This window comes from Paenibacillus sp. IHBB 3054 (assembly GCF_051594305.1).
In the GTDB taxonomy this organism is placed as follows: Bacteria; Bacillota; Bacilli; order Paenibacillales; family Paenibacillaceae; genus Paenibacillus_AQ.
Map to the genome: position 1 here is coordinate 56,246 of NZ_JBOFBG010000017.1, position 89,072 is coordinate 145,317.

General features: G+C 51.7%; 73 protein-coding genes, 2 pseudogenes and 3 riboswitches (1 of these 78 cut by a window edge). Of the genes and pseudogenes, 55 read left to right on the forward strand and 20 right to left on the reverse strand.

Going from position 1 to position 89,072, the window contains the following annotated elements; all coding sequences use genetic code 11:
- The 8 genes and pseudogenes from ACQ76X_RS18830 to galU all read left to right on the forward strand — a co-directional run.
- On the forward strand, positions 1–546 hold the 3' portion of the coding sequence (locus ACQ76X_RS18830; protein ID WP_438495419.1) for a DJ-1/PfpI family protein. It extends 87 nt beyond the left edge of the window; only the last 546 of its 633 coding nucleotides appear in the window; its start codon lies off the left edge, out of view; it ends in the stop codon at positions 544–546.
- Positions 547–583: 37 nt separating this feature from the next.
- A complete protein-coding gene (locus ACQ76X_RS18835) occupies positions 584–1,219 on the forward strand; it encodes a hypothetical protein (RefSeq protein ID WP_438495420.1) in 636 nt (211 codons plus the stop codon).
- A gap of 58 nt (positions 1,220–1,277) precedes the next feature.
- A pseudogene (locus tag ACQ76X_RS18840) lies at positions 1,278–1,379 on the forward strand (antibiotic biosynthesis monooxygenase); the annotation flags it as partial.
- A gap of 19 nt (positions 1,380–1,398) precedes the next feature.
- Positions 1,399–2,211: a phosphotransferase family protein gene (locus ACQ76X_RS18845; RefSeq protein WP_438495421.1), complete on the forward strand. Its 813-nt coding sequence runs from the start codon at positions 1,399–1,401 to the stop codon at positions 2,209–2,211.
- 24 nt (positions 2,212–2,235) lie between these two features.
- Positions 2,236–2,781, forward strand: a complete 546-nt coding sequence (locus ACQ76X_RS18850; protein ID WP_438495422.1) for a DUF1697 domain-containing protein — start codon at positions 2,236–2,238, stop codon at positions 2,779–2,781.
- 363 nt (positions 2,782–3,144) lie between these two features.
- Positions 3,145–5,331 carry a glycosyltransferase family 39 protein gene (locus ACQ76X_RS18855; protein WP_438495423.1) on the forward strand — a complete coding sequence of 729 codons (2,187 nt, stop codon included), beginning with the start codon at positions 3,145–3,147 and terminating at the stop codon, positions 5,329–5,331.
- A gap of 82 nt (positions 5,332–5,413) precedes the next feature.
- Positions 5,414–6,397, forward strand: coding sequence for a glycosyltransferase family 2 protein (locus ACQ76X_RS18860; RefSeq protein WP_438495424.1), 984 nt, complete (start codon positions 5,414–5,416; stop codon positions 6,395–6,397).
- Positions 6,398–6,415: 18 nt separating this feature from the next.
- The gene (gene galU / locus ACQ76X_RS18865; RefSeq protein ID WP_438495425.1) at positions 6,416–7,351 is read left to right on the forward strand and encodes a UTP--glucose-1-phosphate uridylyltransferase GalU; all 936 of its coding nucleotides are present in this window, start codon (positions 6,416–6,418) and stop codon (positions 7,349–7,351) included.
- Positions 7,352–7,906: 555 nt separating this feature from the next.
- On the opposite strand, the gene ACQ76X_RS18870 is transcribed toward galU, so the two are convergent.
- The 3 genes from ACQ76X_RS18870 to ACQ76X_RS18880 all read right to left on the reverse strand — a co-directional run bounded on the left by ACQ76X_RS18870 (position 7,907) and on the right by ACQ76X_RS18880 (position 10,998).
- Complete coding sequence (locus tag ACQ76X_RS18870) at positions 7,907–8,473, reverse strand: FAD-dependent oxidoreductase (protein WP_438495426.1); 567 nt, start codon at positions 8,471–8,473, stop codon at positions 7,907–7,909.
- A gap of 207 nt (positions 8,474–8,680) precedes the next feature.
- A complete protein-coding gene (locus ACQ76X_RS18875; protein WP_438495427.1) occupies positions 8,681–10,315 on the reverse strand; it encodes a sensor histidine kinase in 1,635 nt (544 codons plus the stop codon).
- Complete coding sequence (locus ACQ76X_RS18880; protein ID WP_076112818.1) at positions 10,312–10,998, reverse strand: response regulator transcription factor; 687 nt, start codon at positions 10,996–10,998, stop codon at positions 10,312–10,314. Before ACQ76X_RS18880 ends, ACQ76X_RS18875 begins: the two co-directional genes overlap by 4 nt.
- Positions 10,999–11,477: 479 nt before the next feature.
- On the opposite strand from ACQ76X_RS18880, the gene ACQ76X_RS18885 reads away from it, so the two are divergent.
- The 3 genes from ACQ76X_RS18885 to ACQ76X_RS18895 all read left to right on the forward strand — a co-directional run bounded on the left by ACQ76X_RS18885 (position 11,478) and on the right by ACQ76X_RS18895 (position 16,302).
- The gene (locus ACQ76X_RS18885) at positions 11,478–12,641 is read left to right on the forward strand and encodes a glucose-1-phosphate adenylyltransferase (protein ID WP_038585522.1); all 1,164 of its coding nucleotides are present in this window, start codon (positions 11,478–11,480) and stop codon (positions 12,639–12,641) included.
- Between the two features lie 23 nt (positions 12,642–12,664).
- Positions 12,665–13,768 carry a glucose-1-phosphate adenylyltransferase subunit GlgD gene (glgD, locus tag ACQ76X_RS18890; protein WP_038585525.1) on the forward strand — a complete coding sequence of 368 codons (1,104 nt, stop codon included), beginning with the start codon at positions 12,665–12,667 and terminating at the stop codon, positions 13,766–13,768.
- A gap of 101 nt (positions 13,769–13,869) precedes the next feature.
- The gene (locus ACQ76X_RS18895; protein ID WP_438495428.1) at positions 13,870–16,302 is read left to right on the forward strand and encodes a glycogen/starch/alpha-glucan phosphorylase; all 2,433 of its coding nucleotides are present in this window, start codon (positions 13,870–13,872) and stop codon (positions 16,300–16,302) included.
- Positions 16,303–16,404: 102 nt separating this feature from the next.
- Here the strand turns inward: ACQ76X_RS18895 and ACQ76X_RS18900 are convergent, their stop codons facing one another.
- Positions 16,405–16,884 carry a GAF domain-containing protein gene (locus ACQ76X_RS18900; RefSeq protein ID WP_076112815.1) on the reverse strand — a complete coding sequence of 160 codons (480 nt, stop codon included), beginning with the start codon at positions 16,882–16,884 and terminating at the stop codon, positions 16,405–16,407.
- A 237-nt stretch (positions 16,885–17,121) separates the two neighbouring features.
- On the opposite strand from ACQ76X_RS18900, the gene ACQ76X_RS18905 reads away from it, so the two are divergent.
- The 3 genes from ACQ76X_RS18905 (at position 17,122) to ACQ76X_RS18915 (ending at position 19,755) form a co-directional block, all read left to right on the forward strand.
- Positions 17,122–17,421 carry a hypothetical protein gene (locus tag ACQ76X_RS18905; protein WP_038585534.1) on the forward strand — a complete coding sequence of 100 codons (300 nt, stop codon included), beginning with the start codon at positions 17,122–17,124 and terminating at the stop codon, positions 17,419–17,421.
- 272 nt (positions 17,422–17,693) lie between these two features.
- Positions 17,694–18,221 (forward strand): GNAT family N-acetyltransferase, encoded by a 528-nt coding sequence (locus ACQ76X_RS18910; protein WP_438495429.1) that lies wholly within the window; start codon positions 17,694–17,696, stop codon positions 18,219–18,221.
- Positions 18,222–18,246: 25 nt separating this feature from the next.
- Complete coding sequence (locus ACQ76X_RS18915; protein WP_438495430.1) at positions 18,247–19,755, forward strand: MDR family MFS transporter; 1,509 nt, start codon at positions 18,247–18,249, stop codon at positions 19,753–19,755.
- Positions 19,756–19,901: 146 nt separating this feature from the next.
- Here ACQ76X_RS18915 and ACQ76X_RS18920 read toward each other — a convergent pair whose 3' ends face one another.
- A complete protein-coding gene (locus tag ACQ76X_RS18920; protein ID WP_076112812.1) occupies positions 19,902–20,369 on the reverse strand; it encodes a MarR family winged helix-turn-helix transcriptional regulator in 468 nt (155 codons plus the stop codon).
- 526 nt (positions 20,370–20,895) lie between these two features.
- Between ACQ76X_RS18920 and ACQ76X_RS18925 the strand changes: the two genes are divergently transcribed.
- Both ACQ76X_RS18925 and ACQ76X_RS18930 read left to right on the forward strand, forming a co-directional pair.
- Positions 20,896–21,663 carry an ABC transporter ATP-binding protein gene (locus ACQ76X_RS18925; RefSeq protein ID WP_438495431.1) on the forward strand — a complete coding sequence of 256 codons (768 nt, stop codon included), beginning with the start codon at positions 20,896–20,898 and terminating at the stop codon, positions 21,661–21,663.
- A complete protein-coding gene (locus ACQ76X_RS18930) occupies positions 21,642–22,952 on the forward strand; it encodes an ABC transporter permease (protein ID WP_438495432.1) in 1,311 nt (436 codons plus the stop codon). Before ACQ76X_RS18925 ends, ACQ76X_RS18930 begins: the two co-directional genes overlap by 22 nt.
- Positions 22,953–23,087: 135 nt before the next feature.
- On the opposite strand, the gene ACQ76X_RS18935 is transcribed toward ACQ76X_RS18930, so the two are convergent.
- Positions 23,088–24,350, reverse strand: coding sequence for an NAD(P)/FAD-dependent oxidoreductase (locus ACQ76X_RS18935; protein WP_438495433.1), 1,263 nt, complete (start codon positions 24,348–24,350; stop codon positions 23,088–23,090).
- 398 nt (positions 24,351–24,748) lie between these two features.
- Between ACQ76X_RS18935 and ACQ76X_RS18940 the strand changes: the two genes are divergently transcribed.
- The 3 genes from ACQ76X_RS18940 to nadE all read left to right on the forward strand — a co-directional run bounded on the left by ACQ76X_RS18940 (position 24,749) and on the right by nadE (position 27,767).
- Complete coding sequence (locus ACQ76X_RS18940; protein ID WP_438495434.1) at positions 24,749–26,257, forward strand: two-component system sensor histidine kinase NtrB; 1,509 nt, start codon at positions 24,749–24,751, stop codon at positions 26,255–26,257.
- 160 nt (positions 26,258–26,417) lie between these two features.
- Positions 26,418–26,852 carry a BrxA/BrxB family bacilliredoxin gene (locus tag ACQ76X_RS18945; RefSeq protein WP_038585544.1) on the forward strand — a complete coding sequence of 145 codons (435 nt, stop codon included), beginning with the start codon at positions 26,418–26,420 and terminating at the stop codon, positions 26,850–26,852.
- A 105-nt stretch (positions 26,853–26,957) separates the two neighbouring features.
- Complete coding sequence (gene nadE / locus ACQ76X_RS18950) at positions 26,958–27,767, forward strand: ammonia-dependent NAD(+) synthetase (protein ID WP_438495435.1); 810 nt, start codon at positions 26,958–26,960, stop codon at positions 27,765–27,767.
- Between the two features lie 115 nt (positions 27,768–27,882).
- On the opposite strand, the gene ACQ76X_RS18955 is transcribed toward nadE, so the two are convergent.
- Complete coding sequence (locus ACQ76X_RS18955) at positions 27,883–28,701, reverse strand: alpha/beta hydrolase family protein (RefSeq protein ID WP_438495436.1); 819 nt, start codon at positions 28,699–28,701, stop codon at positions 27,883–27,885.
- Between the two features lie 267 nt (positions 28,702–28,968).
- Here ACQ76X_RS18955 and acpS point away from each other — a divergent pair, with 267 nt between their 5' ends.
- Both acpS and mutY read left to right on the forward strand, forming a co-directional pair.
- The gene (acpS, locus tag ACQ76X_RS18960) at positions 28,969–29,361 is read left to right on the forward strand and encodes a holo-ACP synthase (protein ID WP_076112806.1); all 393 of its coding nucleotides are present in this window, start codon (positions 28,969–28,971) and stop codon (positions 29,359–29,361) included.
- Positions 29,362–29,469: 108 nt separating this feature from the next.
- Entirely contained in the window at positions 29,470–30,900 is a 1,431-nt protein-coding gene (mutY, locus tag ACQ76X_RS18965; RefSeq protein WP_438495477.1) for an A/G-specific adenine glycosylase, read from the forward strand.
- Between the two features lie 764 nt (positions 30,901–31,664).
- Here mutY and ACQ76X_RS18970 read toward each other — a convergent pair.
- Positions 31,665–32,273 carry a superoxide dismutase gene (locus tag ACQ76X_RS18970; RefSeq protein ID WP_340895018.1) on the reverse strand — a complete coding sequence of 203 codons (609 nt, stop codon included), beginning with the start codon at positions 32,271–32,273 and terminating at the stop codon, positions 31,665–31,667.
- Between the two features lie 597 nt (positions 32,274–32,870).
- On the opposite strand from ACQ76X_RS18970, the gene ACQ76X_RS18975 reads away from it, so the two are divergent.
- The 5 genes and pseudogenes from ACQ76X_RS18975 (at position 32,871) to folE (ending at position 36,874) form a co-directional block, all read left to right on the forward strand.
- Positions 32,871–33,290, forward strand: a complete 420-nt coding sequence (locus ACQ76X_RS18975) for a GNAT family N-acetyltransferase (protein ID WP_438495437.1) — start codon at positions 32,871–32,873, stop codon at positions 33,288–33,290.
- A gap of 181 nt (positions 33,291–33,471) precedes the next feature.
- Positions 33,472–34,089, forward strand: coding sequence for a signal peptidase I (lepB, locus tag ACQ76X_RS18980; RefSeq protein ID WP_438495438.1), 618 nt, complete (start codon positions 33,472–33,474; stop codon positions 34,087–34,089).
- Between the two features lie 18 nt (positions 34,090–34,107).
- A pseudogene (gene queG / locus ACQ76X_RS18985) lies at positions 34,108–35,875 on the forward strand (tRNA epoxyqueuosine(34) reductase QueG).
- Between the two features lie 103 nt (positions 35,876–35,978).
- Positions 35,979–36,230 carry a YneF family protein gene (locus ACQ76X_RS18990; RefSeq protein WP_038585565.1) on the forward strand — a complete coding sequence of 84 codons (252 nt, stop codon included), beginning with the start codon at positions 35,979–35,981 and terminating at the stop codon, positions 36,228–36,230.
- Between the two features lie 50 nt (positions 36,231–36,280).
- A complete protein-coding gene (gene folE / locus ACQ76X_RS18995; RefSeq protein WP_038585568.1) occupies positions 36,281–36,874 on the forward strand; it encodes a GTP cyclohydrolase I FolE in 594 nt (197 codons plus the stop codon).
- 90 nt (positions 36,875–36,964) lie between these two features.
- Here the strand turns inward: folE and ACQ76X_RS19000 are convergent, their stop codons facing one another.
- Positions 36,965–38,140, reverse strand: a complete 1,176-nt coding sequence (locus ACQ76X_RS19000) for a Fe-Mn family superoxide dismutase (RefSeq protein ID WP_438495439.1) — start codon at positions 38,138–38,140, stop codon at positions 36,965–36,967.
- 258 nt (positions 38,141–38,398) lie between these two features.
- A complete protein-coding gene (locus ACQ76X_RS19005; RefSeq protein WP_438495440.1) occupies positions 38,399–39,439 on the reverse strand; it encodes an alpha/beta hydrolase in 1,041 nt (346 codons plus the stop codon).
- Positions 39,440–39,727: 288 nt separating this feature from the next.
- Between ACQ76X_RS19005 and ACQ76X_RS19010 the strand changes: the two genes are divergently transcribed.
- Positions 39,728–40,474 carry an IclR family transcriptional regulator gene (locus tag ACQ76X_RS19010; protein ID WP_438495441.1) on the forward strand — a complete coding sequence of 249 codons (747 nt, stop codon included), beginning with the start codon at positions 39,728–39,730 and terminating at the stop codon, positions 40,472–40,474.
- Between the two features lie 165 nt (positions 40,475–40,639).
- Positions 40,640–42,871 (forward strand): response regulator transcription factor, encoded by a 2,232-nt coding sequence (locus ACQ76X_RS19015; protein WP_438495442.1) that lies wholly within the window; start codon positions 40,640–40,642, stop codon positions 42,869–42,871.
- Positions 42,872–43,046: 175 nt separating this feature from the next.
- On the opposite strand, the gene acnA is transcribed toward ACQ76X_RS19015, so the two are convergent.
- Entirely contained in the window at positions 43,047–45,791 is a 2,745-nt protein-coding gene (gene acnA / locus ACQ76X_RS19020; RefSeq protein WP_438495443.1) for an aconitate hydratase AcnA, read from the reverse strand.
- Positions 45,792–46,056: 265 nt separating this feature from the next.
- On the opposite strand from acnA, the gene ACQ76X_RS19025 reads away from it, so the two are divergent.
- From ACQ76X_RS19025 to ACQ76X_RS19065, 9 genes are all read left to right on the forward strand, one after another.
- Positions 46,057–47,085 (forward strand): amidase domain-containing protein, encoded by a 1,029-nt coding sequence (locus ACQ76X_RS19025; RefSeq protein WP_038585582.1) that lies wholly within the window; start codon positions 46,057–46,059, stop codon positions 47,083–47,085.
- A 19-nt stretch (positions 47,086–47,104) separates the two neighbouring features.
- Entirely contained in the window at positions 47,105–48,196 is a 1,092-nt protein-coding gene (locus ACQ76X_RS19030) for a D-alanine--D-alanine ligase (RefSeq protein WP_038585584.1), read from the forward strand.
- 49 nt (positions 48,197–48,245) lie between these two features.
- Positions 48,246–48,563 (forward strand): hypothetical protein, encoded by a 318-nt coding sequence (locus tag ACQ76X_RS19035; RefSeq protein WP_438495444.1) that lies wholly within the window; start codon positions 48,246–48,248, stop codon positions 48,561–48,563.
- On the forward strand, positions 48,560–49,567 hold the full coding sequence (gene uvsE, locus ACQ76X_RS19040; protein ID WP_438495445.1) for a UV DNA damage repair endonuclease UvsE: 1,008 nt from the start codon (positions 48,560–48,562) through the stop codon (positions 49,565–49,567). Before ACQ76X_RS19035 ends, uvsE begins: the two co-directional genes overlap by 4 nt.
- 162 nt (positions 49,568–49,729) lie before the next feature.
- Positions 49,730–50,608, forward strand: a complete 879-nt coding sequence (locus ACQ76X_RS19045; RefSeq protein ID WP_438495446.1) for an inositol monophosphatase family protein — start codon at positions 49,730–49,732, stop codon at positions 50,606–50,608.
- A gap of 22 nt (positions 50,609–50,630) precedes the next feature.
- On the forward strand, positions 50,631–50,921 hold the full coding sequence (locus tag ACQ76X_RS19050) for a hypothetical protein (protein WP_438495447.1): 291 nt from the start codon (positions 50,631–50,633) through the stop codon (positions 50,919–50,921).
- 106 nt (positions 50,922–51,027) lie between these two features.
- Complete coding sequence (locus tag ACQ76X_RS19055) at positions 51,028–52,314, forward strand: stalk domain-containing protein (RefSeq protein ID WP_438495448.1); 1,287 nt, start codon at positions 51,028–51,030, stop codon at positions 52,312–52,314.
- Positions 52,315–52,465: 151 nt separating this feature from the next.
- The gene (gene def / locus ACQ76X_RS19060; RefSeq protein ID WP_438495478.1) at positions 52,466–53,029 is read left to right on the forward strand and encodes a peptide deformylase; all 564 of its coding nucleotides are present in this window, start codon (positions 52,466–52,468) and stop codon (positions 53,027–53,029) included.
- Between the two features lie 152 nt (positions 53,030–53,181).
- The gene (locus ACQ76X_RS19065) at positions 53,182–53,802 is read left to right on the forward strand and encodes a hypothetical protein (RefSeq protein ID WP_438495449.1); all 621 of its coding nucleotides are present in this window, start codon (positions 53,182–53,184) and stop codon (positions 53,800–53,802) included.
- A gap of 138 nt (positions 53,803–53,940) precedes the next feature.
- Here ACQ76X_RS19065 and ACQ76X_RS19070 read toward each other — a convergent pair whose 3' ends face one another.
- The gene (locus tag ACQ76X_RS19070) at positions 53,941–55,257 is read right to left on the reverse strand and encodes a glutamate-1-semialdehyde 2,1-aminomutase (RefSeq protein WP_341089635.1); all 1,317 of its coding nucleotides are present in this window, start codon (positions 55,255–55,257) and stop codon (positions 53,941–53,943) included.
- 100 nt (positions 55,258–55,357) lie between these two features.
- Positions 55,358–56,410 (reverse strand): LCP family protein, encoded by a 1,053-nt coding sequence (locus ACQ76X_RS19075; protein ID WP_438495450.1) that lies wholly within the window; start codon positions 56,408–56,410, stop codon positions 55,358–55,360.
- A 102-nt stretch (positions 56,411–56,512) separates the two neighbouring features.
- Here ACQ76X_RS19075 and bcp point away from each other — a divergent pair, with 102 nt between their 5' ends.
- Positions 56,513–56,977, forward strand: a complete 465-nt coding sequence (gene bcp / locus ACQ76X_RS19080; protein ID WP_438495451.1) for a thioredoxin-dependent thiol peroxidase — start codon at positions 56,513–56,515, stop codon at positions 56,975–56,977.
- A gap of 119 nt (positions 56,978–57,096) precedes the next feature.
- The gene (locus ACQ76X_RS19085; protein WP_438495452.1) at positions 57,097–61,386 is read left to right on the forward strand and encodes an acyl-CoA dehydratase activase-related protein; all 4,290 of its coding nucleotides are present in this window, start codon (positions 57,097–57,099) and stop codon (positions 61,384–61,386) included.
- A 310-nt stretch (positions 61,387–61,696) separates the two neighbouring features.
- Here ACQ76X_RS19085 and ACQ76X_RS19090 read toward each other — a convergent pair whose 3' ends face one another.
- On the reverse strand, positions 61,697–62,383 hold the full coding sequence (locus ACQ76X_RS19090; RefSeq protein WP_438495453.1) for a DinB family protein: 687 nt from the start codon (positions 62,381–62,383) through the stop codon (positions 61,697–61,699).
- Positions 62,384–62,611: 228 nt separating this feature from the next.
- Here ACQ76X_RS19090 and ACQ76X_RS19095 point away from each other — a divergent pair, with 228 nt between their 5' ends.
- Both ACQ76X_RS19095 and ACQ76X_RS19100 read left to right on the forward strand, forming a co-directional pair.
- Positions 62,612–63,058, forward strand: coding sequence for a MarR family winged helix-turn-helix transcriptional regulator (locus ACQ76X_RS19095; protein ID WP_438495454.1), 447 nt, complete (start codon positions 62,612–62,614; stop codon positions 63,056–63,058).
- A 2-nt stretch (positions 63,059–63,060) separates the two neighbouring features.
- Positions 63,061–64,590 (forward strand): DHA2 family efflux MFS transporter permease subunit, encoded by a 1,530-nt coding sequence (locus ACQ76X_RS19100; RefSeq protein ID WP_438495455.1) that lies wholly within the window; start codon positions 63,061–63,063, stop codon positions 64,588–64,590.
- 79 nt (positions 64,591–64,669) lie between these two features.
- On the opposite strand, the gene ACQ76X_RS19105 is transcribed toward ACQ76X_RS19100, so the two are convergent.
- Entirely contained in the window at positions 64,670–64,972 is a 303-nt protein-coding gene (locus tag ACQ76X_RS19105) for a zinc ribbon domain-containing protein (RefSeq protein ID WP_438495456.1), read from the reverse strand.
- A 118-nt stretch (positions 64,973–65,090) separates the two neighbouring features.
- Positions 65,091–66,023: a helix-turn-helix transcriptional regulator gene (locus tag ACQ76X_RS19110; RefSeq protein WP_438495457.1), complete on the reverse strand. Its 933-nt coding sequence runs from the start codon at positions 66,021–66,023 to the stop codon at positions 65,091–65,093.
- A 152-nt stretch (positions 66,024–66,175) separates the two neighbouring features.
- Between ACQ76X_RS19110 and ACQ76X_RS19115 the strand changes: the two genes are divergently transcribed.
- Positions 66,176–67,438: an MFS transporter gene (locus ACQ76X_RS19115; RefSeq protein ID WP_438495458.1), complete on the forward strand. Its 1,263-nt coding sequence runs from the start codon at positions 66,176–66,178 to the stop codon at positions 67,436–67,438.
- Between the two features lie 155 nt (positions 67,439–67,593).
- Here ACQ76X_RS19115 and ACQ76X_RS19120 read toward each other — a convergent pair whose 3' ends face one another.
- Complete coding sequence (locus tag ACQ76X_RS19120) at positions 67,594–68,223, reverse strand: DedA family protein (RefSeq protein WP_438495459.1); 630 nt, start codon at positions 68,221–68,223, stop codon at positions 67,594–67,596.
- A gap of 108 nt (positions 68,224–68,331) precedes the next feature.
- On the opposite strand from ACQ76X_RS19120, the gene ACQ76X_RS19125 reads away from it, so the two are divergent.
- The 4 genes from ACQ76X_RS19125 (at position 68,332) to guaA (ending at position 75,435) form a co-directional block, all read left to right on the forward strand.
- On the forward strand, positions 68,332–69,762 hold the full coding sequence (locus tag ACQ76X_RS19125) for a polysaccharide deacetylase family protein (protein ID WP_438495460.1): 1,431 nt from the start codon (positions 68,332–68,334) through the stop codon (positions 69,760–69,762).
- A 165-nt stretch (positions 69,763–69,927) separates the two neighbouring features.
- On the forward strand, positions 69,928–71,325 hold the full coding sequence (locus ACQ76X_RS19130) for a DUF58 domain-containing protein (RefSeq protein WP_438495461.1): 1,398 nt from the start codon (positions 69,928–69,930) through the stop codon (positions 71,323–71,325).
- Positions 71,294–73,678 carry a DUF4129 domain-containing transglutaminase family protein gene (locus ACQ76X_RS19135; protein ID WP_438495462.1) on the forward strand — a complete coding sequence of 795 codons (2,385 nt, stop codon included), beginning with the start codon at positions 71,294–71,296 and terminating at the stop codon, positions 73,676–73,678. Before ACQ76X_RS19130 ends, ACQ76X_RS19135 begins: the two co-directional genes overlap by 32 nt.
- A 218-nt stretch (positions 73,679–73,896) precedes the next feature.
- The gene (gene guaA, locus ACQ76X_RS19140; RefSeq protein WP_438495463.1) at positions 73,897–75,435 is read left to right on the forward strand and encodes a glutamine-hydrolyzing GMP synthase; all 1,539 of its coding nucleotides are present in this window, start codon (positions 73,897–73,899) and stop codon (positions 75,433–75,435) included.
- An 85-nt stretch (positions 75,436–75,520) separates the two neighbouring features.
- Here guaA and ACQ76X_RS19145 read toward each other — a convergent pair whose 3' ends face one another.
- From ACQ76X_RS19145 to ACQ76X_RS19155, 3 genes are all read right to left on the reverse strand, one after another.
- Positions 75,521–76,183, reverse strand: a complete 663-nt coding sequence (locus tag ACQ76X_RS19145; RefSeq protein ID WP_438495464.1) for a metallophosphoesterase — start codon at positions 76,181–76,183, stop codon at positions 75,521–75,523.
- A gap of 85 nt (positions 76,184–76,268) precedes the next feature.
- Positions 76,269–76,547 (reverse strand): hypothetical protein, encoded by a 279-nt coding sequence (locus ACQ76X_RS19150; RefSeq protein WP_438495465.1) that lies wholly within the window; start codon positions 76,545–76,547, stop codon positions 76,269–76,271.
- On the reverse strand, positions 76,544–76,939 hold the full coding sequence (locus tag ACQ76X_RS19155) for a hypothetical protein (protein WP_438495466.1): 396 nt from the start codon (positions 76,937–76,939) through the stop codon (positions 76,544–76,546). Before ACQ76X_RS19155 ends, ACQ76X_RS19150 begins: the two co-directional genes overlap by 4 nt.
- 98 nt (positions 76,940–77,037) lie before the next feature.
- On the opposite strand from ACQ76X_RS19155, the gene ACQ76X_RS19160 reads away from it, so the two are divergent.
- From ACQ76X_RS19160 to ACQ76X_RS19200, 9 genes are all read left to right on the forward strand, one after another.
- A complete protein-coding gene (locus tag ACQ76X_RS19160; RefSeq protein WP_438495467.1) occupies positions 77,038–77,193 on the forward strand; it encodes a hypothetical protein in 156 nt (51 codons plus the stop codon).
- Positions 77,194–77,306: 113 nt separating this feature from the next.
- The gene (locus ACQ76X_RS19165; RefSeq protein WP_438495468.1) at positions 77,307–77,708 is read left to right on the forward strand and encodes a nuclear transport factor 2 family protein; all 402 of its coding nucleotides are present in this window, start codon (positions 77,307–77,309) and stop codon (positions 77,706–77,708) included.
- 117 nt (positions 77,709–77,825) lie between these two features.
- Positions 77,826–77,925, forward strand: a riboswitch (purine riboswitch).
- 127 nt (positions 77,926–78,052) lie between these two features.
- Entirely contained in the window at positions 78,053–79,453 is a 1,401-nt protein-coding gene (locus ACQ76X_RS19170; protein ID WP_342438263.1) for an NCS2 family permease, read from the forward strand.
- A 175-nt stretch (positions 79,454–79,628) separates the two neighbouring features.
- Positions 79,629–81,632 (forward strand): glycosyltransferase family 39 protein, encoded by a 2,004-nt coding sequence (locus ACQ76X_RS19175; RefSeq protein ID WP_438495469.1) that lies wholly within the window; start codon positions 79,629–79,631, stop codon positions 81,630–81,632.
- A complete protein-coding gene (locus ACQ76X_RS19180; protein ID WP_438495470.1) occupies positions 81,629–85,453 on the forward strand; it encodes a phospholipid carrier-dependent glycosyltransferase in 3,825 nt (1,274 codons plus the stop codon). The genes ACQ76X_RS19175 and ACQ76X_RS19180 overlap by 4 nt, the downstream gene beginning before the upstream one ends.
- Before the next feature lie 43 nt (positions 85,454–85,496).
- Positions 85,497–86,477, forward strand: coding sequence for a glycosyltransferase family 2 protein (locus tag ACQ76X_RS19185; protein WP_038585635.1), 981 nt, complete (start codon positions 85,497–85,499; stop codon positions 86,475–86,477).
- Positions 86,467–86,871: a GtrA family protein gene (locus ACQ76X_RS19190; RefSeq protein ID WP_038585638.1), complete on the forward strand. Its 405-nt coding sequence runs from the start codon at positions 86,467–86,469 to the stop codon at positions 86,869–86,871. Before ACQ76X_RS19185 ends, ACQ76X_RS19190 begins: the two co-directional genes overlap by 11 nt.
- Positions 86,872–86,967: 96 nt before the next feature.
- Positions 86,968–87,579 (forward strand): class D sortase, encoded by a 612-nt coding sequence (locus ACQ76X_RS19195; protein WP_438495471.1) that lies wholly within the window; start codon positions 86,968–86,970, stop codon positions 87,577–87,579.
- Between the two features lie 77 nt (positions 87,580–87,656).
- Positions 87,657–87,738: riboswitch (cyclic di-GMP riboswitch) on the forward strand.
- A gap of 73 nt (positions 87,739–87,811) precedes the next feature.
- A riboswitch (cyclic di-GMP riboswitch) is annotated at positions 87,812–87,894 on the forward strand.
- 13 nt (positions 87,895–87,907) lie between these two features.
- Entirely contained in the window at positions 87,908–88,714 is an 807-nt protein-coding gene (locus ACQ76X_RS19200) for a transglutaminase-like domain-containing protein (RefSeq protein ID WP_438495472.1), read from the forward strand.
- Positions 88,715–89,072 lie beyond the last annotated feature (358 nt).

Consider the following 89,072-nt stretch of genomic DNA (forward strand, 5'->3'; position numbering starts at 1 on the left):
GACAGCTTTGTTCAGTTTGAGGTAGTTTTGGCTGCTTATTTTATGAAGACACAGAGCGAGGTCCATACCTTGGGGCTGAACAGTATTCCCGTTATTTCCTGTGAGGGCTTCTCTATTAACCCGTCAGCGGTACTCGGGAATATTGACGTGAACGCTATAGATCTGCTGGTTATCCCTGGGGGTGAAGTGGAAGAGATTGCTGCGAATGAGGGGCTGCTTGCCTTGATCCGCAGCATGAACGCTTCAGGTAAAACGGTCGCAGGTATTTGCGGCGGGGTTACGGTTCTGAAAGCTGCCGGGGTTCTGGAAGGCAGATCCTATGTGGACAATCAGGAGGGCAGGGAAGCTGAGGAGAGTTCCAAAGGATTGCCGGACGCGGGAACATCAGACGAGGTCAATGTAATCAGGGACGGAAATATCCTTACGGCTAAGCCCAACGGGTATGTTGATTTTGCGCTTGAACTCGGCAGGATGATGAACATTTATCAGGACGAGGCTGATCTGCAGGAAACGATTGATTTCTTTAAATATTTCAAATCCGTTTAGAACGGCTGATGACGGATAACGGGAAGGAGAAGGCATTATGAGTGTATCACGTATCGTTATGTCCTCGCATTGGGGCAGGGAAGTCAGACATAAATATGTAGCCCAAGGCGAAGCGAAGGCACTGGCTGTCGTCTTTCCGGGGAAGGATTATTCCGTGGAGCGTTCGCTGCTCGATTATGCGGCCAAGGTGGCCCGGGAACATGGCTGCGATCTGCTGCTGCTGGAGTACGGCTATCAGAGTGCACGGGCGGACTTTAAGCGCGAAGACATGGATATCGTTATAGAGGAATGCAAGGCGGCGATTGCTGCGCTTCCTGCACTTCCCGAATATGAACAGCTGCTGTTCATCAGTAAAAGCATGGGTACGGTCGTAGCCGGAAGAGTGGCGGCCGAAATGGGTGTTCAGCAGAAGACAGCCCACCTGTATTTAACTCCGCTTGTAGACTCCATCCCATGGATAAAGCAGAGCCGGGGCAGCATGATCTACGGCGGCAGCGATCCGCTGTTCAATGAACAGCATTCCGCCGAGATCACCGGACTGCAGAATATCAGGGTATACAGGATCGACGATGCCAATCATGCGCTGGAGGTAGGCAGCGTCAATGAGTCGCTGGCGGTGCTTCTGGTGATTATTAATTTCTATCATGAATTTTTCCGCGATGCGTTGCATTGAATGGAGCTATCTAATCTATCTCAAGGAGTGGAGCGTATGATACTGGAAGCGGCAATGCTTCAGGGAATCCGGACAATATCAGCAATGGAAGGCGCTGCTGCACCATTATTACAGCCCATTCCCGGCCGTAGAACATTTTGAACGTATCCATCTGGAATAAACGGGAGGCGTAACATAAGATGCAGGGGAAGCAGGTTGGAAAAGGGCGCACGGCAGAGGTGTGGGAGCATGGCGAAGGAAGGATCATTAAACTCTATAACGGGAACATTCCGGAGCCGTATGTGGAACGGGAATATCTGATTAGTAAATATGTATTTGAACAGGGTCTCCGCACTCCCGAGCCGCTGGAGCTTGTCGAAATTGACGGACGTAAAGGAATCGTATTTCAGCAAATTCAGGGCCGTTCCCTGCTGGGGATTATCAGCGGAAAGCCCTGGCAGCTCGGCAAATATGCCAAACAGATGGCCAGACTGCATTATAACCTGCATCAGCTGGAGGGAACAGAAAACTTTGGCCGGCAAAAGGCGGAGCTGAGAAAAAGCATTATTGCAGCACCCATGCTCACCATGGAGGAGAAGTCGGCGGTGCTGGACCATCTGGAAGGACTCCCGGAGGGGAATAAGCTGTGCCATGGAGACTTTCACCCCGACAATGTTCTTATCAATGAACAAGCCTGGATCATCGACTGGATGACCGGTATCTTGGGGAATCCTGCCGGAGATGCGGCGCGTTCCGTACTTCTCTTCAGTATGGGCGCTATGCCACCAGGAGCCTCCCAGTTGGCGAAATTTGTTATAGGTTTTATGAGACAAAGGCTTACTAATGGATATATCCGGGAATACCTCGCATTGTCGGGGCAATCCTACGCCGCAATAGACGGTTGGATTCTGCCCGTAGCGGCGGCGCGCCTTGTTGAGGGTGTTCCTGTGCAGGAGAAGGAGCAGCTTGTCCGGGAAATCCGTAAACGTCTGAGCAAGAGTTCGGCCATTTGAATTACCTATGGGAAGAGGTGTGCTATGACTACATATATTGCGCTGCTGCGCGGCATTAATGTCGGCGGCAACAAAATCATTAAAATGCAGGATTTGAAAGGCATGTTCCAGGCACTGCAATTTGAGCATGTCCGCACCTATATCCAGAGCGGCAATGTTGTATTTGAAAGCACGGAGGTTTCAGGCCACCAGCTTGCTGCAGTGATCGGAGAGCAGATCCGGGAGACCTTTGGTTTTGACGTTTCCGTAATTATCCGCAGTCTGGAAGAGCTGGAAGCAGCAATTGAGGGCAACCCTTTTCAGCTTACGGAAGCTGACGAGTTCAAGCGGCTGTATGTCTCGTTTCTGGCTGATGAACCTACGGCGGAGGCACTGGAGAAGCTGCGTCCCTACGAGGATGGAGCGGATAAGGTGAGGGTAACAGGCAAGGAGATGTACACGCTGTATGAGGTGAGTGTAAGCCAATCACCGCTGTTTAAGGTTCAGCTGGACAAGCTTCTGGGGACGTCTATTACCGCCCGCAATTGGAATACGGTAAACAAGCTGGCTGCATTAGGACGCTCGGTTTAAAATACAAATCACGTAATTATGGTTTTGCGGTTTATGCAATCCGCTGCATTTATGTACATAGCAGTCTTTAAACGAAGCTCCGGATTCCGGGGCTTTTTTTGATGTCTTGATAGGTTTCCCCTCTGAATCTTCCTTGGTTTTCCCGCAGAAAAGAATCCTTCGGCGCGATACCAAGTGCCGCCAGCACCGGGCAGCCTGCGCTATTAGGAAGGCTATGCCGCTCTCCTAGCTTTCAGCAAACATTCAGCCACATTTCATTATGAGTTAAGGTACGGATGCAATAATACAGCTAATCAGAGATTGGACCGGGGGGCAGAGCACTGCCGGAATGATTGAGTTATAGAGGAATGGGAGTGGAGAGAGATGAGACTGCTTAAGAAGCTGGGTTCAGATGTTGTGCTGCTGTGCATCTTGCTGCTTGCAGCGTTTCTGTACGGCTATGGAATCTGGAATGATCAATATGTAAATACGTACTATACCACTGCGGTGGGCAGCATGATGCAGAGCTTTCACAATTTCTTCTTCGCATCGCTTGACTCTGCAGGTTCAGTAACGGTGGATAAGCCGCCGGTTACATTCTGGATTCAGACGGTCAGCGCCCTGATCTTCGGGCTGCATGGCTGGAGCGTCATCCTGCCTCAGGCACTTGGCGGTGTAGGATCAGTGCTTCTCGTATACCTGATGGTCAAGCCAACCTTCGGCAGAACCGCAGCGCGGTTAGCGGCACTGGCCATGGCTTCCACACCGGTAGCCGCTGCTGTCAGCCGGACGAACAATATTGATGCCATGCTGGTGTTCACGCTGCTGCTGGCAGCATGGTTTCTGTTCAAAGGAACAAAGACGAATAGAATCGGCAGTCTTCTCGCTGCATTTGGGCTAATCGGAGTTGCCTTCAATGAGAAGATGCTGCAGGCATATATGGTTTTACCGGCATTTTACCTCTTTTATATTCTGGCCGGCAAAGTGAACTGGAAGAAAAAAACCGGGGTGTTGGCAGCCTGCACCGCAGTACTGCTGGCGGTTTCGCTCTCCTGGGCCGTCATTGTCGATTCCATTCCAGCGAGTAAACGTCCCTATATGGGCAGCAGCGGCACCAACTCTGTATTAAATCTGGCCTTTGGATATAACGGGGTATCACGCTTAACCGGCGACCGCAGTACTGGTGGCGGGGGCAGCGGTGGAATGCCGCCCAATGGCGGCGGAATGTTCGGCAGTGGCGGTGAGATGCCGGCAATGAATGGTGAGATGCCGGCGATGAACGGTGGGATGCCGGCGTTAAATGGCGAGATGCCGGCGATGAATGGAGCTGATGGCGAACGAAGTGACGGCCGGGGAACACCTCCGGGCCAAACCGATGGTTCTGCCACCGGAGGCCAATCCTCCGAGGATGGCGGAATGCCGGGACAGGCACCGGGAAGTCAAACGGATGATGGAGGACGGCAGTTCGGCGGCGACGTGTTCCAAGGTAATCGCGGCGGCATGAACGGCGGGGGTGGCGGAATGTTCAATACGGGGACAGCCGGTCCCCTGCGGCTGTTCCAATCCGCTCTGTCCGGTCAAGCCAGCTGGCTGCTGCCATTCCTATTGTTCGGGTGCATCGGCATCTTTGCCAGCCTGCGCAGAACAAACTTCACGCAGAAGCATAAGGAGGCACTGTTCTGGCTGGCTTGGCTGGTGCCGGTCATGGGATTCTTCAGCATCGCCGGATTCTTCCATCAATATTACCTGATTATGATGGCACCGCCGATTGCGGCGCTGGCTGGAGCAGGCTGGTCCCAGCTCTGGAGCTATTACAAGGAACGTTCAACCTGGCTTTCCTGGCTGCTACCGCCGGCAGTTCTCACAACAGCGGTTTTTGAATGGTACATTATTCATCCTTATGACGATACCATCGGCAAGGGTTGGTCGATAGGGGTTCTGGCAGCAGGAATGATTGCCGCCCTTCTGCTCTTAATTCTTCGAATAGTTAAAGATAACAAAAAGCCATTTGCACAAGCTGCAGCCATCGCCGGACTGCTTGTGCTGTTGATCGGACCACTCTATTGGGCATTTACACCGATCACCTACGGCTTGAACAGCATGACCCCGGCAGCAGGACCTGACAGCAGCGAAAGCCGCGGAGGCGGAGGCATGGGCCCAGATGGAGCTGGAGCTGGAGGCGGAGGCGGCAGAAACAGTACCTCCGGTGTGAACAAGACTCTGCTGGCCTACCTGAAGGAGCATAATACCGGCGAGAAGTATCTGTTCGCAGCTATGGATTACGGAACGGCAGGCCCTTACATTATCGACGAAGGTGAATCGGTTGTGATCCTGAACGGGTTCAACAGTTCGGATGTGCCTTATACGACCGATACCCTGAAGGCGCTGGTAGAGAGCGGCAAAGTGAAATACTTCCTCGTTACCAGCGGCGGTATGGGCGGCGGACGCGGCGGCAATTCCGAAATCACGAGCTGGATTACCGAGAACGGTACAGAGGTGCCGTCAGCCGATTGGCAAGATACAGTTACAGGCAGCAATGGCGGAACCTTGTACGAGATTACCCTGGACTAATTCTGTTTGCCGGATATACATGAAGCGCGCCGCATTATTTGTCCGGCGCGCTTCATCACTACAATTTGAGGAGGAGCTGCTCATGGGCTACAACGTGCGCTATTCCATAATTATACCGATGTTTAATGAAGAGGCAGTGATTCAGGAGACATACCGCCGGATCAAAAAAGTGATGGGAACGACAGGTGAGCCGTATGAACTGCTCTTCGTCAATGACGGCAGTACTGACAACTGTGCGCAAATGATTGAAGAATACAGCTACTGGGATGAAAGTGTGAAGCTGATCGACCTTTCGCGGAATTTCGGGCATCAGATCGCGATAACCGCGGGTATGGATTATGCACTGGGCGATGCGGTGGTCATTATCGACGCCGATTTGCAGGACCCGCCGGAGCTGATTCTGGACATGATCACAGAATGGAAGCAAGGTTATGAGGTTGTATACGCCAAGCGCATCAAACGCCGCGGGGAGTCCTTGTTCAAAAAGTGGACGGCAAGCGCCTTTTACAGAGTGCTGCGCTACTCAACGGACATCTCGATCCCGGTGGATACCGGAGATTTCCGGCTCATTGACCGCAAGGTTTGCGATGAGCTGAAACGTCTGCCGGAGAAAAACCGTTTTGTACGCGGCCTCGTCAGCTGGGTAGGCTTTCGTCAAAAGGCGATCGAATATGAACGCGATGAACGGCTCGCGGGAGAAACCAAATATCCCCTCAAGCGGATGCTCAAGCTGTCTCTGGACGGCATCACATCCTTTTCCTACAAACCGCTGAAGCTGGCGGGCTACTTGGGAGCGTTGCTGTCCGCATCCGGGTTTCTCTACCTTATGTATGTGCTGTATCTGGTACTCTTTACGGACGAAGCCGTTAAGGGCTGGGCGTCGATGATCGGGATTACCTTGACCTTCAACGGATTTGTTCTTATTATGCTGGGCATTCTCGGTGAATATGTCGGCCGGATTTATGATGAGTCCAAGGGCCGTCCACTCTATATCGTCCAGGAGTTCTATGGCGGCAAACAGCAGCAGGATGTGCGGGAGCGCAGAATGGCTCCTCTTAACAAATAACGAAGGGAGCGATCCAACGTGAAAATCAGAAAAGCTGTGATTCCCGCCGCCGGTCTGGGCACGCGCTTCCTGCCGGCTACCAAGGCCCAGCCGAAGGAAATGCTGCCCATCGTGGATAAGCCGGCGATTCAATACATCGTAGAGGAAGCGGTCCGCTCCGGTATTGAGAGTATTATTATCGTAACCGGCCGTAACAAAAAATCGATTGAGGATCATTTTGACAAATCGGTGGAGCTGGAGCAGACCTTGCTGGAGAAAGGAAAACTGGACCTGCTCCGCGAGGTGCAGGGAATCAGCGAGCTGGCAAGCATTCATTACATCCGGCAAAAAGAACCGCTGGGGCTGGGTCATGCCATTCATTGTGCAGAGCAATTTATCGGAGATGAGCCGTTCGCGGTGCTGCTCGGTGATGACATTATGGTGTCCGAGCCCCCGGCACTCTCGCAGATGATGAAGTTGTATGAGCAGGCGGAGAAGATGATTGTCGGTGTTCAAAGGGTGCCAAGGCAGGAAGTCAGCAAATACGGGATCATTGCTTCAGGAGGTTCCATAGACGGTGTACATGCCGTAAGCGGATTGGTGGAGAAGCCTGTGCCGCAGGCCGCGCCTTCGGAATATGCGATTATGGGCCGGTACATTTTGCAGCCTTCGATCTTTTCGGTGCTGGCTAGACTTGAGCGCGGAGCTGGCGGTGAATATCAACTGACGGATGCTTTGCATGAAGTGTGCCGGAATGAAGGGCTGCTGGCCCTGGATCTGCAGGGCAAACGTTATGATATTGGCGACAAGTTCGGGTACATTCAGGCCACGCTGGAAATAGGGCTGCAGAGGGAAGCGTTGCGGCCGCAGCTCCTGCCGTATTTACGCAAGCTGCTCGGCAGCCTGGAGGGCAGTGAGGAAGCTCAGGCTGTATTGGGGAGTACGGCAGCAGGCAGAAGCAGCCGCATCCTTTGATGCTGAAGCCGGGGCAAACATCAGGCAGACTCAGTGTAAACTTAAAAGGCTGTTCCGGATAATGAGTGGCGTACAGCCATCATAATTTGGAGCAGCTTTTTGTGCAGGCCCGCCAATCGAAACTGTACATGTTACAAATTTAGAGTTGTCACGTGTGCCCTTTGCTGCTAAAGAAAAGTGGATCGTTGCCCCCGCTATCACGTCGCAGTATAGAGAACGGGCAGGTGATCCGCATGAAGGTTATTATTTGAACGCTTGAGTGAACGTAGTTGTATTTACTACAGCTATTTGGTGCGTTAAGGGCCGATTTTAGAGTATAAGTGTATTGGGTACAATTAAAAATTGTGAACCGTGGCGGTTCAGTGGAATTTCGTGAAAATAAATGTACGGAGTGCAGCTACCTCTTCGTAGGCCGCTAAACGTGAAAAAATAGCTGTACAAACTGCAATTATCGGCTGAAAAAGGCCAACCGCAATCGCGGCTGGCCTCGATCCAGCTAAGAGAGGGACTCTTGAAGCGAAGTATCCGCCCGGAGTCCCTCTCGTATGAATATAATTATGCCTTCAGCAGATCATGATCGACATATCTTGCACCGTTCAATTCACTAATGACATTAATGGCGACCTTCGCGCCGTCACCTGCGGTAATAATAGCGTGCACGCTTACTCCGGCAACGGTTCCGGCGGCCCAGATGCCTTCGATATTTGTTTTGCCTTCGGCGTTGACGGCTACCACGGTCTTGATTCTTGGCTCCGTGCCATCCTTGGTTTCCACACCGGCTTTAGCAGCCAAATCGGTCAGGACGCCTGTAGCCAGAATCACATGTTTCGCTTCATAAGTGGCACCGCTCTCGCTTTCAATGACAAAACCTTCACTGCCAGCGGTAAGACCGACAGCTTGATCAGCCACTAATTCCGCTCCGAATTTGACGGCTTGCTTGTGTCCGGTTTCCACGAGGTCGGGACCGCCGATTTCGGAGATTCCATAAAAATTCTCATACCACCCTCTGCGGGTCATTCCTTTGTCATTGTCAATCAGCAGCGTTTTTTTGCCCGCTTTGGCGGCGAACAGGGCTGCACTGGCACCGGCTGGCCCGGCTCCGATCACGGCGATTTCGTACATGAATTCGACCTCCTAAAAGTTTTGTGAGCATAACATCCTTGAATCGACTTCGTACAAAACTCACTTCGAAAGCATAGACTTAAGTTTTGTGAGCATAGCATCCTTGAATCGACTTCGTACAAAACTCACTTCGAAAGCATAAGCTTAAGTTTTGTGAGCATAGCATCCTTTTCACACACTATTATAACGTTAATTACACTACATAAGCTAATCCGGCAAGCATGGAAGAGTGACTTTAAAGACAGTGCCTCCACCGAGAGTACTCTCCACGCTGATGTTCCCGTTATGTGCATCCACAATAGACTTTGTAATGGACAATCCAAGGCCCGAACCGCCGTATTTGCGCGTGCGCGAGGAATCGCTGCGGTAGAACCGGTCGAACACATGGGGGAGATGGTCAGCAGAGATGCCGGAGCCGTTGTCCCTGACAGTCAGCGTTGCTTCGGTGTCCCGGGCGTGCAGGGAGATATGGATCGTCCCCTTGTCGGCATCCGTATGCTGCACGGCATTGTGGAACAAGTTGAGAATGACCTGTTTGATTTTGTCGGGATCATACATGCCACGGATGCCGTAAGAAATATCGAAAGTGACCTTGCGGTTCGCGGCCAGCACCAGGAGCTGCGGCTGCATCTCATCGATGACTTCACCCAGCAGCAGGTTCTTGACCCTTAGCTGAGGCGCGCCGTCCATACGGGCCAGCAGGAGCAAGTCTTCGACCAGCTTATTAATCCGTTTGGATTCACCATGCATGCTGTTCAGTGCGCCGTAAAGCTGGTCTTTATTATCCGCAGCTCCCCGCAGCAGCACCTCCAGGAAGCCGTGAATCGAAGTGAGGGGAGTCCGCAGCTCATGGGAAGCATCGGCGGCGAAACGCCGCATTTGTTCCTTAGCTTCACGTTCATTATGGAACGAAATTTCCAGACGCTCCAGCATCCCGTTGAAGGACTGGGACAGTTTGTCGATTTCTGTCTGTCCCTGGTTGACGGGGAAGCGTACGTCCAAATTGCCTGCGTCGATGATTTGCGCGGCTTCGCCCATATTGGATAAGGGAACCAGTGTTTTGCGCAGTGCAGGCAAATATAGGAACAGCCCGGCCAGTAAAGCAATTACCGCCAAGCCGGCGAAGATCATCAGCTGCTGCATGATTACATCTCTCAGCGGGCCGGTGACCACGCTCATTTGCAGCAGCATTTTGGGTGCACCCGGTTTGCGCAGATTCATGAACACGGCCAGGTGCTCACTGCCATCCTCAGCGGTTATCAGCCGGTATTCTCCCGTTTGTTTGTCCGTAGTATGTTTGAGCAGCTCATCATACTCTTTGTTCGTCATTCTTGGAGCGGCAGAATCGGAAAGCGTATCCTCCTGGAAATCCTTGAAGGTGCCGTCCGGGCTATAGATGGCGATAGTTGTATGGGCATCCAGCAGGAGAGGACGCCTCTCACCGCCCATCCGCTGCCCGTCCGGGCTGGTGTCCTGGTTCTCCCCGGGTGCTGCGTTACCGCCGCTCGTGGCGGGGCTGGCACCAGGCAGTTCCGGTTTAACCATCCCTGGTGTGCCTGTTGTCCAAGAAGGGTCTGAAGCGCCTGAAATACTCAAGTCAGCCGGAGTACTGTTCTCGGAATTGAGAAACGTAAAATAGAACTCACGCGGCACGGACCGCAGCTGCGTTTCCATGGATTCCGCCCGGTTGGTGTAGATGAAGTTCCGCATCAGCACATACTGCAGCACACCGATCAGCAGCAGCAGCACGGACAAAATGATGAGCGAGATGGCCAGCAGCTGCTTGCGCAGGGAACGCGGAGACGGTAGCCTGCTGATGAAGCCCGAGAGGCGGGCAATCATACCAGGTCCACGCGGTATCCTGCGCCGCGCAGCGTGCGGATAATCTTATGCTCTTTATCGCCAAGCTTCTCGCGGAGAGAACGGATATAGACCTCCACGATATTTTCCTCTCCGCCAAAATCATATCCCCATACCTTGTCCAGAATCATCGGCTTGCTCAGTACCAGGCCATGATTGATGACCAGGTATTGCAGCAGCTCATATTCGGTAGGGGACAGCTCCAGAACCTCTTCCTTGTGGCGGATTTCCTTGCGGCGGCCGTCAATCCGGAAGGGGCCGCAGCGCACTTCCCCAAGCAATCCCGGGAACTGATTGCGCAGCCGGGCCTGGATCCGGGCCAGCAGCTCGTCGAAGCTGAACGGCTTGACCATATAGTCGTCAGCCCCGATGGACAGGCCCTTGACCCGGTCGTCCACTTCGTCTTTTGCAGTCAGCATGATGACCGCAATCTCCGCTTCTTCTGAACGCAGGTAACGGCAGACCTCAAAGCCGTCCATGCCCGGCATCATCACATCCAGAATGGCCACATGCGGTTTGAAATCGGCAGCAATTGCGATCGCGCTCACACCGTCAGGTGCAGTCATTACTTCAAACCCTTCGTTCATCAGACCCAGTTCCAGAAACTGCAGGATATGAGGCTCGTCATCTACGAGCAGTAGTCGCACGCCTTGGGCAGCTTTCATGAGTAGTACCTCCGTTTACAGTAAAAGATAGTTCATTATGACACATTACGTTGAACGTTTGCTGAAAGAAGCGTCTGCTTAAGTTCAATATCAGATTAGAATTTTTAGTTCATGGTTAATCATTCTGGTTAATCTAATAATAAGAAATACAAGTGTTATTAATAAGGAATGTAATTACAATTTAAGGTTTTTGGAATTCAATAAAGGGTTTTGACGGCGACTCTAGAACACTTTACAATAAGGATACAAACCCGGTTTTTGGAGAGCTTTTCTCATGAATCCGGCAACTTGTCCCGATATCAGGTGTCCCCTCGTTTGTTAACCTTATCCAAATTTCCTATCAAGCACATTTCTTTCATTTTACTTCTTGCTGGTTCACTTCTTTTTGAATTCTATCTTGGGTCTATTTCGCACCACCAAACTTCATTCAACCTTATTTATTACATGCTTTACTACCCATATGTCAAGGAGGCTCTTCCATGAAGAAAAAAGAAATGGTAGCCATGCTATTGGCGGGAGGCCAAGGGAAAAGGTTGAAGGGATTGACCAAAACGCTTGCCAAGCCCGCTGTTTATTTTGGGGGAACTTACAGAATCATCGACTTCCCCTTAAGCAATTGCTCCAATTCAGGTATTGATACAGTTGGCGTGCTCACTCAATATGAGCCGCTTGTACTGCATTCATACATTGGGGTAGGAAGTGACTGGGATTTGAACCGTAAGGATGGCGGTGTATTTGTATTGCCGCCGCATGAACGGGAGAATGGAAGCAGCTGGTACCGGGGAACGGCTGATGCAATTTACCGCAATCTAAAATTTGTTGATCAATTTGATCCGGAGCATGTGCTTATACTTTCCGGTGACCATATTTACAAAATGGATTACAATGCTATGCTGCAATACCACAAATCTAGAAACGCCGACTGCACCATCTCGGTCATTGATGTTCCGCTCGAGGAGGCCAGCCGCTTTGGCATTCTCAACACAGATGAAGATCTGAAGATTTATGAGTTTGACGAGAAGCCGGTGAAGCCGAAGAGCACGCTGGCGTCGATGGGCGTTTATATTTTCAAATGGGAGGTTCTCCGCAAGCATCTGCTGGAAGACGGGGAGAACGCAGACTCCTCCCATGATTTCGGCAAAGATATTATTCCTCTGATGCTGGAGGATGATAAATCCCTTTTTGCCTATCCATTTGAAGGCTACTGGAGAGATGTAGGTACAGTGGCCAGCCTGTGGGAGGCCAATATGGATTTGTTAAGCGATCATCCGCCGCTGAATCTGAATGATCCCAATTGGCGCATTTTCACCCGCAATCCGAATCAGCCGGCACAATATGTAGCTCCAGGAGCGAAGGTATCGAGCTGCATTATTAATGAGGGCTGCATCGTGTACGGAGAGGTGAAGCATTCGGTGCTCTTTTACGGTGTGGAAGTGGGAGAAGGCAGTGTCATTACCGACTCCGTCATTATGCCCAAGGTCAAGATCGGCAAGAATGTACGGATCCATAAGGCTATCATCAGCGAAAATACGGTAATCGAGGATTATATGGAGATCGGAGTCGATCGGGAGAATGAGGACGAAATCCTGCTGATCGATAATCGGAGCAAGAAACGTAAATCAGTTGCAGCCAAAACCATATAACCATTAGAGGACGGTGAACCGGGATGAAAAAGCTTATGGGTGTAATCAATCTTGATCATGAACTGGATAAATTAAATGAGTTGACCTATTTCCGCTGCGGTGCTGCCGTGCCTTTCGCCAGCCGCTACCGGCTGATCGATTTCGTTCTTTCCAATATGATGCGGGCGGAGCTGGAAAGCGTTGGACTGTTTGTCCGCCGTAAATACCGTTCGCTGATGGACCATCTCGGCGACGGCAAGTCCTGGGATATGAACCGCAAGCACGGAGGACTGTTTATTCTGCCGCCCGACTGGAATGATCCGACAGACACCTCGCTTGGGGATTTGCAGCATTATCATAACAATCTGGATTTCTTCAAACGGGCCTCAGCCAAATATATTGTGTTCTCCGGCAGTCAGCATATCAACACTGTGGATTTCCAGGAGGTGTTCCAATACCATCTGGAGAAGGGCGCGGATGTAACGCTTGTCTACAAAACGATAGACCAGCTGCAGCCAGAGCATGATCCCTGCTTGCGTGTTGAGGTAGACGAAGAGAATGCGGTTACGAATATTCATCATGAGAAGGACCATCACAATGTGTATCTGGATATCTTTATCATGGAGAAAAAAATGTTCCTGGAGCAGGTAGAACATTGCATCGCCCATGGCGAGAGTTTCTTCTTCCGCGATGTGATCCAGAAGAACCGGCACAAATTCAAAATTGCCGCCTACGAGTACAAAGGTTATCATGCAGTGATCAATTCGCTGGAAAGCTATTACAAAAATAGTCTGGAGCTGCTCCGCCAGGACAATTATTTCAGCCTGTTCAAGGAGAATCCGGTGCAGACCAAGATTAAATATGAAGCGCCAACCCGTTATCTGGACAGCGCAGAGGTGAGCAACTCCCTGGTGGCCAACGGCTGTATCATTGCCGGAACTGTGGAGAACAGCGTGATCTTCCGGGGCGTGCAGATCAAGGAAGGCGCCCGAATCATCAATTCTGTCATCATGCAGAAATGTGTAATTGAAGAAAATGCCGTGATTGAAAATGTCATTATGGATAAAGATGTGCACTTAAGCAGAGACCGGATTCTGGTTGGAGATAACAAACGTCCATTTGTTATAGCCAAGAGCAGCAAAATTTAACCTCAGGATCAGATGAACCGGGCAGCACCCCGTTCAGCTGATCCTGAGTTTTCATAAATATGCCATTCACAAAATAAGGATCTGTCAGGAGGAACCCGCTGTTGTTCAACGATAAAGAAACCTTTAAACAAGCGTTCCGCGAGGCACTCATCAGGAAATTGGGCAAGCCGCTTGAAGAAGCTTCGAATGCTGATGTGTATAACATCATCGGCAATATGATCCGTGAGAATGCAGGCAAAAACTGGGCAGATACCAACCAGAAGTATAAGGTTGATAAGGAAAAGCAGGTCTACTATTTTTCCATGGAATTTCTGATTGGCAGGCTTCTGGGCAATAATCTGCTCAACATGGGCGTGCTGGAGGTAGTACGCGAAGGACTTGCAGAACTGGGCTTTTGTCTTCAGGATATTGAAGAGGAAGAAGCAGATGCAGGCCTTGGTAACGGAGGTCTGGGGCGTTTGGCTGCCTGTTTCATGGATTCGCTGGCTTCCCTGCAGTATGCAGGGCATGGCTGCGGCATCCGTTATAAATACGGCCTGTTTGAGCAAAAGATTGTTGACGGATATCAGGTGGAGCTGCCCGATTATTGGCTGCAGAACGATAATGTGTGGGAATTGCGCCGGGAAGACAAGCAGGTGGAAGTGCGGTTCTGGGGACATGTGGAGACCAGTGAGGAGAACGGTGAGCTGGCCTTCGAGCATAAAGAATATGAAGCGGTGCGGGCGGTTCCTTATGATATTCCGATTATTGGCGCGGACCGCAAGCATGTGAATACACTGCGGAACTGGAGTGCCGAATCGATCAACCCGTCTTCGCGAATAACCGGCTCCCTGGCTGGAACGGATTATCACAAGTTTCTGGAATACAAACGTTCGGTGGAATCCATTTCGGAATTCCTGTACCCGGATGATTCACAGTATGAAGGCAAGCTGCTCCGTCTGAAGCAGCAGTATTTCTTGTGCAGCGCAGGTCTGCAGAGCATTCTGCGGACGTACAGCAAGACGGGCCTGCCGATTGAACTGCTCCCAGACAAAGTGGCTCTGCATATCAATGATACGCATCCAACGCTGGTTATCCCTGAGCTGATGCGGATTCTGATGGATGAACACGGCATCGGCTGGGATCAGGCCTGGAGCATGACGACACGGATGGTGTCTTATACCAACCATACCATTCTCAGCGAGGCGCTGGAAAAATGGCCGATGGGGATGGTCCGGGAGCTGCTACCGCGTATTTTCCTCATTATTGAGGAAATCAATGCACGGTTCTGCGGCGAGCTGATGAGCAAATATCCCGGCGATCAGGACCGGATCAACCAGATGGCAATTATTCATGATGATCAGGTGCGGATGGCCCATCTGGCGATAGTAGCCAGCCATAGCGTGAATGGAGTGGCTGCGCTGCATACGGAGATTTTGCAGAAACGCGAGATGCGGCTGTTCAATGAGATGTATCCGCACCGTTTCAATAACAAGACGAACGGCATCACGCACCGCCGCTGGCTGCTGCATGCCAATCCCGAGCTGGCCGGATTGATCAATGATTCCATTGGCACACGCTGGATTCACCATCCGCAGGAGATGATCGGGCTAATTAAATATTGTGAGGATGCTTCATTCCAGGAGCAGGTGGCCGGCATCAAACGCCGCAACAAGCAGCGCCTGGCGGAATACATTGGCAAGAAGCATGGAGTGCAGGTAGACCCGGATTCCATCTTCGATGTACAGGTCAAACGGCTGCATGCCTACAAACGCCAGCTGCTGAACATCCTGCATATTATGCATATGTATAATCAGCTTAAAGACAATCCTTCTATGGACATGGTGCCGCGCACCTTTATATTCGGGGCCAAGGCCGCACCTAGCTATCATTTGGCCAAACGGATTATTAAACTGATTAATACTGTGGCTGATGTCGTCAACAAGGATCCGGATATCAAAGGCAAGATCCGCATCTTTTTCCTGGAGAATTATTCGGTCTCTTTGGCGGAGAAGATTATTCCCGCAGCCGATGTAAGCGAACAAATCTCTACAGCAAGCAAGGAGGCTTCCGGCACCGGCAACATGAAGTTTATGATGAACGGTGCGCTGACCATCGGCACGATGGACGGGGCCAACGTGGAAATGCACGAAATGCTGGGTGACAACAACATGTTCCTGTTCGGACTGCGGGCAGAGCAGGTGCTGGATTACTACCAGTATGGGGGCTATCATTCCCGTGATATCTATAATGGCGATGGACGAGTCAAGGAAGTGCTGGATCAGCTCATCACACCGGGGCCAATCTGCTGCCATACCCAGGAGTTCGATTCGCTCTATCAGTCACTGCTCGACAATAATGATGAATTTTTTGTGCTTAAGGATTTTGCCAGCTATGTGGAGACCCATGTCAAAATCGATCTCGCCTACCGCAACCAGAAGGAATGGCTGAAAAAGTCGATTATCAATATCGGCCATTCCGGCAAATTTTCCAGTGACAACACGATCAGCCGCTATGCCTCCGAAATCTGGAATATTAGTCCGGTCCGGCAGTAATCGGGCGTTGTCCTCAGCATAAGAATGATCAACAGCAAAAAGGCCGCCACAAACGCAGGTACTCCTGCGAATGTGGCGGCCTTTTACATGCAGCCGGGAAAATTAGATTACGTCCGAAACCATAGCCGCGAACCGCTCCAGGAAGCGGCGTTCCTCATCATCGAAGCGGTGCTTGAGCGGGCTGTCGATATCCAGCACACCTAGCAGCCGGTCCTCCTTAATCAGCGGCACGACGATTTCGCTGTTCGAAGCGGCATCACAGGCAATATGTCCCGGGAAGGCATGAACATCATCCACGACGAGCGTCCGGCGTTCGCTTGCGGCCGTTCCGCATACTCCGCGGCCCAGTGGAATACGGATACAGGCAGGCAGTCCCTGAAAGGGTCCAAGCACAAGCTCCTTGCCGTCAAATAAATAGAAACCGGCCCAATTGGTATCCGGTAGAGAGAACTTAAGCAGTGCCGAGGCATTCGCCAGATTGGCAACGGCATTTGGCTCCCCTTCCATCAGCGCTCCCAGCTGGGATAGAACCGCTTCAAAACGCTCGCTGCGCGTTCCGTCGTAGGGCATAGCCTGAAACATGAAGCATCACCTTCCTGTACCTTGAGTCAGTATGAATCCATAACTGTAACTAACAACATAGTACAGCAACGTTCAATACGTCAAGCATTACCGGATTTATGCAGATTGCAGAGCTCACACCCTTACCGTAACAGTCCCTCGTGTTTCCACAAGCCATCACTAGGGTAATGCTTTTATAAGAATAAGCAGTGATTGAATTTACTAAAATTGGAGGCTTTTGGCCGGAAGGAGTGGAATATGCGCGCCGATGTACAGAACTTGTTCGTAGGAATCCATATGCTTTATTTTGCACATGAGAGGGACCTTACAGTATCAGAAATGCAGCCGGAACTCGAGAATTTGGGATACCGGGTCGCGGAACGTGAAGTGAAGCAGGAACTGGAACGGCTCTCCCAGGAGAACTTCCTGACTGCCCATGGCGAGGGGTTCAGTATTACCGGGACGGGTATTGAAGAATTCAAGGCGATTCAGGAAAAGCTCCAGGTTCTCTGCACCGAGGTGCTTAAGCCGGTCAAGGCAGCAGGGGCCTCAGGGTAATCCTGGAGATTATGCCGGTTTTCACTATACAACAGCATGAGCGAACATTATGCACAAAAACAAACGTCTGCATCAGGGTGGGATCAAGCCGCCCCGGTAAAGGCGTTTTTCAAACGATTTCTCACTGAAACGGTACCGTCCCGGTTAAGGACAGTACCGTTTCTATATGTGAAATTTATGTTTCTATTCAGGACATCCTTACATATGTTGTATACTTATAAGGTTGGAAGGGGACGAGAGCGTTGTACGTGTGCAATGGGATGGTACCGGCTTTGAGCGGTGAAAGAGTGGAACTGCGTGTTATGACCGAAGATCATGCCGCCGCATTATATGACCTCTGGTGTCATCCTGAGGTAGCGCCCTGGCTGGACATGCCCCCTCTGTCTTCGGCTGCTGATGCAGAGCATCTGATTGGATTACTCCGGCAAATGGCGCGGGAAGAAGAGAGTCTGCGCTGGAGCATCATAGGACCGGAGGGTGACGTAATCGGCAGCTGCGGCTATAACTACTGGCAGCTGCCGGGAGCGTACCGGGGAGAAATCGGCTGTGAGCTGTCACCGCCCCATTGGGGGCAGGGATATATGCAGGAAGCGCTGGAGCTTGTACTGGATTTCGGCTTCGGCACCATGGGGCTGAACCGGATTGAAGTATTGTGCCATCCGGACAATGTCCGGGCGCAGAGGCTGTTTTCAGCACTGGACTTCCGGCAGGAGGGGCTGCTGCGGGAATACCGTCATACGTCCTCAGGCTTTCAGGACGTTATTTTGTATGCGCTGCTGCGCAGTGAGGCCAGACGCTAATATATAGAGAGAGGATTTGGATTCATTGAAGTCTCCAGGAGAAACAGAACGCAAGCTTATCTTGATAGGGGTGCTGCTGGCTACGTTTTTGGCAGCAATTGAAGGAACAGTAACCGGACCGGCCGGACCGGCGATTGTTGGGGATTTCCAGGGGATGCAGTGGCTGAGCTGGATATTTACCGCCTATCTGCTGGCCATGGCGGTCACGACCCCGATATTTGGCAAGCTGAGCGATCTGATTGGCCGCAAGCCTGTGTTCATCGGTGGAGCTGTGGTATTCTTGCTCGGCTCGCTGCTGTGCGGCATATCGCAGAGCATGGAACAGCTTATTATATTCCGCGGCATCCAAGGAATCGGAGCGGGAGCACTGATTCCGATGACCTTTACGATAATCGGTGACATCTACAGCATTAAAGAACGGGCAAAAACACAAGGGCTGCTGAGTTCGGTATGGGGGATCTCCTCTCTGGTTGGACCGCTGCTCGGCGGCTATGTTGTTGATTACTTAAGCTGGCGCTGGGTGTTTGTGTTTAATCTGCCTTTTGGCCTGTTATCGATTATATTTATTTCCCGCTATCTGAAGGAAGAACGGGTAAGACGCAAGACGAAGATTGATGTAGCCGGTGTGCTGCTGTTCGCGGCAGGGATGGGCGCGCTGCTCTTCGGACTGACGACAGGAGGGCAGAATCTGCCCTGGACGTCTCCGCTGCTGCTGGCGATATTGGGGGCGGCAATTCTGCTGCTGGTAGTATTTCTGTTTGTGGAGCGCCGTGCTCCTGAACCGATGCTGCCGCTCACGCTGTTCTCTGTTCGTAATATTGCTGTATCCACCGGGGCCAATCTGCTGGTCAGTACCTTGATCATTGGCTTGTCCACCTATGTACCGCTGTGGGTTCAAGGAGTGTTCGGAAAAAGTGCAGCCCTCTCAGGCCTGCTGCTCGCTCCGATGTCGGTAGGCTGGATGCTGGGCTCCATTGCCGGAGGACGGATGATCCTGCGCTCCGGCTCCCGCCGGACGGGCATGCTTGGTCTGGCGCTGATTTCCATAGGGGCCATCGGCCTTGCGTTTATGAACGGGGATTCCTCACAGTTGCTGCTTCTATGTCTTATGCTGTTCTGCGGAGTCGGGTTTGGCTATGCCTCTACCGTCTTTACCATTATCGCCCAGTCCTCTGTGGAGCATGAGCAGCGCGGGGCCTCAACGGCACTCAATACGTTTACCCGTTCACTCGGGCAGACGGTTGGGGTGGCAATTTTCGGTTCCTGGCTGAACCTTACGATTGACAGACGGCTGGCGGAGCAGCCCGGCAGTGCAGTTACAGGGGATGACATCAATACACTGCTTAATCCGCATGGCGGCAGCACACTGACCGGGGAGGCCTGGAGCAGTCTGCATGGTGCGCTGGAAGGCGGCCTGCATTCACTTTTTGTTGTGATGGCGGCATTCGCAGTTTTGTCCCTGATTATTTCTTCGGGTCTGCGGAGTGGTGTTCCTTCCATTGCAGAGGAGAATCCGGTGCTCAAGAAGGCTTAGTGAATAACACTTGTGTCAGAACCCTTCTATTGCTGCAAGAAAAAAGAAACGGCTGAGTCATCCTTAACAGGACGGCTCAGCCGTTTCTACTTGATCTAGAGCACTACTAAAAAGTGAATAGATTCACAATCTCGTCGGCCCGAACCCTATTTGCGTGGGAGCGGGGAGAGTTTCTCAGCCTGCAGACCCATCTTCTTCAAAAGAATAATCATTTGTTCCTTCTCTTCATCACTCAGGCCACTAAAAGCGAGGTGCAGACGCTCCGAATACTTCGGATACATTTCGTTCATCAGATGTTCGCCTTCCGAAGTCAGCTCGGCGAAAATAACCCGGCGGTCGTTTGCGCAAGGCTTGCGCTGCAGGTAGCCGCGTTCCTCGAGCTTGTCGATCACGTAAGTAACATTTCCGCTCTGCAAGAGCAGTTTGGCGCCGATCTGCTGAATGGGTTGTGGCCCCTTATAGTAGAGGACCTCCATAACAGCAAAAGCAGTAGGATTGAAACCTTCAATCTTGCTTCCGGTAACGGCATGCTCGTTGATGCTCTTGAAAGACTTGGCAAAAACCCGGTACAAATGCAATGTCAGTTGAGTATCGCGTTCATAGGATTGTATCATGCTTCTCCACCCTCTATCGTTAATCGTTCGGGTTGCCCCGTACGGTACTAAATCATGGCTTGAATTACACGGTTTAGCCGTGCAATGACTTGATATAGCTTTACAATACGTCAAACATTGGATCAAGAACATGTGATTTGTCACAATGAGCACACTTTTAATTATTAAAAATCAAACATTTTTTTTAGAGCGCGCAAAAGGTGCATATTGAATTGGTTTTTTGGTGTACGTCTCCGGCAGGAGGGCATTTTCAGCCTCTGGCGCAGCGGAGATTTACTCCCGGGGATTGATGAACAAACCTTTGGTTTCCCTTACTATAAATTACAAAGAAGCAAAGATTAGCATGGGGAGTGTTGCCTGATCATTGTGTAATCTGGGGATCTTTCCTTAAGCCGGAGAGGTCTCTTTCCGCACTTCGGGGAAGTAATGTTTGATGATTCTTCCCATTTGTCCGTATAATGGATAAAAAAGAACGGCAATAGCAGCCGGGACACTTGTGAATTGACACTTAGGAGATGGAAGCCGTATGAAAGAGACAGAGTTTGAAGATGAGTCTGCAGAGGGGTTCAGAGCTGAGGGCGAATGGGAAGAGGAAGATATTGTGCTCGATGTTTCCATTGAGGAAGCCGGTTACGAAGCGGGCGACAAACGGATTTCAGATGTTTCTTTCCAGGTGCGGCGCGGCCAGCTGCTGGGATTGATCGGACCAAACGGAGCAGGGAAAAGCACCACCATCAAGACGCTGCTCGGCTTGTTGAAATATGCCAAGGCTAAAGTGATTATCGGCGGAGAGAGTCAATCGTATGCATACGTGCCGGAACAGCCGGTATTTTACGAGGACCTGACACTGTGGGAGCATCTCGATTTGGCAGCTGCTGCCTATGGTTTGAGCTATGAAACCTTTGTGGCCACCGCCGAGAAGCTTCTGGTGCAGTTCGGTATGGGAAATGTGCGGGATGACCTGCCTGCAGGCTTCTCCAAAGGTATGAAGCAAAAGATGATGCTGATGCTTGGCTTCCTGGTCCAGCCCGATGTCTACATTGTGGACGAGCCGTTTATCGGGCTTGACCCCCGTGCCACGAAGGATTTCCTGCGTCTCCTGGAGGCCGAGCGGAAGCGCGGTGCGGGCGTTCTGATGTCCACGCATGTACTGGATACTGCGGAGAAAATCTGCGACAGCTTCGTACTGATCTCCAGCGGGGAAGTAACAGCAACAGGCACTTTGGAGGAAATCCGCGACATTGCCGGATTGCCGGAGGGGTCGTTGTTTGATTGCTTCGACGAATTGACATGAGCAGTCAGGAACAGGCTGTTCTAAACCCTAAAACTTCCGGCAAAAAAGCCGGGTATGCTTTTCCTACGGCTCCGCAGCTGTTCCGGCGGCGCCTGATCTCCCATTGGCGTGAGCAATCGGCGATTATCCGTACGGCGGCCGACTGGACGGTCCTGCTCTACCTCGTTATTCCCGGCGGCCTGCTGGGCGGACGGTTCTATTTCGGGTTCTGGAGCGGGGAAATGCCAACATGGACGACCGCGACCCCCTTTATGCTGCTTCCGCTGCTGCTGGCGGCTCTAATTGCTACCGGAGGTATGGTGCTGCTGCTCCAGGAAGGGGATTCGTTGTTTCTCAGGCAGCGGCAAAACTGGATCAGAAGCATTATGCTGCGGGGGCTTCTGTATAGTCTTACCGTAACTGCCCTCAAGATGGCTGCGGTATTTGCTATTCTGCTGCCCTTCATCGTCCGGGGGTACGGACTCAGCGGGGCAGCTGCCGTATCGCTTCTTGCAATGACCATAACCTGCAGCTGGTGCGTCAAACTGCTGGGACACCTTGTTAAAGTACAGCGCCAGGGCTTCCGCCGCTGGCTATGGCTCATTCCGGCCGTGACTGTCCCCTGTGCCGCTTATGTCAGGGCTGCTATTTATTGGGACAGCCAGCCCTTGCTGCTGCTGGCAGCCGGTGCCGTATATGGTGCTGTGGTTGTATGGGCCATACGCTTCCGCTTGCGGCTGCACGCAACCTTTATGAGCGATGTGCGGGAAGACTACAAGCAGCGGATGAGAATTGCCGGTTTATTGCTGCGCGGCGTGCTTGATAAACCGCGCCCCACACGCTATAAACCATGGATTTTCCGCAAATCTGAGCCGCTCCTGGCTTCGAAGCAGCCGGAGAGCCGCTTCGCGGCGGCAGGCATTAAAGCACTTGTGCGCAATCCGGCACACCTGAAGCTCTATTTTGCGTTCATGGGCGTTTCCATGATAGCTATTTTTATCGTTCCAGGGGTTTTGAAATGGGGGTTGCTCATTATTCTGGCGTTATTAATGGCCTACTGGCTGACTTCTTTCTGGTTATTGTTTGCAGGGGACGACTATATCGGGATCCTGCCCTTTACCAAAGCTCAGAAAGCCGATGCCGGTTCCGCAGCAATACCGATTCTGCTAGTTCCATATACAGCAATCTGTTCTGGTGTGGTGTGCATTCCTTTGTATGGATGGTGGGGGCTGCTGCTGTTTATTCCACTCGGTTATTTAATCGGGGTTTTCATTGCCAGAATGTTCAGCACGATGCGGTTTCAGAGATAGGTGCTGCAGACCCGATAAATACAAAACAGCGTTACTTGCGGACTTACGCAAGTAACGCTGTTTTTAAATGTTCGCCCGGCATGGGCGATAACTTGGCGGGTTTAGTAGTCCTAGTCGGTGGACGCCCCCTTGCTTCTAATGCTGTCCAGCTGCATGTTTGCCCGCTGTGTAACCTGTGGAGAAAGCAGCGGTAATATTGTAGCCGCCGGTATAACCGTGAATATCCAGCACCTCACCGCAGAAATAAAGTCCCTGCATAAGCTTAGACTCCATCGTCTTGGGATCGATTTCCTTCAGATTGACACCTCCGCCGGTAACAAAAGCTTCAGCCAGAGACCGGGTGCCGTGAACATAGACCGGCATCCGTTTCAGAAGGGCGGCCAGCGCTTGCAAGGCGCTTTTGGGAAGATGATGGCCGGTGATGTCTCCGTCCACCCCGGCTTTGGCCAGCAGCAGCGGAATGAGGCGCTCCGGAATCAAACCTTTCAAGGAATTGCGGATGGCCTTCTTAGGCTCCAATTCCAGCTTGTTCTGCAGCTGGGACTCCACCTCCTGCGGGTGATGGTCGGGAAAAAGGTCGATGGACAGCTCAACTGTGTCCGTTCCGGATTTGCGCTGGACCTGTCGCAGGAACTGGCTGCACCGCAGCGCAATCGGGCCGGACAGCCCGAAATGAGTGAAGATCATATCTCCCCGGTGGGAGATCACCCTCTTGCCTTTGGGATTCCAGACACTCAGCGTCACATCCCGCAAGGACAACCCCTGAATTTCCCCTGATTTGATCCATTCCTCCCTAGAAACAATGGGCACTTCCGTCGGGAACAGCTCCGTAATTGTATGTCCGGCGGTGATCGCCCAAGGATAGCCGTCCCCGGTGGAACCGGTCTGAGGCACAGATTTGCCTCCCGTGGCGATTACGACAGCGCCAGCGGCAACCCCCTTGCCTGATTTCAGGCGGATTCCTTCTACTTTACCGTCTCCGTACAGCACCTCCTGCACCGGGCTATCTGTCATAATCTGCACACCCAGGCTGCGAACTTTGCCGATTAGAGCGGAAACGACGCTGGAGGCCTTGTCCGACACGGGAAACATCCGCCCGTTGTCTTCCTCTTTCAGGGCGATGCCCAAATTTTCAAAGAAATCTACAATATCGCGATTATTAAAATGATCAAACGCGCTGTATAAAAAGCGGCCGTTGCCCGGGATATGGGCAATAAGCTCGGAAGTTTCCTTGACGTTGGTTACATTGCAGCGCCCACCGCCCGAGATTCCCAGCTTCCGGCCCAGCTTAGCCCCTTTATCAATCAATAATACGGAGGCGCCGTGCTCCGCGGCGGCCACGCTGGCCATCAGTCCGGAGGGGCCGCCTCCAATGACGATCACATCATAGTTGCTCATGAATCTGCTCCTTTACATGCTCAAGGTATAGCGAATTTCAGCATTTTCGGTGTTCTACTAACGGCATCATACCATTCCGGCCGCGGTGTAGCCAGACCTGTGGAACCCGCATGTGATTATCGTTGTCAGAAAAGCCCGGCTGTGCTTTAATCTAAGGGGAAAGGGTAATTTGTCCAACTTGGGGAGTGATTGCAATTTTAGATGCGGTAAAGGATATTTTATTGCAAATCTTATCTGCCAGTTCCTTTATATTTCTATTCCAATGGTGGCTGGACCAAAGCCACATAATACGCAGAAATCGGCAATTTCCGGATGATCAGGCTTTGCTGATTATTTGCTGTGCCATTAGCATTACCCTCTGCACCATTTTCTCAACAACATTATTCGGGGTTGTTTATTTGAATTTGGCTATATTGCCCGCTTATATCGGTATATTATATGGGAATTTCCGCTCCGGGATAAGCCTGGCTGCTTTTTTTATGCTCTGCACGGCTCTGTTTTCGGTACCACCGGGAATCGGCAATATGGTAGTTAATACTGGGGTTTTTATGTTTCCGCTATTGTTTAGCTTTGTCCGGCCTTTTAAGAAGGGAAAGATTGTTCAGAAGATAGGCATGCTATGGGCTATTCTGGCCCCCAGCATGCTCTTTATTGTGCTCATGCCCAAAATGAACGGCAGGAATATATATGAAACTCTTTCGGCAGATACCTTGCTGGTAACGGTATATCTGTTTATTGCCATTATGCTCGGCGGATTATTTATATTTTGCATCGAAACCGCTTGGGATAGGCTTCAAATCAAGGAGCAGATGAAGGGAATCTCCGAGAAATTCAAGCTGGAATCAGAGAAGCTTCAGCAAATTACCGACGCAGTACAGCTGAATATTATGTCGATGGATGACAGCGGGTATGTGACAGAACTTAACGAATTTATGCTCAAGCTGATTCATCGCCATTATCCTGAACTGACAAGGGAGACTATAATGTCCCAGCCTGCAGGCCAGCTTTTCAGAAAATATATTGACGAGCAGACCTATTCCCGGCTGGAGGACATCGTCCGCAGCAAACAGCGCACCAATGCCAAAATTAAATGTGCAACGAGTACATATCAAATTTATACGGAGCCTCTGCTGCGGGATTCCGGAATTCCTGGCGGCATTGTGATGATCGTTCAGGATCTGACCGAGGAGGCGAAGCTCCGCAGCGAGCTTGATAATGTAGAGCGGCTAACGCTGGTTGGACAGATGGCTGCAGGCATCACGCATGAGATCCGCAATCCCATGGCAGTCGTTCGCGGATTTCTCCAGCTTATGAGAGAGAAGAGTCCGGGAGAACTGGATTCATACTACCAGATCGTGATGGATGAGCTGGACCGGGCCAACGCCATCATCAATGACTTTCTGTCACTCGCACAGACCCGTGTATCGGATAAAGAAATGGTGCAGCTTCATCTTATAGTAGAAGAGCTGAGTCCTTTGATCTGGGCGGATGCCAATCTCCGGGGCCAGAGCATTGAACTCCGGCTAAACCCGTCATTGCCTCTGCTGATGCTGAATGTCAGGGAGATTAAGCAGCTTGTCCTTAATCTGGCCCGCAACGGGATGGAGGCCATGGACCCGAAGGGGGTGTTGACCTTGGAGACACGTGTGAATGAGGATAGAGTTGAGCTGATGATTAAGGACACTGGAGGCGGAATTTCAACAAGCCAGATTGAGAATTTATTTGTCCCCTTCTTCACAACAAAAAATCATGGAACCGGGCTCGGGTTATCGCTTTGTCTGAGTATTGCCGAGCGGCATAACGGAAAGATTGCGGTTGAATCGCAGGAGGGCGTGGGCACAGTGTTCACCGTATCTTTTCCTTTTGAGAAGGAAGAAAGTGCAGCAACGACTAGGCTGCTGAAGTGAACGTCCCTTGATAGAGGCACAAGTCACAGACGATGGGCTCCGCTGCAGCAGCAGGTCCCTCCCTTGCTTTCACAGAGTATGCATGTATAATAAAGTTAGTAAGTGCTGCTGTAATGCAGCCTGACCAAACACTTTATAAGGCAAAGGAGAGTGCAGAGGAATGTCCATGTCATTTAATCAATATATGAGAGATTCAATTCAGCCTATGCGTGATGACCTGACAAGTATCGGGTTCCAGGAGTTGTTGACTCCAGAAGAGGTGGAAACCACTCTTCCAACCGCAAAGGGGACGTCGCTCGTTGTCGTCAATTCTGTATGCGGCTGTGCAGCCGGCCAATGCCGTCCTGGTGTAGCCCAAGCTTTGCAGAACGAAATTCTGCCGGATCATCTGTTCACCGTGTTCGCCGGACAGGAGAAGGAAGCCACTGCTAAAGCACGTGAATACTTCGCTCCATATCCGCCTTCTTCACCATCTATCGCTTTGATGAAGGATGGAGAGCTTGTTCATTTTATTGAGCGTCATGGGGTAGAAGACCGTTCAGCTGCCGAAATTGCTGCTGAATTGAAGGAAGTATTCAACCGTTTGTGCCAGTAATAGCGGTTAATTCATAGGATCTCGCGGTGGCCGGCAATCCGGCTGCTGCGGGATTTTTTCAAAATATAATTTATATGTTCAAAGTGATGAAACGGGGTGTGGTTTGTGAGCTTGCAAGAAGAGATTATTGCTGCCCTCGGCGTAAAGCCGGCCATTGATGAAGAGGCAGAGGTACGGAGGCGTGTCGATTTTCTGAAAGCATATGTACGGCAGGCAGGAGCAAAAGGGCTGCTCATTGCGATCAGCGGCGGGGTCGACAGTGCGGTGGCAACAGGCCTGTGCAAACGGGCAACCGATGAGCTGACCGCAGAAGAAGGCAAGGAGTACATCACCCTTGGCGTATTCCAGCCTTACGGTGTTCAGGAGGATATCGAGCATAGCTACGCGGTGGCTGAAGCTTTTGAACTGACACATAAGGTTGAGACCAATATTGAAGAAGCTGTAAATGAGATCGCACTTGAGGTTGAACACAGCCTGAAAGCGCTGGACCAGCACCGTCACATTACACATCAGGGCAAAGGAAATGTGAAGGCGAGAACCCGCATGGTTATGCAGTACGCACTCTCCTTCGAGAATAATCTGCTGGTAGTGGGAACGGATCATGCTTCCGAGGCCATCACCGGGTTTTACACCAAATGGGGCGATGGCGCAGTCGATATTACACCGCTGAGCTCGCTGAACAAGCGCCAGGTACGCCAGCTTGCAGCCTATCTGGGAGTACCGGCGGATATCGTGACCAAAGCACCGACGGCCGGCCTCTGGCCCGGACAGACGGATGAAACCGAGCTGGGTATTACGTATGATGACAACAGCGACTATCTGGAGGGCAAACAGGTCAGCCCTGAGGTTGCCGGGAAACTGGAAGCGTATTACCGGAGAACGGCGCACAAGCGCAATGTAATACCGGGCATCTAGAAGGAGAGGTTTATACAAAAACCGCCGGAGATCTGAGTGCATACTCAGACTTTCCGGCGGTTTTGTGTGTAGTATTATATGATATGGCGGTCTTCCGTTGGCGGCGGGCCGGCGGTTATCCGGCCAGTACGCTGCGGATAAATTCGCGGGTAGCGTCGATCGCCTGTTCCAGCTGCGGAGTGGTCCCGGCAAAAGGATGGACACTGCCAAAGGTATGATTGCCCTCCGGAATTTGCACCCGCTCTATATCGGGCCGGAGGTTGACCAATTGCTCCGAGCCGCGGCGCAGCCGTTCGCTATCCTGGGTCCCCTGAATGAGGACAACGGGGAAAGCGGCAGTTTTCATTCGCTCCAGAAGATTGTAGCGCTCGGCTTGCCGCTCTAAATCTTCAATAATGACGGCATCGAGCGGCATTTGCTGACCCGTGCGGCCATTGAGTACATGAGTCCGGCCGCTTTGTTTCATTTCGCGTTTTTGTTCATCTGTGAACAGATCCAGATCGGTGATTCCGTTCCAGGAGATGACTCCGGCAATCTCCTCCGGGTGGTCCAGTGCGTAAAGCAGACAATCGCCGCCGCCGCGGCTGTGACCCAGCAGGAATAAGGGCAGGCTGCCAAATTTATGATGCTGGCTGAGATAGGAGAGCAGGATCTCCATGTCTTTGATCTCGCGGTTATAGGTATTGCGGGCGAACTTCTCAAGCTCGGTGAAATTCTGCAGATCCTCACCGATTCCCGCATGGGAGAAATTGAAGGAGATCACTTCATGCTCCTGGCTGAGCGCGGCTGCGAGGTAAGGGAACATTCCCCAATCCTTAAAGCCCTTGTACCCGTGGGCAATAACAATCAAACTATTGGCTTTGCCTTGAGCAGGAAAATGTGAGCAGCGCAGGACGGCATCTTCTCCGGCAGGCAATTGAAAATTGCGGTTCATGGTCGATTCCCCTCTCTTTAGCTTCAGAGATTATTATGTCTTCTTAATATAGAATTGAGATTCTGTGGTTAAGATTCATGATGAGGGAAGTAGCAGGATAGACTTCGGCGGTTTTTTCTTTTAAGATAGCAGAAAGAATCCGGGACAACTATAATCTATATGATTTACGGACAATGTATATGAAGATCATACCATTAACAAAGCTATTAAGGATAGCTATCAGATTGAAGCGGTTTATGACTGCACGTCCATAAGGAGCGTGGGATTTTGATATACGGGATCGGGCATGATGTGCTGGAAATCCAGCGGATTGAAGCATTAATGAATAAAGGATCTGGAGCGAAGTTTATCCGGCGCATCCTTACAGAGGCAGAGCTTGAGCTTCTGGAGCGGCGGGGCGGCAACGCTGCCGAGTTCATAGCCGGACGGTTCGCGGCCAAGGAAGCGGTTGTGAAAGCGCTGGGCTGCGGCATCGGCCGGGAAGTGGGGTTTCAGGATATTCAGATCCTGCCGGATGCATATGGCAAACCGATAGTTACACTCTCGGAGGAGGCCTGGGAACGGCTCCGGCTGAAAGGCCGGGAGTACCTCATTCATCTTACCATTACCCACAGCCGTGAGCTGGCTTCGACCTTTGCGGTAATGGAACGGAGGGTTTGAGCGGCAAGGAAAGCTGGAGCTTACAGCATGGGACTTGAATGAACTGACGGGCCGTGACTCCACTGATGCCAGTGTGAAGTGAATATAAAGAATCAAGGAGAATAAATGATGACAACGCATGAACAACAGGAGCAAGCGCAGCAGGAAACCAAGTTGTTTTTCAGCCGTAATCTGCTGGAATGGTACCATGGGCAGAAACGTGATTTGCCTTGGCGGCGCCATCGTAATCCGTATTATATCTGGATTTCGGAAATTATGCTGCAGCAGACGAGAGTCGATACGGTTATTCCGTATTTCAACCGCTTCATTGAGCGGTTTCCTACGGTGGAATCGCTTGCCGACGCACCGGAGGAGGATGTGCTGAAATGCTGGGAGGGTCTTGGTTACTATTCCCGTGCACGGAATCTTCAGCATGCGGCGCGGCAGGTGAAGGAACAATACGGCGGAATGGTTCCGAATGACCGCGATGCCGTATTCAGCCTTAAAGGGGTTGGCCCCTATACGGCAGGAGCCATTCTCAGCATTGCGTTCAACCGGCCTGAACCTGCGGTGGACGGAAATGTGATGCGGGTATTGTCCCGTTATTTCCTGATGGAGGATGACATCGCTAAGGGGCCGACGCGGGTGAAGATGGAGCGGCTGGCGGCGGAGCTGATCCCGGAGGGGGAGGCTTCGCATTTCAACCAGGCGCTAATGGAGCTCGGGGCGCTCGTCTGCACGCCGAAATCACCGCGCTGTCTGCCTTGCCCGGTGATGGAGCACTGCGCCGCGCGCCTGGCGGGCTGCGAGACTTCGCTGCCCGTCAAGACCAAGGCCAAGCCGCCGCGCCCCGAGGAGCGGCTGGCGGCCCTTGTTACGGGCCGCGGCGAGCACGCGGGCCGGGTGCTGATCCGGCAGCGGCCATCCAGCGGGCTTTTGGCCCGCATGTGGGAGCTGCCGCACTGGCCGGCGCCGCCTGCGGAGGGCGGCGCTTCCGCTGCGCTGCTGCCTGAGGCGGCAGCGCTGGACCGGCTGCGCCGGTCACTGCGGCAGGCCGGGATCTTCGCCCGGCCTGAAGAGCACTGGATGGCTGCGGAACATACGTTCAGCCATATCGTGTGGACCCTGCAGGTGTACCGCTGCAGGGAAGAGGACGCCCCGGCGCTGCCGCTGGCGGCGGAGGGACGGGCGGCATACGCGGCCGGGAACGCGGCTGCCGCCGTGCCCACGGATGGCACGCAAGCTGGTGCTGCACCCGCAGATGGCACGCAAGGCGGTGCTGCTCCCGCAGATGGCACGCAAGCTGGTGCTGTACTGGCCTCAGGCATGCCGCCAGCCAGTGTTGTGCGCGCCATGGACACGCCAGATGCGTATGCGGTTGATCTCTTCCCCGCCGCAGACAGCCCGGTCGAGCAGTTCGCAGACGGCAGCGGAAATCCGGAGGATGCCGGAGCCGTGCGGTGGATCAACCGCGAGGACATGGCGAACTACGCCTTTCCGAACGTTTTTTTGAAGCTGCTTAACCATTATTTCGATGAGCTGGAAGCACAGAAGCTGTAAGGCCGGAGAAGAGTGGCTTGATGAGGGGAATAGGGGCAATAGAACTGAATAAGCTGGCAGAACAGGCGGTACGAAATGGGGTTCTAGGGCGAACCGGAGCGAAGCAAGATTACCTTAGAGAGTGAGCGCGTGCAGGTAATGAAGCGGAACGGCTTATCAAGGAAACCTGGGCACAGATGACGTCCAGAGTCTAATTTTCTAACCGTATTGCAGCTGATCCAACTCGCATCCCCTTCAGGTTCAGTTCCGAGACGCAGTTCTGTTGCACTTTTTACAGCAGATGACCCCTAAATTAGCCGGAAAATAGAATCTATTGCACTCTGTACAGCAGAATCTAGTGGAATAGACGTTTTTGGCGATAAATCCAGAAATCTGTTGTGCAAAATACAGCAGAATGTCATTTATTGCTGAGCAATGAGCATTCTACTGCAGAAAGTGCAATCACATAAAAATGCCTGATAGCAATCAGACATAAGCGCTACGGATCAAGTTCAGTCTAAATAACAATTGGTTTGTACAAAAACATTCGCTACTGTAGCGCGCTAAGCGTACGCTGCCGCATCAACTTCGGGCCTATCAATGAAAAACGGCTGCGCCATGTCCTGACCGGACACGGCGCAGCCGTTTTCAGATCTAGGGATAAGGTGTAAGCTGGACACCGCACCCTGCGTACAGCAACGGCCCCGTCCTTTAAAAAGGGCGGGGCCGTTTGAGTTATAGATTAGAGTAGGCTGAGCGAGGCGCGGCGATGTCGCCGCAGTTCCTTACTTCGCGCTTTCGTAACGTTTGCCGACTTCTTCCCAGTTTACTACATTCCAGAAGGCTTTGATGTAGTCAGGGCGTTTGTTTTGATAGTTCAGGTAGTAAGCATGCTCCCATACATCGAGGCCGAGGATTGGAGTAGCACCTTCACTGATTGGGTTGTCTTGGTTCGGTGTGCTTGTTACAGCAAGTTTGCCGTCCTTAACCACAAGCCAAGCCCAGCCGCTGCCGAAACGAGTAGTTGCTGCAGTAGCAAAATCTTCTTTGAATTTGTCGAATCCGCCCAGCTCGCTGTCAATCGCAGCTGCCAGTGCACCTGTAGGTGCGCCGCCGGCGTTTGGTCCGATGACTTCCCAGAACAGGGTATGGTTGGCGTGTCCACCACCGTTGTTGCGAACAGCAGTGCGGATGGCTTCAGGTACAGCGTTCAGGTCGGTGAGAAGCTCTTCGATGCTCTTGTTTTGAAGTTCAGGTGCTTTTTCCAGAGCGGCGTTCAGGTTCGTCACATAAGTATTATGGTGCCTGTCATGATGAATCTCCATCGTCAATGCGTCGATGTGCGGTTCAAGAGCGTTGTTCGGATAAGGAAGTGCCGGTAATTGAAATGCCATGGAAAAATCCCTCCTGAGTTTATTAGAATTGTATAGATAAAGAATTTTGGCAGTCTTGACGTCAAAACCCCTTATTTCCAATGCCTCTTATTGGTTATATCCGATAAGATACTTTTATTAAACCGTATCTGGAACAATAATGCAACATTAAACAAACATAAACGTTTAAAAAGTTGCGATCTAACAAACCTGACCGGAAGTGTAAATGCTGTGTTAAACTTATAGAATTCCGTGGAGACTTTGCTTTTATACCTTTGAATTTACCTTTATAAAGAAAATATGTAAACATGTTTCATGAAAACGCTTCATATCAAGCGCTTTCAAAAGAAAAATGGTGATATCGCGAGAAAAGTGTGCTTTAATAGAGTCAAAAGCAGGTATTCCTCGGTTTTTGGAGATTAGAGAAGTTACCGACCATTTTACATTAGGTTAATACTTCTTTGATCGCAAGAAAAGCTGCTTGAAATGATGGATTCGACAACATCCTCGAAATTCATCCATTTTTGCTTTTCTGATGCCTTTTTTCCTCTTTATACTGTTACGGGAACTCCTTCTTTTTGTTAAACTCTAAGCCATAGAAAAGGGAGATTTTAAAGAATGCACGTTCGTTCCTTTCAATTAAGCGACGTTACCCCTGTGACTGAACTGCTGCAGAGCGCATTATCGGAAGAATGTTTTGAAAGCACGATCGAGCCCTTCTCCAGACAGCTTTCTTGGGATTCAGATCTCATTGTAGTTGCTGAGGATGAAGAAGAAATTGTTGGTGCGCTGATAGGTACAATCGAGAAGAACCATGGCTGTTATTTCCGGATTGCCGTTCATCCCGACTACCGCCGCAGAGGAATCGGCAGAAGTCTTGTATCGGCGATGGAACACAGATTTCAGGCGCGTAAGGTCAGCGGTATTTTCGTAGCCGTTGATGAGCACAATTCCTTCGCACTGCCGCTGTATGAAGCTATGGGATATGACGAGAATCAAATCTTCAAATCAGTACGGAAGCTCAGCATCGTCGGATAATGACCTTTATCTTGGGCGCTGCGTAAGCGGAAACATTTACTAAATAGAGAACTATAGCGACTTGCATAGTCTGATCCATTATACTAAAGCATATCTCCACGGAGTCCATTGCAAATGGCCGGGAGATATGCTTTTCTATTGTTATAGACTTGATCTACTAATCTGGGCAAGAAGGTGGCATATGGACCGGGAGCTTGAAGGGGAATTCATGCGAAGCCGCAAGCAAAGATACAGATCTGTCACACATCACGGTTCCAAACTGCAGCCGGGAAACAGATGGATTCTAGAACTGCGGGATTGGGTAATCACCGCGGCAATTGTATTTGGGTTCATGTCGCTTTTGAATATATTTATTTTCAATATATCTACTGTGGTCGGCCAGTCCATGCAGCCTACGCTGATTGAGGGCGAGAAACTGATCATTAACAAGATCACTTTGAGCTTTGCGAACCCGTCTCGGGGAGATGTTATTGTGCTGCATGATCCCAGCACCGGCCCGGACCGCAAGGAATATCTGGTGAAACGCGTCATTGGGATACCCGGTGATTTCATAGAGGTGCAGGGACATAAACTGTATGTTAACGGAGAAATGGCCGATGAGCCTTATATTGATACGGAAATTCAGGATCCTGATTTTTCGGGGCTGACTGTCGAAAAGGGAAGCTATTTTGTGATGGGCGATAACCGGCATGCGGGAGCCAGTAAGGACAGCCGTTACTTTGGCACCGTCCCGCAGAAGAGTATTGTCGGCAAGGCAGTTTATATTTGGTGGCCGCTCTCCAAACTGAATTCATTATAAGAGAAGGTGAAGGCGGAAATGAACATTAAAACTCAGTCATCCTATGCTCCGCCGCCTTCCATATGGGAAGATCTCAAGGCGGAGATCAAGGCTGCTGCTCCGGCGCTGGGCATAGATGATATCGGGTTTGCGACGGCGGAGCCGTTTCTATATTTAAAAAACATCCTGCAGGATCACCGGGACAAGGGGTATGAATCCGGTTTTGAAGAGCCTGATTTGGATAAGAGGACTATTCCGGCACTTCCGTCCGGTGAGACGCCGCAATCCATTCTGGCCATTGCGGTGGCCTATCCTTCCAAGATGGAGAATCCGCCCAAATCTGAGCCGGGTGCACGCCGGGGGATTCTGGCCCGGGCTTCCTGGGGCCAGGATTACCATCATGTGCTGCGTGAAGCGCTGGGGAAGCTGGAGGCTTTTATCCGCGAGCGTGTGCCGGATGCCGTGCTGGAGAGTATGGTGGATACTGGTGTGCTGGTAGACAGGGCTGTAGCGGAGCGGGGAGGAATCGGCTTCAGTGCCAAGAACTGTGCGATCATCTCTCCCAAGTGGGGGTCATGGATCTATCTTGGGGAAATGGTGACGAATATTCCGTTTCCCCCGGATGCACCCGTGGAGGAAGGCTGCGGCGAGTGTACGAAATGTATTGACGCTTGCCCTACCGGGGCACTCGTTGGCCCGGGGCAGCTTAACGCCCAGGCCTGTATTTCGTATTTAACGCAGACCAAAGGGTTCTTAAGCGATGAGTATATGACCAAGATCGGCAACCGGCTGTACGGCTGCGATACCTGCCAGATTGTCTGCCCGAAAAATCGCGGGAAGAACTGGAACCACCGTCCGGAGCTGCTGCCTGATCCGGAGATCGTCAAGCCGCTTTTGCTGCCGATTCTTGAGCTCAGTAATCGTGAGTTCAAGGAGAAATTCGGCAGCAGTTCGGCGGCCTGGCGCGGCAAGAAGCCGATCCAGCGCAATGCGATTATCGCGCTTGGCAATTTCAAAGAGGCTGGCGCTGTACCGAAGCTGACCGAAATTGTGCTGCGGGAGCCACGCCCGGAAATGCGCGGGACTGCGGCCTGGGCGCTGGGGCGTATTGGCGGCGGAGAGGCGCTAGCGGCTGTTGAAGAGGCACTGTTGGCTGAAGAGGACAACCAGGTCCGGGAGATGCTTGAACGGGCACTGGACAAGCTGCTGAAGCGGGAGGAGACGGAGAGCAATGAGTAAGCTGGCGGGGAACAGTCCGGGAATTGAAACTGCTGTGTATTACAGTGAAATGGAATCACCGATTGGCCCGCTGACCTTATGTGCAACAGAGGCGGGATTATGTCTTATAGAATTCGGGACATTTGCCGGGAGCCGGGAGAACCTGGAGAAATGGCTCAAGGTACAGATTGGAACCGTGATATTAATCGAAGATGAGTCCCGGCTGAAGCAGGCTATAGCACAGCTTGAGGCATATTTTGCCGGAGGACTGCAGGACTTCACGCTGCCTCTGGATATGCGTGGCACAGCCTTCCAGCTTCAGGTATGGGAGGCGCTGCGTGGTATTCCCTACGGAGAGTCCGCTTCCTATAAGGATATTGCTGTGCGGATCGGCAATCCGCAGGCTGTGCGCGCTGTAGGTGGAGCTAATAACCGCAATCCTGTTCCGGTAATTGTGCCGTGCCATCGGGTAATCGGTGCCGGAGGAACGCTGGTCGGCTACGCCGGGGGCCTTGCGATCAAGACCCGGCTGCTGCAGCTCGAAGCAGAGCACGCCCTCCCGGATGACACCGGAAACTACCTCTTCTGACTCATGGGATTTACCAATTGCTGTCCAGTTCTTGAAATGCTATGATAGATTCGCATGCCCGCAGCGGGCGCTGCAGACAATTGAGTACAAAGGTGGATTCCAGATGAATATTGTATGGCCTATTATTACGCTTGTTGTTGGTCTGATCGGCGGATTCTTTATCGGTGTATATTATCTACGCAGACAAATGACAACGATGCAAAATGATCCGGAAATGCTGCAGAAGGTTGCGAAGCAAATGGGTTACAACCTGAACGGCAAGCAAATGCAGCGTGCACAGCAAATGATGAAGAACAATAATCAGCCTGGACGTGCTCCTGTTGCAAACAAAGGGCAGCGGCGCAAGGGCAAGTAACACGGCCCGGATAGATGAAGGTATACGCGGGTGCGGAAGGGGGAGGTTTCATGGGGGGCATCAAGGAATACGTAAACGGCAAGGTCTCGGTGAACCGCGAGCAGATCGAGTACCATGTTGAGAAGATATTGGAGTTAATCGGAGAGGACACCGGCCGCGAAGGGCTGTTGGAAACACCGGCACGGGTCACGCGGATGTACGAGGAGATATTTGGCGGTTATTCAATAGATCCCCGAGAGGCGCTTGGTGTAACTTTTGATGAATCTCACGAAGAGCTGGTCATTGTAAAGGATATCGTCTATTACAGCCAATGCGAGCATCACATGGCTCCTTTCTTCGGCAAAGTGCATATCGGCTACGTCCCAAGCGGGCGTATTGCCGGACTAAGCAAACTGGCCCGTCTCGTTGAAGCGGTTAGCCGGCGTCTGCAGGTGCAGGAGCGGATCACGACTCAAATTGCCGACATCATGACAGAGGTACTGAATCCTCATGGGGTCATGGTCGTCGTGGAAGGCGAGCATCTGTGCATGTGTGCCCGTGGGGTGAAGAAGCCCGGCAGCAAGACGGTGACCATGGCGACGAGAGGAAGCTTCCGTGAGGATGCTGCCGCACGCGCGGAGTTTTTGGCTTTGATCAAGGAATAGGTTGATAGGGGAGATTCTCCCGGATTTGTACACATACAGAGCCCTGCTTTCACTTTAGATGAGAGCAGGGCTCTGTTTATTTCGAAAATCTCAAAAGGGCTGCCAGACCAGCTTGCGGGCGGCGGCATAACGCTGTGAGACATAAGGCCAATTGACGACCTTCCACCAGTCTTGAATATAGGCGGCGCGGTTGTTCTGATGCTTGAGGTAATAGGCATGCTCCCACACATCCAGGGCGAGCAGCGGCACAACATCCCATTGCGACAAATTCTGGTGTTTCTCAGCAGTGAGGATTTCCAGTCTGCGGCTGCGCGGACTCCAGACAAGAATAGCCCAGCCACCGCCTTCAACCTTGTTCGCTGCTTCGGTGAATTGCGCTTTAAAGGCATCATAGCTGCCGAAGCTGCGTTCAATGGCGTCCAGCAAGGCGCCGGTCGGACGTCCGCCGCCTTGTGGAGACATTACGTTCCAGAAGATGGTGTGAAGATAATGCCCGGCACCATTAAAGGCAAGCTCTCGTTCCCAATGTTTGACGAGATCGAAATCGTTGGTTTTGCGGGCTTCCGCCAGCTTAATTTCTGCTTTGTTCAGTCCGTCTACGTAGCTTTGGTGATGTTTGTCATGATGGATGGTCATGGTCTTCTCGTCGATATACGGTTCAAGCGCATTATAAGCATAAGGGAGCGGAGGCAGTTTATGCCCGCCTATAGGCACAGAACCGGGTTCGCGGGTTTGGGCTGCCAGGGTTGCCGGCCCAAACCCGTTGCCGCTGCCCTCTGCAGAAGCTACAGACGCAAACTCCGCAGGGTCCGCTGCGCTTTCCCGCATTAGAACGGATAACTGTCCGGGCGTGCTCAGCCCCCCCAGAACAGCAAGGAAATACTCGGACTCGCGAATAATATGCAGCAGTACAATAGCAGCCAGCGGCTGGGCTTTCACTGCCTTGCTGCTTTCGCACAGTGCGTATAGCTGGCGGATGAACTCACGCGACTGGGAACAGACCGTCTGCAGCAGCAGCTCTGTTTCGGCAGCAAGTTCACGCTGTCCGGCAAATGCCGGAGTGAGCGAAGTTTCCAGCAGCCGTCGTGCGGCTTGCTCTGTGGCACCAAAGACGACAGCCCATTCATCCAGCAGTTTGACATAAGGCTCTTCCAATTGAGGCACAATTGCTTTGATGACTTCGGTATGCTCTTTCTCCTGGGTCTTCCAAAATACAGTTTCTTCGAGTATTCGTGCTGGCAGCAGCGGCCCGTATACATATAACATTACATGCAGTCCTCCCGTCCGATATCTTAAACGGTTCATTATATGAGCGGAAGCAGTGTCTTATGTGGCCTTGCCTGGAGAGAACATCTTTGAATGGATTAAGTGCAAAGCTGCAGACTGCAAAGGGGCGGCTGATTCATGTATAAGGGCTTTGCTAAGGCGGTAGCAGCTAAACAAAAAAAATAGCGTGCAGAGTTGTATTTTATGAATACATTCTGCACGCTATTATTTTTGAAAAAAGATGATGTCTTAGTGAGGTTATTTGCCGGCAATGGAAGTCTGCTCATTCTCCTGGCTCTTGGCCAAATGCACATTGCCCAGAAAAGCGGAAACACGGCGCAGATACTCACGGGGATGCTCGCGGAACAGCAGTTCATGGTGGCTGTCCTCGACGATCCACGAATCCGAGTACGGGTTGCTCTGGTTGGCCGCAAGCTCTTCGGCAATCGGGTATGGCGCCTTGTCATCCTTCGTGCCGTGCATGAACAGAACGGGGAAAGGGTAGTCTTCAGCTTTTACCTTGGAATATGGAATTTGATTCAGCCCTGTGCCATTCAGTACCGGGAAGAGCAGCTCCATAATTTCCAGGGAAGGCTGGCGGGGAAGATCGATATTTTGCTTGATATTATGGTAAAGGGTATCCGGCTCCAGCAAAAAAGTGCTGTCCAGAATCATCGCATCGACGTCCTCGGTAACTAGCCCCGCCTGAAGCGCTGTGCCAGCGCCCATGGAGAAGCCCCAAACGACGATCTCTCTGGCTCCCCGGTCCTTGGCAAACTGTATGGCGCCTAAGAGCTGCTGGGATTCTTTTTTGCCGCCGGTAGCGATATCCTTGTTGGTCTGGGAAGCGAAGCCATAGTCGAACATGACGACGTTGAAATTCAGGCTATGGGCATAATGGGCCAGATCATACATCGGTACCCAGGATTCCTCGCGGTTGGCGCCGTAGCCATGACTGAAGACAATGGTTTTGGTAGAGTCCTTGGACGGGATATACCAGCCCTGAATCGTCCGGCTTCCGTCATGCGCCTGAAAGGTCACATCTTCATAGTCCAGCCCTTTGGCCAGTGAAGGGTTGGAGTACAGGGGAGCCACTGTCGGATTAGACAGCACCCAGGCAATATAGCCATGCAGGGCAATGAAGCAGAACACAAAGAAGAAAAATACGGACAGCAGCAATGCGACTACAATATGTTTAACACGAATCATCCCCAGTGAAAGGTTGGGGGCGATGTCTGACTTATCCTCCTTAGTCTTGCGTGAGACCGGTCTGCCGGTACGGTGGGTTGCCAGATCCATAAGATCCACTCCTAAAATCGCAAAGTCAAAATCAAACTGAACTGCTTCATGTTATGAACTATTTCCATTTGTATCGGCATAATTAATTCATATGTTTAATCGTATGGGGACGCTCTCATAAAGTCAATGAATTCACCGTTTTTGTAATCTAACTGTAAAGTGCGGCCCAGCCTTTTCCTGTCAGCTAATATACTGGACTTTCCTTGGGCTTTTGCTCTAAGATAGAATTAACTATGTACAATTATGTAACCGGGTTTCATTTAATGAAACAGGTAAGGGGAGATTGCTGTGGAGGATCGTAAACTGACCGTACGCGCTGTAGAACGGGCGCTGGATATATTGCTGTGTTTTACGAAGGAGAATGATGATCTAAGCTTGACTGAGATTGCCGCCAAAATCAGCCTACATAAGAGTACAGTGCACCGGCTGCTCACTACCCTGGAGGAGAAGGGCTTTCTGATGCGCAATGAAAGTACCGAGAAATACCGGCTTGGTATGCGGATTTGGGAGCTGTCGACCCATCTGCCGACGCTGGATGAACCGGCGGCACTGCTGCTTCCGGCGATGGAGCGGCTGCGCGACCGGCTGGGAGAGACGGTCAGCCTCTATCTGCGCGACGGTCTGGAACGTGTGCGCATTCAGGCTGTGCAGAGCCGGCAGGCAATCCGCCGGGTGGCACAGATTGGTGCCCGGCTGCCCTTATCTGTTGGCGCTTCCAGCAAGGTGCTGGCCGCCTATGCGCCGCATGAAGTGCAGATCCGGCTGCTGGCAGATCCGGCTTGGCCGGAAACTGTAGATAGAAGCCTATACTTGGAGCAGCTTAAGGAAATTACCCGCCGGGGCTATGCGACCAGCTTCGAGGAGCGGGAACCAGGGGCTGCTGCAGTGGCTGTACCTATTATAGGCCGCAACGGCAGCGTGGTGGCAGCCCTTTCCCTTTCAGGACCTGTCAGCCGATTGTCCCGGGAAACTCTGGAGGAATATGCAGTGATTCTCACGGAAAATGCAGCAGAAATGGGATTGATGATGGGTTAATCGGGAAAGTATGGTTGTGTAGTCGAATTATGGGGGGTATTATTTAGGAGAAGGCTGCCGGAAGCGGTAATATTCAATTTGTAACTATAGTGAAAATGAACTATGATAAAAAATTATAAGTTTCAGATTTTATAAGTAATTATACTTTTTATTCCGGGGGGATGGGTGATTCCATTGAGCGCTGCAGTACCCGATTCATTAATGGTAGAGATTCAACAACTTCAAGACACATTCGGTGCTGTTACGAGTCAGGCTCTTGTGCTAACGGATCAGGAAGGAAACTTGATGACCCGTCCAACCTTAGCGGGAAGGTTTTATAAGGAAATTATTGATTCTTTGGAGGATATACACCGTCCTTTTGGGCAGCCGCTGCGCCACTTGGGGACCTTGTCACATCCTGCGGTCTTGGACCGGTGGATTCCCGGATTGAAGTATGTCATTACACCGCTGGTTCCGGAGTACGGACAGATGTACTATCTCTGGTCAGGCCTCTATATGGAGGAAGGCGCGAAGGAACTGGTATTGCAAGCCTTCGAGTCCAAGATGAAGAATCATCCAGAATATGATCGGTTAAGTTCCGAGCTATCTGCCTTACCCGAGAGCAGTAGTGAACGCATCTTCGAGATCAGGGACAAGATGGCCATTCTTGGCAGTATCCTGTGCAAATTATTAGCAGGCTCTGAACTTAAGCCGGCGACGGAAAGAAACACTATGATGATTTCACGGCTTCTGACTCATCTGGAGGAGGATTTCCTGAAGGTTGAAGAGGTGCTCCAGCAACTGGCAGGGACTTTTTCAGCCGCTGATTTGTATGCCTTTGCCAAAGAGAACGATGAAGGGCAATTTAAGGTGAATTATGCTGCGGGGAAAGAGTCGCATCTTTTGCTGAATGCTGTATTTCCGCAAGGGGACGGTTTTTTTGGACAAGCGGTCCTTGGCAAAGATCCGAGGCATTGGAAAGACATTGCCAAGGATCCAAGATCCCTTTACTTCACCCGGCGTGGGATGACGCTGCCGGAATGCCTGTCCTGTTATCCGGTTTTGATCGACAACGGCAAAAGAGCGCTTTTGCTGGCAATCAGCTTTGGAAGAAATGAACAGGTTCAAGGCTACGACCGGCAGGAGCAAATCGTTGCTACTTTGCTGGGGATATCCGAACGGGGAGAAATGCTGCTGCGCAGGGAAAAACTGCTTGAAGAAGGAATGTTCCTTCTTAAAGAAGCTGCAAGACAGCTGCCGCAAGCGTTGTCGAGGAAAGAGCTGGGGATGCAACTGCTGGATGTTGTCATGGCTATGCCTTTTTATCCCTCATCCGCGTTGGTTTACTTTCAGGAAATAGAGAGTTCAAACACTACGTATTTTGCCAGGGGCTGGGCCTCAAATGAGGATACATTGTATGTCAAAGGTCTGGAGTCCCGCTACTCCCAGCAATCCTTTCTTTCGTCTGCGGTCATCCTTGGGGCGGCAGGGAGCTCGGTTCTGCTTGAATGTCCGCTGATAGCCGGGAACGAATTCAAAGGACTGCTGTCTGTCGGATTCAGGGGGCGAAGTGAAGCGAAGCAATGGCAGACCTTCATTGAATCGGTGGCTGGTCTGGCCACTGCTGCCATTCGTCTTTTGGAGAAGGAAGACAGGTATCTCAAGCAGGCTGGGGAATTTTTGACCGAACTACGCAGTTACCTCCAGAATGCAAACGCTGAATTGAGCGGTCTATCGCTGGACGCTTCGGATATGGCGGCAGATTTTGCCCGTTACATAGGCCTGACTGAAGAGGAAGCTGAAAGGGTGGGAAAAGCGATTCTGCTGTCTCCTTTCCAGCTTGACGCGATAAAGGATTTTGGATATTACCCGGATGAAATCTTGCTGCTGCAGCAGGTTGACGAATTAGCCTCTCAATTCTTTACAATGGAGAAGCCTCCCCCGTCTCTAACTGGCCGGGTGCTGGCGCTTATACTGCAGCACACAGGAAGGGATGCCGACCAAGAACAGCTGGATAACCCTCCGAACAAATGGATTGACCCGTCCAGATACAGCAAGGATTACAATGTTGCTTCCTGGATTGAGGATGAACAGGTTTCCTCGTTCCAGTCGTTTCTGCTGAGCCGGGCCGATTCGCCGCCTAAGAAGAGAATCGTATCGGCAGCGAGGCTGCTGGATAGCCCGGCATTGACTACACTCAAGGAAGAATGGGGGGTCTCACCCCGGGAAGAAGAAGTACTTGAGCTAATTGTCCATGGGAAGACGAATAAGGAAATTGCCAACACGCTGTTTATCAGCGAGCATACCGTCAAAAATCACCTGAGTCGCATCTTTAACAAGATGAACGTAACCGACCGCTCGCAAATTATTGCACTTATCTATAAGGTAATCCTCGATGCCGAACGCATCGAGATTTAGGCCCTATCCGAAGCTGCGGATACCGCTTGGATTGGATGAAGCTTAACCACAGGGTAAGCTGAATAGCCCCCGACAATCTCCCTTACGGGATTGTCGGGGGCTATTCAGTCTGTTCAACGTTGTCAGGATGGATGGAACGCAAAACAGGGGTTCCATCCATCCTGACCAGCTGTAGTTATTCTACAGGCAGCGCAGTTTCCGAAGCGGTAGCATCAGCCAGCATCTGGCGGAGTACCGTCTGCAGAATGCCGCCATTGCGGTAGTATTCGATGTCAACGGTGCTGTCTAACCGGGCAATGACCGGGAATTCAAACTGTGTGCCGTCCTCGCGGGTGGCGGTGACGGTCAGTTCCTGGCCTGGCAGCACGTAGTTGTCGAGTCCGGTGATATTGAAGGTCTCGCGTCCGGTCAGTCCCATGCTGCTCCAGCCGTGGCCTTCCTGGAATTGCAGCGGCAGAACACCCATGCCGACCAGATTGCTGCGGTGAATCCGCTCGAAGCTCTCGGCGATGACCGCCTTGACCCCAAGCAGCAGCGTACCTTTGGCGGCCCAGTCGCGTGAGCTGCCTGTGCCGTATTCCTTGCCCGCGATAACGATCAGGTTCTGTCCAGCCGACTGGTACAGCATGGACGCATCGTAGATCGACATCACTTCTTCGCTCGGCAGGAAGGTGGTTACTCCGCCTTCCGTACCCGGTGCAACCGCGTTGCGGATCCGGATGTTGGCGAACGTGCCGCGCATCATCACCTCATGGTTCCCGCGGCGTGAGCCGTAGGAGTTGAAGTCGGCGCGTTCCACGCCATGGCTGCGCAGATATTCTCCGGCAGGACCGGAGGTGGAGATATTGCCCGCCGGCGAAATATGGTCGGTAGTGACGGAGTCGGCAAGCAGCGCTAATACCCGCGCGTTGCTGATGTCCTTGATATCTCCGACACCATCCGCCAGATGCTCAAAGAACGGCGGGTTCTGGATGTATGTGGAGTTGTCATCCCATTCATACAGCTCGCCTTCCGGCACAGGGATCGAATTCCAACGTTCGTTGGCAGTAAATACATTCTCGTATTTACGCCGGAACATCTCGGGACTCAGGGAGAGGCTGATTGCTTCACGAATCTCTGCGGAAGTCGGCCAGATATCTGCAAGGAATACAGGCTCACCCTGCGGATCATAACCCAGCGGCTCAGTCTTCAGATCAATGTTCACAGTGCCGGCTAGGGCATAGGCTACAACGAGCGGCGGGGAGGCCAGGTAGTTTGCTTTAACCTGGGCATGCACACGGCCTTCGAAGTTCCGGTTGCCGGATATTACTGCAGCTACTGTCATATCATGTTCTGAAATGGCCTGGCTGACTTCATCCGGCAGCGGGCCGGAGTTGCCGATACAGGTAGCGCAGCCGTAGCCGGCCAGATAGAAGCCCAGAGCCTCAAGCGGCTTCAGGAGATCGGCTTTTTCCAGGTATTCCGTAACCACAAGCGATCCCGGAGTGAGACTGCTCTTCACATAGCCTGGCTTAGTCAGACCGCGTTCCACGGCTTTTTTGGCCAGCAGCCCGGCTCCAAGCATAACGCTCGGGTTGGAGGTGTTCGTACAGCTGGTGATCGCTGCGATTACGACGGCACCGGTGCTGAGCTTGCTGGTGCTGCCATTCTTGTGCTGCACTTCCACGACTTCGGCAATCTTCTCATCACTGAGGCCGTAGCCTCCCTTGTCAACAGGGGTACGGATGATGCCCTCGAAGTTCTCTTTCATATGTGTCAGCTCGACACGGTCCTGCGGACGTTTCGGTCCGGCAAGGCTGGGAACAACAGAGGCAAGATCAAGCTCGATGACGTCGCTGAACTGCGGGTCCGGTGTATCCGCGGTGCGGAACATGCCTTGAGCTTTGTAATAGTCACCGACCAGCTCGACCAGTTCATCCGGACGTCCGGTGCTGCGCAGGTAGGCCAGCGTTTCTTCATCGACCGGGAAGAACCCGATGGTCGCTCCGTATTCGGGAGCCATGTTGGCTACGGTCGCACGGTCAGCAAGGCTGATGTTGGCAAGGCCCGGTCCGTAGAACTCTACGAATTTGCCGACAACGCCTTTCTTGCGCAGCATTTGCGTTACTGTCAAGGCCAGGTCGGTTGCCGTAGCACCTTCCATCAGGCTGCCTGTAAGCTTAAAGCCGACTACATCCGGTGTAACAAAATACAGCGGCTGCCCAAGCATGCCTGCTTCGGCTTCAATACCGCCTACACCCCAGCCGACGACTCCAAGGCCATTGATCATAGTGGTATGGGAATCTGTGCCGACCAGGGAATCGGGATAGACTACAGTTTCACCATCAACGGACTTGGTAGTGGCGACGGACGCCAAATACTCCAGGTTGACCTGATGCACAATTCCTGTTGCCGGCGGAACAGCGCGGAAGTTGTTGAAAGCGGTCTGCGCCCAGCGCAGGAAGCGGTAGCGTTCTTCATTACGTTCAAATTCTACATTCATGTTGTATTCGAGCGCATCGGCGGTGCCAAAGGCATCGACCATGACAGAGTGGTCAATGACAAGGTCAACCGGAACGAGCGGATTGATCTTCTTGGGATCGCCTCCCGCTTTCTTGACGGTATCACGCATTGCAGCGAGATCGACGACCACGGGCACACCGGTGAAATCCTGCAGGACGATCCGCGCAGGAATAAAAGGAATCTCTTTATTGCGGTCTATGCCACCTGACCAGCCGGCCAGCTGTTTTACATGCTCTTCCGTGATCGCCCGTCCGTCATACTGGCGGACAGCCGCCTCAAGCAGTACTTTGATGGAAAATGGCAGGGAGGAAATGCTGCCTGCGCCTTGTTCTTCAAGGGAATTAAGATGATAGTAGCGGTAGGTTTTGCCGCCTGACTCCAGGTTCTTAACCAGGGAAAAATGGTCCTTGCTTGGCATATATGCGCCTCCTCGTTTCATCTGGTGAAACATCATTTCATATTGTTTGTATGTTAAGTATAACGGTTACAAAGGGGGGAGTAAAGTTTTTTTTCCTGCTTTTTCACCCGGATTTACCCTGTCCGGCAGGCTATCTTGCGCTTTGCCTAAAGCTTGGAAATTAGCTTGGCCTGCTTGTCATTCACTGATTCCATCTGTATAGCCGCAGGTATTCCTTCATATACATAGGACAGCAGCTAAACAGGGATGAAGGGCGGGAAACGGGATGGAATTAGAGTGGAAGAAAAGCTTGTATGTTTATGTGGATCAGTTAAACAAGGCACGGGTGGCACCGGGGGCCGAACCGCGCCGTACTGCCGTCATGGACCCGCGTTATCTCGTGGCCCAGGGGGAGCGCTCTCGGCGGCTTGCCCAGTGGTATAACCGCCGGGGGATTACTCCTCTGCGTGCGGAGACCGGTGTCAGGACGCTGCGCACCGTCCGCCAGAATCCGGGTGAGGTCGTAGCCGATGTAGCGCTGCACAGTGCACTGTATTATGAGAAGGGCGGAATGACGCACCGTGAGGATACGATCGAGACGGAACGTCTGACTTTTGTGCGGGAGGGCAGCGCCTGGGAGATAGCCACTGTGGAGCGCAGTGTGCAGGAAAGAAATACGCAGCGCAGAGCACTGGATGCGGATCCCGCACTGCGGTTGTCCAAATGGGGCGAGGTACTGCCTGCTCCGCAGCCGTCGCAGCCGCTGCTTAACCGGAATGTGCTCCGCGGGATTGCCGGATCGAAGGAGGTCCGTTACCGCCGGGAAGAAGCGGCGGCCTATGCTGACCGCTGGTGGAAGGACGGCAATCCGGAGTTTGAGGTTTTTGATGTGGACTGCACAAATTATGTGTCTCAATGTCTCTTTGCAGGGGGCGCACCTATCAACTATACTGGTAAAAGAGAAACCGGCTGGTGGTACAAAGGCTACAATGGAGCGCAGGAATGGTGGAGCTTCAGCTGGGCTGTGTCGGACAGCCTGCAGCGCTATTTGAGCGGGGAGCGGAGCAGCGGACTTCGCGCTGAGGCCGTGGAGCGGCCGGATCAGCTCATGCTTGGCGATGTCATCCTGTACGACTGGGACGGCAACGGCCATTACCAGCACAGCACGATCGTCACCGCTTTTGACGCGGGCGGAATGCCGCTGGTGAATGCAAGAACGGTCAGCAGCCGTCACCGCTTTTGGGATTACCGTGATTCCTATGCATGGACCGACAGAACGGCCTACCGTTTTTTTCATATCAATGACTACTTATAATTCAGAAAGAGGTTAGGGCATGGGGAACACAAAATTAACCGTAGGACTGGTGTACGGCGGCAAATCCGGAGAGCATGAGGTATCGCTGCAGACGGCATTCGCGGTTATGAACGCTTTTGACTACGATAAATATGAGATTATTCCTTTCTATATTTCCAAACAGGGGCTGTGGAAGGTTGGCGAAACACTCACCGCCGCTTACAGCGGAATTGAGCAGTTGAAGCTTGCCGGGGCAGCCGGAGATATGGGCACAGCGTTGAATGCAGTATTCAGCGGACTAGCGGGCGGGGAGAAGAGCATTGATGTGATGTTCCCGCTGCTGCACGGCACCAATGGGGAAGACGGTACGATTCAGGGCCTGTTTGAAATGGCGAATATTCCTTATATCGGCGCAGGCGTGCTGGCTTCATCCGCAGGTATGGATAAGGTCGTGATGAAGAAGCTGTTCGGTGAAGCGGGTCTTGCGCAATGCGAGTACTGTTATTTCAACGCTGCCGTATGGAAGCACAAAAGCCATGAGCTGATTATGGGAGTAGAGGATAAGCTGGGTTACCCTGTGTTCGTCAAGCCGGCCAATCTGGGCTCCAGTGTGGGCATTTCCAAAGCCGTAGACAAAGAAAGTCTAATCAAGGCTGTCGATTTTGCTTTCCGCTATGATACCAAGGTCATCATTGAAGAATTTGTTGATGCCCGCGAGGTGGAGGTTGCTGTACTTGGCAATGAGGAACCCGAGGCTTCCGTTCCGGGTGAAATCGTCTCTTCCGGAGAATATTATGATTATGCGGCAAAATATATCGACGGCAAATCGCAGATGCTGATTCCGGCTCCTGTCGACCCTGAGGTGGCGGACCGCCTGCGTGAATCGGCGATTGCTGCCTTCCGGGCGATCGAAGGCAGCGGGATTACCCGTGCCGACTTCTTCGTACGGAAATCCGACGGCCAAATCCTGATTAATGAAGTGAATACAATGCCGGGCTTTACGCCGTTCAGCATGTACCCGCTGCTGTGGCGCGAGACAGGTGTATCGTATCCTGCTCTGCTGGACCGCATGATCGAGCTGGCGCTGGAACGTTACAAGTATAAACAAGGCCTTAAATACGACAATGAATAAAATCAGGTGAGCGGCGGGATCCTTCCGGCCGGAAAGGAGAGACAACAGCATGGGTTTTCAATCGGAATTCAATTCATTCTGCAAGTTCAAGAATGAGCAGGAGCTGTATGAACTGCTGGAGTACGGCCGCACCAAGATGGTGAAGCAGGGTTTTCGCGTGTATCCGACCGGCCAGAAGGTTATTGCCTATACACCGGAGAATGTGGCTGTGGCGATCGTCAAGATCTCCGCTTCGATCGCGGAGATCAACTTCCAGGGCAATGAGGTTACAGCGGTCGAGATGGAGCTGGTACGCAAGCTGAACGAAGAAGAGTCGCGGGTGCAGACGGCGCTTGCCTATGAGATGTTCTTCGGGGAAGAAGGATGATTGTCCGCTTCGGATATGTAGCCATGTCCACCGTCATCCCAGACTGTTCACCATCCAAGACAATGACGATGGCAAGCTTTGCGAAGCTGAACGACCGTGAAGCCGGGCTGCGGCGTCTGGAGACCCTTGCGAAGACGAACCTGCATAATACGCTGCGCCTGCTGAAGCATAATGCCGGCTCGGATATTATGGTGTACCGCATGACTTCCAAGCTGATTCCGCTGGCAACGCATCCTGATCTGCGGGACTGGAACCCTTTGGCCGTACTGGCTGAAGAATTTGCCGAAGTGGGCAGCTATGTGAAGAAGCACGGGATGAGGGTGTCCTTTCATCCTGATCACTTTACAGTGCTCAGCACGCCCCGTCCCGAGGTGCTGGCGAATTCTATCCGTGATTTGCAGCATCATACGGATATGCTCATTGCAATGGGGCTGCCGGCAACAGCCAAGAGCAACATTCATATTGGCGGAGCCTATGGGGACAAGCCTGTGGCGGCAGCGCGGTTCCGGGAGCATTTTGCAGGGCTTGCGCCTGAACTGCAGGAGCGGGTTACGCTCGAGAACGACGACAAGACGTTTAACGCGCGGGAAACGCTGGAGGTTGCCCGCAGTCTCGGGCTGCCGATGGTGCTCGATATTCATCACCAGTGGGTGAATAATGAAGGCGAGCTTCCATGGGAGCTGTGGCCGGAGATTCAGAAGACCTGGAAGAGTCCGCTGGCACTGAAGGATGTGCTTCCAGGCGAGCTGCTGCCGCCTAAGATCCATGTCTCCAGTCCGCGCAGTCCTTCTGATCCCCGCAGCCATGCCGATGGTGTGGAACCGGCGCCGCTGCTGGCTTTTCTAAAGCGGATTGCAGCCGATACCCCTGCTGTGGATGCCATGATTGAAGCGAAATCGAAGGATGGTGCCCTGTTTGGTCTGATGGAGGCAATGAAGGAGCTGGCGGAAGCCGGCAACGGAATTACGATATTGGACGGGGCCAGTATTAATATTGAGCCGTAACCTGCACCATGCCAGAAGATTTGGGCAGGAAGCCTGGCAGGTTTGACTTGATAAGTAGACTGAAATAAGGTACGTTGAATGAAACTTAAGCAGCAGTGAGCCTGTGTGTAGCAGCAATGTTTCATGGGAGAGCGATTAAGTACAAGAAAGTGGAGTGAAGATATGAATCCTTTAAATCCTGAGAACCGGAAGGAACGGGAGCCCTATGTAGTTACAAGCAAAGGGCACACGGCGGCAGCGATTAACGCGGCAGCCAAAGCGGGGGAATGGATCAAGAGCAGACAAGGTCAAGTGAAGGAGCTGGGCAGCAAGACATCGGCCCAGGACCTGGTAACGGAAGTTGATAAAGGCGTGGAGCAGATGATCCGCCGGCTGATCCTGACCCATTATCCTGACCATGCTATCCTTGGAGAAGAGGGTGTTCAGCCGGGAACAGATTCGGTTGCTGCCGCTCTGGAAGAAGGACGCCAACACGAATACCTGTGGATTGTCGATCCGATTGACGGCACCACCAATTTTGTGCACGGATTTCCGTTCTACTGTGTTTCCATAGCTCTCGCCGTTAAGGGAGAACTGACTGTAGGTGTTATTTACGACCCTATCCGTGACGAGATGTTCGTCGCCGAGAAGGGTAAAGGAGCTTACATGCACGGCGTGCCTACCTCGGTTTCTGCCGAGTCGGTGCCTGGGGACAGTCTTATTGCGATGGGCTTTCCGCCGGACCGCACCTTTGCGCAGCCTGCGAATATGGCGGGACTGCAGCAGATTCTGCCTCAGGTCCGCGGCATCCGTGCCGGAGGTTCAGCTGCGCTGCATCTGGCCTACGTGGCGGTTGGCCGGGTGGATGGTTACTGGGAGGTCGGCCTGAGTCCTTGGGATTGCGCAGCGGGCGTGCTGCTCGTGAGGGAATCCGGCGGCAAGGTTACCGATACCTTGGGTAATCCTTATGACATCGGTACTCGCCATGTTGTGGCGAGCAACGGTAAAATTCATGATTATCTGGTTTCATCCCTGAAGGAAGCCAAAGCAACGGGATTTTAGCTTTAAGGAGGCAACTGGAACCATGAGCCGTAATGATGACCTGGAGCGCAAGCTCAGTGAGCTTTTGGAAGACGGGGACATGGAACAGGGCGACAACAAGGACAAAGAAATCCGTCAAATCTCGCCCAAGTATGAAATCCGGATCCAGACTACACTCGATCCTATTGTAGAAGAAACCTTGCGCTACCGTAAAATAGCTTATGAACTGGATGACCGTTATGACAGATATCTGGAGCGTGCAGGAAAGAGCCATGCTCCCCGCAACGCCGAGGGTACAAGGAACAGCACCGGGTCCGGCAGCGGACAGGAATAAGTCACCGGGCCAACAGCAGGAGCGGTTTCCCGATACGGGAAACCGCTCTTCTGCGCAGAGCGGCAGAATGTTAGAATGGAATTATATTACTTTTAGGAGGGGAACGATGCTGAAAACATGGAGGAAAATAGCGGCTGCCGGAACAAGCGGTCTGCTGCTGCTCGCCATACTGGTTAGCGCGGGTGCAGGATACGCCAAGGCCGAGGAGGCTACTGCAGCAACCCAGGGATCGGAGCAGGATATCTTTCGTATTGTAGCACTGGGAGATTCGATAACTGCCGGATATGAGCCGGGGATGACCGATGTAAATGTGAAACCCTACGGTTACGCAGAAAGACTGCTGGAACAGGGGTATTATCATGGAAGAAGCACACTCGGCAATTACGGTATTCTGGGGCTGACCTCAACAGGGCTGCTTAATTATACCGGAGCGATTAAAGACGGGGCTGTGATTACAGCTGAGGGTATTCAGGCAGGGCTGCCCGATCCGCGGATAGAGCAATTTGCGGCACTGACTCCGCAGATCCGGACCGAACTTGCTCAGGCGGATCTAATTACAGTCACGATCGGCGGGAATGATGTCAGCAGCCTATTCCTTCAGTACAAGCAACTGACGGATGAAGATTTCCAGGCTCAGCTGGAGCAGCGTTTGAGCGCCTACAATACGAATGTGAAGACAGCGCTTGAGAACATCCGTGTCGTGAACCCGCAAGCAACCATTCTGCTAGCCGACCAGTATCAGCCGGCTCCCAAATTTGCGGTAAAAGAGGCCTATCCCAAGCTGATGGGCGCAGCGGAGCGGTTGACAGCTATGGCGGACAGTATTGCGGCCAGTTTCGACCAGACCGGAGCGCCGGTAAGGGTAGCCCATATTGCCAAACAATTCGTGGGTCTTGAGGGCTCGCTGACACATATCATATCGTTGGATTTTCATCCTTCACAGCTGGGATATGAGAAAATCGCCCGGGTGTTTGCAGAACTGCAGTGGGGAGAATACCGCACACCGTCTGTTGCTGCAACAGCGCCGGGTTCGGCACCGATGTCGATTGTGGTAAAAGGTACAGAGCTTAATACCCCAAATAAGCCAGTCATTAAGAACGGCCAGAACTTTCTCGCACTGCGCGATGTTCTGAATGCTGTGGGTGCCAGTGGAAAGTGGGACAGTAAGTCAGCCAGCGCAACAATTGTTTACGGTGACCGGACGGTGGTTATTACCATTGGCTCGAAGTATATTAAGATCAATGGGGTAGATCAAGCGATTGATACACCGGCGTTTCTGCAAAAGGTCGGCAAAGAGGAGAAAACTTACCTGCCGCTTGCCGTACTTGCTACGGGACTCGGTTTCGACGTGAAATACAGCAGCCAGTTGAAGACTGCTTTCATAAATCTATAAAGCTGCATAAGATAATAGTGTAACGCCTTGAGCAAATACTTATAGGTGCAAGTTGCAATTTATAAATCATCATTATGAATTTAGCCCGCATGGCAAAGGTGGATGAGTGTTGTTGTCTAGTACAAAATATAGTGCAGATTATGTGATCACGATGGATGATATTATACGGGAAGGCCATCCTATTCTCCGCAGTGTAACCGAGCCGGTACAGCTGCCGCTGCAGGATGCTGACCGTGAAGCGCTGCAATGCATGATGCAGTTTCTGAAGAACAGCCAGGACCCGGAGGCTTCCGCCAAACATAAGCTGCGTTCCGGCATTGGCTTATCCGCGAATCAGATCGGCCTTCAGAAGCGGATGTTCGTGATGTACCTGAAGGATGACAAGGGCAGGATTGTGGAGCATACCTGGGTGAATCCCAAGATCATCAGCCATTCGCTGGCGATGGTGTATTTGCCGGAGAGCGAGGGCTGCCTGTCTGTGGACCGGCCGGTTCATGGTTTTGTTCCGAGATATGAGACGGTAAAGGTAAAAGGCTATGATCTGAACGGCAAGGAAATCGTCCTGAAGTTCAAGGGTTACCAGGCCATAGTGATTCAGCATGAAATGGACCACCTGGATGGGATTATGTTCTATGACCGGATCAACCAGGAGAATCCGTTCAAGCTTCCGCAGGATGTAGAAATCCGCAGCCTATATGATCAGAAAGCGAACTGAAGAGAGCTGCTGATGGCAGAAAGCCGTTGTCCTTAGGGATGACGGCTTTTTGTGCTGTGTATCTGAATTTCTTATAAATGGAAAAAATGATACAATGAAACAATCATAGATAGAATGGAAACAGATTACATTGAACCTGGGAGGGAAAAGAAATGGGCTGGAGCAGGATGCCACTACGGGGAATACCGAATGAATACAATGATGAGGCCAGAGTAATTGATGAACAGATCTTAAGACTGGTGCAGCAGCGCAAGGCGCTCTCCGGAGGGAGGGGGCTTTTTCCGGAAGAGGAAACCTTGAAGCAACTGGCGGCGGAGTCTGGTCTTGAGGTTTCGGAAATATCGCTGATTCTAAGCAATCTGAACGAAGCCCGGCCCAGACGGCATTTCTGGGATGAGCCCGGGCCGCTGCTTGGGGTGCTGGCAATAATGAAGACTACGCTGGATGGCGATTTTGAATATATGCTGACCCACTCCATGCAGTATGAGAAGCTAAGCATCGTCACCCTGGAAATCAAGTACTTGAAAGAAACGGTGGAGCAAGTCCGCATTACCCCGATGCTTAAGCTCGCTGTTCTAAGTGAGACAAGCTATGAAGTAGAAAATCACGGTGCAAACGGCGGCGGAGCGCATGTTCACATGCAATTCATGATCTCTCCGCCGCTTCCGGAGGATCTCAGCACCACGCAGTTTTCTCTGGTGCCCGGAAGCAGCAGATTCCAGCGTCCCGTGTTCGAAGAGGTCAAACTGGACAAGCAGATTGATTTCTATTGATCGGCTGATTGATTCCCACACTTGAATCCGGCTATGCAAATAACCCACTGCGGCAAGCCGCAGTGCGTTTGAATTGTTAATGGAAGCAGATGTAATCCGCTTAGTACTCAGTTATTGCAAGCGCGCAGGTCTTTATGATTATTTCTCTGCCGACATTGCCTGGAAGGAAGCTTCCGCAGCTTCCAGTGTTGCGTCAATATCGGCATCCGTATGCGCTGTGGTCAAGAACCAGGCCTCATATTTGGACGGGGCAAGGTTGATCCCGCGGTTCAGCATATGGCGGAAGAAGCTGGCGAACATTTCGCCGTCCGTATCTTGAGCTTCCTCGTAATTGGTGATCGGATGAGCGCAGAAATGGGTGGAGAACGCTCCGCGAATCCGGTTGATCGTCAGCGGGATGCCGTGACGGTCTGCTGATTGCTGCAGTCCCTCTGTCAGCCGGATGGCGAGCCGCTCCATTTCCTCATACACCCCTTCACCCTGCAGCACCTCTAGACAGGCGATACCTGCCGAGATGGAGGCAGGGTTGCCGGCCATGGTTCCGGCCTGGTATGCCGGACCGAGCGGCGCAACCTGCTCCATCACATGCTTGCGGCCGCCGTAAGCGCCGATCGGAAGGCCGCCGCCGATGATTTTGCCGAGCGCGGTCAGGTCAGGTGTAATATCTTCGTGATTATCAAGGCCTGCATAGGTTTGTGTAGAACCGTAATGGAAACGGAAAGCGGTGATGACCTCGTCATAAATGACAAGCGATCCGTTGTCATGGGCCAGCTTGCACAGCCCCTCCAGGAAACCGGGCTCCGGCATAACCATACCGAAATTGCCGACGATCGGCTCCACCATAACAGCGGCCACGTCAGCACCCCATTTCTCCAGCGCCTCGCGCAGTCCGCCAAGATCGTTGAACGGAACGGTGATGACTTCCTGGGCGATGCTGCCGGGGACTCCGGCGCTATCAGGAATGCCCAGCGTAGAAGGGCCGGAGCCGGCAGCGACCAGCACGAGGTCGGAGTGGCCATGGTAGCAGCCGGCGAATTTCACGATCTTGCTGCGCTTGGTATAAGCGCGGGCCACCCGGATTGTGGTCATTACAGCCTCCGTGCCGGAGTTGACGAACCGCACTTTATCCATCGAAGGGATCGCTTCCTTGAGCATTTTGGCCAGCTTGATCTCAAGCTGGGTGGGTGTGCCATACAGGATGCCATTCTGTGCGGCTTCCGTAATCGCCGCTGTGATATGCGGATGGGCATGGCCGGTAATAATCGGCCCGTAGGCTGCGAGGTAATCGATGTACTCGTTGCCGTCCTCGTCCCAGAAGCGTGAGCCTCCCGCGCGTTTCATAAATACCGGCGCTCCGCCGCCAACGGCCTTGAAGGACCGGGAGGGGCTGTTGACGCCTCCGACGATATGCTGAAGGGCTTCCTGATACAACTGTTCTGATGTGGTACGGTTCATGAGTAATTCATCCTTTCATATGTCTTGGGGCAAGGGAACGGGCGAACTGGCGGCGGATGCCGCTGTTCGCCCGTCCTGAGGCCAAGCATGGGTTGTTGATTTAATTGTTCTCTGCGCCAGCGGACGGACTGCTGTCCGGGGAAGCCTCAGACGATGGTGTCGGCTCAGGAGCAGTTATGGTATCCTGCACGAATTGCTTTAGTTTATCTTCACTGCTGATGCCGATAACGGAGGAGCCTCCGCTTGTTGTATCTTCTTTCAGCAAGTTCATCGGCGGTATTTGTACACTGCCGCCCATCGAGCCGTCATAGCCGACGGTGGCAAGCTTCCACATATCGCCCATATCCATGTTGGTATCGATGTATGGGATCACCTCAGACAATATGTTAGGCAGTTTAAGAATGGAAGTGGTGCTGATTACCTTGTCCGAAACAGCCTTAAGGAAACCCCGCTGCCGTTCCGTCCGGGTGAAATCGGATGTCTTATCATGACGGAAACGCACATATTGCAGCGCCATGTTGCCGTCAAGATGCTGAAAGCCTTTCTTCAGATCAATGTCGAATTCCGGCCCGTCAGCTTTTGTCTTGTAGACCATATCTTTTTCAACCTCGTAATCAACCCCGCCGACGGCATCCACCAGCTTGATGAAGCCCTGGAAATCGGTATAGACATAATATTGAATCGGGATGCCCAGCAAGTCGCTTACTGTCTGCATCGCCGTATTGGGTCCGTGTGTAATTGCCGTATTAATACGGTCTTTGCCATGTTCTGGTATAGATACATAGGTATCACGGAGAATGGAGAAGACATAGAACTTCTTTCGCACCGGATCAAGGGAGGCAACCAGCATCGTATCCGAGCGCGGGACTTCCCCTTTCTTCACACCACGGGCATCCACGCCCATAAGCAGGATATTTACAGGCTCCGTGCCTTCCCATTTAGGAGGCTCAGCTATATCCGCCGAAGGGGAGGGAACAGACGCGAACGGCGATTTATCACCCGTCTTGTGCATATTGTCGAGCTGGTTGTAGACGGAGGAGAAATAGTAGACAATTCCGCCGATCACTAGGAGAAGTATAATTGCCAGAGTCCAGAGCAGCGGTTTCTTCTTCGATTTGCCGGCTTTTACGTGCCGTTTCTTTCTTGGAGGCATTTCGTTCTTCCTTTCACATTTGCATTCTCTACATTATAATTTCTTTTAGGAATACAAGCAATTTCGGATTATTCCCCCAATAACTTTAGGAGTGAAGCATAAATGAAGGAAATCGAAATCGGTGATGAAGTCCCTGACTTCAGCCTTCCCGCCTCCACGGGCCGGAACATCAGCTTAAGCCAATATCGCGGCCGCAAGGTGCTGCTTTATTTTTACCCGAAGAATATGACCCCCGCCTGCACACAGGAGGCTTGTGATTTCCGTGACGCCCACGATGTGATTACCGCACAGGGTGCCGTGGTACTCGGAATCAGTACCGACAATCTGGCCTCGCATGCCAAGTTTGCCCTGAAGAACGGCCTGCCTTTTCCGCTCTTGTCCGACGAGGAGCATAGTGTAAGCGAGATGTTCGGGGTGTGGCAGCTGAAAAAACTGTACGGCAAGGAGTTTATGGGCATCGTGCGCTCCACCTTTCTTATAGATGAGCAAGGCAAACTTGCGGCAGCGTGGAGAAAGATCCGTGTTAAGGGTCATGTGGAGACAGCATTGGGTGAAATCACGAAATAATTAAGTATGCTAGTAGTGAATTGTAAATGTCTGTTACATTTTTAACAGCCTTCCTAATGCGCACTCATGATATAGTTGCCTCATATTACTTCAAATTTGGAGCAAGGCATGGTGATGGTATGATGATACTGCGTATTGGGCTGGACGTCGGATCAACTACGGCCAAATTGGTTGTTATGGAACGAAGTACAATTATTTATCAGGATTACGTGAGACATTATAGCGATATAAAAAAAGCGGCTCTATCCCTCCTGTCAGATGTACAGCACAGGTTCCCGGATAGAGAGGCAGCATTGACTGTAAGCGGTTCCTCAGGGCTGTCCTTATCAAAGCTTGGCGGAGTACCCTTTGTCCAGGAGGTCATCGCCTGCACCAAAGCGATCAGCGAGCTGATTCCAGGGTGCGATACGGCGATTGAGCTTGGCGGGGAGGACGCCAAGATTATTTATTTAAGCGGGGGCATTGAACAGCGGATGAACACCGCCTGCGCCGGCGGCACCGGAGCGTTCATCGACCAGATGGCTTCGCTGCTGCAGACCGACCCCGCCGGGCTGAATACGCTGGCAGAGAAGCATGAACGGATCTACCCGATCGCCTCGCGCTGCGGCGTATTCGCCAAGAGCGATGTGCAGCCGCTGCTGAACGAAGGGGCGCGGCGTGAGGATGTCGCGGCTTCGATCTTCCAGAGCATCGTGAACCAGACGATCAGCGGCCTCGCCTGCGGCCGTCCGATTCGTGGACGGGTGGCTTTCCTGGGCGGACCGCTGACGTTTCTGCCCGCCTTGCGGGAACGTTTCGCGGAGACGCTGGGACTGAAGGAAGGGGAGGTACTGTTCCCGGAACGCTCGCAATATTTTGTCGCGATTGGTTCGGCGCTGTCACAGAGCGACGCGCTCGTGCTGCCGCTATCCGGCTGGCTGGAACGGATAGAAGCGGTGGATTTCAAGGCGGACCGTGCAGAGGATGCCGAACTGGCGCCTCTGTTTGCGACGGCGGAGGATCTAGCTGAGTTCCGGCTTCGCCATGGCAGGGCCTCGGTTGCCCGCGCTGAGCTGGCTTCATACCGCGGACCTTGTTATCTCGGCATTGATGCCGGTTCGACGACAACAAAGCTTGTTATTACTGGCTCCGCCGATGAAATTCTCTATACCTTTTACGGAAGCAACAAAGGCAATCCGCTGCATTCCGTCACCGATGCGCTGAAGGAGATCTACCGGATTCTGCCGGAAGGCTGCTATATCGCCGGCTCATATGCGACTGGTTACGGCGAAGGACTGGTTAAGGCCGGGCTGCGTACCGACGGCGGTGAAGTGGAGACAGTGGCCCACTATAAGGCTGCGTCCAAGTTCATGCCTGAGGTGGACTTTATTCTGGATATCGGTGGACAGGATATGAAATGCATCAAGATCCGCGGAGGGGCAATTGACAGCCTGATGCTGAATGAAGCCTGCTCGGCGGGCTGCGGCTCTTTTCTGGAGAGCTTCGCCTCCGCGCTGGAGCTCGGTATTGAGGAATTTGCCAAGTCCGCGCTGGAGTCGAGCAAACCGGTGAATCTGGGCTCGCGCTGTACAGTATTTATGAATTCCAAGGTGAAGCAGGTGCAGAAGGAAGGGGCTTCCCTGGCTGACCTGTCCGCAGGACTCGCCTATTCCGTAATCAAGAACGCTCTGCAAAAGGTTATCAAAATCCGCAACCCCGAGGACCTCGGGCGCAATATCATTGTGCAGGGCGGCACCTTCTATAACGAAGCCGTACTGCGGGCTTTTGAGCTGCTGACTGGCCGAACTGTGGTCAGACCTGATATTGCCGGTGTTATGGGAGCCTACGGCTGTGCGATTATTGCCAGAGAACATGCCGGCTTGGACGGCTTCAGCACGATTCTTGGCCCGGAAGAGCTGGAAACCTTCCAATATCAGGTGTCACCGGGCCGCTGCAGCCGCTGTGCCAACAATTGCGCACTGACTATCAGCCGTTTCCCCGATAAGAGCTTTCACGTCACCGGCAACCGCTGCGAACGCGGTGCGGGTGGCAAGAAAGAGAAGAACAACCTGCCGAACCTGATGCAGTATAAATATGAACGGTTCTTTGACTATGAAGGGCTGCCGGAAGAACAGGCAGAGCGGGGCACCGTCGGCATTCCGCGGACCATGAATATGTTTGAGAATTATCCGTTCTGGTACACCTTTTTTACGACTCTGCGCTACCGGACAGTGTTGTCGCCGAAGTCGAGCAAGAAGCTGTATGAGAGCGGAATGGATACGATTCCTTCCGAATCGATCTGCTATCCCGCTAAGATGGCCCATGGGCATGTGCAGAGCCTGATCGGCAAAGGCGTCGATTTTATCTTTTATCCGGCGGTTGTGTATGAGAAGAAGGAGGACGATGCGGCGCAGAATCACTTCAACTGCCCGGTGGTTGCTTCTTATCCTGAGGTTATCCGCAATAATATGGATGGTCTCAAGGAAAATGGTGTTCCGCTCGTCAGCCCGTTTCTGACCTTCGATGATATTTCGGCCCTGACCAAGAGTCTGTTCAAGACCTTTATGGATATTCCGAGAGAAGAGATAGCGGCAGCGGTACAGGCTGGAATTGCCGAAGCCGAGCAAGCCAAAAATGATCTGCGTAAGAAGGGTGAAGAAACGCTGGCGTTTCTGACCTCCACCGGGACAAAGGGGATTCTGCTCTGCGGCCATCCCTACCATGCCGATCCTGAAATCAATCACGGCATCGCCGATATGATTACCGGAATGGGGCTCGCCGTGCTGACCGAGGATTCAGTCTGCCATCTGGACCGCAGCGAAGGCGATGTGGCTGTAGTGAATCAATGGACGTACCACGCCCGGATGTACCGTGCCGCCCGCCTTGCAGCCGGCAGAAATGATCTGGAGCTGGTGCAGCTCACCTCCTTCGGCTGCGGCATCGACGCGATCACTTGTGATGCCGTGCAGGAGATTATGGAGCGCCACAACAAGGTATACACCCTGATCAAGATTGATGAGATCAGCAATCTCGGCGCCGCGCGCATCCGGCTGCGCTCGCTGCAGGCAGCGATGCGCGAGCGTGAGAAGGGCGATGTGCAGCCGCAGCTCCTCTATAAGACGCAGGCCAACGTTCCGTTTACGAAGGAAATGAAGGAGACCTATACCATCCTGGCACCGCAGATGTCGCCGGTTCACTTTGAATTGTTCGAACGCGTTTTCCGTGACGCCGGGTACCGTCTCAAGGTACTGGAAACCACCGGTCCGCAGGAGACCGAGGAAGGTCTCAGATTCGTCAATAATGATGCGTGTTATCCGGCGATTGTCACCATCGGGCAAATCCTCTCTGCTCTGAAGAGCGGCGATTACGATCCTAACCGGACAGCGGTCATCATGTCGCAGACAGGCGGGGGCTGCCGGGCTACCAACTATATCTCGCTGCTGCGCAAGGCGCTGAAGGATTCAGACCTGGGGCAAATTCCCGTCATCTCCCTCAATGCTTCGGGAATGGAGAATCAGCCAGGCTTCCGCATCCACCTCAAGCTGGCGAACCGGCTGATCGCCGCTGCCTGCTATGGTGATCTGATGATGCGGCTGCTGCACCGTTTCAGACCCTATGAGCGGATTCCGGGAAGCACGGAAGCCCTCTACCGCAAAGGAATGGAGCGCTGCAAGAGCAGCTTGTCGACGTTCTCCTTCCGGGAGTATAAGCGGGTGATCCGCGAGATTGTCGCTGAATTCAGCCGCCTGGCGGTCACACCGGCAGTGAAGCCACGGGTGGGAATTGTCGGCGAAATACTGATTAAGTTCCATCCGGACGCCAACAACCGGATCATTGAGATGATCGAAGCCGAAGGCGGCGAAGCAGTAATGCCGGACTTCCTCGATTTTATCTTTTATTGCGTGTACAATCCGATCTACAAAGCGGAGCAATTCGGCAAAAGCAAGAAGCTGGGATACATCAATCCCATGCTGATCTCCTATCTGGAAATCTACCGCAAGCCGGTTAAAGTGGCGCTGGAGGAAGCGGGACTTGCCAAAGGCCGCGAGAATATTTACGGCCTCGCCGAGAAGGCCAGCCGGCTTGTATCTGTCGGCAATCAGATGGGCGAAGGCTGGTTCCTGACGGCGGAGATGATGGATTTGCTGGATAACGGTGTGAATAACATTGTCTGCATCCAGCCGTTTGCCTGCCTGCCGAACCATATTACCGGACGCGGATCTATTAAAGGACTGAAAGAGCTGTATCCCGGAGCCAATATCGCGGCCATTGATTATGATGCCGGGGTCAGTGTAGTGAACCAGGCCAACCGGATCAAACTGATGATGTCGATCGCCTGCGGTCTGGAAAGCGGCAGCAGTTCAACTCCTGCTGAAATCACAGGACCACAGCGGCCGGTGGTGGTGGGGAGTTTAGGGAGCGGGGTATAAGAAAAGTGCAGTTCATATAATGCAATCCATATTAAAAAGCGGGTCCGGGGCAATTCCCCCGGGTCCGCTTTATTTTATAAGAAACATTATATAGATTGAACTTGAGAATTACATTTAGGGAAAAGTGGGGGAGGGGAATTTTGGAACTGGAGGAGCGATAGCGTCCGCCTTTAGGTTTGGATTTCTACCGCGATTCGCGGTTAAATTCAGGAAATCCAAACCTAACAGCGGCCGGAAGTCCAAATATTCTCTGGAGTCACGGACAATCCCAAAATAGAAGGATTATAAGTTCAATTTATATAGAACGATCTTATTTCTGCAGCTTAAGCTTCACGCGCATCGCTTTGTTGAGGTGAATGAAATTATGCCTTGTGGCAGGCATCAGCACCAGACCGGCGATATTTTTATTTCCCCAATAATCAATCAGCCATTGCTCCGTATCTTTTACCGCCCCTTCCTCCGATATTCTTCTGATCCTGGCAGGACTCAGCTTTGCCCTCAATTGCTCCGAGCTCAGTGAAGGAAGGATACTCCGCGTTCTGCCGGCAACCGCTCTCCTGTACTCAAATAAAGACTCGATATGAACCGACGAGCTAAAACCGGAAATTTCTTCATCGGTCATGCCATTGCCTGAATGAAGGTAAACCGTCTGTAATTTGTCGGCAAAATGCGCCTCGTGAAGAACCTGCCCGCTGCCGGCGGCAAGAATATTCATTGTGATATCTTCAATTCTCGCGCTGTGCCAAAGATGCCACACTATAGAATTTTTACTACCGGGGGTATGTACTGGATAGCTGCGTAGAGTCTGCTCGCGGATATCTTTCAGGAGTTCGTCTTCATAGGTTGGCTGCTCCGGATGTTCCCCGTTTGACGCGTACAGAGAGGCATGCAATCTCAGGAATAAAGCAACCGCATTCTCATGCTCCTCCGGCCTCTTCAGGAGTCCCGTTAAAGCTTTATGTCCGTCACTCCAAATTTTGCGCTGTTCAAGGTTCATTGCACAATCACCGCTTTCGAGTATTGTCATCCATCTAAATTATATCTAAAATCCCCTAAGCTGGGCGTTCTGGAAGGGTGTCTATTCTGGGGCGAAGCATGTTAGTTGAATGAAACGAAAAAATAGTTTTTCAGAAATTTTCAGTAATTTTATTGACGGATAAATAGGTAAAGAGTAAAATAGTTCGTATACGAAGTATTTATTTATCAAACTAACGGGGTGATGGTGTTGGAGGAAAAAGAACAGCAGCTTGATGATATTCTGACCTCTTTCCGCTGTATCAATCATAATTTCCAGCAGCTTTTGTGGAAGGACGCAGAGGAGCTGCAGATTACCTCCACCCAACTGATGGTGCTGCGAAAATTGGCCATGCACCCAGACATCGGAATTACCGAGCTTGCCGACCTGCTCCATTTGGGGAACAGCGCTGCTAGCGGAGTAGTTGACCGTATGGTAAAGGCAGGACTGATCACCAGACAACGCTCGCAGAGCGATCGGCGTATATTCAATCTGGCGGTGACGGATAAAGGTCAGGAAATCAGGGATCGAAGCAAGCAGTCCATGAGAAAGCATTTGCAGCCGCTGTCCGACATACCTTCAGAGGATGTCAAGGAACTGCTGCGGCTTCATGGTGAAATCGTAAAAATTTTGGTACAAGGGAGAGATAAAAAGTAGCCATGAGTACAATAACTGCTAACGCTGCTGCGGAAACTAAGGCTATACGCAAAGGGCCTATCATCGCAGCGCTCTTAATTGGCGCTTTCGTCGCGTTGTTGAATCAAACGCTGATGAATGTGGCGCTTCCGAAAATGATGGAGGATCTTAACATTGTCGCCAATACGGCTCAATGGCTGACCACAGGGTTTATGCTTGTGAACGGTGTGCTCATTCCAATTAGTGCTTTTCTGGTGGAGAAGTTTACCACCCGCCAGTTGTTTACTACGGCAATGATACTATTTTCCATAGGTACGCTTGTCTGCGGTATCGGAACCGGATTTGAAATGATTATGGTCGGCAGAGTAATCCAGGCTGTCGGTGCCGGTATTCTGATGCCGTTGATGAACATTGTGTTCCTGCGTATCTTCCCGATTGAAGAACGCGGTAAAGCCATGGGGCTCATGGCGGTAGCGATGATTTTTGCCCCGGCAATCGGACCTACCCTCTCGGGCTGGGTTGTGCAGAACTATTCCTGGCGGGTACTGTTCTTTATCGTACTGCCGCTGGCCATTTTCTCCACACTGCTTGGGATGAAGACTATGCAGAACGTCGGAAAGCTGACTTCTCCGAAGCTGGATAAGACCGGCATCGTGTTCTCAACCCTTGGGTTCGGCGGACTGCTGTACGGCTTCAGTGATGCCGGAACAGACGGCTGGGGCAGCACGACTGTTATTGCCTGTCTGATCCTCGGAACGCTGGCATTGGCCCTGTTTGTATGGCGCGAGCTTACCACCGACAAACCTCTGCTTGAATTCCGCATTTTCCGTTATAACATGTACTCACTTACAACGGTAATCAATATTATTATTACCATGGCCATGTACGCCGGTATGATCCTGCTGCCAATCTATCTTCAGACCATCCGCGGCTTTACACCGATGGAATCCGGGTTGATGCTGCTGCCGGGTGCCATTCTGATGGGGATTATGTCTCCGATTACCGGGATTATCTTTGATAAAATCGGGGCAAGATGGCTGGCGGTTATCGGTTTGCTGATTACCACCATTACGACATGGGAATTCAGTCAAATTACGGATTCCACAACCTATACACATCTGATCCTGACGTATACGGCGCGGATGTTCGGGATGTCGATGCTGATGATGCCGATTGTGACAGCCGGACTTAACCAGCTGCCGCAGCGGCTCAGCTCGCACGGTACAGCGATGTCGAACACACTACGTACAGTCGGGGGAGCACTTGGGATGGCGCTGTTTGTCAGCCTGATGACCAACCGTACGAAGAGCAATATTACGGAAGCAGTAACCAGCGGCGCGGTCTCACAGACCGATAAGGCGGCGATGCTCAAACTTACACAGGACGCGACGATCAATGGGATTACCCATGCATTCGCTGTAGCAACCTGGGTGACCGTAGTGGCTCTGGTGCTGGCCTTGTTCATCAAGAAGACTTCACCGCAGCCGGACTTCCTGAAGACGGAAGAAGCCGAGTCTTTACAACCGCAAGCAGTTAAATCTCAACAAGCATAACTTGTGATGTACTCAAGAAGGGACTATCCAGCACCGGCGGGTGTATGGCTAGTCCCTTTTGTTATGGAGAAGACCCCGCTTACTCCACCGCGGCTGCCGTCTTCCAGCGTTTCAGTGAAGGAAGCGTGTCGGCGAGCAGCTTGTGCGCCGCAGCCTCATCTATGCCTTCCTCCACCATGAATCCGGTGCAGAGGTCGGTCATGCCCTGCAGCGTAAGGTCAGGCTGCTTGAATTCCCCAGCTTCGTAACAGTAGATGCAATAATCCTCATTCTTAGTGCCATCCTGCTCGCTGCCCAGCAGCTCCGCTTCAGGCATTGGCATTCCGCAGCTCTGGCAGAATACGGCCTCATGTTGAGGGGTCGAAGACTCTTCTATATTCATATCAACACACTCCCTTAGATTTCGCGGGACAAGTACCGCCCGCATTCCAGTCCAGTATAAACCAACAAACTGGACAGCATTCAGTCAGGTTTGTTGGAGCGTTGCTAGCGTTTGGAAATTATCTATATTTTGCTGCGATGCCTGCAGCAAGTTCGCCCATCCGGAGGCGGATATGCTCCGGCTCCAGCACCTCAACCGAGGTTCCGAACCCCAGCAAAAAACCGTAAAGCCAGTTATCCTCCGGATAATGAACCCTAACGGTGTACCCGCCGTTGCCGTCCGGCTGAAGTTCAGTCGAATCAAAATAATCTTCGGCGAGATGTTTGCCTGCCGCTGAGAAATGCAGTACCACTGGCAGTGAGTCAGCGGGCCGCATCCACCCTTTAGTCCAGGGGAAATCCTTCAGGGGGATATCCTGCCGGACATACACCCGGTCTTCCTTCACCAGCGCTTTCATACGCAGCAGCTTGAATAAGCGGAACTCTCCGTGCTTTGCACACAGGCCGTACAAATACCAGGCTTGCCCTTTGAGCACCAGCGTGTAAGGTTCCACAGAGCGCTTGCTCATCCTGCCGTCGGCGTTTACATATTCGAAGGCGACAGCGACTCCTTCCTCCAGCGCTTCCTTGAGCAGAGTTAGCCGTTCTTCCAGGGGGCCATTCAGCCCCCAAGGAGAGAAATCGACGATCAACTGAGTTGTTTTGCTGCGGAAGGCGGCGGATTGGGCAGGGGGGATTACACTGCTGATTTTTTCCATCAGCAGTGTGTGTTCTCCTCCGACATAGGAAGAGACGCTTTGCAAAGCGGTGAAAATATCGGCCAGCTCACGCTCCGTCAGCAGATTGCGGTCCAGCCGGTATCCCTCCATGAGACCAATTCCGCCGTTTGCACCCTGATAGGTTACGACAGGGATGCCAGCATTGTTAATGCTGTCGATATCGCGGTAGATGGTGCGGGCGGAGACCTCGAACATGTCGGCCAGCTCCTTGGCCTGAATGAGCGGGCGGTTCATCAACAGGATAACTATGGAGAGCAAACGATCTATTTTCAAAAGATGAGTCCCTTCTTTCCCGGAGAGTTGCAGTCAACCCTCATTCTATAATTTTGGCCAAAGAAAGAAAATAAAACATTGTCATAAATATGTTATTCGATTAATATCTAATTAGATATTTATTTAATCTTTAGATTGTGAGGGTTCATGAAATGACACAAACCGGAAATGGATTATCTGTTCTGCGCGGGCAGGGGTATTCCAGGCTGTTCGCAGCCGGATTAATCAATGGAATAGGCGACCGGTTCAGCAGTGTGGCCATGCTGGCGCTGGTGCTTCAACTGACCGGATCGGGAATGGCGGTAGGCATATCGCTTGGTGTAAGGGTGCTGCCCTATCTTTTTATGGCTCCGCTCGGCGGGATGCTGGCTGGCAGGCTGCCGCGCAAAACGATTATGATGGCCGTTGATATTATGCGGGTGCCTGTAGCCTTGTCCTTTCTTTGGATCAATGGGGAGGACCGGTTGTGGCTGCTGTATGCGGGCAGTTTTATACTGGCAGCGGGAGAGGCGGTTTACAGTCCGGTCCGCAAGTCTTCTATTCCGCTCCTGGCTGCTCCGGATTCATTGCTCCGCATTAATGGCCTGGAACAGCTGATGAATGGCTCTGTGCTCATTCTAGGGGCCTTTACGGGAGGGCTGGTGTCCCTTTGGTTCGGGCCTGAGACGGCATTTGTCATGAACGCCGCATCTTTTCTGGTTGCAGCCTTATTGCTATGGGGTTTGCAGTTTCCGCAAAATGCCGGGAAAACTGAAGCGGGAACAAAACATAATGCTTCCGCAGAGCAGAGCGATCTGCAGCAAGGCAAAGCAGGGCGCCTGCGGACGCTTAAATACTTGGCAGGGGGAAGTCTCGTGCTGCAGGTTATTATTGGTTATGAGCTGCTGGTGCCGGTTATCAACGGCTGGGACAATGTGCTGATCAGTGTGTATGCCGTGCAGGTGTTTCATGCCGGGGATGTCGGAGTCGGGGCATTTTATGCGGCACTTGGCATCGGGCTAAGCCTCAGTTTTTTTGCCGGTCGTCTGGTGAAGAAGAGGCTGCTCGCGGTGGCGCTGGCAGGATTGCTGGCGGAAGGCCTGCTGCTGATGGGGATCAGTGCCAGCATCCATTTTGCGGCCGCATTTCTACTGTATATTCTGCTGTCTTTATCGGGTGGGGTTGGCAATGCCTGTCTGGACACGCTGGTGATGAGAGAGACGCCGTCTTCCATGCAGCCGGTTATTTTCGGAATGCTGTCGGCGGCGGGCGGTACACTGATTGGGGTATCGATGCTAACCGCAGGCTGGCTGCTTGACTACGTGGAACCCCGGCAATTAGGTTTTGCCGGAGGTGCCGGTTTTGCCGGAATTGCGCTGCTACTGGGAGGATATTACATGGTTCGCAGCAAACGGAAGAGTCTGTCCCGTATTTAAAGTCTGTAAGTTCATCTCGAGTTGCATAAGAAAAGCAGCTGTCGATGCTCTTCGAAGGGTTCTTCGAATTATGCGTCAAACGGCTGCTTTTTTATTGTTTCAAGTTGCGTGGCGCCCCCGGAAACTCTCTATGTTTTTTGCATTATGCTTAAGATTTAACCTTTAACCTTGCGCCGCAGCAGGCGGGCGGAAATGCCTCGGCGGTAGCGGTAAAGAAAGATCAGGGCTGCGATAGCCAGGATACCGGAGACGATCCATAGCGCATACAGCTCAAACAGGTGGAAGATGCCCATCCACTGCGGCCCGAACAATTTGCCAATGCCTAGAAAAGCCAACACCCAGAGCAGCGCTCCTCCATAGGCATACAGGGCAAACTTGCGGAAAGGCAAGGCGATAATACCGGCGAAATAGCCGGTGAAATGCCGGACACCGGGAATGAAGTAGCCGATCGAGATGAGAAAGCTGCCGTACCGCTCGAACCAGCGCTGCGTTTTCTCCAGCTTGGCCGGTGAAAAGAGAAACCATTTGCCGTAGCGCTGGATAAACGGCATCCCTGCCTTGAGCCCGACGAAATAAGTAATGGTCATCCCGCTTGTTGTTCCGGCAAAAGCCAGTACTACCAGTGTCGTGAAATCAAGCTTGCCGGTATAGGAAAGGAAGCCTGCAAAAGCCATTGTTGTTTCCCCGGGAAAGGGCAGTGCAACAAATTCCAGCAGCAATCCGAAGAAGAGCACACTGTATCCGTAATTGGCGAACAATTCCTGTATCCATCTCAACATTTCCATAATATTGTCACTCTCCAAGGGCTGCATGCCTAATTCTATTTTGAAGCTTGTCTTCATACAATCTACCAAATGGTTCTGGAAGTGAATAGAATGCTGGAGGTAGAGAAGATGAAAGGTAGCAAAAGTACACAGATCCGCCGGATCCTTATCCGCGGGCTGCTTGCTATGGCAATTATATTATTGGTAAAGCCTAATTGGGAAACTGGACAGTCTTCGGCATCGTCGAAAATGAATCCTCTGCAGGCCGGAAAAATTGAGCCTGCACTCTCTAAGAATAATCTGCCGGCTGCTCAGACGCAAGATTTGCCTGCCCCGGCCGTGAATTCAGGCGGCTCTGCCTCACCTGCACCGGTTGTCTCCACAGCAATAACATCGACCCAAAATCTCCAGAATCCAGAAGATTCGGCAGCTATATCAGCGTTAGTCAAATCCAAGGATGCACCCGCAGCAGCTGTGGTGGCCGCTGCCCCAAAGAAAGCACAGAAGACAGTCTATCTTACGTTTGACGACGGGCCCAGCAAAGTCACTGCCAAGGTGCTGGAAATACTGCGCCAGCAGGAGGTGAAGGCGACCTTCTTCGTGCTGGGAGAGCAGGCCCGGAGCCGCCCCGAGCTGATTAATGCGATTTGGGAGCAGGGGCATGTCATCGGCAATCATACCTATAATCATAATTATCATGATTTATATAGCGGATTCACAGAATTTTGGATGCAAATTAAGCAAACGGAAGAGGTTGTCAGAGAGATTACCGGGGTCCGTCCGCAGCTTGTCCGTGCGCCGGGAGGCACCTTCGGCCATTTCGATGCAACCTATTTCGACCTCCTGAAGCAAGCGGGCTACTCGGTAATGGACTGGACAGTGGACAGCGGAGATTCCAGACGCAGAGGTGTGCCGGCGTCGGAAATTCTGCAGGAATCTGTGGCGGACATGTCTTCCTCCCAAGTCATCCTGCTGCTGCATGACGGTGCGGGACATGAAGAGAGCGCCAAAGCATTGCCGAAGATTATTGAGCGTTATAAGGCTGCCGGATATAACTTTGGTCTGCTGGATGCAAGCCAGCAGCCTGTACACTTCAGAGTATCTGCAACTATGGCAGGCGCCAACCGCCCGAAACCTCCACAGGACTGGATTCATTCTAACATTGTGCCGAATGCCGGATTATTTGCCCCCGGCAAGCCGCTGGTCCTGGAGGTGGGCAGGCTGGAGACCAAACTGGACCCGGGAGAATACAGAATCAGCCAAGGGCAATACATGGTTCCCCTGCGGGCGGTCATTGAACGGCTGGGCGGGCGGGTTAGCTGGGATACCGCCAGCCGCAGCGGACGGATCACCTGGAACGGGCGGAACCTGACAGTGGATGCATTACAGAGGCAGCTAAAACTGGCTTTGCCTGACGGAAGTTTGGAAACAAGAGGGGCAGAGGTGCAAATGATCGGTTCCTCTCTCTGGATATCCCTGCGGGAATTACTCACAACAGCGGGGCATCCGCCGCAGGAGGCCCGCGCGACGGCAGAGGAGCGCAGGGTTAGAACAACTTAGGCAGCCCTTCGGCATGCCGTCCAAGAACAGGACCAAAGTAACCTCCAAGGGTTTGGGCACTCTTTTTCGTGGGAAGAATAGACAGTAATAGGCTCCCGAAAGTACTTCCTCGTTGATCGCAGCAGCAGGGCGGAGCTAGTCTATGGCCGAAGGAAGGGTGTCACCTTGTCCTCTTCATCATTAATAGAGCAAGAAAAAAATATGCAGCAGCAGAAGTCTGATTCTCCGGGTGACATGATCCGGCCTGTCCCGCGAAACCGCAGTGTTTTAGGCGAATGGCTTCGGATGCTGGCTATAACGGCAGTCATCGGTGCTTTATATGCATGGCGTGGAGGTGCGTCTCTGCTGTTCCTCTTGTCGGCAGCTGGAATTCTTATGTTCGGCGGACTCCTGCTGCAGCTCTGCGGTCCACGGAAAATGGTGATTGTCCGCCGTATATCCCCTTTGCGTCCGGCAGCCGGAGATACGTTGACTGTAGAAGTGCAGCTTAGCTTCTCTTCACGGATTCCACTCCCGTGGATGATCATTGCCGATACCTGGGGCGGACGGCGGCATCAGGAATTGCTGTTTCCCGGGTTCCGGCGCAAATTCACCTATTCTTATGAGCTGCAGGAAGTCCCCCGGGGAACTCATCGGCTTCAGAGCTGCAGCATAAGCTGGGGAGATCTGCCGGGGCTGTTCACAGGCGGAACCAAGCCGGAGTTCAAGGACAGCTTCAAAGTGCTTCCCAGACCGCTCTATGTAGGGGCAACTGTGCCGGGGAGCGGTCTGCTGGCCGGGGATATGATGCTCATGGGCAGGGGAAGAGACAGCGGCAGTGAAGCGGCAGATATCCGTGAGTATGCCCCGGGTGATCCGCTTAGCCGGATTGACTGGAAGAACAGCGCCCGCAAGGGAACGCTGCAGAGCAGGGTACCGGTGCGTGAACAGGGGCGGATGGCTTGTATCGTTCTTGCCAACAGCCCGGAGAATTATGAGATTCCCTACGGAGCACTCACTCCGCGCGGGCTGCGTGGCACAACCACTCCGGCATTCGAAAAAGCTGTATCTGCAGCAATGGGCCTGATGCTTGCAGCGGAGCGCTCCGGCACATATGTGCAGCTGTTCAGCGGCGGCTGGCCGGAAGGCATGGCCAGACATGAGGGACTCGGCAAAATTCCTGCCAGAGTGCAGGATATGCTTACAGAAATTGCTCCCGACGGTACCCGAAGCCTGAGCGACCTGCTGGAAGATGCTTCACGGAGCTGGATTCCGGGGATGACGGTAACGGTGATCACAGGAAGGCTGGAGGAGGAATCCGCGCGGACGCTTGCCCGGTTCTTGGTACAGGGCGTGAAGGTGGAGATTTATTTTGTGTGGGACCAGCCTGCTCCGGTAAATCAGCAGCAATCAACGGGGATGAAGGAAGGGCTGCGGGATTGCACACAGCGTAATACCGGGACGGTAGGGGGCAGTCTGGAGCGGCTTGGAGCGCGGATCTACTGTCTGGAGAATTCCTCTCTGTCATACGGGTACAAGGGGGCGGAATTCCATGAATCTCCGGGGAAACGGACAGAACGGTAGATATCGGGGGACTGCCGGAATGTCGGCTGATTCTTCCAGCGCTTGGAAGGACGAGGGGCCGTTCGGCGAACCGGCAGTGACGGTTAAACCACAGGCGGTGGATGGGCAAGCTGAGAACAGTTATACCGATAACAGGGAGGACATCCCCCTGCATTATCGTTTGCTGTTCTCTTTGGCTATTATGGGAATGTTCATGGCATGGCTGCTTCCGCTGCACAGATCCACAACATTGCCCTCTACTGCGGAATTGCTCGAAATCCTGATGTTCTCTGCTGCGGCACTGCTGCTATGGGGCTGCTTTCGGCTCCCGGGCCTGCTGCAGCTCAGTATCCGGTCTATTCTGATTGCTCTGACTTGGCTATACACCTGTGCCAGCAGTGAAGGAATAGCGCAATTTGGCCCTTATGTCGCAGGAATTCCTGAGGACGCTGTCCTGTTGTTCACGGGACAGATTTCGAAGCTAAGTGAAAACAGCCGGCTGTTGATTCTGGTATTGGGCTGGGGTTTGCTGGTTTCTTCCGTGCAGCAGCTGGCGCTGTACAGAGGAAGCACGGCTCTTTTCGCAGCTGTGACTGTATGTTATCTTCTGATGCTGGATATTGGATTTGGGGTAAAGACAACCGGCGAAGTGCTGGTCACTGCGGGACTGATTCTGTGGATGCAGGGCATGAGCGGGCTGCTGCGCCTGAAGGAGCGAACCGGCCGGGTCAGTCTTCCCTATGCCCGCTGGGGAGGTTATGCTCTCGCAGGGGCAATGCTGCTGACGGCGGCATCCTGGATAGGCGGCCAGCTGTATGGAACGCGGCCGGCTGTACCTATTACTCTGAAGCCGGTATTTAATCAATTACAGGAATGGGCGAGTGGACAAGTTCAGCGGCAGACGGAGGATGAAATCCGGCTTGAGGCAGGAACTACAGGTTACGGTTCGGGCAAAGGTGAGCTTGGGGCACCGCTATCCCCCAGTACGAAAGCCGTATTTACGGTCACATCCAGCCGCCCGGCTTACTGGAGAGGAGAAAGCTCAGCTTATTATGATGGCCGCCGCTGGATCAGGGAAGGAACGGCATACCTCCCGTTTAGTTTAACGAGCTTGCCTGCCGAGGACTTGCCGGTATTCGCCAATGACGAAGGCCGGACATTGGTACAGCAAATCCAGTTTGGCGTGCCAATGTCCGGCAATCTGCCGCTGTTCAGCGCCGGAACCGTGGTGAACGTGGAAGAGGTGAGGCTGGCGGACGGCAGCCGTCTCGGCTATGTGCTGGCGAACCGGGAGAAGAACAGCTTCCGCCTGCCTGAGACGGCAAGCTCTGCGAAGATTGCCGGGTATACAGTGAGCTCTCTGCTGCCGGAGAGTGATCCGGCTGTGCTTCGCGCTCTTGGCAGTGAGGATCCAGAGTCCATTGCCGATAGTTATTTGCAGCTTCCCGCGGCAATGCCGAAGCGGACCGCCGCCTTGGCACAGCGGCTCACAGCTTCTGCCGCAAGCCGCTATGATGCCGTTGCCGCTGTACGCGATTATTTGCAGAGCGGCTACTCTTATAGCCTGCAGACGAGGATTCCGCCAGCCGGCGCCGACTTCGCCGATGATTTCATCTTCACGACGAAGCAGGGCTACTGCGTGCATTTCGCCACGGCGATGACGGTGCTGCTGCGGAGTAGCGGCATTCCGGCCCGTTATGTCCAGGGCTATGGACCGGGGACACCGGAGGCCGGTTCCCTGCCGCAGCGTTATGCCGTTACCCAAGGCGATGCCCATGCCTGGGTGGAGGTCTATTTCCCCGGCGCCGGCTGGATCCCGTTTGATCCCACCCCCGGCGCTGCCCTCGCCGCCGCAGGTCCGGCGGCGGCCCCCGCTGCGGCTGCATCTGCGCCGCAGGGAACCCCCGCGTCCGCAGCTGCCGGCGCGGACATCCTGCCCGCCCTGCCGCTGGCGGGCGGGAACCCCGCGCCGCTTGCTGCTGCAGCGGCGATTGTGCTCGCCGCCGCCTGGCGCTGGCGGCGCAGCCTGGCTCTGCTGCCGGCGGCGCGCCGCGCCGGCAGCGTGAGCCGCGAGCGGCAGCTGCGCGCAGCCGCTCTGGCCTGGCACGGGCTGGCGGCGCGGTACGGCCCGCCGCTGCCCGGTGTGACGGCCAGGGAGTACGCAGCCTCCCTGAATATAGAGGACGCGGGGCTGCGCGCCGCCGTCCGGGTGTTCGTCCGCCAGTGGGAAACCCTGGCGTACAGCGGCACGGCACAGGCGCAGCGTGCCACGCCGCACCCCGGCCCGGCGCAGCCGCCGCCGCCGGATGCAGCCGCTGCGGAGGCCGCAGGCTTTATCAGCCGCTGCTTGCTCATCATTTTCCGCCTGACCTGAGGCTTTCTGGCGGGCACCGGCTGGTCAATAAATCCTTATAGGCCGCATGGAAGCGGATACCTTGACCAAAAGATGCCATAAGTCTTTTCCGCTCTCCTCAGATCGTTCAAGCGGCCGGATGAACTGCGCCAAAAGCATAAGAGATGCGTGTCCTCCTTTCCTTGACGATGAGATTTATCCATGAGTATAATGAATCCAATAATCAAGGGAGGCACGTAATGAACAAGCCAAATGAAATGATCGTCGTTCTCGATTTCGGGGGACAGTATAACCAACTTATCGCGCGCAGAATTCGGGACCTGGGGGTATACAGCGAGCTTCTGCCGTACAATACGCCAATTGAGAAGATCAAAGCACTTTCGCCGAAGGGGATCGTATTCTCCGGAGGACCAAGCAGTGTGTATGCCGAGGACGCACCGCAGCTGGATCCGGCTATTTATGATTTGGGACTGCCAATTTTCGGCATCTGCTACGGCATGCAGCTCATGGCTCAGCAGCTCGGCGGCAAGGTGGAACGTGCAGCCAAACGTGAATACGGTAAAGCTGATGTCGATTTCGAAGTGGGTGCTGTGCTTGCAACAGGCCTAGAGAGCAAACAGATGGTATGGATGAGCCACGGAGACCATGTAGTGGAGCTTCCGTCCGGATTTAAGCTGGATGCCGGTACGGAGAGTGCGCCGATTGCCGCAATGAGCCATGCTGCCCGCAAATTCTTCGCGGTGCAGTTCCATCCGGAGGTTCGCCATTCCGTGAGCGGGAATGAGATGATTTCGAACTTCCTGTACGAGATCTGCGGCTGCGAGGGCAAATGGACGATGGAATCGTTCATTGACGATGCCATCAAGGATATCCGTGCCAAAGTCGGGGACAAGAAGGTGCTTTGCGCACTCAGCGGCGGTGTGGATTCCTCCGTTGTGGCCATGCTGATTCACCGGGCCATCGGCGATCAATTGACCTGTATGTTTATCGACCACGGCCTGCTGCGCAAAGGCGAAGCAGAGAGTGTAATGGAGACTTTTGTTGGCAAATTCGATATTCACGTCGTGAAGATTGATGCCCGCGAGCGTTTCCTGGGCAAGCTGGCCGGTGTATCCGATCCCGAACAAAAACGTAAAATCATCGGCAACGAGTTTATCTATTGCTTTGACGAAGAATCGGCCAAGCTGGGTGACTTCGCATTCCTCGCCCAAGGTACACTGTATACGGATATTGTGGAGAGCGGAACAGCAACAGCACAGACTATCAAATCGCATCACAATGTCGGCGGATTGCCGGAAGACATGAAGTTCAGCCTGATCGAGCCTTTGAACACGCTGTTCAAGGATGAGGTCCGCAAACTGGGAGAAGAGCTGGGCATGCCGCGTGCCATCGTCTGGCGCCAGCCATTCCCGGGTCCTGGACTTGCTATCCGCGTATTGGGCGAAGTGACCGAAGAGAAGCTGACGATTGTCCGCGACTCTGATTACATCCTGCGCGAGGAAATCATCAAGGCCGGTTTGGACCAGGAAATTTGGCAGTATTTCACTGCACTTCCTAACATGAAGAGTGTCGGGGTTATGGGAGACGAGCGCACTTATTCCTACACCGTGGGCATCCGTGCAGTAACTTCCATCGACGGTATGACCGCTGACTGGGCGCGTATTCCGTGGGATATTCTTGAGAAAATCTCCGTACGTATTGTCAACGAAGTGGATAACGTGAACCGCATCGTTTATGATATTACCTCGAAACCGCCTGCAACGATTGAATGGGAATAGATAGAAAGAGCGTGAAAGTCTTTATTTATAAGGCTTTCACGCTCTGTTCTTGTCTATCAGCAACCATTTTGCAACCTATCCAAATTTATTTACCTTTCTTTAGCACGTATTCTTGCCAAACAAAGCTACCGTCATCTCGTTTTATCCTCTTAAAACTTGAGTATTTGCCTGAAGCAGTATCATACTTCAGAACAGGTATTGTCTTGCTCACACGAGTATCACCGTCGATATAGAAGTGGCTTTGCTTGTCCCAAAAAACGTTATGATAATCCGCGTTGCCACTAATTTCAGATGTTGATACATGCCCTGCAATAATATCTTTAAAAAATTTGCCTGTTGTATGAGGGTATTTGCTGCAGAAATAATAATATTCTGATCCCCACTTCCAAAGTTCTTCTGCTTCTTCATCAATGCCTGCATGAACAAATATTTGCGTGTCTGTTTCATAATAAAAGGGCAAGTCTTTAAGCCAATTTATAAGAGCAGTATCATTAAACAAACTGGCCTTCGATTCTATATCCTCTAGTAACATAAACTCATGATTTCCTGCTAAAACAATTACCTGACCTTTATGCTTTTCTTGCATTTCTTTGATGAAATATAGAATTGATAAATCTTGCGAATGAATATCGATGTAGTCACCCAATAAAATCAACTGATTATTTTCGCTCAAATCAACTAAACTAAGCATTTCTTTGAACAAAGCCAATTCTTCATGTATATCGCTCATAGCGTAGATATTTGCCATATGGATTCCCCTGTATCATCGTTTAATAAATTGATTGGAGATCAAAGTCCGCTTTGCTTTCTCGCTTTTCCCGACCGTTATAAGATTACTTAGCTTGTCCGCTACTGTTCGATTGGGATATGTTGAGGAAACGCAAAGCGAAATTTGGAATGAAGTTAGCTTTGATTTCACCTTCATAAATGCTTTCTAAATGCATTCGTAACTTTCTTTCATCTGAGTCTGTAAAATCGAATTCTCCCCAAAATGAAGAGGGGTTACAACTTGCTTTCTGTACTCTTCGTGCGTCAGATAGGCTTGTTGGCAACTTTAAATGATGTCGCGTTATTAGCTCATAAAATGACAGAGGGTTTGTTATAATTCTCATGCGTAATCCTCCTTAAAAATATTAATTCCGTTTTCTTCCATATAATTAGCTTTTAAGGCTAATTTTACTGCGAAAGCTCTATGAATTCTGTTTGCTCCAAAGTATCCTTTGAAAAAAATTTGTAACTCGGTAATTTTTTCTAAAACCGAGTTTTCTAAATTCAAAATAGTAGAAAATTCTTTGTCTTCACTTATTTCATTTTCAACTTTTAACTTGCATGTTTTTACATGCAACCAATCAATTTTATTTATATCATGTTTGAAAATATTCTTTATTGCATTTCCTGTAATATATCCATAAGTTATAGATGCACCTTCATTTTGGAAATGATTTTCTTTTTTCTTTTTTAAAATAATTTGGCTAAGACTTGACAGAGACATTTGTACTCGCATTTTGCACCTCCTAACGTTAATGCATCAATTTAATTTGATTTACCCAAACAATGTGTTTGCCCAAACGAATTGTATCTCTTAATTAGGAGTACGTCAAATTGAACTTAAAACTTGAGATAAGGGAAGGAGCAAGGGATTTTGGAACTGGAGGAGCGGTAGTGTCCGCCTTTGTCTCCGGGTTTCCACCGCTAATAGCGGTTAAGATCAAGAAATCCGAAGACAACAGCGGCCGGAAGCCCAAATATTCACCGTAGTTGCGACTGCTCCTGTACTATAAAACCATAAGTTCAATCTATATAGGTGGTAAAATGATAGCATGCAATTGCACGCAGACATTAACGATTGAATGGAGAATGGAGGCGGGAAAATGAATCAGATCCAGGGCGAACAGCTGGCGGCAGTCTATTTCACAGCTTGGCTGGAGCAGGATGAGGCTGCATTTCTTAGCGTTTTACATAAGGATGCCAGAATAGAAGAATGCGATGGGGCAGAATACTCCGGCATTCTCGAATGTCAGGAGTGGTTTCGCGGCTGGCATGAGCCAGGGAATAAGGTTCTGCAATGGGATATCCTTGAATCCTTTTTTGATGCCAAGGAGCAAACCGTAAGCAATGTCTGGCACTTTACTTGTCTTTATGATGGCACAACCAGCACGTTTGACGGATGCTCCATCATCTCCTGCAGTGATGAAGGTATTACAAGACTGCGGGAATTCGCAATGAAAACAGAGAAATACCGCCCGTATCCTATGAGTGAGGTTCCAGATTAACCATTCCTGCAGATTTTGTCATGAAAATGTTTGATTTACGAACAATTATAAAAATATAACGCGTATTGTTCGTATTTGCCATTGACAACTTATGTGATGTACACCTAAAATGATAAAGCGTTGAGCAACATAAATATTCGTATAATTTCGGGAATCGGCCCGAAAGTCTCTACAAGGTCACCGTAATGACCTGGCTACGATTAAGAAGAGCGAGTTCCCGGAATCTTTGGCCTTTGCGCTGAAGACAGGCAGGTGAATCCTCTTTTTTCGGGCCGGTGTCTACCAAGATACCGGCTTTTCTGTTGCGCGCGAGATACTCACATAGACCTTAGGGGGAGAACAATTTGAATCGCTTTTTCAAGTTGAAAGAAAACGGCACCACAGTACGCACAGAGATTATGGCCGGTCTGACCACATTCATGGCAATGGCTTACATTCTTTCGGTTAATCCCAGCACTTTGACGGCTTTTGGCCGGATTGACATGGGCTGGTATTCCGTGTTTCTGGCTACAGCGCTGGCAGCTGGTATTTTTACAATTGCCATGGGACTTTTCATTAATTTCCCGGTAGCTCTGGCGCCTGGTATGGGCCTTAATGCATATTTCGCATCCGTGGTTTTATCCTCGGCTACAACTGAACATGAATTCACCTGGCAGATGGGTCTGACTGCCGTATTCATTTCCGGTATCATCTTCATCCTGCTGACGGTAACGAGGGTGCGGCAAATATTGCTCACAGCAATCCCTGACAATCTGAAGCATGCCATTACCGTTGGGATCGGGATGTTTATTACCATTATCGGCTTGAAGAACAGCGGTCTTATGACTATCGGCGTTGAAGCCGGCAGCGACATTGCTGCTAACAAGTTCACTGATGTGTTGTCCTTCGAAACCGTTATTCATATGGGCAGCCTTGAAAATACCAATGTTCAGCTGGTCATCATCGGCTTGCTGCTGATTTCCATTCTGATGGTGCTGCAAGTCCGCGGCGCGATTTTGTTCGGAATTCTGGGAACTACCGTTGTCGCCATCCTCATGGGTGCAGTTGATTTCAGCTCGCTGAACAATCCACAGACGCCTTGGGTTCCTGATTTCACACAGCTGAATTTCTGGGAATTTGACTGGGAAGGCATTATGCACACCGGTATTGTTTCCGCAATTGCCACCTTTACGTTCGTAGAATTGTTTGATACCTTTGGCACGCTTGTCGGTACTGCTGAACGTGCGGGAATTATGAAGGACAAGGAAGATGGCAAGAGACGTGTCGGCAATGCGATGTTTGTTGATGCGGTTGCTGTTGCCGGCGGTGCGATGCTGGGTACTTCCACCACTACCGCTTATGTAGAAAGTGCTGCCGGGGTTGCTGAAGGCGGCCGGACAGGTCTGACTGCCGTAACAACTGGTGTTTGCTTCCTGCTTGCTTTGTTCCTTGCTCCGGTGGTTGCGCTAATTCCTGGGTCCGCTACGGCAGCGGCATTGATTGTGGTCGGTGTGCTTATGGCGCAATCGATTCGCGAGATCGACTTTCAGGATATGGTTTATGCTATTCCAGCGTTCCTGACTTTCGTCATCATGCCGTTCACTTACAACATTGCCAACGGCATTTCGTTCGGGATTGTTACCTATGTAATCCTGGCTTGTGTAGCCAATCTGGCAGGCAAGAAGAAATACGATATCCACTGGATGATGTGGGTGCTCGCCGTTCTCATTGTGCTGCGCTACGTGTTGATCGGCAGCCAAGGCTAAGTCTACCTCTAATACAAACCCGAATATTACGGCTCCTTCAGTGATGAAGGGGCCGTTTTGCTGTAACATAACAAGAATCAAAGCATCCGTATCTTGCGGTTTCGGCCAGGGACAATGACCGGTCCCGGTCTTTTCTTCAACCGGCATTTAGATTATATTGTTGAAGAGGTGATTAATGTTGTCCGGCATTGTTAATAGAGCGTACAGCTCCTGGAAGAACAACCCTTGGCCATTGCTGATCTTCCTGCTGGGGGCCATCGTGCGGGTGATATACATAGGGAGTATCCCTCCGGGACTTAACCAGGATGAAGCATCCATAGGCTATGATGCTTATGCCATCCTGCATTATGGGATAGACCGCAACGGCGTTCATCTGCCCATTCATCTCATTTCCTGGGGCAGCGGGCAAAATGCACTTTATGCCTATTTATCGCTGCCTTTTCTCCTGCTGTTCGGGCTGACACCACTGTCTGTGCGGGCGGTAAGTATCGTGATGGGGCTGCTGGGCATGCTATTTTTCTATTTAATTATGAGGCAGCTGTTCCCATCGAAAGTTGCCGGTCTTGCCGCCATGTTCTTTATCGCGATTAATCCTTGGCATATTATGATGTCGAGATGGGCGCTGGAGTCCAACCTGCTGCCTACCCTGGTATGTATTGCGGTATATTTTGGACTGAAATCCTTCCGCAGCGCCAAATGGACTTACGGTTTTACAATCCTGCTGGCCCTGTCGCTTTATGCATACGGAACAGCTTACTTTTTTGTACCTTTATTTGCCTTAGGCACCGCACTTCTTCTATTGTATAGTAGAGCGCTAAAATTACGGACATTATTGTGGAACAGCGCACTATTAATCCTGCTGGCCCTTCCCATATTTTTATTTGTAGTTATCAACCGCTATGAACAGCCGGGGATAGCGACTCCATTCTTTTCTATTCCCAAATTAACTATGCCGCGTGTAGAAGAGGTCTCTTCCGTATTCAGCGGACAGCTGCTGCAGACCGCTGCAGACAATTTTAGTGCTTTTGGCAAAATACTACTCAGTGGAAGCGACGGCCTGCCGTGGAATTCAATCTCACCGTATGGCTATGCTTACCCGATCGCTTTGCCTTTTGCTATAGCTGGCCTTCTTGTGATGATTCATACGCTGCGGACACGCTGCCGCAAGGGTATCCCGCATGCGGTTGTGCTGCTGTGGCTCTCCCTTGCCATACTCATGGCCTTTATCACGAGTGTGAATATCAACCGGATCAACATTATCTTTTATCCGTTGATCCTGCTGGTTGCAGCAGGGTTTACATGGCTATACCAAAAATTAAAAATTGCAGGTATCCTGTCTGCTCTTGCTTTCACCATTTTGTTCGGGTCATTCACGAATGCATATTTCCGTGAATTCCCCGGGCGTATCGGTCCGGCGTTTTATGATTCGCTGGGTGAGGCGATACAATATGCATCTGAACACAGTACAGAAGACGTCTACATTACGGATGAAATCAATATGCCTTATATCTTTGTGCTGTTTTACGAAAGAATCAATCCGCATGATTTTCTGGAATCTGTTGTCTATGCCAATCCGGGAGCGGCGTTTCAGCAGGTATCTGCCTTTGGCAGATACAGGTTCGGCGAACCGGACGTTGTGACTGGGAATTCGGCATATCTCTTCAGGAACGGAACCCCCCTCCCTGAAGCCGTGGCAGGAGAGGGGACGGTCAAGCATTTTGCCAATTATAGTGTTCTTCTTGTTAAAGAGTATGCAGACGGGGGAACGCCCCTGGACACAACAGCGGATAAGGAGTTTTCAAACGGTGGTTTTGAAGAGGGGGCTGCAGGCTGGAGCTTTTCAGAGGGAACGGGGGTTGCCAGCAATAACCCGGGTGCCGGAACTTATCTTGCCTATCTTGATGCCGGTGGTGACAAAAGTGTCGTGCAGGCTTTTACAGCACCAACAGAGCCGGGGGAATACAAGCTGTCAGCCATGGTCAGTGCCGGCGGCGAGGGTGGAAAGATCAGATTGCGGGTGAACGGTATCGTGCAGGCTGAAGCAGAGCTGACCAAGGGAGACGAATACCATCAGATTACACTGCCGCCTGTTGCTCTAAATCAGGGAGATCGGGCAGAGATTTTTATAACCGGCGGGAACAGCTGGATTAACATTGACGAGGTGAGGTTGGAACGATGATCAAAAATACACGCGCGGCTGCTATCATTGTTTTGATGCTGTTATTGTTTCTGCTTCCGGTAACAAGCATCTATGCAGAAGGAAACTTATTGCAGAATCCAGGCTTTGAAGATGGGGAGGAGGGTGCACCCTCCAGCTGGACCAAGGATGCATGGATATCCGGAGACGGCTCCGGCGTATTGTCGGTCCAGTCCGAGGAGGTTCATTCCGGCAGTAAAGCCGCAGTCATTGAGAATCTTGAACCGAATCATCTGAAATGGGTGCAGAATATAAGCGTTGCTCCAGACAGCTATTACAAGATCTCAGGGTTTGTCAAAATCGCCAGCGCCGCAGGCCAGGGGCTGGGGGCTAATATATTCCCGGTCGGCATCGGCAGCGGGTATCCCGCTACAACCGATACTGCCGGAGACTGGCAGTATCTTGAGTTTATTGGTCAGACCGGGAAAGAGCAGACTGAACTTGGTATAGGTGCAGCCCTTGGCGGATACGCCAATTTGATTCAGGGCAAAGCTTATTTCGATGATTTGGCTGTAGAACAGCTGGATGCTGCCCCCGAGGGAGCTGGCGTCATTTCACTGGATAGCGGCGCCGCCGCCCAGGGAGGTGACAATCCGGCAGAGGAAACTCCGCATAAGGTATCACCGGCCAAGCTGCTGCTGATCTCGGCGTTATTCAGTGTGTTTTTCGCTTTTCTATATAATAGAGCCTTCAGGAGCGACAGACTGCTGAAGCAGCCGGATGTGATTTATACAAGATGGCTTTATCTCATCGTTGGAGCTGCTTTAATCCTGCGGGTCTGGATTGGCCTGACTGCGCAGGGCTATCAGAATGACATGAATACCTTTATAGCCTGGGGCCAGCGCATGGTGGATTTGGGTCCGGGCAAGTTCTATGTGGAGGGGTATTTTGCAGACTATCCTCCAGGGTATTTATATATATTGTACCTTTTGGCCTCGATCCGCGGTTTATTCGGCTTGGCGCATGGCTCAGGCGGGGAAACGCTGCTCTTTAAACTGCCGGCGATCCTTTCCGATCTGGTGCTGGGGTATTTGATTTACAAAGGCGGCCGCAAAAAGCTCGGATCAGGCATGGCAATCGGCTTAACGCTGCTCTTCCTGTTTAATCCGGCGGTGCTGATGGATTCTGCTGCCTGGGGACAGGCAGATTCGTTCTTTTTAGTGTTCTTGCTGCTTAGCATTGCCGGGGCCTCCGATAAAGCCTTTGTGCGTGCAGCGATATTTTTTGCCTTGGCCACGCTGATCAAACCGCAGGCACTTATCTTCACACCAGTCCTGCTGTTTGCCTTCTATCATCACCGGGCCTGGAAGCAGCTTACGGTGGGCGCTCTTTACGGACTTGGGATCTTTGCCTTGCTGGCGGCACCATTCTTCTGGAATAACGGCGGGTTAGGCGCGCTTATTGATCTGTATAAGAGCACGCTGTCTTCCTATCCGTATTCTACGGTTAATGCGTTTAATCTCTATGCACTGACTGACCCGATGTGGTCCCCGCTCGATTTTACATGGCTTGGGATTACGTACCGGGTCTGGGGTTATGTCTGCATCCTGGCAGCAGTAGCCGTGGCGGCGTATTATTCCTTTAAGCGGGACCGCAAGGAGCTGTCCAAATCTTTCTTCATCGGCATGGTGCTGATTGTCATTATGTTTGTACTCGGAACCAAAATGCATGAGCGTTACATGTATCCGGTTCTGATTCTCTCGCTGTTCGCTTATATTGAAAGCCGGGACCGCCGTTTTCTGACACTGTTTCTCGGATTTTCGCTGACGCAATACATTAATGTAGGCTACACGCTTGCCCATCTGAACGCCGGAAATAATCCGCCTTCGGACGGAATTGTTCTGGTTACGTCGATTGCCAATCTCGCTTTGTTGCTATATATGCTGTACATTGGGTATTCGTTGTATATCCGTAACGAAACGAAGCTGCTTCCGCTGCCTTCTGCCCCGGCAGAGAAGTATGAAGCTGATATGAAACTCGCCGAGGAGCTTCGTCCGCTTCCGCAGCCGGGTAAGAGATCCAGGTTCAGACTGCAGCGTAAAGACTGGATTTGGATGCTGGCCATTACTGCTGTCTACGCAGCCCTGGCTCTTTACCACCTGGGCTCTTCAAAAGCTCCCGAAACCTTATGGGAACCAGCCGCCAGCGGCGAAAGTTTTTATGCCGATCTGGGCCAGAGCCGCCAGTTGGAGCGTGTCAACGTATTTGGAGGTGTCGGGACCGGTAAATTCAAACTGGAATTCAGCCAGACGCCGGATGCCTGGAGCAGTCCGCTCGATGTGAATGAGGAAGTCGGCAATGTATTCATCTGGAAAAGCCAGCCGCTGAACGTTGCGGCAAGATACGTGAAACTTACGGTGACTTCACCGGGCTTTACCTTAAATGAAATGGCCTTCTACGAGCAGGGGGGCGGAAAAACTCCGCTTCCGGTTACAAGTGTCACCCCGGATGCCGGTGCAGCGCCAAAAAGAGGCGTCCCCTCCAACCTGTTTGACGAACAGTCAATCATACCGGAAAATACCGGTTTCATGAACAGCACCTATTTTGATGAGATTTACCATGCACGGACAGCTTATGAATACACGCATGGCATCGTCCCTTATGAGAATACCCACCCGCCGCTCGGCAAGCTTCTGATTGCTATCGGCATGGAGGTATTCGGTGTTAATCCGTTCGGCTGGCGGATTATCGGTACTTTGTTCGGAATCGCCATGCTGCCGCTAATCTATATCATGGCGCTGCGCTTGTTCAAAAAGAGCATATACGCCGCCCTCGCCGCGGGACTGTTCGCACTGGATTTCATGCATTTTACGCAGACGCGGATTTCTACAATTGATGTATACGGCGTATTCTTCATCATGTTAATGTTCTATTTCATGCAGCGGTATTTCACGATGAATTTCTACCGTGTTCCGCTGCGTAAGACACTTATCCCGCTGTTCTGGTCCGGATTGTTCTTCGGCATCGGCGTCGCCTCCAAATGGATTGTGCTCTATGGAGGAGCCGGGCTGGCCATTATGCTGGCGCTCGCCTTATTTGAACGCTATAGGGAACATAAGGCCGCTGGGCGTGTGCTGGCAGAAGGCAAGTTAAGTGACCAGGAGCTTAAGGACGCCTGCCGGACGGCAGATAGTTCCTTCTGGAAGAACACAATCGTTACGCTGGCCAGCTGTGTTGTATTCTTTGTAGTTATTCCTGCCGTTATCTATAGCTTGTCCTTTATCCCTGCGCTGTCCGTAACAGCCGACGGGTTTACTGTAAAAGGCTTGATCGATGCGCAAAAGAATATGTATAACTACCACAGCCAGCTTGTCGCCACGCATCCGTTTGCTTCCTCCTGGTGGGAATGGCCGTTTATGAAACGGCCGGTATGGTTCTTCAGCGGCGGCGAAGGATTGCCGGAAGGCAAGGTAAGCAGCATAGTCACCATAGGCAATCCGCTAATCTGGTGGACCGGGATCTTCGCGATGCTGGCTACGGTATGGCTTACCGTAAAACGGAAAGACAAAAGCATGTACATGATCTGGATCGGCTTTTTCTCGCAGTATGTCCCTTGGATGCTTGTACCGCGTGAGACGTTCCTATACCATTATTTTGCGATGGTACCGTTCATGATTCTTGCTATTGTATATATCATGAAGCTGCTGGACAGCAAATATCGGGAAGCCAGGTACATCCGGTATGCATACGTAGCTGTCGCAGCGCTGCTTTTTGTACTGTTCTATCCGGTGTTGTCGGGAATGGTGGTTGACAAAGAATATGTGACGGATGTACTGCGCTGGTTCCCTTCCTGGGTATTCTAGGAGGGGAGCACGTAATGCTACAAAACTTTTAGGAGGAACAAAGGTGAAAGCCAGATACAGTGTAATTGTCCCCATGTACAATGAGGAAGAAGTTATTCAATATACGTATGAGCGGCTTAAGAAAGTCATGGACGAATGCGGTGATACCTATGAACTGATCTTCGTCAATGACGGGAGCCGGGATCGCACAGCTGAGATCATGAGTGGAATCAGCAGCAGCGACGAGCATGTTAAGCTGATTGACTTCTCCCGTAACTTCGGTCATCAGGTCGCGATTACGGCCGGAATGGACTATGCGCAAGGCCAAGCTGTTGTGGTGATTGACGCGGATCTTCAAGATCCGCCCGAGGTCATTTTGCAGATGATTGCCAAGTGGAAAGAGGGCTATGAGGTAGTTTACGCCAAACGGCTGAAACGGCATGGGGAGACTATTTTCAAGAAAGTGACCGCCAAGCTCTTTTACCGTCTGCTCAGCAGCATGACCAGTGTGGAGATTCCCACCGATACAGGCGACTTCCGGCTCATCGACCGTAAAGTATGCGATGTGCTGCGCGGTCTCAAAGAGAAAAACCGCTATGTCAGAGGTTTGGTGAGCTGGGTCGGCTTCCGGCAGACGATGGTGGAATATGTGCGGGAGGAACGTTTTGCAGGTGAAACCAAATACCCGCTGAAGAAAATGATCCGGTTTGCGGTTGACGGCATCACCTCATTTTCACATAAGCCGCTGAAAATAGCCTCATATGTAGGCTTCTTTCTCTCCTTCTCCAGCTTTGTGTATCTGTTCTTTGTATTGTTCCAGAGAATCTTTTTCACCTCATGGACGGTTCCGGGCTGGGCTTCCATCGTCGGCGTCAATTTGTTGTTTAACGGCATCGTGCTGATGCTGCTTGGCGTAATAGGTGAATATATTGGACGGATATATGATGAATCCAAGGATAGACCGCTGTATATCGTGCGTGAGACCAAGGGTTACCGGGGCGGGGAGCATGAGGAGCGGCAAGAGGACAATGATTATGGCAGATAGGAAGCTGAATGCGGGATTTATCCAGTTTTTAAAATTTAATGCTGTAGGCTTACTGAATACGCTGATTGATTTCGCCGTATTTACCTTGCTGCATTCTCTAGGTATGATGAACACCCCGGCACAGATTATTTCTTATAGCGCAGGGACAGCGAACAGTTTCTTTTGGAACAAGAAGGTGACCTTTAAGGATAAGAGTCAGGCTAGCAAGGACAGTTTTGACCGTATGCAATTAGTCCGATTCATCATACTGAACCTGGTTGTACTGGGGATATCAGTGCTGCTGATGCATCTGCTAACGGACAAATTTGGAGTTCAGGTGCTGATTTCCAAAGTGCTGGTTACGTTCGTCACCGTCATCATCAATTTCTTTGGCAGCCGTAAATGGGTATTTTAAGTCAGATGTTGGGCCGTGGAGTTTCTTTATCTTAAAGATCGGGGGGATTTGATGCGTAAGTTTTCCTATTTGATCATAATTGCAGGAGTTCTAGTCATGCTGTATCCAAAAGCGAGCGAATGGTATGACGACCGGCAGCAAGAGAAGCTGCTGAAGGAGGCTGAACAGGCTTATAGTGAGCTGGCCCCTTCGTCAGAGCCCGATCTGAAAAAACAGTACGCCGAGGTCACTGCACTGCTGGCAGAAGAATCAGCTGGGGATGAACCAGCACAGGCTGCCGAACCGGCAGAGCAGGAAATAGAGGTCGGCGGCAAAGTGACCGGAATCATCACAATCGACAAAATCGATTTGAAATTGCCCATATTGGAAGGGGCGACCAAAGCCAACATGAAGCATGCCGCAGCCCATATGAAGGAAACCGCTCCAATCGGTGAAATAGGCAATGCTGCCATAGCTGCACACAGGTCTAGGACTGCAGGGAGATTATTCAACAGACTGAACGAAGTAAAGGTCGGAGATACCATTTCCGTCAAGACAAGCGATCAGGAGTATAAATACGAGGTTTATGATATCTCGATTGTTGAGCCTACGGATGTGTCTGTACTGAACGGGAATAAACAAGATAAGATCCTTACCCTCATTACATGTGATCCTTTGGTAAATCCGACCCATCGATTGATTATCCACGCGAAAATTATAAAAATTTAAATGAATTAAGTAGAAATCTAGTGATTTAGGTCTTGTAACTAGGCATTAATATGATACTATATAACTATAAAAGCTAAACACGATAACGGCAAACCTATCGAAAGGTAGGGACGCAAAGCTAAAGGGCCTTCCCTGTAAGGATGGCAGCCAGCTACCGAATGAAGAGGCTTTTTTTGTTTGTTCTTAAGATGAATCTAGTATATTCCAATAGTAGTAGGAACAGATAAAGCTTAAACGATAACGGCAAACCTATCGAAAGGTAGGGACGCAAAGCTAAAGGGCCTTCCCGGGTACGGATGGCAGCCAGCTACCGAAAGGGGTTTTATCCATGAAGAAGTTCTATTATATGTTCTTGACCTTGTTCGTCCTGGTTACTTCTGTTCAAGTAAGCACAGCTAACGCATCCAGCGTAGAGTCAGGCTGGTTAAATACATCGCAATTGAGCCAAGGGGTTGTCCAAGTTTCCTATGATGTTCCCAAGGACAAACGTATCAAGCTCATGATTACCAAAGACAATAAGAGCTACTCTTATAATTTATATGCCTCCAAATCTACAGAAACGTTTCCACTGCAGCAGGGGAATGGCGCTTATAAAGTGTCAGTCTTAGAGAACACCAGCGGCAACAAATACAAAGTGCTTTCTTCCGAAACCGTAGATCTGAGCATGAGCAACACCAACGCCGTATATTTGAGTTCCGTACAGAATGTGAAATGGAATTCTTCCGATAAAGCAGTACTGAAAGCTAAGCAGCTCACGCAAGGGCTGACCACTGATGAAGCAAAGGTACAAGCTATCTATAATTACATCGTGGCGAATGTAAAGTACGACTACACCTTAGCAGCTAATGTTACGCAGGATTATATCCCGAACAACGATAACACACTCGCTAGTAAGAAAGGGATTTGCTACGATTATGCATCTTTGTTCGCCACCATGCTCCGCAGTGAAGGAATTCCGACGAAGCTGGTAATGGGCAATACGAGTTATGTATCTGTATACCATGCCTGGAATGAAGTATTGCTTAACGGCAAATGGGTAACGATCGATACGACAGTGGACGCCGGATTGGGTAAGAACAAAGAAACAAGCTTCATCAAAGCGTCGAGCAAATATACAGCAGCTAAGATCTACTAATCCTGTAGAATGATGATTACCCTAAGATAACCCGCTTAATATTTAAGCCGGTTATCTTTTTTTGTTTAAGGGGTTGCTTTTTTATATTGATGTGGGGTATTATAGGTAAGCGTTGTTAGAGCGCACCCAAGTAAATAAGGAATGGCTGAAAAGTTGTTTCAAAAAAAAGCTTGCGTTTCTAAATCAAACGTGATATATTATAAGAGTTGCTGGTGACGAGATAATCGACACTGACAACGAGCTTGATCTTTGAAAACTGAACAACGAGTGAGTATGGAAATCACGCAAGTGAGATCCAAAATTAGAGAATGTAAATTCTCGTCAGATGTTTCAAATTGAGCAATCGCTCTTTCTAAAT

What these genes read in the sequence shown, in the direction of transcription:
- ACQ76X_RS18835 (WP_438495420.1), top strand. Translation starts at nt 584, where the DNA reads ATGAGTGTATCACGTATCGTTATGTCCTCGCATTGGGGCAGGGAAGTC.
- ACQ76X_RS18845 (WP_438495421.1), top strand. Translation starts at nt 1,399, where the DNA reads ATGCAGGGGAAGCAGGTTGGAAAAGGGCGCACGGCAGAGGTGTGGGAG.
- ACQ76X_RS18850 (WP_438495422.1), top strand. Translation starts at nt 2,236, where the DNA reads ATGACTACATATATTGCGCTGCTGCGCGGCATTAATGTCGGCGGCAAC.
- ACQ76X_RS18855 (WP_438495423.1), top strand. Translation starts at nt 3,145, where the DNA reads ATGAGACTGCTTAAGAAGCTGGGTTCAGATGTTGTGCTGCTGTGCATC.
- ACQ76X_RS18860 (WP_438495424.1), top strand. Translation starts at nt 5,414, where the DNA reads ATGGGCTACAACGTGCGCTATTCCATAATTATACCGATGTTTAATGAA.
- ACQ76X_RS18870 (WP_438495426.1), bottom strand. Translation starts at nt 8,473, where the DNA reads ATGTACGAAATCGCCGTGATCGGAGCCGGGCCAGCCGGTGCCAGTGCA.
- ACQ76X_RS18875 (WP_438495427.1), bottom strand. Translation starts at nt 10,315, where the DNA reads ATGATTGCCCGCCTCTCGGGCTTCATCAGCAGGCTACCGTCTCCGCGT.
- ACQ76X_RS18880 (WP_076112818.1), bottom strand. Translation starts at nt 10,998, where the DNA reads ATGAAAGCTGCCCAAGGCGTGCGACTACTGCTCGTAGATGACGAGCCT.
- ACQ76X_RS18885 (WP_038585522.1), top strand. Translation starts at nt 11,478, where the DNA reads ATGAAGAAAAAAGAAATGGTAGCCATGCTATTGGCGGGAGGCCAAGGG.
- glgD (WP_038585525.1), top strand. Translation starts at nt 12,665, where the DNA reads ATGAAAAAGCTTATGGGTGTAATCAATCTTGATCATGAACTGGATAAA.
- ACQ76X_RS18900 (WP_076112815.1), bottom strand. Translation starts at nt 16,884, where the DNA reads ATGTTTCAGGCTATGCCCTACGACGGAACGCGCAGCGAGCGTTTTGAA.
- ACQ76X_RS18905 (WP_038585534.1), top strand. Translation starts at nt 17,122, where the DNA reads ATGCGCGCCGATGTACAGAACTTGTTCGTAGGAATCCATATGCTTTAT.
- ACQ76X_RS18920 (WP_076112812.1), bottom strand. Translation starts at nt 20,369, where the DNA reads ATGATACAATCCTATGAACGCGATACTCAACTGACATTGCATTTGTAC.
- ACQ76X_RS18925 (WP_438495431.1), top strand. Translation starts at nt 20,896, where the DNA reads ATGAAAGAGACAGAGTTTGAAGATGAGTCTGCAGAGGGGTTCAGAGCT.
- ACQ76X_RS18935 (WP_438495433.1), bottom strand. Translation starts at nt 24,350, where the DNA reads ATGAGCAACTATGATGTGATCGTCATTGGAGGCGGCCCCTCCGGACTG.
- ACQ76X_RS18945 (WP_038585544.1), top strand. Translation starts at nt 26,418, where the DNA reads ATGTCCATGTCATTTAATCAATATATGAGAGATTCAATTCAGCCTATG.
- ACQ76X_RS18955 (WP_438495436.1), bottom strand. Translation starts at nt 28,701, where the DNA reads ATGAACCGCAATTTTCAATTGCCTGCCGGAGAAGATGCCGTCCTGCGC.
- mutY (WP_438495477.1), top strand. Translation starts at nt 29,470, where the DNA reads ATGACAACGCATGAACAACAGGAGCAAGCGCAGCAGGAAACCAAGTTG.
- ACQ76X_RS18970 (WP_340895018.1), bottom strand. Translation starts at nt 32,273, where the DNA reads ATGGCATTTCAATTACCGGCACTTCCTTATCCGAACAACGCTCTTGAA.
- ACQ76X_RS18975 (WP_438495437.1), top strand. Translation starts at nt 32,871, where the DNA reads ATGCACGTTCGTTCCTTTCAATTAAGCGACGTTACCCCTGTGACTGAA.
- lepB (WP_438495438.1), top strand. Translation starts at nt 33,472, where the DNA reads ATGGACCGGGAGCTTGAAGGGGAATTCATGCGAAGCCGCAAGCAAAGA.
- ACQ76X_RS18990 (WP_038585565.1), top strand. Translation starts at nt 35,979, where the DNA reads ATGAATATTGTATGGCCTATTATTACGCTTGTTGTTGGTCTGATCGGC.
- folE (WP_038585568.1), top strand. Translation starts at nt 36,281, where the DNA reads ATGGGGGGCATCAAGGAATACGTAAACGGCAAGGTCTCGGTGAACCGC.
- ACQ76X_RS19000 (WP_438495439.1), bottom strand. Translation starts at nt 38,140, where the DNA reads ATGTTATATGTATACGGGCCGCTGCTGCCAGCACGAATACTCGAAGAA.
- ACQ76X_RS19005 (WP_438495440.1), bottom strand. Translation starts at nt 39,439, where the DNA reads ATGGATCTGGCAACCCACCGTACCGGCAGACCGGTCTCACGCAAGACT.
- acnA (WP_438495443.1), bottom strand. Translation starts at nt 45,791, where the DNA reads ATGCCAAGCAAGGACCATTTTTCCCTGGTTAAGAACCTGGAGTCAGGC.
- ACQ76X_RS19025 (WP_038585582.1), top strand. Translation starts at nt 46,057, where the DNA reads ATGGAATTAGAGTGGAAGAAAAGCTTGTATGTTTATGTGGATCAGTTA.
- ACQ76X_RS19030 (WP_038585584.1), top strand. Translation starts at nt 47,105, where the DNA reads ATGGGGAACACAAAATTAACCGTAGGACTGGTGTACGGCGGCAAATCC.
- ACQ76X_RS19035 (WP_438495444.1), top strand. Translation starts at nt 48,246, where the DNA reads ATGGGTTTTCAATCGGAATTCAATTCATTCTGCAAGTTCAAGAATGAG.
- uvsE (WP_438495445.1), top strand. Translation starts at nt 48,560, where the DNA reads ATGATTGTCCGCTTCGGATATGTAGCCATGTCCACCGTCATCCCAGAC.
- ACQ76X_RS19045 (WP_438495446.1), top strand. Translation starts at nt 49,730, where the DNA reads ATGAATCCTTTAAATCCTGAGAACCGGAAGGAACGGGAGCCCTATGTA.
- ACQ76X_RS19050 (WP_438495447.1), top strand. Translation starts at nt 50,631, where the DNA reads ATGAGCCGTAATGATGACCTGGAGCGCAAGCTCAGTGAGCTTTTGGAA.
- ACQ76X_RS19055 (WP_438495448.1), top strand. Translation starts at nt 51,028, where the DNA reads ATGCTGAAAACATGGAGGAAAATAGCGGCTGCCGGAACAAGCGGTCTG.
- def (WP_438495478.1), top strand. Translation starts at nt 52,466, where the DNA reads ATGGATGATATTATACGGGAAGGCCATCCTATTCTCCGCAGTGTAACC.
- ACQ76X_RS19065 (WP_438495449.1), top strand. Translation starts at nt 53,182, where the DNA reads ATGGGCTGGAGCAGGATGCCACTACGGGGAATACCGAATGAATACAAT.
- ACQ76X_RS19070 (WP_341089635.1), bottom strand. Translation starts at nt 55,257, where the DNA reads ATGAACCGTACCACATCAGAACAGTTGTATCAGGAAGCCCTTCAGCAT.
- ACQ76X_RS19075 (WP_438495450.1), bottom strand. Translation starts at nt 56,410, where the DNA reads ATGCCTCCAAGAAAGAAACGGCACGTAAAAGCCGGCAAATCGAAGAAG.
- bcp (WP_438495451.1), top strand. Translation starts at nt 56,513, where the DNA reads ATGAAGGAAATCGAAATCGGTGATGAAGTCCCTGACTTCAGCCTTCCC.
- ACQ76X_RS19085 (WP_438495452.1), top strand. Translation starts at nt 57,097, where the DNA reads ATGATGATACTGCGTATTGGGCTGGACGTCGGATCAACTACGGCCAAA.
- ACQ76X_RS19090 (WP_438495453.1), bottom strand. Translation starts at nt 62,383, where the DNA reads ATGAACCTTGAACAGCGCAAAATTTGGAGTGACGGACATAAAGCTTTA.
- ACQ76X_RS19100 (WP_438495455.1), top strand. Translation starts at nt 63,061, where the DNA reads ATGAGTACAATAACTGCTAACGCTGCTGCGGAAACTAAGGCTATACGC.
- ACQ76X_RS19105 (WP_438495456.1), bottom strand. Translation starts at nt 64,972, where the DNA reads ATGAATATAGAAGAGTCTTCGACCCCTCAACATGAGGCCGTATTCTGC.
- ACQ76X_RS19115 (WP_438495458.1), top strand. Translation starts at nt 66,176, where the DNA reads ATGACACAAACCGGAAATGGATTATCTGTTCTGCGCGGGCAGGGGTAT.
- ACQ76X_RS19120 (WP_438495459.1), bottom strand. Translation starts at nt 68,223, where the DNA reads ATGGAAATGTTGAGATGGATACAGGAATTGTTCGCCAATTACGGATAC.
- ACQ76X_RS19125 (WP_438495460.1), top strand. Translation starts at nt 68,332, where the DNA reads ATGAAAGGTAGCAAAAGTACACAGATCCGCCGGATCCTTATCCGCGGG.
- ACQ76X_RS19135 (WP_438495462.1), top strand. Translation starts at nt 71,294, where the DNA reads ATGAATCTCCGGGGAAACGGACAGAACGGTAGATATCGGGGGACTGCC.
- guaA (WP_438495463.1), top strand. Translation starts at nt 73,897, where the DNA reads ATGAACAAGCCAAATGAAATGATCGTCGTTCTCGATTTCGGGGGACAG.
- ACQ76X_RS19145 (WP_438495464.1), bottom strand. Translation starts at nt 76,183, where the DNA reads ATGGCAAATATCTACGCTATGAGCGATATACATGAAGAATTGGCTTTG.
- ACQ76X_RS19150 (WP_438495465.1), bottom strand. Translation starts at nt 76,547, where the DNA reads ATGAGAATTATAACAAACCCTCTGTCATTTTATGAGCTAATAACGCGA.
- ACQ76X_RS19155 (WP_438495466.1), bottom strand. Translation starts at nt 76,939, where the DNA reads ATGCGAGTACAAATGTCTCTGTCAAGTCTTAGCCAAATTATTTTAAAA.
- ACQ76X_RS19165 (WP_438495468.1), top strand. Translation starts at nt 77,307, where the DNA reads ATGAATCAGATCCAGGGCGAACAGCTGGCGGCAGTCTATTTCACAGCT.
- ACQ76X_RS19175 (WP_438495469.1), top strand. Translation starts at nt 79,629, where the DNA reads ATGTTGTCCGGCATTGTTAATAGAGCGTACAGCTCCTGGAAGAACAAC.
- ACQ76X_RS19180 (WP_438495470.1), top strand. Translation starts at nt 81,629, where the DNA reads ATGATCAAAAATACACGCGCGGCTGCTATCATTGTTTTGATGCTGTTA.
- ACQ76X_RS19190 (WP_038585638.1), top strand. Translation starts at nt 86,467, where the DNA reads ATGGCAGATAGGAAGCTGAATGCGGGATTTATCCAGTTTTTAAAATTT.
- ACQ76X_RS19195 (WP_438495471.1), top strand. Translation starts at nt 86,968, where the DNA reads ATGCTGTATCCAAAAGCGAGCGAATGGTATGACGACCGGCAGCAAGAG.
- ACQ76X_RS19200 (WP_438495472.1), top strand. Translation starts at nt 87,908, where the DNA reads ATGAAGAAGTTCTATTATATGTTCTTGACCTTGTTCGTCCTGGTTACT.